This window comes from Streptomyces sp. NPDC052301, from assembly GCF_044593395.1.
Classification (GTDB): Bacteria; Actinomycetota; Actinomycetes; order Streptomycetales; family Streptomycetaceae; genus Streptomyces.
The window spans coordinates 606,549-718,976 of the sequence record NZ_JBIUBE010000003.1 but is presented as its reverse complement, the minus strand read 5'-3'; the positions used below and the strand labels follow the sequence as shown (position 1 = coordinate 718,976).

The following is a 112,428-nucleotide window of genomic DNA, read 5'->3' as shown; positions in this document are numbered from 1 at the left end:
CAACTCGCCCTGCACCGCTCGGACCGGCTCCGCGCCCTGTACGAGGAGGTGTCGGCCTATCCGGTGCCGCGGGACGCACCGGGTGCCGAACCGGCCGAGCCGGTACCGTACTTCGCGCTGCCGCTGCTCATTGAGCACGACGGGCGGCTGCTGTCGTTCGTGTCGTCGATCTCCACGTTCAACACGCCGATGGACGTCACGGTCGCCGAGCTGGCCATCGAGACGTTCCTGCCCGCGGACGCGGCGACCACCAAGTACCTGCACATGGTGGCCGGTTGACCTCGCCCCGCGGATAAGGCTTGTCTCGACCGCGTGTGCGGGACGGCACGGCGTGACAGACTGCCCGCGTGCATCGGCGCGTAGGGGAGGGCGTGGCGTGAGCGAGCGGCGGGCCGCGCCCACCGTGGGCCAGGTGGTGCTCGGCAAACGGCTGCAGGAGCTGCGCGAGGCGGCGGGCCTGAGCCGGGAGGAGGCCGCCCGGGTGCTCCGGGTGGCGTCGGCGACCGTACGGCGGATGGAGATGGCCGAGGTCGCGCTGAAGATCCCGTACGTGCAGGTGCTGCTCTCCACCTACGGGGTGCCCGAGGAGGAGGCGTCCGCGTTCGTGCGGCTGGCCGAGGAGGCGAACGAGCCGGGCTGGTGGCAGCGGTTCCACGACGTGCTCCCCGACTGGTTCAGTCTGTACGTCAGCCTGGAGGGCGCCGCCCGCATCATCCGCTCCTACGAGCCGCACTTCGTCCCCGGCCTGCTGCAGACCGAGGCGTACGCGCGCGCGGTGATGGAGGCCGGGACGATCGGGCAGACCCGGCCGGAGACCGTCGAACGCCATGTGTCGCTGCGCATGGAACGGCAGCGGCTGCTGGAACGGGACGATCCGCCCCACCTGTGGGTGATCATGGACGAGACGGTGCTCGTGCGCCCGGTGAGCATGCGGCCCGAGGTGATGCGGGACCAGCTGGACCGGCTGCTGGAATACGCCCAGCGGGACCGGGTCACCCTGCAGCTGGCCGAGTTCGCGGCGGGCCCGCACCCGGGGACGTACGCGCCGTTCACCCTGTTCCGGTTCGCCGAGCCGGAGCTGCCGGACATGGTGTTCACCGAGTATCTGACCGGCGCGCTCTACCTGGACTCGCGCCGGGAGGTCGCGGCCCATCTGGAGGTGCTGGACCACATGACGGCCCGCGCGGCCTCGGCCCAGCGCACGCGGAAGGTCCTGCGGGAGTACCGCGAGAACTTGTGAACACGGCCGCGTGACGTTCCGCGCCGAGCCGTCGGGCGGTCCCGGATCTCTCCCCCGTACGGCCTGCGCCGCCCGGCCACCCCGGCCCGCGGCTCCCCGGTTGACCCGTACGGGTCTGCGAACGGGTGCCCGCCCGCGCTCCCCCATATGTTCGAGACAGGGGCGAGCCCAGGGAGCGCACGTGACCGACACGCAGACACCGGCCAGGGAGCCCGGTGCGGCGCGGCCGGCCGCCGGACGGTTCTTCGGGCCCGGCACGGCCGCGCCCGACCTGCACAGCGTGACCCCGACCGACGGCCGGGAGGCGGACGCCTTCCACCGGGACCGCTGGAGCCACGACAAGGTGGTGCACTCCACCCACGAGGTGAACCGCACCGGATCCTGCCGGTGGCAGGTGTACGCCGAGGACGGGATCATCACCTGGGAGACGCAGGAGACGGACTGTCCGTCGGTGGGCCCGGACCGGCCCGAGTACGAGCCGCGCGGCTGCCCGCGCGGAGCCACGTTGCGGGATCCGGTGGCGGCCGGGGCGGCCGTCCGGAACGACCCCGGGCGGCGCCGCCGTCACCAGCAGACCCGCGGCAAGGGCGGCCTGGCAGGAACGCGTTGGGACCAGCCCGGCCGCCGCGGCGACGACGCGAAGGAGGCATGATGCCCTCGGACGCGGTGCTGTACCAGGCGGCGGCGCTCTGCCTGACCTACCCGGACGACGACTTCTTCGCCCGGCTGCCGCTGCTGCGCGAGGCCGCCCCGCAACTGAGGCCGTTCACCGACCACGCGGCCGTCACCCCGCCGCAGGAGCTGGCCGCACACTACGGGCGCGTCTTCGACCTCCGCAACCGGCCCAGCTTGTACCTGAGCTGGTGGCATGACGGCGACACCCGGCGGCGCGGGATGGCGCTGGTCCGCTTCAAGGAGGTGTACCGGCGGGCCGGGCTGGAGTTCAGCGGCGAGGAGCTGCCGGACTTCCTGCCGGCGGTGCTGGAGTACACCGCGCGGACCGGCGACACGCATCTGCTGACCGACTACCGTGTCGCGCTGGAGCAGCTGCGGACGCGGTTGACCGACTACGGCACACCGTATGCAGGCGTCCTGGATGCGGTATGCGCCACATTGCCGGCTGTATGCACCGGGCCGCGCTCGTGACGGCACCCCGCCGGGGAGCGGAGCGCTGCCCTGCATCGCCTTCGTCCTGCCGCTGGCCGGCCTGCTTCGGCGCTACCGCCAGGACCAGTACGACTGGACCGTGCGGTCCTCGTAGCTCTACGCGTCGCGGCTGCTGAACGTCGACCTGTTCCGGCCGTATGCGGTTTACCGGATACGGGATCCCCGGCAGCTGGGCCGCGTCCCAGGCGGCGGGGCGGGGAGCGGCTGGTCGGTTGGGCCGCGCGTGCGGTGCCCGGAGACGGCGATGCCGCGCCCGTCGGCGGGACGCGGCATCGTGATCGCGGGGTCGTGATCGCGGGTCGTACGAGCGTCAGGCCAGCTCGGCCGTCAGGGTGATCGTCGTACCGGTGAGGGCCTGGCTGACCGGGCAGTTCTTCTTGGCGTCCTCGGCGGCCGAGGCGAAGCCGTCCGCGTCCAGGCCCGGCACCTCGCCGCGCACGGTGAGGTGGATGCCGGTGATGCCCTCGCCCGGCTGGAAGGTGACGTCGGCGTTGGTCTCGAGCCGGGTGGGCGGGGTGCCGGCGCCGGCCAGGGCGTGCGAGAGGGCCATGGAGAAGCAGCTGGAGTGGGCGGCGGCGATCAGCTCCTCGGGGCTGGTCTTCCCGTTCGCGTCCTGGGCGCGCGAGGCCCAGGTGACGGGCTGCTCGCCGATGCCGGAGGAGTCGAAGGTGACGACGCCCTTGCCCTCGAGCAGGTTGCCTTCCCAGACGGTGTGCGCGGTGCGTGTGGTGGCCACGGTGATTCCTTTCCGTCGGATCCCGTTGCGGGGGTTTTCCGTGTCCCCTATCCGATCACATCCGGGCTCATCGGACTCTGAAGACGGGCCCTCGCGCGGTGAACGGGAGGTGACTTCCCTGGGGGATCAGATAGGCGTGCTCGCGGCGCACCCGCAGGACGTCGCACCAGCCGTCGGTGATGACCAGCACCGGTGCGGTGGGCGGGAAGTCCTCGGCCCGGTGCAGCAGGTCGATGCCGGGCTGCAGGATCGTACCGCCGCGTCCGTGCACCCGGACGCGGCCCGCGATCTCGGTGACGGGCAGGTAGCCGGCGTCGTGCGGAGCGGTGTCGCAGAAGACGACGCGGGCGGCCGGTACGTCGCGGGCCTCGGCGTAGGAGGCGATCGCGCCGAGCGCCTTCCCGAGCAGGGTGTGGCCCATGGAGCCGGAGGTGTCGAGGACGACGCCGAAGGTGCAGCGGGCGATCTCCTCCGGCGGGAAGTGGCGCCCGGCGCGGGGGATGTCGGGGGTGGAGGCCTGGCGGCGGGCGGGGCGGGCGTAGGACCGTACGGGTTCCGGGCGGGGCACGAACTCGTCGAACCAGCGGCCGAGTCGGGCGTCCCAGGGCAGCGGGGGGTGGCGGAGCGCGCGGATCTCCTCGACCAGGCCGCCGGGCAGGAAGCCGCGCTCCTGCCTCTGGTGCACGTCCAGGCCGCGGGTGAGGCCGCGGCGGTAGAACTCGTCCAGGTCGACGTAGTCGCCGACCGGGGTGAGCGGGCCGCCGAGGACGTCGCCGGTGCCCTTGCCGCGCAGGGTGGCGAGACGGCGCATGCGGCGCAGGTCGCCGGCGATGCGGTCGTAGATCTCCTCGGCGGACAGGCCGGCGAGCTGCGGGTCGTGCAGGAGTCCCTCCGGCATGGTGCCGACCTGCATCTCGACCAGCCAGCCGTTGATGACGTAGTCGCAGGCGACGTTGAACAGGTAGGGGTCGCGGGCGCCGCAGCGGTCACCGTGGCGCAGGGCGGCGTGCAGCATCTCGTGGGCGAGGACGAACCGCCATTCCTCGTCGTCGAAGCGGCGCAGCGGGTTGATGTAGATCTCGCCGGCCGCGGGGTCGACGGCGGCGATCTGGATGCCGTGGGCGCGGGCGAGTTCGGCGTCCGCGACGAGCTTGATCCCGGCGGCGATGCCGCCGAGCAGCGGGTAGGAGGAGACGAACCAGCCCAGGGCCTTCTCCCACGGGCGCTGCGCGGTCCGTTCGCCGGTGAGGGAGTCGCGGCGGCCGGCTGCCATGTCCATCGCGGCGGACACGGTGCGGGTCAGCGCGGTGGCGAAGGCCAGTTGCCGGTCGGGGACCGGGCCCTGCCATGCCTGCCATTCGGTGAGCCTCTGGTCGGGTGCGCCGCCGGCGGTGCCGCAGCGCTCGTAGGCGGGCGGCAGGCCGTGGGCGCGCCAGCGCGCGGCGAGCCGTTCCTCGTCCCCGTCGGGGTAGCCGGCGGGCAGGTTCTCGGGGGTGGTGCCGACGGGGAAGCCGAGGAGGAAACGGTTCACGACGACGCAGCGGGCGGCGAGGTCGTACCGGTCGGGCTGCTCGCGGCGGCCCCGGGCGGCGGGAACGTGTCCGAAGCCGAGGTGGAGCGCGGCATGGGCGAGGGCCCAGGCCCAGGCGCCGGGGTCGGCGAGCCGGTCGGGGTGGGCGTGCACGGTGGCGTCGGAGTCGACGACGAGCAGCCCGTCGCGCGGGGCGAGGGTGCAGGTCTCGCTGCGACAGGTGCTGAAGTCGACGGCGGCGAGGGCGGGGTTGGCGCGCAGCAGCCGCATGCCTTCGGCGAACGCCTCGCCGGCGAGGTCGCGTTTCTTCTGCGGCGGGGTGCGGCTCACCGCCGGGCCTCCACCAGGCGGGGCATGTCGCGGGCGGCCTCGACCAGGAACCAGGAGGGCAGTACGGGGTTGCCGTCGTCGCCCGCGGCGATGACGGTCTGGGCGACCTCGACGGAGATCTCGGCGAGCTGCACCAGCAGCGCCTTGGCGCGGTAGGCGACCTGCCGGCCGTTCGCCGACATGTGCTCCTTGCCGGCGGGCAGCTCCTTGACCAGCCGGCCGCGGAACGACTCCGCGAGGTAGTACAGCAGGTCCCGGTCCTGCAGCCGGTGCGGCCAGCGCGCGTCGCCCTTCAGGATCGCCTCGATCCCGAACCGGCTGCGGACGACCTTGACGTAGCCGCAGAACGCGGCGGCGTGCGCGGGGGTGAGCGTGCCGTGCGCGAGGACGGTCAGGGTGGGCTCGTCGAGGTCGGGGCCGAAGGAGTGCAGGGCGTCGGACAGCATGTGCCAGGAACGGGGGGTGGAGAACGGTTCCTCGGTCTTCGGCGGCTTGGACCACAGGTGGTCGGGCCGGTCGGTGAGGTGGTCCAGGATCCACGGGTGGATGCCGTTGCCGGCCGCCCAGGCCAGCCAGTCCGTGGCGGAGACCTCCAGGTGGACATGGGCGAGCCGGTTGACCAGGGCGGAGGCGAGGGGCCGGGCGAGGGCGTTGTCGGTCGCCCGGTTCCCGGCGCCGATCACGATGGACCCCTCGGGCAGCTCGTAGTTCCCGATACGGCGGTCCAGGATCAGCGAGTAGAACGCCTTCTGCACGTCCGGGGTGGCGGCGTTGAGCTCGTCCAGGAACAGGCAGTAGGGCTCGTCGCGGGCGATGGTCTCCGGCGGGCAGAACACCGAGCGTCCGTCGCGGATCTGCGGCACCCCGATCAGGTCCTCGGGCGCGAGCTGGGTACCGAGCAGACTCACGCACTCCAGACCGAGCGAGGTGGCGAACTCCCTGACCAGGGACGACTTCCCGATGCCGGGGGCGCCCCAGAGGAAGACGGGCCGGACGACGGCGAGGCCGAGGAGGAGGTCGGGGACGCGGGCGGGAGTGACGGTGACGGCAGCCTGCAAGGCGGGGACATCCTCGGGGTGTTCGAGTGGTGTACGACTCGAACAGTGTGGGTGTCCGGCGGGGCGGGCGCAGCCGATTTTCAGGCGGCCTGCTCCTCGGTCTCCTCGACGTCGTCGCCGACGGGTACCTGCGGTCCGTTCAGCTCGCGCAGCCAGCGCCGCAGTACGCGGTGCACCTGCTCGGCACCGGCCAGTTCCCCGCCTTCCCCGACCGGCGCGGACAGCTCCAGCGGGGAGAGCAGGAACGGGCGGGACTGGGCGCCGCCGAGCCCGCCGTGGGAGCCGATCTGCTCCTCGAAGGCGAGGACTTCGCCGTCGGCGGGGTCGTGGGCGGAGTTGACCATGACGTCCGCGGTGTGCGGGAAGGAGTGGGTCCGGCGCACGGCGTCGGCGGCACCCGGGCCGAAGCAGGCCAGCGGGCCGGATGCGTCGTCCAGTTCGGCCAGCGGGATCTCGGTGCCGTAGGGGCCCAGCACCACGCCGTCGTGCTCGTCGTCGGCCACCAGCAGGAAGCCGATGCCGGGGTGGTTGGCGAGGGTGGTGAGCAGGGCGGGGTGGCGGGCGTCGATCTCCTGCTTGGTCATGCGGTGGGGCACGTCGGGGAAGGAGACCAGGCCGAGGTTGCCGGAGGCCAGGACGATCGGTTCCGAGGCGCGGGCGGGGCGGTCCTCCACGGGACGGCGCAGCGCGGCGCGGACGGCGGCGCGGGCCTCGGCGCCGCTGCGGGTGCGTTCGGCGCGGCGGGGGACGTGCAGTCCGCAGCCGGCCCGGACGAGGTCGGCGAGGGTGAGACCGTAGCGGGAGCGGAAGGTCTCGCCGGGGCTCTGGCCGTGGTCGGAGAGGACGACGATCCGGTAGGGGCGCGGGGCGTGTTCGGCGACCCGTCCGATCAGCGCGAGGGACCGGTCGAGGCGCTGCAGCACCTTCTCGGCGTCCCGGCTGCACGGGCCCGAGTGGTGGGCGACCTCGTCGTAGGCGACGAGGTCGGCGTAGACGGCGGTGCGGCCGGCGAGCATGTCGCCCATCACCGCGGCGACGACGACGTCCCGTTCGACGACGGTCGCGAAGGCGCGGACGAAGGGGTAGAGGCCGCCGCGGGACACCCGGGGGCGCTGCCTCCGGAACCGGGCGCGGGTGGACTGGCCGATCTCACGCACGACCTCGGCGACGAAGGAGAGGGCGGTGCGGACGGCATTGGCCGGGTCGGAGAAGTAGGCGAAGTAACCGGCGCGGGAACGGTTCTCGCGGCCTCGGCGGCGGGTCGCGATGGAGAGGACGAGGGCCTGTTCACCGGCGCCGCCGCTGAACAGGTTGCCCCGGCTCGCGCCGTCGACGGTGAGCAGTCCGCCGTCGCCTGTATGCGACAGGGCGCGGCGTTGCAGTTCGGCGGCGCTGGTCGGTCGATTGCACACCATCACCTCGCCCCGGTCTTTCTCGTACCAGCGGAAGGCGGGCACGTCGAAGGTGCTGCCGTGCAGGATGCCGAGCTGGCTGGCGCCGGTCTGGCTGGACCAGTCGGTGCGCCAGGGGGTGAGACGGTGGGTGGGTTGTATGCAGTCGACCGTCGGCGACAGTTCGTCACCGGTCGGCCGGCTGCCGTCGCCTGACAGCCGTATACCGTCGACAGCCGGCGGCATGCCGTCGGCTGTCCACTGGAGATCTTCGCCCGTCGACCGTATTCCTTCGCCGGTCGACTGTCCGGCTTCGGCTGTCGACCGTATTCCTTCGCCGGTCGACTGCCTGGCTTCGGCTGTCGGATGTATGCCGTCGACGGCGCCCAGCCAGCGGGCGACCGTCGGCATCTGTCCCTTGCGGATCGCTTCCGTGAGGACGTCGTGGCCGACGCCGTCGAGTTGGATGAAGACGAGGCCGGGTGCGGACGGGCAGGGCGCGCCCGTTCTGCTGCGACGGGTGGCGAGGCGGTGCAGCCGGCGTCGGTAGGCCTCGTCGTCGCGTACGGCGAGGGCGGCGCCGGTGGCCGAGGCGACTGCGGACATCGCGGCGGCCACGATGACGGCGGTCTCCGGGGCGACCGCGCCGCGGCCGGAGGGGTTGAGGCGCAGGGCGAGCAGCAGCAGGGAGCCGTTGAGGAAGAAGACGAGCAGGCCCAGCACCAGTGCCGGGATGAGCAGCAGCAGCCGGACGAGGAGGGGCCAGACCACGGCCGAGAGCACACCGAAGGCGCCGGCGCCGCATGCGGCGGTGACGGCGATGCGGGTGCTGCTGTCACCGTCGGCGGACTGGAGTCGGAAGTCGGGAAGGAGTCCGGCGAGGAGCAGCATGGTGAGGGTGGAGACCGCCCATACGACGATGCTCCGCCCGATCTGACTGGCGATCCGCCGCCATCTCACGCCTCGCACGCCCAGCACACCTCACGTCCCGGCCCGTTCGACAGCCGGGCCGCAATCCACCTTGTCATATGGCACGACGGCCCTTCGGGCGGGTCGGCAGGGCGCGGGGCGTCACCGGCCGTCGTAGCCGGCCGTCGGCATCGACAGCCGGCGGTGGACCCGTGCCTTCATCTGCGCGTCGTAGGACGGTTCGGCCCGCCCCACGGTCTCCACGCGCACCCCCCGCCGCGCGCATTCGGCGGTGAACTCCTCCACCGAGGACAGGGCCCGCTGGAGCACGCGCAGGCTGGGCGCGACGAACACGTCGACGCCCGGGCGGATCCCGTCCCACAGGGCGCAGTGGTCGAAACGAAGTCCGCCGACGAGGAGTTCCCGGGCCAGCACGTATCCGCGCTCGGCCGCCCAGCGGGCGCACATCGCGTGCTGGCTGCGGGAGTCCACCAGGAAGGGGTCGGCCTCCAGTTCCTCCAGGGGAGTCAGGCTGGCGATGGCGGTGACCCGCACCATCGTGAGCGCGCCGACGACACCGCGCAGCTCTCCCATGGCGTCCCCCTCACCTCCGGGTTTCGCCGCAGACCCTACTCCTGCCCGTAGGCTTCGGGGAGTCGCGTGAAGGAGGCGAAGAGGTGCCGGTGGAGATCACCTGGTGGGGTCACGCAACCTGCACGATCGAGGATGCGCACACTCGGGTGCTCACCGATCCTCTGTTCGCTCGCCGGCTGGCGCATCTGCGGCGCCGCCAGGGTGCCGTGCCGCCCGCGGAGGCCCGCCGCGCGGACGTGGTGCTCGTCTCCCATCTGCATGCCGACCATCTGCATCTGCCTTCGCTGGCCGGTCTGGCCCCGGGCACGCGCCTGCTCGTACCCCGGGGCGCACCACGGGCGGTGCCGGGTGTGCGCCGGCTGCGGCACCTGCGGGTCGTCGAGGTGGTCCCGGGGGACGAGGTGCGCACAGGTGAGGTGCTGGTCCGGGTGGTGCCCGCGCTGCACGACGGGCGGCGGCTGCCGGTGGGGCCGCACCGCTCCCCCGCGTTGGGTTACGTGGTGGAGGGTGAGGCGCGGACGTACTTCGCGGGGGACACGGGGTTGTTCGACGCCATGGCCGAGCGGGTGGGGCCGGTGGATGTGGCGCTGTTGCCGGTGGGCGGCTGGGGACCGTTTCTCGGCGAGGGGCATCTGGACGCGGGGCGGGCGGCGCGGGCGGTGGCCCGGTTGGCGCCGCGGGTGGCGGTGCCGGTGCATTACGGGACGTACTGGCCGATCGGTATGGACGCGGTGCGCCCGCACGAGTTCCATGCGCCGGGTGACGAGTTCGTGCGGCTGGCGGCGGTGGCCGCGCCGCGGGTGGCGGTGCACAAGCTGGGGCACGGGGAGAGCGTGCGGCTGGAGGTCGCGCGGTGAGCCGGTCGGCCTGTGCCGTGACGCTCGCCGCCGCGACGTCGGCCGTGCCGCCGGAAGCGACGCAGCGGGCGCTCGGTTATCCCTCCCTGTTTCTGCTGGTGTTGATCGGTGCGCTGGTGCCGGTGGTGCCGACGGGGGCGCTGGTGAGTTCGGCGGCGGTGGTGGCGTTCCATCAGACGGCGCCGTTCTCGCTGGCTCTGGTGTTCGTCACGGCGTCGCTGGCCGCGTTCCTGGGGGATGCGGCGCTGTACTGGCTGGGGCGGCGCGGGATGCGGTCGAAGAGCGGGTCGCGGTGGCTGGAGGCGATACGGTCCCGGGCACCGGAGGAGCGGCTTGCGCAGGCGCGGGGGAAGCTGGCCGACCACGGGGTGGCCGTGCTGGTGCTGTCGCGGCTGGTGCCGGCGGGGCGCATACCGGTGATGCTGGCTTGTCTGATGGCGGACTGGCCGTTGCGGCGGTTCGGCCGGGGGAATGTGGCGGCGTGCCTTGCGTGGGCGGTCACGTATCAGGTGATCGGGATACTGGGCGGGTCGTTGTTCAGGGAGCCGTGGGAGGGGGTTGCCGCGGCGGTCGCGTTGACGCTGGCCGTCAGCGCGGTGCCGGGGCTGATACGGCGGGTGCGGTAGCGCTGTAGCGGTGGGGGCGGGGGTGCGGTCGATTGAACGCGGTCATCGGAATACGGGCGTGGGAATGCGGTCGTTGGAATGCGGCTGCCGGAACGCGGTCGGCGGGATGCGGTCGCCCGAATACAGTCGGCGGTACGTGATCGTCAGGGTGCGGTCGACCGAATGCGGTCGCCTGAATACAGTCGCCTGGATCTCGTCGGCGCCATGCGATCTCCGGGATACGGTCGTCCGAATGCGGTGGCCTGGATGCGGCCTTCGAGGCCCGGTGGGCGGGATACGGTCGTCGGTATGCGGTCGTCGGAATACGACCGCTGCCGCTCCGTCAGGACGCCTTCGCCCTGGCCCCGGCCGCATGGTCCAGCACTCTCGAGCCGCCCACCGGCAGGTCCCACAGGTCGGTGCGTTCCTGTCCGGCCTTCTCCCAGGCCGTCCGGACTCGGGTGAGGGGTTCGAGGACCGGCTCGGCCGAGAGGATGAAGGTGCCCCAGTGCATGGGGGCCATGCGGCGGGCGCCGAGGTCCAGGGTGGCCTGGACGGCCTCCTCGGGGTCGCAGTGGACGTCGCTGAGCCACCAGCGGGGGTCGTAGGCGCCGATGGGCATCAGGGCGAGGTCGATGCCGGGGTAGCGGCGGCCGATGCGGGTGAACCAGTGGCCGTAGCCGGTGTCGCCGGCGAAGTAGAGGCGCTGTCCGTGGGGGTCGGTGAGGACCCAGCCGCCCCAGAGGCTGTGGCAGGTGTCGGTCAGGGTGCGCTTGGACCAGTGGTGGGCGGGCACGAAGTCGAAGCGGACGCCGGAGAGTTCGGCGCCCTCCCACCAGTCCAGCTCGGTGACGCAGGTGAACCGGCGTCGGCGGAACCAGCGGCCGAGGCCGGCCGGGGCGAACACGGGGGTGTCGCGCGGGAGTCGGCGCAGGGTCGGGGCGTCCAGGTGGTCGTAGTGGTTGTGGCTGATGACGACCGCGTCGACGGGCGGCAGGGCCTCCCAGGGGACGCCGACGGGGGTGATGCGGGCGGGGGTGCCGAGGATGCGGCGGGACCAGACGGGGTCGGTGAGGACGGTGAGGCCACCGAGGCGGACGATCCAACTGGCGTGTCCCGCCCAGGTGACGGCGATGGTGCGGGTGTCGACACGGGGCAGCGGGGCGGGTGCGCAGGGGAGCCGGGAGATGTCGGCGAGACCGTCGGTGCCGGGGCGTACGGCGCCTTCGCGGGCGAAGCGGGCGAGGGCCTTCAGGCCGGGCAGGGGCGCGGTGAGCCGGTCGTGGAACGTGCGAGGCCAGACGCGGTGTTCGCCGAGGGGGCGGGGCTCGGCCAGCGGGGGGAAAGGGGGTGCCGGAGTGGGCCTCGGGGTGCCTGTCGGCCCTGCCGGCGTGGTTGTCCCCGCGGGCGTCGCAGTGGTCTCTCTCGTGTTCGTCGGGGTGGCCTGTGTCGTGGACGCGGTGGTGGGCATGGTCGGCGTGGTCTTCGTCGGGGCCGTCGGGGCCGTCGTGGTCGTCGTGGCCGATCCGGGCTCATGCGTCTGCTGCGTCATCGAGGAGGCTCCCATCGCTGAGCGTCGTCGCGGAGGTCGTCGAGGACCGACGTCAAGGAGGTCAACGCGCGGTGCACGTACGGCAGTTCCTGCGGTTCGGGCGAGGTGAGGCATTCCATGCGCTCCTCGTCCGTGCCGCCCAGCAGGGGTCCTGTGGAGAGCCGTACGCGCAGTGCGCCGAGGTCGTCGCCGAAGCGGTGGCCGCCGGGTGCGGGCATGCCGAGCCGGGCGGTGAGGAAGTCCTCCAGTTCCTGTGCGTCGCCGACGCCTCGGGCGGCGAGGGGTTCGCGCAGCGGGGCGAGGTCGGCGTACAGGTGACGGCCGGCCTGGGGCGGGCGGGCGAGCGCGCCGGCGGTGACGAGCGTGGCGTGCGCGGTGGCGGCGACGCGCGCGTGGAGCCGTACGGTGGCGTCGCGGCGGTCGGTGACGGGCGGGGGTTCGTCGAGGGCGTATCCGGCGGCTGCGGCGACCGGGCCGGCGATGCGGGCGCCGAGCGCGGTGAGGATGTCGAGTACGCGCGCGTGGAGCCGTGTTCCGTCCTCGGTCGCCGGGAAGCGGGCGACGGCGGCGGGCCAGCCGGGCGGGAGCAGGGCTCCGGCGAGGTCGGTGACGACGGTGACCCGGTCGGGCCGCATCTCGGCGGGGCTGAGCAGGACGGTGTCGTGCGGGTGGTGGAGGGTGTCGCGCCAGGTCTCGTCGCTGACCAGGTGCAGGCCCTCGCCGGTGGCGGCCTCGACGGTTTCGTGCAGCAGTTCGGGCGGGGCGACGGTGGCGGTCGGGTCGTCGGCGACGGACAGCACCAGCAGCCGTGGGTCGCCGCCCTCGTCGCGGACGCGGCGGACGGTCTCCAGGAGGGCGTAGGGGTCAGGGACGCCGCCGCTTTCGGCGGGGGTCGGCACATGGAAGACCGGACGGCCGAGGAGCCGGGCGTACGGCGCCCACCAGGCGGCGCAGGGGCGTGGGGCGAGTACGTCGGCGCCGTCGCCGGCGAGTGCGGCGGTCAGCGCCAGCAGCAGCGCGGGGGCGCCGGGACCCGCGGCCACCTGGTCGGGGACGGTGGGCAGTCCGCGCCGGGTCCAGTAGCCGCAGGCCGCCTCCAGCAGGGCGGGGGCACCGCCGACGGGCTGGGCGTCGGTGCGGCTCGCGGCGGCGGCGAGCACGGCGGAGAGTTCGGGGAGGACGGGCAGGCCGTCGCCGGGCAGGGGCGGGCCGTAGCGGACGGGGCCGTGGCCCTCGGGGTCCGTCCGCCGCATGTCCGCCTCCGCGCAGTCCGTGGTGCCGTGTGCCGGCCCGCCGGGGCCGTTCCGTCCTCGCCGTGTGTGGTGTTTTCGCCGTGTGTGGTGTTTTCGCCGTGTGCGGTGTTCTTGCCGTGTGCGGTCTTCTCGCGCGCTGTCGTCCCGGGTTCCGGGACCGGGTGCCGTGTCGTCTGGGGTGCTGCTGGTCGGGGTCGGGCGGGTGGTGCCGTCGGTGCGGGCGGGGCGGGTGTCCGGTGCCGGGGTCCTCGGGAGGGTGTGTACCCGCCGGGCGGCGGTCCATGGGCGGTTCCGGGCGTCGTGCCGGTCACAGGTCCGTGGTGCGGCGGTCCGAGGATCGTCTGCGGCCGTAGAGGCGGTAGCCGGCTGCGGCGCAGGCGATGGTGATCAGCACACCGCCGGCGACGAGGGCCGGGATTGAGGGGTCGTAGCTGCCGCCCTGTCCGGCCTGCACTCCGTGCTCGACGCCGGCCGGGGCGCAGCCGTCGGTGTCGTGGGGTGCGCCGCAGGTGTGCTCGTCGGGGCAGGGGGCGGCGTCGGACGCGGCGCACCCGTGGTCGTCGTCGGTGCAGGATTCCGGCTTGGTGCAGCCCTGGTGCCCGTCGTCGCCGGAGCATTGCGCCCCGGCCTTGCACGGGGACCGCTCCGGGCAGGCCTGCCCGTCCCTGCACTGGGCACCGCCGTCCTGGCAGGGCTGCCGGCCCTCCCCGCAGGCCGCGCCCGTATCGCCGCCCTGATGGGTGTCGTCGTCGCACTGCTTGCCGGCCGTGCAGGCGCCGTCGGCGTCGTCGTCACCGTGGGTGGGGGTGTAGGGGGCGCCCGTCTGCTCGCGGGCCGCGCCGGGTGCGGGCGGGCAGGTGCCGTCGGCGGTCGGGACCGAGTCCGGGCCGGTGTCCGAGGGGCCGGTGTCCGAAGGGCCGGTCGCGGGCCGGCCGGCGGCTGTGCGGACGGTGCCGCGGTAGGGGGGACCGGCGGCCCTGCCGGCGGTGCCCGCGGCCGGGGACGGCTGCACGGTGCCGTCCTCGAGAGCTGCGGATTCGTCGTCGAGCGGGGCCAGGGCCGGGCCGGGGACGGTGTCGCAGGCCACGGGAGGGGTATCGGCGGCGGGGGCCGCGACCGCGCCGGTGCCGGTCAGGGCGAGCGCGGCACCGGCGACGAGGGCGACGGAAAGGGCACGGGCGGTGCGGCGCATGGGAGGGGCTCCTCGAAGGGCGTCGGCGGTGCGGCCGGACGGCGGAGCGCCGGCGCACCGGTGGGGCGGTACGGCGGTCACCGGCACGGGGTACGGCGGGCGGTGCTGCCGTACGGCGTCATGGGTGCGGGGCACGGGGGGTGCCCTCGCTGCCATGACAGCCCGCGCGGGGCCGTACCGCGCGCGGCCGGACCCCATTCGCGGGACGCGCACGGCCGGCCGGGTGAATCACGACGGCTCCCGCAGTCGTACGCCCCGACGCCCCGCGCAGCCGGACGACCCGCCGCTCCCCCGACGGCGGACAACGCCCCCGCACCACGCACCGCGGCCGCGCACCACGCACCACGGCCGCGCACCACGCCCACGCCCACGCACCACGCCCACGCACCACGGCCGCGCACCACGCCCACGCCCACGCACCACGGCCGCGCACCACGCCCACGCCCACGCACCACGGCCGCGCACCACGCCCATGCCCACGCCCACGCCCACGCACCGCGGCCGCACACCACGCCCACGCCCACGCACCGCGGCCGCGCTCCTCGGCCACGCACCACGCGCCCTGGCGCCGCACCATTCCCCACGCGCCACGCCCGGGCAACCCACCACACGCCCCGGCCACGCGCCTCGCGTTACTCCGCGCGCACCACACCCCACCCGCCCCCGCCGCGCACCACACCCCACGGGCCCCGCCGCCTCACCGCCGCTCAGCCGCACCCCACACCCCGCACCCCGCACCCCGCACCCACCGCCACCGACACCGCCGACCCCTGCCCACAACCCCGCGGACCCCGCAACACTCCCACCCGCTCCCCCGCCGAGAGGTTTTCCGTCTCCCTCGCAGGTCACTCGGAACGTGCTGACCGGACCGTCCGCTTCGCACTGCACCGGGGAGGTCTCTCCATGAGCACCAAGGTCTCCGACCACATTCTCGAGCGCCTGCGCGCTTGGGGGGTGGATCAGGTCTTCGGCTATCCGGGCGACGGCATCAACGGACTGCTCGCCGCCTGGGGCCGCGCCGAGGACCGGCCGAGGTTCATCCAGTCCCGGCACGAGGAGATGTCCGCGTTCGAGGCGGTGGGGTACGCCAAGTTCAGCGGGAAGCTCGGTGTGTGCGCGGCCACCTCGGGGCCCGGCGCCATCCATCTGCTCAACGGCCTGTACGACGCCAAGCTCGACCATGTGCCGGTGCTGGCGATCGTCGGCCAGACGAACCGGACTGCGATGGGCGGCTCGTACCAGCAGGAGGTCGACCTGCACACGCTGTACAAGGACGTCGCCTCGGAGTTCGTGGAGACGGTGACGGTGCCCGAGCAGCTGCCGAACGTGCTGGACCGGGCGATCCGCACGGCGTACGCGCGGCGTTGCCCGACGGCGCTGATCATCCCGGCCGATGTGCAGGAGCTGGACTACTCGGCGCCGACGCACGAGTTCAAGATGGTGCCGTCCAGTCTGGGCATGAGCGACTACACGGCGACCCCGACGGACGAGGCGCTGCGCCGGGCGGCGGATGTGCTGAACGCGGGTGACAAGGTGGCCGTGCTGGTGGGCCAGGGTGCCGCCGGTGCGGTCGCGGAGGTGCAGGAGATCGCCGAGCTGCTCGGTGCGGGGGTGGCGAAGGCGCTGCTCGGCAAGGACGTGCTGAGTGACGAACTGCCGTATGTCACCGGGCCGATCGGTCTGCTGGGCAGCCGGCCGTCGTACGAGATGATGCGGGACTGCGACACCCTGCTGACGATCGGTTCGTCGTTCCCGTACACGCAGTTCATGCCGGACTTCGGCAAGGCGCGGGGGGTGCAGATCGACATCGATCCGCACATGATCGGTATGCGTTTCCCGTACGAGGTGAATCTCGTCGGGGACGCGAGGGCGACGCTGCGGCGGCTGATCCCGTTGCTGAACAGCGACCGGGGCGGGCGCGAGTGGTACGACACGGTGTGCGCGAACGTGAAGCGCTGGCACGAGACGATGGACCGGCGGGCGGCCCAGTCGGCCGATCCGATCAACCCCGAGTACGTGGCCCGCGCCCTGGATCCGCTGCTGCCGGACGACGCGATCCTGACGTCGGACTCCGGTTCGGTCGCGAACTGGTACGCGCGGCACATCACCATGCGGCCGGGGATGCGGGGTTCGCTGTCCGGGACGCTGGCGACGATGGGCCCGGGCGTGCCGTACGCGATCGGGGCGAAGTTCGCGCATCCGGACCGGCCGGTGTTCGCGCTGGTGGGGGACGGGGCGATGCAGATGAACGGGCTCGCGGAGATGATCACGGCGGCGAAGTACAAGGACCGCTGGTCGGATCCGCGGCTGGTGGTGGCGGTGTGGAACAACCAGGACCTGAACCAGGTGACCTGGGAGATGCGGGCCATGGAGGGCTCGCCGTCGTTCCTGCCGTCGCAGTCGATCCCGGACGTGCAGTACGCGGCATTCGCCCGGTCGCTCGGTCTGACCGGGATCCGGGTGGAGAAGCCGGAGGACGTGGAGGCGGGCTGGCGGCAGGCGCTGGAGGCGGACGGGCCGTGCGTGATCGAGTTCCTCACGGACCCGGCCGTGCCGCCGATTCCGCCGCACGCGACGTGGGAGCAGATGGAGGCCACGGCGTCCGCGATCCTCAAGGGCGACGCGGACCGGCGTTCGATGATCAAGCAGGGGCTCAAGGCGAAGGTGCAGGAGTTCCTGCCGGGGCGGGCCAAGCAGTAGCCGACGGAAGAAGCCGTGAACGGACGAGAGAAGCCGTGACCGACGGGAGCAGCAGCGGCCGACGGGGTAAGCCGTGGCCGGAAGCGGCCGGGCCGTGGCCGGAAGCGGCCGGGAGCCGTGGCCGTACGGGCCGGAAGCCGTGTTCGAACGGCCGGTTTCCGGCGGTCGGCCCCGGTGTCGGCCGTGGGGCGACCGGGTACGCGGTGCGGACCTTCGACCCTCTGGAGGGAGACATGCAGCGAGGCAGTGACCGGCTGAGCGCACACCGGGACGACGAGATGAAGCACGAGCTGAAGGGGCTCCTGCGGTCCGGGCATCCGACACGCGTGGAGGAGTGGCACGACCCGGAACCCGCCGCCGACGACGACCCGGAGGTGTGGAGCGGCCCTGTGGGCGGCCTGGGGGCGCCGGCGTCGCTGGAGCGGGTACGGACGGAGCTGGCGCGCGCCCTGAGCCGGGCCTCGTTCCCGGCGACCGCCCGTGACCTGGCCCGGACGTTGCGCCGGAAGAACGCGCCGGGCGGGCTGGTGGACGCGGTGGGCGAGCTGCCGCACTCGGCGCGCTACGAGAACGTGCAGCAGTTGGCGGAGGCACTGGCGGGAGGCGCATGAGCCGGGATCTGGCCGCCCGGACCAACGCGGCCGGCGCCACTGTCGACGTCGGTGAGGCCACGACACGTTTCCTGCTGTACGGGCTGTTGCCCGGCTGGTTCGTGCCGGGGCTGGTGGACTGGGCGCTGCACCGGCGGACCCGGATCGAGGACACGGCGGGGACGAAGGAGTCCCTGATCCACGCGCTGATGATGGCGGAGGTGGGCGTGCCGATCGCGCTCACCCTGCGCTACGAGGTCAATCCGCTGCTGCTGGCCGTGCAGCTGGGCGCGGCGGCGGTGCACGAGGCGACGGCGCTGTGGGACGTGCGGACGGCCGTGGACAGCGACCGTGAGGTCAAGCCGGTCGAGCAGCATGTGCACAGCTTTCTGGAGTCGCTGCCGTTCGGCGGGCTGGCGTCGCTGATGTGCCTGCACGCCGATCAGGTGCGGTCGCTGATGCGGGGCGGGCACGGGGATCCGGACGCGTGGCGTCTGGTGCCGCGCCGGCGCCCGCTGTCGCCGGGCTATCTGGCGGGCATCGGTGTCGGGATCGGCGCGTGTGTGCTGTTGCCGTACGGCGAGGAGCTGCTGCGCTGCCTGCGGGCGGCCGGGGCGCGCAAGCGGCGCGGCCGGGCCCGCGGGCGTGTGCTGCGGGACAGGAAAGGAAGCTGAGGACCATGCGTATCGCGTTTTTGGTGGCACCGGAGGGTGTCGAGCAGGTGGAGCTGACCGAGCCGTGGAAGGCGGCCTCGGACGCCGGGCACCAGCCGGTGCTGGTGTCGACCGAGCCGGGGAAGATCCAGGCGTTCAACCATCTCGACAAGGCGGACACGTTTCCCGTGGACGAGGTGGTGGGTGAGGCGTCGGCGGGTTCGTTCGGTGGTCTGGTGCTGCCGGGCGGGGTGGCGAACCCGGACTTCCTGCGGATGGACGAGAAGGCCGTCGCGTTCGTGAAGGCGTTCTTCGACGGGGGCCGTCCGGTGGCGGCGATCTGTCATGCGCCGTGGACGCTGGTGGAGGCCGATGTGGTGCGGGGCCGGGTGCTGACCTCGTGGCCGAGTCTGCGGACGGACATCCGCAATGCGGGCGGCACCTGGGTGGACGAGCAGGTGAAGATCTGCGACCACGGTTCCAACCAGCTGGTGACCAGCCGTAAGCCGGATGATCTGAAGGCGTTCTGCGACGCGTTCCTGCACGTGTTCGCCGGGGATCCCGGCTGAGCGGCACGCGAGACACGTCCGGGATACGTCCGAGGCGTGGATACGGCGTGATCCGGTGATCGGGTGATCGGGCGTGATCCGGGGCGTGAAGGGCCGGCCCGTGCGGGCCGGCCCTTTCGCGTCCGGGTGGGGGCTTGGCGTGCGGGGGGCGCCGGTCAGGTGCCGGCGGTGTCCGGGGTCGCCGCTTCGCCGCAGCCGCGCTCGCGGGCGCCCTCGCGGGTGCGGGCCGCGCTGACCAGACGGCGCGGGTTGCGGCGCAGGTACTCGCCCTCCAGCTGCGCCATGCGCTCGTTGTGGGCCCGCAGCGCGTCGTTGGAGGCGTACAGGAGGGTGTCGTGGCGTGTGCGGTGGATGGTCTCCAGCTCTTTCATGAGCTGCTGGTCGTCCAGTCGGCTGGGGTCGACTCCGGTCATGGTGGTGCCCCGCTCGTCGTGTTCGTTCATGGGGTCCGGGTACCCGCCCGGGATGCACTGCCCTCGAGCGATTTCCGGGAGGAATCCATGGAGCTCGCGTTCCTGAATCCACTGTACGAACATCCGGGGTCCTGGGCCTCCGCGTACGTCGACCTGTCCGGACGCGACGAGGACATGCAGCACCGACGGCATCTGACGGCGCAGGCGGTGTCCGGGAGCCTGCGGGAGCAGGGCGCCGACGAGGTCACGTGCCGGGCGGTGTACGAGGCCGTGGAGGGGTTGCGGCGTTCGGCGGAGCCGTACGGGGTGGCGCTGTTCGCCCGGGGCGGCGAGGTGGCGCTGCAGGTGCCGCTGACGCGTCGGCCGCCGGACGGCCTGGTGCACTGGGGAGCGCTGCCGCATGTGACACCGTTGCTGGATCTGGCCGGCGAGGATCCGGTGTCGCTGGTGGCGTACATCGACCGCAGGGGTGCCGATTTCGAGGTGCGCGGCGCGCTGCTGCACGAGGCGGCCGGTGGGGTGACGGGCCGGCAGTGGCCGGTGCACCGGGCGAAGGCCTCCGGCTGGTCCGAGCGGCACTTCCGGCTGAAGGTCGAGAACACGTGGGAGCACAACGCGCGCGAGGTCGCCGAGGCGCTCGCGGCGTGCCAGGCCGAGACCGGTGCCGATCTGCTGATCCTGTGCGGGGAGGAGCGGGAGTGCCGGTCGGTGCACGAGCAGTTGCCGAAGCGGCTGCGGGACCGGGCGGTGGAGACCGGGCACGGCATCGGCAGCCGGCTGCTGCCGCAGGAGGTGGAGGAGATCCGGGCCCGGTGCGTGCGGCAGCGGATCCTCGCCGAGGTGGACCGGTTCCGGGCGGCCCGGGCGCCGGACGAGGAGCGGCGGACGGGGGCCGTGGAGGGCGTGCCGCAGTTGATCGAGGCGGCGCGTGAGCACCGGCTGGCCGAGCTGCTGATCCGTCCGGACGCGCCGGACACGCACCGTCAGGTGTGGATCGGCGAGGACCCGGCCCAGCTGGCGGCCCGGCGGACGGAGCTGAAAACCCTCGGCGAGCAGCTGTCCTGGCCGGCCCGCGCCGATGACGCGCTGGTCCGGGCGGCCGTGGTGACGGACGCGCCGGTGCTGTCGCTGAGCCCCGTCCTGGAGGAGACGGGGGACGAGGTCGCGGTGGGCGGCCTGGGGGCGCTGCTGCGCTGGGCGTGACGGCGTCCGCTTCGGGTACCGGGTACGGCTCGACGGGGCGCGGGTCCGCACCGATGTGCGGCCCCGCCCGCGTGCGGCCCGGCGGACTCGCCGCACGGTCCCGGCGGACTCGCCGCACGGGTCTCAGCGGGCCCGCTCCACCCGCCGTTCGTCCCACACCGGTTCGGCGGTCTCGCGGACGCGGCCGTCGCTGCCGAAGACCAGGTAGCGGTCGAAGGAGCGGGCGAACCAGCGGTCGTGGGTGACCGCGAGGACGGTGCCGTCGAAGGCCTCCAGGCCCTCCTGGAGGGCCTCGGCGGACTCCAGGTCGAGGTTGTCGGTGGGCTCGTCCAGCAGCAGTGCCGTGACGCCGCGCAGTTCGAGCAGGAGGATCTGGAAGCGGGCCTGCTGGCCGCCGGAGAGCCGTTCGAAGGGCTGCTCGGCCTGCTGGGACAGTTCGTAGCGGCGCAGCCGCGCCATCGCCGCCCCCCGGTCCTGGGCGTGCTCCTTCCACAGGATGTCGAGCAGGGTACGGCCGTACAGTTCGGGGTGGGCGTGGGTCTGCGCGAAGTGGCCGGGCACGACCCGGGCGCCGAGCTTGAACTCGCCGGTGTGCGCGACGTCCTCGCCGGCCAGCAGGCGCAGGAAGTGGGACTTGCCGGAGCCGTTGGAGCCGAGGACGGCGACCCGTTCGCCGTAGAAGACCTCCAGGTCGAACGGCCGCATCAGACCGGTCAGTTCGAGCCCGGTGCAGGTGACGGCCCGTACGCCGGTGCGGCCGCCCTTCAGGCGCATGGTGATGTCCTGCTCGCGGGGCGGCTCCGGGGGCGGGCCGGCCTCCTCGAACTTGCGCAGGCGGGTCTGCGCGGCGGCGTACCGGGACGCCAACTCGTGGCTGGAGGCGGCGGCCTGACGGAGGTTCAGGACGAGTTTCTTCAGTTGGGCGTGCTTCTCGTCCCAGCGGCGGCGCAGTTCCTCGAAGCGGGCGAAGCGTTCGCGGCGGGCCTCGTGGTAGGTGGCGAAGCCGCCGCCGTGCACCCAGGCGTCGGCGCCGGCCGGGCCGGGTTCGACGGAGACGATCTTCTCGGCGGCGCGGGCGAGGAGTTCGCGGTCGTGGGAGACGAACAGGACCGTCTTGCGGGTCTGGGCGAGCTGTTCTTCCAGCCAGCGTTTGCCGGGCACGTCGAGGTAGTTGTCCGGCTCGTCGAGGAGCAGCACCTCGTCGGTGCCGCGCAGCAGCGCCTCCAGCACGAGGCGTTTCTGCTCGCCGCCGGAGAGGGTGCGCACCTGCCGCCACTGGGCGCGCTCGTAGGGCATGCCGAGGGCGGCGGTGGTGCACATGTCCCACAGGGTCTCGGCCTCGTAACCGCGCGCCTCGGCCCAGTCGGCGAGGGCCTGGGCGTAGTTCATCTGGGCGGCCTCGTCGTCTACGGTCATGACGGCGTGCTCGGCCCGGTCCACGGCCTGTGCGGCCTGTCGTATGCGGGGCGGGGCGACGGAGACGAGCAGGTCCCGTACGGTCGTCTCGTCGCGTACGGAGCCGACGAACTGACGCATCACGCCGAGGCCGCCGCTGACGGTGACCGTGCCGCCGTGCGGTTTCAGCTCGCCGCAGATCAGCCGCAGCAGGGTCGTCTTGCCGGCGCCGTTCGGGCCGACCAGGGCGACGGCGGCGCCTTCACCGACCCGGAAGGACACGTCCCCCAGCAGTGTCCTTCCGTCCGGGAGGTGGTACTCGAGGTGCGCGGCTTCCAGGTGTCCCATGGGAGGGCATTCTGCGGGGCACCGGCGAGCAGGGGCAAACCGATATCCGCCGCGGGCCGGCACCCGCACCGCCACGGGTCCTCGTCCGACGGCTCCCCCGCACCGCCACGGGTCCCCGTCCGACGGCTCCCCCGCACCACCACACACGCCCGCCCGACGGCTCCCCCGCACCACCACACACGCCCGCCCGACGGCTCCCCCGCACCACCACACACGCCCGCCCGACGGCTCTTCCGCGCGCCCATGCCGCCCGTCGAGATCCTGCGGCTCCCCTCGTGTTCCGAGGCTTGGCCGCTACGCCTCCGTGTCCAGGGGTTCCCCCGCCGGGCCGCTCTCCCCGGCCGGCTCGACCGTGGCGCCCTCCCAGGACAGGGCCTTCCAGCCGTCGGACGGGGAGCCTTCCAGGACGACCACTCCGGTGTTGCTCAGCGGGCGGGCCGCGGCGAAGGCGACGTCGACGTTGCCGGCGCGGGCGGCGGTCCACACGCGGATCGCCGCGCCGTGGCTGACCATCGCGACGGTGCGGGCGCCGCTCGCGACGGCCTCCGCGACCACCGCGTCGTACCGGGCGAGGGCCTCCTCGCCGCTCTCCCCGCCGGGGACCCGCAGGGCGGTGTCCCCGGCGGCCCAGGCGAAAACGGTGCGCAGGTACCGCTCGCCCTCGGGTGAACGGCCGGGCCGCATCTCCAGGTCGCCGGCGGACAGCTCGCGGATGCCGGCGCGGACGGTCACCGGCAGGTGCCGGGCCGCGGCCAGCGGGGCGGCGGTCTGCCGGGCGCGGAGCAGGGTGGAGGCGTAGAGGCCTTCGATGTCCTCGACGGCGAGGGCCGCGGGAAGCGCGGCGGCCTGCGCCTGGCCGAGCGGGGTGAGGGCGGGTCCGGGGGCGGCGGTGTCCAGCAGGTGGTCCACGTTGGACGGGGTCTCGCCGTGGCGGACGAGGAGCAGACGCATCCGGGACCACCTCTCGCGCCGGTGTGGGCCACCCGGCGCAGACGCACACAAGAAACGGGCACTTCAGGGTAACCGCACCCCATGAGCCCAGATCTGGACCTGACCGGTGCCGTGACCGCCCGCAATCCGCTGTGCAAGCTGCTGGACCTGGACGGCCGGCTGTTCGAGGCGGCCGCCGCCTGGCACTGGCCGGGTGCCGAGCGGGTTCTGCCGCGCCTCAGCCGCGGCGCGAACCACGGTGTGCTGTGGTTCGCCACGGCCGCCGCGATGGCCGCGAGCCGTACCCCCCGGTCCCGGCGGGCGGCGGTCCGGGGGCTGGCCTCTCTCGGCCTGGCGTCGCTGACGATCAACACTCTGGGCAAGCGGTCGGTGCGCCGGGCCCGCCCGGTGCTGGACCCGGTGCCGCTGGTGCGGCAGCTGAGGCGGCAGCCGATCACCACCTCGTTCCCGTCCGGGCACGCCGCGTCGGCGGCGGCCTTCGCGACCGGGGTGGCGCTGGAGTCGCCGGCCTGGGGGGCCGCGGTGGCGCCGGTGGCGTTCTCGGTGGCGGCCTCCCGGGTGTACACGGGGGTGCACTTCCCGAGCGATGTGCTGGCCGGGGCGGCGTTCGGTGTGGGCGCCGCCTTCCTGGTACGGCGGCTGGTGCCGACGCGTGCCGGGGTGCGGCGGCCCGCCCGGCCGCGCGCCGAGGCGCCGGCGCTGCACGAGGGCGACGGTCTGGTGGTGGTCGCCAACCGGGCCTCGGGCACGGCCGACCGGGTGCGCGCCCTGCACGACGCGCTGCCGGCGGCGGAGATCGTCGAGTGCGATCCGGAGGATGTCGCGGACGAGCTGGCGAAGGCGGCGGCGCGGGCGCGGGTGCTCGGCGTGTGCGGCGGCGACGGCACGGTGAACGCGGCGGCCGGGATCGCGCTGCGGCACGGTCTGCCGCTCGCGGTGCTGCCCGGCGGCACCCTGAACCACTTCGCCTACGACCTGGGTGTGGAGGACGAACGCGACCTGGCCCGGGCGGTCCGGCACGGTGAGGCGGTGCGGGTGGACGCGGGCCGGTTCGTCTCCGGTGACACGGAGGGCCTGTTCCTGAACACGCTGAGCCTGGGCGTCTATCCGGAGCTGGTGCGCGAGCGGGATCGCTGGTCGCACCGGATCGGCGGCTGGCCGGCCGGGGTGCTGGGCGCGCTGCGGGTGCTGCGCGCGGACCGGCATCCGCTGCGGCTGGAGGTCGGCGGTGAACAGCGGCCGCTGTGGCTGCTGTTCGTCGGTAACGGCGTGTACCACCGCATGGGTCTCGCGCCGGGCCGCCGTACCGACCTGGCGGACGGGCTGCTGGACGTGCGGGTGGTGCACGGCAGCCGGCGGCCCGCGCTGCGGCTGCTCGCCGCGGCCGTCGCGGGCCCGCTGACCCGGTCGCCGGCGCATGCGGCGGTGCAGGTGAACCGGTTGCGGCTGACCGGCGTCGCGCCCGGCACCCCGCTGGCGTACGACGGTGAGGTGACGGTGGTGTCGGACGAGCTGACGGTGGAGAACATGCCTGAGGCCCTGACGGTGTACCGCCCGCTGCGGACCGCACTCTGACACATCGCCGGACGCGCCGGAGACATATTTCTGACGGCTCGTCAGTCCAGTATGCAAAACGCAGGTCTCATCATCCGACATGCGCGCGTACCGTGACACGTACCGACCGCCGGTGGTCCGAGGACACCGGTCCGGTACGACGAGAAGGGGTACAGCCATGCCGAAAGCGCAGGAGACCGCCGTCTACACGCACGGGCACCACGAGTCGGTGCTGCGTTCGCACACCTGGCGGACCGCCGCCAACTCCGCGGCCTATCTGCTCGGTTCGCTGAAGCCCCACATGAGGGTGCTGGACATCGGCTGCGGCCCCGGGACCATCACCGCGGACCTGGCGGAGCTGGTCCCCGACGGCCGGGTCACCGGTGTCGACCACGCGCCGGGCGTCCTGGAACAGGCCAGGGCGACGGCCGCCGGGCGCGGCCTGACCAACGTCGACTTCGCGGTCGCCGACGTGCACGCCCTGGACTTCCCGGACGACACGTTCTGCGTGGTCCACGCCCATCAGGTGCTGCAGCACGTGGGCGACCCGGTGCAGGCGCTGCGTGAGATGCGGCGGGTGACGAGGCCGGGCGGTTTCGTCGCCGTACGCGACGCGGACTACGCGGCGATGACCTGGTATCCGGCGGTGCCGGGCCTCACCGACTGGCTGGACCTGTACGAGCGGGTGGCCCGTGCGGGCGGCGGCGAACCCGACGCCGGACGCCGGCTGCACGCGTGGGCGCGGGCGGCCGGCTTCACCGACGTCACGGCCACCACCAGCACCTGGACGTTCGCCACTGCCGAGGAACGGGCCTGGTGGAGCGGCCTGTGGGCCGACCGGACCGTCGTCTCCGACTACGCCGGACGGGCCACCGGAGGCGGACACGCGAGCGCCGAGGAGCTGCGGGAGGTGGCAAAGGCCTGGCGGGAGTGGGGGCGGCAGGACGACGGCTGGTTCGCCGTCCTGCACGGGGAGATCCTGTGCCGGAAGGACCGCCAGGACCGCTGGGCCCGCTAGGACCGCAAGGCCCAGAGGCCCGCAAGGACGTCTGGGCCCGGCTGCCGGGTTTCAGTCGCGGGGAAGCAGGGGGCCGAGCGGCCCGAGGTCCAGGTTCAGGTCCTCGGGCCGCAGCCCGTAGCGCTCCCGAAGCTCCGCCATCCGGTCCTCCAGGAGCATCAGGGTCAGTCCGATCCGCTCCTCCTGGTCCTCGGTCAGCTCGCCGGTGTCGAAGCGGCGCACGGCCTGCCGCTCCATCAGCTGGCGCAGCAGCTCCACCACGGTCAGGACGAGTTTCACCAGGTCGCGTTCGACCGTGTCGGGTTCCAGGTCGAGCCGGTTGCGGGGGCTCACAGCAGCTCCTCGAAGGGTGAGGGGACCTGCTGGTTGACGGAGCTGATCAGCGCGTTCAGGTCGATGCGGACCAGGTCGACGTCCGCGATGCGCAGGGTGATGTCCCCGGTGAGGACGACGCCGCCGGCGAGCAGCCGGTCGAGCAGGTCCACGAGCGCGATCTCGCGCCGTTCGACGACGGTCACGACGCCTCCCCGGATGCTTGAGTCTCCTTCGTCCCCCGCGACTCCCGGGTCTCCTGGGTGCGCTGCGGCTCCTGCGCGGTGTCCTCTCCGGTGAACGAGTACGCGGCCCACGGACCGGTGAGCTCCACCCGCATGCCGGGCGCCTCGTCCTTCGTGCGGTCCACCATCTCCACGAACTCCTCGCACTGCCTGCGGGGCACCAGATAGGCCGCGTTGAGCACGTTGCGGCCCGGCACGTGGGACAGGGCGGCGTTCTGCGGGGCGTGCAGCCGGCAGTCCTCGGCGTACCGGGACAGCCGCTCGTGCAGGGACCGCGCGAACGCCTCGGCTCGCTGCCACTGGTCCTCGTGGGCGTGGGTGCGCTCGCGGCGCCGGCGCAGATAGTCCCGGCCGCTCACCGGCTGCGCCGGCGCGGCGGGGGCCGGCTCCTCGGGCTCGGCCTCCAGGTAGACCTTCACGCCCCACTCCACCCGGCCGGCCAGCCGGTCCAGGGAGCGCCGGAAGTCCGCCTCACGGGCCTCGATCATCGCGCGCACCCCGCTGTCGTCCCGGAAGACGGTCCCGAGCCGGAGCGGCAGCGGCGTGGTGACGGTGGTGAGCGCGTCGATCACACCCTGGTGGGCGCGGGCGGTCGCCGCCAGCCAGTCCAGGTCCTCCAGGTGGGCCTTCAGTGCCTCCTCGCGGAAGTCGGCCTCGGGGACGGTGCTGACGACCGCGACGAGACCGTGGTGGTGCACCAGCGCCGGAGGAGCGCCCCCGATGCCCGTGAGCTGCATCTGCAGGGGCGTGTCGAAGAGGCGGCAGACGGCGTAGACGTAGCGCAGTCCGGTCATGGCGCCTCCCTCGGTGCGCGGGCGCGGCCCGGCTCCAGCTCCTCCAGCCGGGCCAGCCGTTCCTTCAGCTCGGCGTTCTCCCGCGCCAGCTCGTCCCGGCGGGCGCGGGACGAGAGCGCGGGGTCGGTCTCCCACCAGTCGATGCCCATCTCCTTGGCCTTGTCCACCGATGCGACGATGAGGCGCAGCTTGACGGTGAGCAGTTCGATGTCGAGCAGGTTGATCCGGATGTCGCCCGCGATCACGATGCCCTTGTCGAGCACGCGCTCCAGGATGTCGGCGAGGTTGGCTCCTCCGCCCTGGCCGTACGGCTCGGGGAACCGGCTGCCGGAGTCCCCGAAGCGGCTGGGTGTCGTCATCGACGGCTCCCGCCTCCGGCGTACTCGGGTTCCTCTTCCTCGTCGTACTCGCCTTCGGGCTCCTCGGCCTCGCCTTCGGGCTCCTCGTCCTCCTCGTACTCCTCCTCGGGCTCCTCACCCTCCTCGGCCTCGTCCTCGTAGGGCTCCTCGGCCTCGTCCTCGTACTCGGGCTCGCCCTCCTCCTCTTCCTCCTCTTCCTCCTCTTCCTCGCCCTCCTGCGGCTCCCCGGCCTCGTCCTCGGCGCCCTCGTCCTCGGCTGCCCCGGCCTCCTGCTCCTCCTCGGCCATGGCGTCCTCGTGGCTCTTCACCACCTCGCCGTCGCGGATCTCGCCGCGCCAGCTGTCCTCCGCCTCACCCTTGAGGGTGATGAAGCGGGCGAAGTGCTTCAGGTCCAGCCTGGCCCGGCGGCCCTGGGCGCGCCAGATGTTGCCGGTCTTCTCGAACAGGCCGGTCGGGTAGTACTCGATGACCAGCAGGACGCGGGTGAGGTTCTCCTCCAGCCGGTGGAAGGAGACCACGCCCTTGGTCGTGCCCTTGGCGCCCTCCGACGTCCACTGGATGCGGTAGTCGGGTATCTGTTCGGTGGTCTGCGCCTTCCAGCTGCGGCTGGACCAGAAGATCTTCGCCTGCCAGTCGGAGTGGGTGTCGTCGGAGCGGCTCGCGCTCTTGACGCCCTTGGCGAAGTTGCTGAAGTCCTTGTACTGCGTCCACTGGTCGTACGCGGTGCGCAGCGGTACGCCGATGTCGATGGACTCCATGATGACGGTGGGCTTCTTGCCCGCGCCGCCCTTCTTGCCCTTGCTGCCCCCGAGGTTTCTGACCGCGTTCATCACGTTCTCCTTGACGCGGGAGCCGCCCAACTCCAGCGCGGAGCGCAGCGGACCCTTGCCCTCGGCGAGCTTGCGGCCGCCGTCGAGCGCGAGCTTGGCGAAGCCAGGGCTGTTGCCGTCGGCTATGTCGTTGAGCTTGACCGTCGTCTCGCCCAGTTTTCGGCCGAGGCCGGCGAGCATCTTCGTGGCTTGCGCGGCCAGATACTCCTGGGCCTCCGCCTTCAGCCGGTCGGCGGCCTCGCTGTGGGCGAGGTCGGTCAGCGGGTTGTCCTTGGCCGCACCCGTGGCCTTGCCGGCCGCGGACTTGGCGGATCCGAGAGCCTCGGTCATCGGTCATCGCCGCCCTTCGACTGTCGCGAGGCGGTACCGCGCGCGGCGCCACCGGCGGCCGCCGGCTTCTTCGCCGCCGCCTTGCGGGCCGCGGTCGTCTTCTTCGCCGCCGTCTTCTTGGCCGGGGCGTTCTTGGCGGGGGTCTTCGCCGCGGCCTTCTTGGCGGGGGCCTTGTTGTCGGGGGCCTTCTTGGCCGCCTTCTTGCGCGGCGCGTCGCCCCGCCGCTCGGCGTTCCCGCCGGCCCCGCGGCGCGGCCTGTCCTCGCCGGAGTCCTCCTCGCCGTCGCCTCGTGACTCCTCGTCCCGCGCTTCCTCGTCCTGCGCTTCCTCGTCCTGCGGCTCCTGGTCGTCGGACTCGTCGGACTCGTCGGAACCGGCGCCGGGAACCGCTCCGTTCAGTTCGTCCCGCACTCCGGAGGTGCGGCTGTGCAGGCGGTCGGCGAGAGCGTGCATCTGTCGCTCGACCATGGCCCCGGAGGCGGCCTTGCCGGCCCCTCGCAGTTCATGGCGCACCTGGTCGCCGATCTCCTTGAACTGCGGGTTGTTCTTCAACTGCTGGCTCACCACGTCCGCGAGCATCTTCGGACTGAGGTTGAGCTTCTTCCCGGCAACCAGGGATCCGACCGCGAGGGCCATCTTGAGTTTCTTCGTCCGTCCCAGGAAGTATCCGGCCCCTATGGCGAGGCCCAGTGCCGTTCGGTTCATGTCACGTCCCGTTGCCTGTGGTGTCGCCGGAGCGCAGGGCGGTCTCCAGCCGGTCGAGCAGTTCGTCCTCACATCGGTCGAACTCCTCCTCGGTGATCTCGCCCGCCTCCAGCCGCTCCTCGAGGCGGGCGAGTTCGGCCCGTACGGTGGCGGGGTCGTAGTAGATCCGTTCCGCCTCGCGGAGCACCTGCCTGACCGCCCACGCGCTGCCGCGCACCGGTGCGAAGGGCAGCAGCAGCACCTCTCCGATCAGTCCCACGGTCTCCTCCTTCCGCCGGGCCGTCCGGACCCGGACCGCTACTCGGCCCCCGCGTCCACGCCCGCCGTGCTGCCCGCGGGCTCGGCCGGGCCGGGATCGACGAAGCTGTACGGCGGCAGCGGGCCGTTGACCCGCAGGTCGAGGTGGGGGTGGCTGCCCCGGACGTCGTCGACGGCGGCGAGGAAGCCCTCGGCCTCGTCCCGGGGCACCAGGAACGACACGTTCAGCAGCCAGCCGGTGGACTCCGGGCCCACGCTGACCGCGCTGGCGGCCGGCTCCAGCAGACTCCGCACCTCGCCGGCGTCCTCGGCCTCCTTGGCCTTGACGGCCGCGGCGACCAGTTCGCCGAGGCGGATCTTGTCGTCGTAGCCGCCCCCGCCCGCCTTGCGGTTGGCCTCGGCGAGGGAACGGATGTCGGCGTTCTCGGCCATCACCCGGTGCAGGACGGCGTCCTCCACATGGGTGGCCTTGACGTTGTACTCGACCTTGCCGTCGAGGGCCTTCAGACGCTCCTTGTAGTGTTCCTCGCGCTCGACGAGCACCTGGACGACACTGTCGTCATCGGTGGCGACGCTGCCGAACCGCATGGGCAGCACGCAGCCGGCCGCGCCCGTCTCGGCGAGGACGTTCTGGTGGGCGAGCAGGTCCCTGCGCTTGGGGCGCAGCCCCTCCGGCGCGTCGCTGACCACCGCGGCCAGCTCCCCCGCCGTGAGGACCCGCACGGGCAGGCCCGGCTCACCGACCCCGGTCATCCCCTCGGGGAGCGCCGGGTGCGACCGTGCGGTGATTCCGTAGACGTAGGTGCTCACTCCTGCTCCTCCCTCCGGCGGGACGACGTGCTCTTACGGGGACGCGGCCGGGACTCGCCCTCCGCCTCCCCGCGGGCCTGCTTGAAGGCGTCGGATATGGTCTCCGCGGCGCCGGACAGCGCACCCTTGGACTTGCCGCGGGCACCGCTCTCGGTGACCTCGCCGACGATCTCGGGCAGCCCGGGGCTCTTGTTCGGACCGGACTCCAGGTCGAGGCGGTTGCACGCCTCGGCGAACCGCAGATAGGTGTCGACGCTGGCCACGACGACCCGGACGTCGATCTTCAGGATCTCGATGCCGACCAGGGAGACGCGCACGAACGCGTCGATGACGAGCCCCCGGTCGAGGACCAGCTCCAGTACGTCGTAGAGGCCGCTGCTGCCGCCTCCGCCGCCGGACTGCTGTGCCGGGACAACGGTCATGCCGGCTGTTCCTCCTCGTGAATAGTCTGTTCCACGGTGGCTCCGTGGTCGCGGTGAGCGGGGGCGGCCTAGCGCCCGCGCGCGTCGGCCCGCCCGCGTTCGTAGCGGCGGACCTTCCGGTAGCCGGTGAGCTGACCGTCGAGGTCGAGTTCGACCTGGTAGCTGGCCATCAGGCTCATGGTGTCCGGCACCCTGGCCAGCTCGAGGACCTCGACCTCGAGCGCCCAGCCGTCCTCGGTCTGCTCGAAGGAGGACACCGACTCGGGCGCCAGTCCGGTCAGCTCGGCGAGCTGGCTGCGCGCCTGGCGCAGCACCTCCATCGGCTTCGGCCGCCGCTCTTCCGCCTCATTCTCAGTGTGGTCCTGCGTCTCCTCGTTGTCCTGCGCCTCCTCGTTGTCCTGCGCCTCCTCGTTGTCCTGCGTCTCCTCGTCGTCCGTCTCGTCGTAGTCCGTCTCTTCGGGGTTCTGGTCGTTCTGTGAACCCCGTGACTTTGCTGTGCGGTGTGTGTTCGACATGGCCACCTCTCCTTGCGGGTGGCCGCTCATCCCATGGCCAAACCTTCAGGAGCGCTTGTCCGCGAGGCGGCGCCGGGCCGGCCCGAGGGCACGGCCGCGGCGCGGCAGACAGGCCCAGGGGTCGGTGCGGGCCTGGTCGACGGCGTCGGCGATGGTCCAGCGACGGGCGTCCAGCCCGGGGTCGTCGAGCTGCTCCCAGGTGAGCGGCACCGCGACGGGGGCACCGGGACGGGCACGAACCGTGTAGGGGGCGACGGCGGTCTGGGCGTAGGCGTTGCGCTGCACGTCGAGGTAGAGGCGGCCGCCGCGCTCGTTCTTGCGGGCGGCGGTGGTCAGCCGGTCCGGGTGCTCGGCCGCGGCGGCCTCGGCGACCTCGTGGGCGAACCGTCGTACCTCGTCGAAGCCGGCGCGGCCGTCCAGGGGGACGACGAGGTGGATTCCGCGCGAGCCGGTGGTCATGGGCGCGGCCGGCAGACCCAGGTCGTCCAGGATGATGCGCAGCCGGCCGGCGGCCTCGCGGACCGCGGCGAAGTCGTCGCCGGGAGGGTCGAGGTCGAAGACCAGCCGGTCGGGGTGGTCCGGGCCGGCGGCCCGGTCGGTGCGGGACAGCCAGCGGTGCAGGGTGAGACAGGCCTGGTCGGCGAGGTACAGGAGGGTGGCGGTGTCGTCGCAGACCACGTGCGTGACCGTGCCGCCCTCCTTGGCGACCTCGGCGCGGGTGATCCAGTCCGGGTAGTGCTCGGGGGTGTTCTTCTGCATGAACCGCGGCCCGTCGACACCGTCCGGATACCGCTCCAGCATCAGCGGACGGCCCCGCAGGTGCGGCAGCAGGTACGGCGCGACGGACCGGTAGTAGTCGGCGAGGTCCCCTTTGGTGTACTCCTTGGCGCCCCCGTCGCCGGGGAAGAGCACCTTCCCCGGCCGCTGGATCTCCACCGTGCGGCGGCCGGCCCGTACGGTCCGCGCGTCACCGCGGCTCATCGCACGACCGCCTCCTCGACCAGCAGCTTGGCCGCCGCCGCGATGCCCGCCGCGTCGATGCCCGCCGCGTGCAGCTGCTCGTCGGGCGCGGCCGAGCCCGGCATGGTGCGCACCGCGAGCCGGACCAGGCGGGGCGCGGGCCGGCCGTCGCCGAACGCCTCCGCGACGGCGTCCCCGAGGCCGCCCTCGGCGTGGTGGTCCTCGACGGTGAGCAGACAGCCGGTCTCCTCGGCGGCCCGGCGCAGCGTGTCGGCGTCGACGGGCTTGACCGAGTACAGGTCGATCACGCGGACCTGGATGCCGTCCTCGGCGAGCCGGTCGGCCGCGGCCAGCGCCTCGTGCACGGTGACCCCGGCCGCCACGACGGTCAGCCGGTCGTCCTCGCCGGAGCGCAGCGTCTTGCTGCCGCCCACCGGGAACTCCTCCTCGGGGCCGTAGATCACCGGCGTCTTGCCGCGGGAGGTCCGCAGATAGCGGATGCCGTCGAGGCCGGCCATGGTCGCGACCAGCTTGGCGGTCTGGTTCGCGTCGCACGGGTACAGCACGGTCGAGCCGTACACGGCACGGAACATCGCCAGGTCCTCCAGGCCCATCTGCGAGGGCCCGTCCTGGCCGATCGCGACACCGGCGTGCGAGCCGACCAGGTTGAGGCCGGAGCCGCTGATGGACGCCATGCGCACGAAGTCGTAGGCGCGGGTGAAGAACGCCGCGAAGGTCGAGGCGTACGGCACCCAGCCGCGTACGGCCATGCCGACGGCCGCGGCGACGAGCTGCTGCTCGGCGATGTAGCACTCGAAGAACCGGTCGGGGTGGGCCTTGGCGAACTCCTCGGTGCGGGTGGAGTCGCCGACCTCGCCGTCCAGGGCGACGACGTCGCCGCGGGCGTTGCCGAGCGCGGCGAGGGCCTTGCCGAAGGCGTCCCTCGTCGCGGCCTCGTCCCCCTGGTCGTAGCGCGGGAGCTGGATCACCTCGGTGGTGAGGTCGCGCAGCGCGGCGGCGGCCGGGGGCTCGCTGACCCGGACGTGCAGCTCGCGCGGCCCGCCCAGTTCCGCGACGGCCTCCTCGGCCTCGGGCAGCGGCTTGCCGTGCAGGCCCTCGCGGTCCTGGACGGAGGCGACGCCCTTGCCCTTCAGGGTGCGGGCGAGGATCACGGTGGGCTGCCCGGTGGTGGACAGCGCCTCCCCGTACGCCCGGTCGATCTTGTCGACGTCGTGGCCGTCGATCTCGACGGTGTGCCAGCCGAAGGCCTGGAAGCGGCGGGCGTAGGCGTCCAGGTCGTGACCGTGCCGGGTGGGGCCGCGCTGGCCGAGCCGGTTCACGTCGACGACGGCGATCAGGTTGTCCAGGTTCTCGTACCCGGCGTGTTCGGCGGCCTCCCACACCGAGCCCTCCGCCAGCTCGCTGTCGCCGCACAGCACCCACACCCGGTAGCCGGTGCGGTCCAGCCGCTTCCCGGCCAGCGCGATACCGACGCCGACCGGCAGGCCCTGGCCGAGCGAGCCGGTGGCCGTCTCCACCCAGGGCAGCCGCCGGGGCGTCGGATGCCCCTCCAGCCGGCTGCCGAGCTTGCGGAACGTGACCAGTTCGCCGTCCTCGATGGCACCGGCCGCCTTGTACGCGGCGTACAGCAGGGGCGAGGCGTGTCCCTTGGACAGCACGAACCGGTCGTTGGCGGGGTGTTCGGGGCGCTCGAAGTCGTAGCGCAGGTGGTTGGCGAGCAGGACGGCCATCAGATCGGCGGCGGACATCGAGGACGTCGGATGCCCGGAGCCCGCGGCGGCGGACGCCCGCACACTGTCCACGCGCAACTGCTGGCCGAGTTCGACGAGTTCGTCGGTGTTCATGAGTCTCCTTGCGCACGTTCTTACAGGGTCGTGGGGAGCGGGGGTGCTGCGGACGGCCCGCGGGGCCCGGAGGCAGCGGCCTCAGGAGGAGGGGTGGTCCGGGAGGTCGGCGCGCTTGACCGGACCGGGGGCGGGGTGGTCTCTCATGGGACGGCCGGGAGCCGCGTGATTTCGCGCGGAGTGGTCCGGGTCAGGCCGGTCCGGGACGTCCGCACGCCTGACCGGACCGGGAGCCGGATGATCCGGGACCGCCCGGCCCCGCGCGGAGCGATCGGGAGTGGTGCCCTCCGGGACGGTGTCGTGCTCGGTCGGCTCCGAGGGCGGCCGGGTCCCGGATGGCCGACCACCCGACCGGCTCCCGGCCGGCTGATTCCCGGCCGGCTCGCCACCCGACTGCCCCTTCGCGGGCTCGGCACCCGGCTGCCCCTCCCCGGCCTCACCACCCGGCTGCCCCTTCGCGGGCTCGGCAGCCGACCGCCCCGTGCCCGGCTCGTCCCCCGGCCGGTCCTTCGCCGGCTCCAGGGCTTCCGGGCCGGTGTCGGAGGGCCGCTCCGTGGTGGTCGGCTCCCGCTCGGGGGCGCCCGGTACCCGCGGCAGTTCCGGGGAGGCCGTGTCCAGGGGGACCGACCAGGAGCGTACGAGGCCCAACTGGACGCCCTGGCGCGGCAGTACGGCGTCCAGCAGCCAGTCGGCGGCCACCCGGACGCGGTTGCCGGGCAGTGCCGCCAGATGGTAGCCACGCGTGACCGCGCCGGCCGCCGGACCCGCCAGCGGGATGCCGAGGGGATTGGCGGCGGCCCGGACCCCGCCCAGGTCGACGGCGAAACCCAGATCCCGATGGCGGTACGGGCGCCGACGGCGGCCGAGGCCGAGCGAGGCGGCCACGTTCTCCCCGGCCACCCGCCCCTGCCGCCACGCGTGCTGGGCCGTCATCGGGCAGAACGATCCCGGCTCCTCCAGATCCGGTACGGCGGCCGCGTCCCCGCACGCGAACACCTCAGACCGTCCCGGCACCTGCAGATACGGGTCGACGATCAGCCGGCCGCGCTCCAGCGGCTGCCCGAGGGCCTCCACCAGCGGATCCGGCCGTACGCCCACGCACCACACGAGAGTCCGCGACGCCACGAACTCCCCGTCGGTGAGCAGTACCCCGTCATGCGTGGCCTCCTTCACCGACGTGCCCATCCGCACGTCGACACCCCGGTCCCGCAGCACCCGGTCCGCCGTACGCGACAGCCGCTCGTCCATCTCGGGCAGCACCCTCGGCGCCACGTCCAGCAGCATCCAGCGCGGCCGCGACCCGCCGGGCAGCGGGTGCCGGCGGGCCAGCCGTTCGGTGAGCATCTGCAGGTGCGCGGCGACCTCGGTACCGGTGTAGCCGGCACCGACCACCACGAAGGTGCAGCGGGCGGCGGCGGTCCGCGGGTCGTCGTTGCCGGCCAGTTCCATCTGCCGCGTCACGTGGTCACGCAGGTACAGCGCCTCGGGCAGCCCGCGGAACCCGTGCGCGTGCTCGGCGACCCCGGGGACGGGCAGCAGCTTGTTGACGCTGCCGACGGCGAACACCAGCCGCTCGTAGCCGAGGGTGCCGGTGCCCCCCTCGGGATCGGTGTAGTGGACGGCCTTCCCGTCGAGGTCGACACCGTCCGCCCCGCCGAGCACCAGCCGCACCCCGCGCAGGGTCCCCGGCAGCGAGACGGTGACCCTGCGGGCCTCCAGGACACCGGCGGCGACCTGGGGCAGCAGTGGCAGATAGAGAAAGTAGTCGGTCGGGTTGAGCAGCGTGATCTCGGCCCGGTTCCGGGTCAGCCGGGCCAGCGTGCGAGCAGCCCGGTACCCGGCGAAACCGGCGCCGACGATCACGACGCGAGGTCGACTCACGGTACGCCTCCGGCGGTGTGGCTCCTCCGAGGTTTTCCGCGTAACCGGGGCCGGGGCACCCAAACGCCGGACCGGTCACCCGTACGCCGGTCGGAGCACCCGAACGCCGCCCCCGGCCCGCCGTCCGCCCCGGCGTTTCGCCCTTTCGCCCCCGGTTACCCGGCCCGCGACCGGTCACACCGACACGAGCGGCGCCCCCCGCGGAGGTACTCCCATGCCCGAGTACGGCTATTTCCTGGCGAGCGAGGAACACGACCCCGCCGCGCTCGTCGAACAGGCGCGGATGGCCGAGCAGGCCGGCTTCCAGGCACTGTGGATCTCCGACCACTATCACCCGTGGAACGACGCACAGGGGCAGAGCGCATTCGTGTGGTCGGTGATCGGCGCCCTGTCGGAGGCGGTGTCGCTGCCCGTCGAGACGGCGGTGACCTGCCCGACCGTGCGGATGCACCCGGCGGTGGTGGCGCAGGCCGCAGCGACCAGCGCGGTGATGACGCAGGGCCGCTTCCGGCTCGGTGTCGGCACCGGTGAGGCGCTGAACGAGCACATCCTCGGCGACCACTGGCCCCCGCTGCACGTGCGTCTGGAGATGCTGGAGGAGGCCATCCAGGTGATGCGCCGGCTGTTCACCGGGGAGGAGGTCAACCACCACGGCACGCACTACACCGTGGAGAACGCGCGCCTGTACACCGTCCCCGACGAGCCGGTGCCGATCGACATCTCCGGCTTCGGCCCCAAGGCGATCTCCCTCGCCGCCCGGGTGGGCGACGGATACATCTCGATGATGCCGGAGGAGGAGATGGTCACCCAGTTCCGCAAGGGCGGCGGCGGAGCGAAGCCGGTCAGCGGCGGGACGAAGGTGTGTTACGGCGCCGACCGCGAGAGTTGCGTCCGTACGGTGCACCGGCTCTGGTACAACGAGCTGCTGCCCGGCGAGATGGGGCAGGTGCTGCCCTCGCCCCGGCACTTCGAGCAGCTGCACGAGCTGGTCACCGAGGACATGGTGCGTCAGAAGGTGGTGTGCGGCGACGACGTCGAGCAGCACGTGTCCACGCTGCGGGCGTTCGCCGACGCCGGGTTCGACCGGGTGTACGTGAACCAGATCGGGGACGATCAGCGCGGGTTCTTCGACTTCTACCGCACGAAGGTGCTGCCGCAGCTCGCCGGATGAGGCGGCGGGCGAAGCGGGTGGGCGTGTCCGTCCGTCAGGACACGCCACCCGCTTCGTCGTCACCCGCCGGTCGGGCCGTCAGGCCCGGTGGTGCGGTGCCTCGTGGTGCGGTGCCTCCGGGGGCTCCTTCGGCATCGGGGGGTACGGCATGCCGAGGCCGCTCGGCGGGGCCGCGGGGGCGTCGCCGCCGATCACGCGGTGCGGGGCGGACGGGTGGGGCCGGCTCGGGTGGGCCGCGCCCCGCAGGACGTAGGCCGCCACGGCCAGGAGCGCCGCGGTGATCAGGGCGGACGCCCAGGCGGGCAGGCCGATGGCCAGGGCCAGGCCGATGGCGAGCGCCACCGCGGCGCCTGCGTACAGGGCCAGCGCGCCGGACGCGGCGTACAGCATGGCGGTGCGGCGCTGCTTGCGGCTCTGCTCGCGCAGCTCGTCGCGTACCGTCTCGCGTGCCACCTGCGCCAGTTCGTCGACGAGGTTCTTGTCGAGATGTTCCAGGTGATCCAAACGGTCCATACAGTGCGGGTACCCCGTGGACACGGCGGGTAACGCCGGGCCCTCTGGGCTGCCACCGGCACCCCAACTAGGCTCGTGCGCATGGAGATTCTGGGCGCCTCGCTGCGCATCTGCGTCGACGACCTCGAGACCGCGGTCCCCTTCTACGAGCGGCTTGCGGGAGGCACGGCCCGGCGCTTCGAGCGCGGCGGGGTGCAGGTGGCCGCGATCGGCTCCTTCCTGCTGATGAGCGGACCCGAGGCGGAGCTGGAGATCCTGCGCAAGGTCGTCGCGACCATCGCCGTGAAGGACGTGGACGAGGCCCACCGGCTGCTGACCGACCTCGGCGCCCACGTCGTCGCGGGGCCGGTGCCGACGCCGGCGGGCCGGAATCTGCTCGCGATGCATCCGGACGGGTCGGTGTTCGAGTACGTCGACCAGCGCGGCTGAGCCGGCCGGACCGGTCCGGGCCGCACCCGCGTTCAGACCGCGTCGGGCCGCATCCGGAAGTCGTACCGGGCGGGCAGCGGGTCGTCGGTGAGCCGGGCCCACAGCCGCCCGAGCACCTCCTCTCCCTCCCGCAGGTCGGCGACCTCGAACCCGTCGTCGAAGACGGCCCGGGCCTCGGCGGGCCGCCCCTCGGCGAGCAGCAACTCGGCCTCCAGCAACCGGAACCGGCCGCGCCGGCGGACGGCGGGCGGCAGCCGGTCCCAGGTGGCCCTCGCGTCCGCCGTGCGCCCCACCCTCAGCAGCGCCCGAAGCGTCTCCCGGCCGAGCGCTGCCACGGCGGCGGTCCAGGTCTCGCCGTCGTCGCGGCGCTCGCGGCACAGGTCGTCGAAGGCGTCGGCGTAGCGTTCGGCGGCCCGCTCGTGGTGGCCGGACTCCTGGTCGGCGACGGCCAGGCAGCGCAGCAACGGCCAGAGCGACGGGGCGAGTCCGAGGGCGCGCTCCCAGCTGCGGACCGCCTGGGCGCGGTCGCCGGCGTGCCACTGGGCGACGCCGAGGTGGTACTCGGTGTGCGGGGTGGCGGGCGCGGTCTCCAGCATGTCCCGCCAGTGCGGGGCGACGAGGGTCTCGCCGGGCGGCCGTACCCGGCGCGGCTCCGGCAGGGTGCCGGTGCGCAGCAGCTCCCGCCAGGGCGCCTGCGCCTCGCCGAGGGTGGACTCGGGGAACGGGGTGCCGGGCAGCTTCCGGTCGGCACGCAGGACCTCGAGCGCGCCCCAGCCGGATCCGGTGGCCAGGATCTCGCCGGGTTCGGTGTCGGCGTGACGCTGCCAGGCCGTGTACGCCTCCTCGACCCGGGCGCGGGGCAGCACCGACTCCAGCCGCTCCTCGGCGCCCCGGACCGCCTGGGTCCACTCGCCCTCGGGCGCGGCGTCGAGCGGTCCGTACGCCTCCAGCCAGGAGATCTCGCTCTCCGCCTCCAGCCGGACGTGTTCCAGCTGGGTGCGGGCGAGTCCGGCCTGGATCTCGCAGTAGCCGCCGGTGCCGGGCTCGGTGAGCCACTGCTGCCAGCGCCGGCCGCCGGGCAGGTGGCCCCAGACGAAGAGCTTGCGGCCGCACAGCGCGTCGGTGGAGGTCTGCACCAGCCCGTGCCCGTCGGCGTCCAGCGCGGCGATCCAGCGGCGCCGGCCGTCCGGGATCTCGTAGAAGCAGTCGGCCGCGTACGGGCTGTTGCGGGGGTACGTGCGGTCGATGCCGTCGTACGCGGGGACGGGGACGCGGCGCAGGCGACGCTCGTGGCCGAACTGCCAGGCCTCCTCGGCGGGGGCGAGGACCCGGACGTCCTCCGGTACGGCGGTGTTGGACCACCAGTACGTCGGCACGGGCCGCTCGTGCGGGTTGCGGATCCGGACGCCGACGTGGAGGAAGTCCGAGCCGTCGGGCAGCCACAGGTCGACCTGGAAGGGCACATCGCGCAGCCGCTCCCACTCCCACAGGCGCAGCATCTCGCCGCCGTCCGGGGCGGGGACGCGGGCGGCGTGCACGGGGGCGCAGGAAAGGGTGGTGTGGCCGGTGGCGCCGATGTTCCACTCGATGCCGCCGGAGTACCAGGCGCCGTTGAGGGCGAAGTCGGCCGGCTGGAAGACCGGGTTGCGGTAGAGGAGTTCGCGTCCGGTGGGCAGGTGGAGCAGGGAGGCGACGCGGCCGCCGAGGCCGGGCAGGACGGTGGCGCGCAGCCGGTCGTTCTCGATCACCAGGGCGTCGAGGGCGCGGGGCTCGCGGGTTCTGTCGTAGCCGTCGCGGACGCGGACCGGGAGCAGGCTGCGCAGCGGCTCGTGGCCGAGCTGACGGGCCATGTCCGCGGGCATGCCGTCCCGGTCGTCGATGCGGTGGTCCCCCACTGCCTCGAGGACGTGGGAGGTGCCCCCGTCGTCGAGGGGGCGCAGCGGGGGCAGGGGGTTGTCCGGGCCCAACCGCGCGGCGGGCAGCGTCAGTACCTCACGTCGGATCCTGGTCACGATGACCATGGAACCCGGCGGAGGTGGAGTCGGCCAGGGGAGGTGCCGGTCAGGATTGCGCAAAGGGTGCGTTCAGCCGGTGGTGCGCATCTCGGCGGTGAGGGCCCAGCGTTCGTGGTCGCGCCAGGCGCCGTCGATGAACAGCATGGCCGGGGAGAACCCCTCCAGGCGGAAGCCCGCGCCCCGAGCCATGGCCACGGAGGCGGCGTTCTCGGGCTGCACGTTGATCTCCAGCCGGTGCAGCCCCAGGGGGCCGAAGGCGTACCCGATGACCAGGTCGAGGCCCTCGCGCATCAGTCCGCGTCCGGCGGCGTGCGCGAAGGCCCCGTAGCCGAGCACGCCGCACTGGAAGGCGCCGCGCACGATGTTGTTGATGTTGATGTACCCGGCGATGTCCCCGCTGTCCTTCTCGCACACCAGGAAGCCTGCCTTGGCCGGGTCCTCGATCAGCGGGCGCGCGTAGGCGGCGTAGGCCTCGTCGGTGTCCGGCGGGAAGAGCCAGGGCCGGTGCAGGTCCTTGCTCTCGCGGACCCGCGCGATGAACTCGGGTCCGTCGTCGAGGGTGAAGTGACGGACGGCCACGCGCGGGCCCTCGGCGAGGTAGTGCGGAGCGGTGTGCGGCATCCGGTCAGGGTACGGCGTCCCGCCCGCGCCGTCTTCCGGCAATCCCGCCCGGTGCGGCTCGGCCGCCGACGGCCGGCAGCCGCAGCACGCCGGTGTGCCCGGGGGCACCGACCACCGTCACCGGCTTGACTCCCCGGTCGCCCAGGCAGGCGTCGTCGGCCGGCCGCGACGTCGAACCGCAGCCGGTGCCGGGGGTGGTGCACCGGTACGCCGGCGACCGGGTGCCGTCGGGCGCGACGCCGGAGAGCTTGGCGAACAGCGCCGGAGCCGTCTCCCGTCGTCTCCCCGAAGGCCGAACGCACCCAAGGCCTCCGGCGACGCGGCCGAACGGCTCGGTCTCCTGACGGTGATTCAGGGCGCGGGTCAGCGCAGGGCGGGCTCGTCCAGCGTCAACGTGCCCGCGTCGGCGTCGAGTTCGGCAGGGACACCGAACGGGACCGTCACCGCGTCGTCGCAGTGCCCGAAGCCCAGCTCCTCCACGACCGGCACGCCGAGCCCGCCGAGCCGGTCGGCCAGGACGGCGCGCAGCTCCTCGTACCGGCCGCAGTCGCGCCAGGAGCCGAGCCCGATCCCGGCGACCCCGTCGAGCCAGCCGGAACGCAGCAGCTGGGTCAGCAACCGGTCGACGCTGTACGGCGCCTCGGCCACCTCCTCGAGCAGCAGCAGCCCGCCCCGGGCGCCGGGCCGGGCGAACGGGGTGCCGAGGTCGGCGGCCAGCAGGGCCAGACAGCCGCCGAGGGTGACACCGCGGGCCCGCCCCGGCGCCAGTGCCGACCCGGCCGAGACGAGCGTCCGGACCGTCTCCGGAGCGAACAGGGTGGCCCGCAGGTGCTCCTGTGCGCGGGCGCTCTTGATGAAGTCGACCCCGGCGGCGGCCGGCCCGTACAGGCTCACCAGGCCGAGCCGCGTGGCGAACGCCTGGTGCAGGGCGGTGACGTCGCTGAAGCCGACGAACACCTTGGGCCCGGCCGCGCGCATGGCCTGCCAGTCGAGCAGGTCGACCATGCGCTGGGCGCCGTAACCGCCACGGGCACACAGCACCGCGGCCACGTCCGGGTCGCACCAGGCCCGCTGCAGGTCGGCCGCGCGGTCGGCGTCGCTGCCCGCGAGGTAGCCCAGCTCGCCGTGCCGGTCCAGCACATGGGGCGCCACGACCGGGTCGAGGTCCCAGCCGCGCAGCACGTCGAGCCCGGCCTGGAGCCGCTCCTCGGCCACCGGGCCGCTGGGGGCGACGACGGCCACCCGGGCACCGGGGGCCAGCCGCGGCGGGCGCGTCAGGCTCTTCACGTGTGCAGCTCCAGTCTCGGGACACCGGGCACGTCCAGCCCGAACACCTGAGCGTACAGGGACAGCTCGGCCTCCAGCGCCCGCACCATGGTCTCCGCCCGCCGGAACCCGTGCCCCTCCCCGGCGAAGGTGAGGTAGGCGTGCGGCACGCCCCGGCCCTCGAGCCGGGAGAGGAAGCCCGCGCACTGGGCGGGCGGGCAGATGACGTCGTCCAGGCCCTGGAGCAGCAGGAACGGCACGGTGAGCCGGTCGGCACGGGTGGCCGGCGAGCGGTCGGCGTACCGGGCGGGCACCTCGGCGAGCGGCCCGATCAGCGACTCCAGGTAGCGGGACTCGAAGTCGTGCGTCTGCCCCGGACCCCAGGTGGTCAGGTCCAGGACGGGGTAGAGAACAGTGCCGCAGGCGTAGACGTCGGTCGTGGTCAGGGAGGCGGCCGTGGTCCAGCCGCCCGCGCTGCCGCCGCGGATCGCGAGCCGGGCCGGGTCGGCGGTGCCCTCCTCGGCCAGGGTCCGGGCGACGGCCGCGCAGTCCTCGACGTCGACCACGCCCCACTGCTCGCGCAGCCGCTCGCGGTAGGCCCGCCCGTATCCGGTGGAGCCGCCGTAGTTCACCTCGGCGACGCCGATGCCCCGCGAGGTGAAGTAGGCGATGCCCAGGTCCAGCACGAGCGGCACCCGGCTGGTGGGGCCGCCGTGCGCCCAGATGACGTAGGGCGGCAGCTCGCCGTCGGGGGCGGAGCGTTCCGGGTGGTGCGGGGGATAGACGTGGGCGTGCACCTCGCGGCCGGCGGGGCCGGTGAAGACGCGGATCTGCGGCTCGGGGTAGTACGCGGGGTCGACCGGGTCCCGGTGCCGGGCGCCGATCGCGCGGGCGCGTCCGGTGGCCGTGTCCAGCTCGACCACCTCGTGCCCGCTCCGCGGGCTGGCGCCGACCGCGACCACGCGGTCGCCGTGCACCGCGAGGGTGGCGGTGAACTCGGTCCAGGGGCCGGCGGCGTCGACGATCTCACCGGATTCGGGATCCAATATCCCGCATACGGTCGACCCCCTACCGTGGACGACCGCGATCAGACCGCTCTCCAGCGGCGCGAACCAGCGCAGGCCCAGCTGCCACAGCGGCCCGCCGAACTCCTCCTCGCGCGGGCACAGCGGGGTGCCGTCGCGGTAGAGGTTCCACCAGCCGCTGCGGTCGCTCGTATACAGGATCCTGCCGTCCGTGGACCATTCGACCTGGGCGATCGCCTCATCCGGTCCACCGGCGACCGTATGCACGTCCTGCAGCCGGCCGTCGTCCCCGACGTCCGCGACCAGCAGCTCCGTCCCCTCCCAGGGCATCCGCGGATGGTCCCAGGCGAGCCACGCGGCCCGGCGGCCGTCGGACGCGAGGCGCGGCCCGGTGACGAACCGGTGCCGGGCCTCGGTGAGTTCGCGGACCGCGCCCCGGTCCTCGGCGGCCGAGCCGTCCAGCGGTACGGCGGCCAGGACGCGCCGGACGTCACCGGGGCCGTCCCCGGTGAACTCCTCCAGCACGCACCACACCTCACCGCGCGCGAGGTCCACCTGCGGCTCGGCCCAGCGCAGTCCCCCGCCCACCGCCGCCACCGGGGTCAGCGGGCGCGGCTCGCCGCCGGGCTCGTACCGGTACAGCCGCTGGTCGGCGAAGTGCGCGAAGACCACGAGGGGCCGGCCGTCGTGGACCACCCCGGTCCAGGGCCGGCCGCCGTACTCGATGACCCGGCTGCGCACGTTCCACGGCGCGGGCAGCACCGACTCCTCGCCGCCGTCGGTCCGGCGCCGGACGAGGGCCCGGCGGCCGCCCTCCTCGGGACGTGGCTCGGTCCACCACACCTCGTCCCCGACGAACCCCGCCCACTCCGGCCGGCCGTCGTGCGCGGCGGCCAGTGCCGCGTCGACGGGCGACGGCCACGATCCGTACGGCGACCTCAGCACCTCGTCCCCCTCGTCATCTGTACCGTCCGCGGGACATCCGCGGATCCGTCTTCTACACCGTGCGCAGGAAACGGTCGAGGACGCGGACGCCGAAGTGCAAGGCCTCCACGGGCACCCGCTCGTCCACGCCGTGGAACAGCGCCTGGTAGTCGAGGTCCGCGGGCAGCTTCAGCGGGCTGAAACCGTAGCCGGTGATGCCGAGCCGGGAGAACTGTTTGGCGTCCGTGCCGCCCGACATGCAGTACGGCACGACGTGCCCCTCGGGGGCGAACTCCTCGACGGCGGCCCGCATCGCCGCGAACGTGGGCGAGTCCACCGGTGCCTCGAGGGCCACCTCCCGGTGCACGTACTCCCAGTCCACGTCCGGGCCGGTGAGCCGGTCGAGGGTGGCACGGAACTCGTCCTCGGTGCCGGCCAGGCAGCGTCCGTCCACGTGGGCGACGGCCTCGCCCGGGATGACGTTGAGCTTGTAACCGGCTTCGAGCATGGTCGGGTTGGCGCTGTTGCGCACGGTCGCCTCGACCAGTTTGGCCGCCGGCCCGAGCTTCTCCAGCAGCCGGTCCACGTCCCCGAAGTCGGCGTCGATGCCGTACAGGGCGGCGAGTTCGGTGAGCGCGGCCCGGACGGTCGGGGTGAGCCGGAGCGGCCACTCGTGCTCACCGATGCGGGTGACGGCGGCGGCCAGCCGGGTGACCGCGTTCTCCTTGTTCACCTTGGAGCCGTGCCCGGCCCGGCCGCGGGCGGTGAGCCTGAGCCAGCCGGTGCCCCGCTCCCCCGCCGCGATCGGGTAGATCTGCCGGCCGGTGCCGTCGTGGAAGGTGAAGGCGCCGGACTCGCTGATGCCCTCGGTGCAGCCCTCGAACAGCTCCGGATGGGTGTCGGCGAGGAATCCGGAGCCGTCCTCGGCGCTGGCCTCCTCGTCGGCGGTGAAGGCGAGGACGATGTCCCGGCGGGGCCGTACGCCCTGCCGGGCCCAGGCGCGGACGACGGCGAGGATCATCGCGTCCATGTTCTTCATGTCGACGGCGCCCCGCCCCCACACGACGCCGTCGCGCACCTCCCCGGAGAAGGGGTGCACGCGCCAGTCGGCGGCCTCGGCGGGCACGACGTCGAGATGACCGTGCACGAGCAGCGCGTCGGCGGACGGGTCGGTGCCCTCGATCCGGGCGACGACGTTGGTGCGGCCCGGGGTGCGTTCCAGCAGCAGCGGTTCCAGGCCCGCTCCGGCCAGCCGTTCGGCCGCGTACTCGGCGGCGGGCCGTTCCCGGCAGTCGCCGCCGCCCCGGTTGGTGGTGTCGATCCGGATCAGGCCGGAGGTGAACTCCACGACCTCGGCCAGGGACAGCTCATCGGTCTGCAGCTCAGCCATACTGCTCCTCCACGGCGGCGGAGACGATCGTGGTGACCGCCTTGAACGTCCTGATCCCCTCGTACATCGTGTCGCTGGTGTACGCCACCTTGCGCTCCCCCACCCGCGCGACCCCGGGCACCACGGTGGCGGCCATCGCCAGGTGCTCGGCATCGAACTCGACGGCGACCGTGAACGGCCCGGCCTGCACGGGTTCGTGACGCACCGCCAGCCGCGCGGCCTCCTTCGCCGCCGCACGGATGTCGGCGGCGGTACGGGCCGGGGTGCGGCAGACGGACGCGTACCGCGACACATGGTCCTTGACGGCGACCTTCGGCGCCTCGGGCGCGTAGCCGAGCGCGTCCTCGCAGGCCACGTCGTCGCCGGTGACGAGGACGACGGGGACGCCGTACTCGGCGACGACGCGTGCGTTGAGCAGACCCTCGCTGGCACGGACGTCGTCCAGCCAGACCCCCGTGATCTGGTTGGCGAGGTAGGTGTGGGCGAGGACGCCCTCCATGCCGGCGCCCGCGTGGTAGCCGACGAACGCGATGCCGTCGACGTCGCCGTGCTGCACGCCCTCCACCATGGACAGCGCCTTGTGCCGTCCGGTGAGCATCTCGACCCGGTCGTCCAGCCGCTCCAGCAGCAGGTTGCGCATGGTCCAGTGGGCCTCGTTGACGAGCACCTGGTCGGCGCCGCCGTCGAAGAAGCCCTCCGCGGCGGCGTTCACGTCGGAGGTGAACATCGACCGGCACCGCTCCCACTGCGGTGTGCCCGGCAGCACGTCGGCCGGCCAGGTGACACCCGTGGCCCCCTCCATGTCGGCACTGATGAGGATCTTCATGGTCCGTCACGTTACGCGCCGGAAAGCGCCCAGGCTACGACCGCGCCGCCGGACGCGGTTCGGCTTCCGGCCGGTGGTGCGCCCGGGGCGCGGGCGGGTGCGGTGCGCGGGACGGGACCGGGTGCGACCGCGCGTCCCGCGCTCCACGGTGGGCCGGCGGGCGGCAGGGGGTGCGGCGGGTCACCTGCCGGCGAGGACGAACCAGCGGGCGGGCAGGTCGATGCGGGTGCCGTCGGTCAGGTGCTCGGTCTGCGGCAGGGTCGTGTCCCCCTCGGCGAGGATCTTCAGGCCGGCGTCGCCGAGCAGCCGCGGGATCTCCTCGTCGTCGGCGTCGGCGGGTTTGAGCCCGTGGTGGAAGACGCGCTGAAGTTTGGGACCCGGTCCGCCCGGCTGGGACGCGGCCTGCTTGAGGACGTCCCGGGACCCGGAGGTGAGTTCGGCGACGAAGGCGCGTCCCTCGGTGCCGAGGAGCGCGGCGACGGCGGCGGCGACCGCGGGGCGTGCGGCCGGTTCGCTCTGGTGGATGACGGCGCGCATGTAGACGTTGCTGTCGCCGAGCCGGTCGTGCAGGGCGTGGACGGCGTCCGAGTCGGTGAGGTCGAGTTGCTGGAACTCGATGCCGGAGCCGTCGGCGGCGCGGCGGGCGTGCTCGACGGCGGCGTGCGAGAGGTCCACGCCGACGGCCCGGGCGAACCGGGTGGCCAGGTAGCGGGTCTGGGTGCCGTTGCCGCAGCCGAGGTCGACGATGGTGCGGGCCGGGTCCGCGTGGGGCAGCAGCAGTTCGCTGTGCGGGGCGGCGGACAGGGAGGGATCGGCGTCCCAGATCGCGTCGCCCGTCGCGTCGGAGGTCTGGCTCCAGTAACTTTCCCAGGCGTTGCGGTAGTTGTCCGAGACGTTCATGCGATCTCCCCACAGTCGGTTCCGTGATCGGGATATCGCGGCGACTCGGGCTGGGGCAAGAGGCCGGAAGTCACCTTCACCGGATGTACGGTCAACCGACCGGGCGCTCGCCCCGTGTTCAGCGGTGTCCGGTGATCGCCTGTTCGAACCAGACGGTCTTGCGGTGCCCGCTGGCGCTGGCGCCCCACTCCCGGGCCAGCCGGCTCACCACGCGCAGTCCGCGGCCCGACTCGTCGTGGGGTCCGGCGGCGAGCATGGCGGGGAGGGCGGGTTCGTCGTCGGTGACCTCGAACAGCAGCGCGTCGGTGCGCACCACCCGCAGCCCGATCCGGTCGCCCTCGGCGTGCCGTACGGCGTTGGTGACGACCTCGCTGACCAGCAGCTGGGCCGTCTCCACGGTCTGCGGCAGACCCCAGTCGAGGAGCCGCTCGCGGACCAGCCGGCGGGCCCGGGCCACCTCGCCCGGATCGGCGTCGAGCGTCCATGCGGCGACGTGCTCGTGGGGGATGCCGTTGAGCCGGGCCATGAGCAGGGCGACGTCGTCTTTGCGGCCGCCGCGGGTGTTCAGGGCGCGGATGATGGTGTCGCAGGCGTCGTCCATGGAGGCGGCGGGGTGCGCGGCGGACTCGCAGAGCGCGGCCAGGCCCTCGCCGATGTCGGAGCCGCGCACCTCGACCAGGCCGTCGGTGCACAGCACCAGCCGGTCGCCGGGCGCGACCTGGATCCGGGTCGCCTCGAAGGGGACACCGCCGACGCCTATGGGTGCGCCCGTGGGCAGGTCGAGGAGTTCGCTGACGCCGTCCTCGGCGCGCACCAGCACGGGCGGGATGTGCCCGGCGTTGGCGAGGGTCAGCTCCCCGCGGATCGGGTCGTAGACGACGTACAGACAGGTGGCGAGGTAGGTGTCGCCGAGCCTGCGGGCCAGGTCGTCCAGGTTGCGCAGCAGCTGGGCGGGCGGGGTCTCCATCGTGGCCATGGTCTGTACGGCGGTACGCAACTGGCCCATCATGGCGGCCGAGTTCAGGCCGTGTCCCATGACGTCACCGACGACGAGGGCGGTGCGGGATCCGGGCAGTTTGATGGTGTCGAACCAGTCGCCGCCGATCCGGCCGAGCCGGGTGCCGGGCAGATAGCGGGTGGCGATGTCGCAGCCGGCCATCCTCGGGGTGACCTGCGGGAGCATGCTGTCCTGCAGGGTGTCGGCGACGTTCTCCTGATAGGTGTACATGCGGGCGTTGTCGAGGACGAGGCCCGCGCGGGCGGCGAGTTCGGCGCCGGTGGTGCGGTCCATGTCGTCGAACCCCGGCCGGTCGGGGCGGCGCATCAGCACCATGAAGCCGAGGACGACGTTGCGCGCCTTGAGCGGCACGATCAGCAGGGAGCGCCCGCCGATGAGCGGCCTGAGGTCACGCTTCTCGAACTCGCCGGCGATGCGCTCGCTCAGCTCCTCGGTGACCCGCGGGACCAGCACGGGCTCGCCGGTGACCATGCACTGGTAGAACGGGGTGTGTTCGGGGAAGGCGAAGGCCTCGCCGACGGGCACGGTGTCGTCCCAGCGGCCCGGTTCGTCGTTGTGCTCGACCCACACGCGGAACATCACGGTGGTGGCGTCCGGCGGGCCGTCCGGGAAGCCCTCGCCCGCGAGGACGGCGGCACGCAGGTGGGTGCCGGCGAAGTCCGCGAAGCGGGGCACGGCGGCGCTGGTGACCTCGCGGATGGTCTCGCCGAGGTCGAGGGAGGTGCCGATGCCGGAACTGACCTCGTTGAGGAACTCCAGCCGCTCGCGGACTGCGGCGTACTCGAGGTCCTGCTCGGCACCGGCCGGGACGACGGCCGCCACCGGCCGCGGCCGCGGCGCAGGGACCTCGGCGCGGGTGCGTCCGGGGCGCCGGGGCACGCCCCAGTACGGAGTGACGGGCACCCGGTCGAACTGGCTGAACTCCAGCACCGGGTAGCCCAGTTCGAGCACCTGGGAGACGATCCGGCCGCTCAGCCCCGGGCCCATGTTGGGCAGGATCTCGGGCAGCCGCCGTTCGAGCTCGTCGGAGGCGGGCAGTTCGGTGTGGCGGGCGAAGCCGGGCGCGATGCGTTCGGCGGTCTCGTCGTCGTAGCCGCGCTCGTCGCGCAGCCGGGTGGCGTCGGCGGCGAGCACGAGCAGCCGGGACGGGCCGGGTCCGACCAGCGGGTAGGCCCACCACAGCACGTCGAGCCGCTCGGCGTCGGACGGCTGCCGGTGCGCGGCGAGCCGGGCCCGTCCGGCCGTGGCATAGGCGGTGTGCCCGCCGAGCGAGGCCTCCAGGTCGGGGCCGGGGCCGTCGTACGCCTCGTAGGCGTCCGGCATCGGCTCGCCGTGCAGGTCGTGGGTGAGGGCGCCCGAGACGGGCAGCAGGTCGGCCGCGGGATGTCCCACGGCGTCCTCCCGGTCCACGCCGAACAGCCGGCGCGCGCCGCTGCTCCAGTGCGACACCAGTCCGTCGCGGTCCACGACGACCACGGCCAGCGGAATCCGGCCGGCCGCGGCGCTCCCGGCGCCGCGTCCGGGAGGTGTGTCCCGCTCGCTGCCACGGTCCATGGCCCAGGCCCTCTCTCCCCACGGCTGTACGCAAACGATCTGTGCCGCCCGCCACTACGGTACGGCGACGGCCGGTCGCGATGTGGGGCAATCCGTTAATTGGCCGCACCGGATCGCACCGGCCCGAAGGCGAGCGCCCCGCTCAGTCCTCGTGCCCCAGCTGGAGGTCCCGCTCCGTGCGGCCACCTCCCGCGACCTGCAGGACCGTGGCGACCGGCGGGTAACCTGCGGCGATGACGGTGTACTCGCCGGAGGACAGGTCGACGAACCGGAACGTTCCGTCGGCACCGGTGGTGAGGGTGTCGACGACGTTGCCCGCGGCGTCGAGCAGCGTGACGCGCGCGTCCTCCACGGCGCGTCCGCCGCTCGCCCGTACGGTGCCCCGCAGCACGGCGCCGCCCGCGAGTTCGACGTCCTGCCGGGTCTCCCTGGCGGCCTGCACGGTGACGGGGAGGGCGGCGGGCCGGAAGGCGGGGGCGCTGGCGGCGAGGGTGTACTCGCCGGCGACCAGCTCGGTGATGACGTAGCCGCCCTCACGTCCGCTGCGGGTGCTGGCGACGACCTCGCCGTGCACGTTGGTGAGGGTGACCGTGGCGTCCCGGACGGGGCTGCCGTCGGCGGTGAGGACGCTGCCCGCGAGGCGCCCGGCGCCGCCGAGGACGACGTCGAGCTCGACGGGCCGTTCGCCGACGGTGACGGAGACGGCCTGCGGCTGGTGCCCGCCGGCGGCGGCGATCAGCACGTACGCCCCGGAGCCGGGCGTGCCGAGCGCGTACCGTCCGTCCTCGCCGCTCGCGCCGCGGCCGATCTGCACCCCGGCGACGTCGATGAGGGTGAGCGCGGCGCGGGGCACCACGGTGCCGTCGGGATGCTGCACCGTGCCGCAGACGGGGATCCCGGCGGTGTGCGGCGAACGGGCCCCGGGGATGGCGGCGTTCACCGTCGCGGTCACCGGGTCGGTGGCGGGGGCGTTGTGGGACACCAGGGGTTTCTCCTTGAGGAAGAAGGCGATGACCAGGCCGAGGGCGAGCACCGGGACGAGGTAGAGGAAGATCCGGGGCATCGCGTCGGCGTAGGCGCGGATGTAGGCGTCGCGCAGGGCCGGCGGCAGCGCGTGGACGAGCTGCGGCGTGATCGAGTCGGGGTCGGGCAGCGCCGCGCCCGCGCGCGGGGGCAGCTCCTCGCGCAGCGAGGAGGTGAGCCGGTTCGCGAAGAGGGTGCCGAAGACGGCGGCGCCGACGCTGCCGCCGATCTGCCGGAAGTAGTTGTTGGCGCTGGTGGCGGTGCCGAGGTCGGCGGGGCGCACGGAGTTCTGCACGGCGAGGACGAGGACGGGCATCACCATGCCGATGCCGGCGCCGAGGACGGCCATCCAGATGCTGTAGTGCAGCCGGGGGGTGTCCACTTCGAGGCGGGAGAGCAGCCACATGCCGACGGCGGAGACGGCACCGCCGAGGACGGGGTAGATCTTGTAGCGGCCGGTGTGGCTGATGAGCTGTCCGCCGATGATCGAGGCGCCGACGATCCCGGCCATCATGGGCAGCATGAGCAGCCCGGACTCGGTGGCGCTGGCCCCGTCGACCATCTGCAGGAAGGTCGGCAGATAGCTGGCGGCGCCGAACAGGGCGACGCCGATCACCAGGCCGACCAGGCCGGAGACGTTGAAGACGGAGTCACGGAACAGCCGCAGCGGGATGAGGGGTTCGGCGGCGAAGCGCTCGGCGACGAGGAAGAGGACGACGGAGGCCAGCGCGCCCGCGCCGAGACCGAGGATCTGCCGGGAGCCCCAGGCGTACTCGGTGCCGCCCCAGCTGGTCAGCAGGACCAGACAGGTGGAGGCGGCGGCGAGCAGCAGCGCACCGAGGACGTCGAGACGGCCACGGCTCGCCGGCTTCGGGAGCTTGAGGACGACGGTGACGACGGCGAGGGTGACCACACCGAAGGGGACGTTGACGTAGAAGCACCAGCGCCACGAGAGGTGGTCGGTGAAGTAGCCGCCGAGCAGCGGGCCCGCGACGGAGGCGAGGCCGAACGCGGCGCCGATCAGGCCCATGTAGCGGCCGCGTTCCCGCGGCGGCACGATGTCGGCGATGATCGCCTGCACGCCGATCATGAGACCGCCCGCGCCGACGCCCTGGAGGGCGCGGAAGGCGATCAGCTGGTCCATGGACTGGGCCCGGCCGGCGAGTGCGGAGCCGACGACGAAGACGGCGATGGCGAACTGGAAGACACCCTTGCGGCCGACGAGGTCGCCGAGCTTGCCGTACAGGGGCAGGCCGACGGTGGAGGTGAGGAGGTAGGCGGTGATCGCCCAGGACATCCTGTCCAGGCCGTGCAGTTCGCCGACGACCTTGGGCAGGGCGGTCGCGACGATCATCTGGTCCAGCGCCGCCAGGAGCAGCGCGAGCATCAGCCCGACGAACACCAGCCGCACGCGGCGCGGCCCGAGCGGGGCGGCGGGTGCGGGCGGGGCCTGCGGGGCGGTGGTGTCCTCCCCCGGCGCCGACGCCGGTGCCACGGCCGGCTCGTGCTTCACCAGAGTCGTCCCGCCCACGTACCGCTCCCCTCGTCGCACCTGTCACAATTCCCGCACAAGGCGACAACTGCGAACAACTTCGGCGAGTTACGGCACCGCCCGGTTCGCACCGGAGATCCACTCGAACCGGTGAAGGAGTCAACACCCCTTCACCGGCCGGTGGTTGGGACTACTTCTCGACCTCGGCGGCGAGGTTGGCGAGCACGGCGTCGTAGATGCGGCCGAGCCCCTTGGGGGCGAAGGTCTTCTCGAAGAAGCCGCCGATGCCGCCGGCACCCTTCCAGGTGGTGGCGACGACGACCCGGGACCTGCCCTCGCCGGCCGGGGTGACGCGCCAGGTGGTGACCATGGAGGAGTTGCGGTCCTTCTCGACCAGCTCACCCTCGGTGGGCTCGCCGACCTCGAGCAGGCAGTCGCGTACCCGCTTGCTGGTGGCCTGGAGCTTCCAGTGGACGAGGGTGCCCTCGCCGTCGCCGCCCTCGCGCACCTCGTACTCGCTGAAGTGCTCGGGCAGCAGCCTCTGCCGGGTTCCGCTGTAGTCGGCGAGGGCGTCGAACACCTTCTCCGCGTCCGCCGCGACGACCCGCTCCGTAGTGGCCTCGACCTGCGCCATTGCGTTCCTCCAGGACCTGATTTCTCGGGATGGGGGCAAGCCAACCACCCCGGCGCCCGGCCGCCCAAATCGGGGCCCGCACGATCATGGGAACAGATGTTCTATTGTGTGGCGCAGTGCTACCGAGGAGGCGTCATGCGCTGGGAGAACCTCGCCGTGGAGACCGGGCAGGACGGACGGACCGGCGCACCCGGGGGGCCCGGGGCGCTCGGGGCGCTCGGGGACGCCACCGAGCACGGCCGGGCCGCCGAGGCCGCGCTGTTCGGTGCGGACGCCGTCACCGTCCGCACCTTCGACACGCCGGAATTCGCCGGCATCACCTTCCACGAGGTCCGGGCGCGCTCGGTACTGAACCGGGTGCCGGGCGCCTCGCGCATGCCGTTCGAATGGACCGTCAACCCGTACCGGGGCTGCACGCATGCGTGCGTGTACTGCTTCGCCCGCAAGACCCACGGTTATCTGGACCTCGACACCGGCATCGGCTTCGACACCCAGATCGTGGTGAAGGTCAACGCGCCCGAGGTGCTGCGCCGCCAGCTCGGCTCCCGCCGCTGGCAGGGCGACCACGTGGCGATGGGCACCAACGTCGACTGCTACCAGCGCGCGGAGGGCCGCTACCGCCTCATGCCGGGCATCATCTCCGCTCTCACCGACCACGCGAACCCGTTCTCCATCCTCACCAAGGGCACCCTGATCCTGCGCGACCTGGACCTGCTCGTCCGGGCGGCCGAGGTGACGGACGTGGGCATCTCGGTCTCCGTCGGCTTCCTGGACGGCGACCTGTGGCGCACGGTGGAGCCGGGCACACCCGCGCCCGAGCGCCGGCTGGACGTCGTCCGCGCCCTGGGCGAGCACGGCATCGGCTGCGGGGTGCTGATGGCCCCGGTGATCCCGTTCCTGAGCGACCAACCCGACCGGCTGCGGGCCACGGTACGGGCGATCGCGGCGGCCGGGGCCACCTCGGTGACGCCCCTGGTGCTGCATCTGCGCCCCGGCGCCCGTGAATGGTTCATGGCCTGGCTCGGGCAGCACCATCCGCACCTGGTGCGCCGCTACGAGCGGCTGTACGCGCAGGGCGCCTACGCACCCACGTGGTACCAGCGCCGGATCACCCGTCAGGTGCACGAGCTGGCCCGGGAGTACGGCATCGGGCCCACGCGCGCGGGAACGGCCCGCCGGATCCGCCCGGCCCGGCCGGCCGACGCCCCGGCCGCGCCCGAGCCGACCCAGCTCACCCTCATGTGAGTCCGTGCCGGGTGGCCGTGACGGGGCGTTCGAGGGCATCTCGCGGGCGATCGGGTCAAGAATGGCCGCAACAGGTTCTGCGGGGCTCCGCCTTCGGGACGATGCGGCGAGACCCGCGATTCTCGCGGTTCGCCGAACCCTCCGTCCCGGGAGGACCCATGAGAAGACGCGCAGCCGTGCTGTGCGCAGCCGCCGCCGTGCTGGCGGGCTCGGTCGCGGCCGTCCCCGCGCAGGCGACGCAGCCGGCCGCCGCGGCGGCGGGGCTCGTCTGGAAGAAGTGCGGCACCGGCGACTACCCCACGCTCCAGTGCGCCTCGCTGAAGGTGCCGCTGGACCACGCGAACCCGGCCGGCCGGACGATCACGCTCGCCCTGTCCCGCGTCCCGCACACCGCCCGCACCTCGCAGGGCCCGCTGCTGGTCAACCCCGGCGGGCCGGGCGGGAGCGGGCTGGCGCTCGCGGGGTTCGTCGCGTCGGCGCTGCCCCGGAACGTCGCCGCCCAGTACGACGTCATCGGCTTCGACCCGCGCGGGGTCGGCCGGAGCACTCCCGCCCTGGACTGCGTGCCGGGCCACTTCCGGCCGGTCCGCGCGGACACCGTGCCGGCCACGCCCGCCCTGGAGCGGGCCGGGCTCACGCGCGCGCGGTCCTTCGCCGCCGCCTGCGTGCGCAAGTACGCCGACGTGCTGCCGTACATGGACACCGTCAGCACCGTGCGGGACCTGGACGCCGTCCGCCGGGCGCTCGGCGCGCCGCGGATCAGCTACTTCGGCTACTCCTACGGCACCTACCTCGGGGCGGTCTACGCGAAGCTGTACCCCGAGCGGGTGCGCCGGCTGGTGCTGGACTCGGTCGTCGATCCGACCGGGATCTGGTACGAGGACAACCTCCGCCAGGACTACGCCTTCGACAGCCGTCACCGGGCGCTGATGGCGTGGATCGCCCGCTACGACGCGACGTACCGGCTGGGCAGGGACCCGGCGAAGGTCGAGGCCGAGTGGTACGCGATGCGGGCGACGCTGGCGAGGAGGCCGGCGGGCGGCAGGGTGGGCGCCTCGGAGCTGGAGGACACGTTCATCCCGGGCGGCTACTACAACGGCTACTGGCCCCGTCTCGCCGCGGCGTTCGCGGCGTACGTGCACGGCGGGAAGGCCGAACCGCTGGTGAAGGCGTACGACGACTTCGGGGCCGTGGACCGCTCGGGCGACAACGGGTACAGCGTGTACACGGCGGTGCAGTGCCGCGACACCTCGTGGGCGCGGCACTGGGACCGGTGGCACACGGACACCTGGGCGGTGTACCGGAAGGCGCCCTTCATGGCCTGGAGCAACGCCTGGTACAACGCGCCGTGCGCCTTCTGGCCGGCCACCGCGCTGAAGCCGGTGGACATCGCCAACGCCGAGCTCCCGCCGGCGCTGCTGTTCCAGTCGACCGACGACGCGGCCACGCCCTACTCCGGCGGTGTCACGGCGCACCGGCTGCTGGCCCGCTCCAGCCTGGTGGTGGAGGAGGGCGGCGGCAACCACGGCATCACGCTCAGCGGGAACGCCTGCCTGGACCGCCATCTGGCCGCGTATCTGAAGGACGGCACGCTGCCGCACGGCGCGGGGGTGGCCGACGCGGTCTGCGCGAAGTCGCCCGACCCGAAGCCGCAGACGGCGAAGGCGGCCTCGGCGGCGTCCGCCGGCTCCACCCTGCACACCCTGCTCGGCCACCGCCGGTGAGCCGGTCGGCGACGGCCCGCCGGGGGCGTTGTCGGTGACGTGGCCCATCATGGCCGCATGACTGAACCGACCCGCATCCCCGCCCCCGGCGGCGTGGCCCCCGCGACCCAGTACAGCCATGTCGTCTCGGCGGCCGGCCGCATCGTCGCCGTCTCCGGCCAGCTCCCCCTGGACGAGGACGGCGAGCTGGTCGGCGAGGGCGACCCGGCGGCCCAGGCCCGCCAGGTGTTCGAGAACCTGAGGCGCTGTCTGGCCGCCGCGGGGGCCGGCTTCGAGGACGTGGTGAAGCTGACGTACTTCGTCACGGACATGGCCCACATGCCCGCGATCCGCGCCGCCCGCACCGTCCACATACCCGACGACCGCCTGCCGGCGTCCTCGGCGGTCCAGGTGTCCGGCCTGGTGGCACCGGAGTTCCTGATGGAGATCGAGGCACTCGCGGTGGTGGACGGGTGACGTCCCTGGCGGGGCGGCCGGTGGGCCTCACCGGCTGCGAGCGCGTCCCGGAGATCCGCGTACGCGGCCGGCAGCACGCCTGTCGGGGCCTCGCGCCGCGGTCGTACCTCGACGGGCTCAGCGTCACGGCGGACGCCGAGCGGCGGCGGGAGCCGGTTCGCACAGGGTGACGGCTCCGTGGGGAACCTCGACCGACGCGGTCAGCAGGTGCACCCGCGCATGCTGCTGTGGGTGTTCGAGGGCGACCTGCCCGCCCGCCGGCTCCACGAGCGCGCCGGATTCCGGCCCGACGGTGCCGAGGAGGCCCTCGAGGTGGACGGCGTGCGTGTGCCCGAGGTGCGGTACGTCCGGGCTCCGGGCGGCTGAGCGGGGCTCATCTCGCCTCCTCCTCCTGGGGGATGCGGGCCAGTGCGTGTACCGCGGCCTCCGCGAGGGGCGGGTGGGCCAGGGCCTCGTTCAGGACCCGGCGGGCGCGGGGGTCGGCGAGGGTGCCGAGGCCTTCCACGCAGGCGAGGGCCACCCGCCGGTAGGGGTCGTGCGGGCGCAGCCGGCGCTCCAGGGTGGTGATCAGCGCGGGCACGGACTCGGGGGCGCGCAGCCGTACCAGGAGCCGTACGGGGTGCAGGGCGTAGGCGACGCGCAGTTCGTTGGTGGCGAGGGCGGCGGCCGCCCGGGCCGTGCGGGGGTCGCCGAGCCGGGCGAGGGCGTACGCGGCGGAGGCGCAGCGCGGTGGGTCCCGGTGGTTGAGGAGCAGCACCAGGGACTCGAAGGCGCGCCGGTCGCCCGCGACGCCGAGCCGGAACGCGGCCAGTTCCCTGGCCCACAGCGGCTGTCCGGGGGCGGTGAGCACCTCCGCCAGCTCGTCGTGATCCTCGGTCGCCAGCAGCCCGTCGAACGCCGCCGAGCCGCGCGACTCCTGCCGTGAACGCTCCGTGAGCGAGCGCAACTCTTCGTCCACGAAACCAGCGTAGGCGGGGCGGGTGCGGGGAGGGAGCCAGATCACAAAGTCGGGTTCGGCCACAGGGCTGGCGCGCTCGTTACTCGCGGGTTAAGCTCAGACGAGCGAGACACCCTCTCGCACTTCGCTGGTGACGGTTTGGTGACGCGGCCGTCGCGAGCATCTGTCGGTTCGGTACGCCAAGTACCGCAGTACGACCCGGCTTCGGGACAGAGCCGGTCGGAATCCGCCGTTCCCGGGCGTGTGCACGCCCGTGGCACCGGCAGCACCGGGCGTGTGCGCTCGCAGCCCGGCAACACCCGCACTCCTTTCCGCTCCGTGGTGCGCCCCTCGGCGCACCCGGCGCGTTCCTCGTCGTCACCCTCATTCCTGGAGTCCCGCGATGGCCACTCCCCTGTCCCCCCAGTCCGGCACCCCCGTGTCCCCGTTCAAGACGATCGCCGTCGTCGGTCTCGGCACCATGGGCACCGGCATCACCGAGGTCCTCGCCAAGGCGGGCCGCGAGGTGATCGGCATCGACATCAGCGAGGCCCAGGCCGCGAAGTCCCTGGCCGCCCTCGAGGCCTCCACCGCCCGCTGCGTGGAGCGCGGCCGGCTCACCGAGCAGGCGCGCACCGACGCCCTGGCCCGGGTCCGCACCTCCACCGACCTCGCCGCGGCGGCCGACGCCGACCTGGTCATCGAGGTGACCCCGGAGTCGTACGAGATCAAGCACCAGATCTTCCGCGAGCTGGACGGCATCGTCCGCCCGGAGACCATCCTCGCGACCGGCACCAACGCGCTGTCCGTCACCCGCCTCGCCGCCGACTCGGCCCGCCCCGAGCGCGTGCTCGGTCTGCACTTCTTCAACCCGGCGCCCGCGATGCGGCTGGTCGAGGTCGTCTCCTCGGTGCTGACCGCCCCGCAGGCCGTCGCCGCGGTCACGGATCTCGCGATCGAGCTGGGCAAGGAGCCGGTCGCGGTCGGTGACCGCCCCGGTTTCGTCGCGGACGGGCTGCTGTTCGGCTACCTCAACCAGGCCGCCGCGATGTACGAGGCCCGGTACGCCTCCCGCGAGGACATCGACGCGGCGATGCGGCTCGGCTGCGGTCTGCCCATGGGCCCGCTCGCGCTGCTGGACCTGATCGGCATCGACACCGCGCGCACGGTCCTGGAGGCCATGTACGCCGAGTCCCGCGACCGGCTGCACGCCCCCGCCCCGATCCTGAAGCAGCTCAGCGAGGCGGGCCTGACCGGCCGCAAGTCCGGGCGCGGTTTCTACACGTACGAGGCGCCGGGCAGCGCCGCGGTCGTGCCGGACGCGCTGACCCCGGCCGACGGAGCGGCGCAGGCCACCGGCCGTCCCGTCCGCTCCGTCGGCGTGGCCGGCTCCGGCACCATGGCCTCCGGCATCGCCGAGGTGTTCGCCAAGGCGGGCTACGACGTCGTCCTGGCCGCCCGCAGCGAGGAGAAGGCGCAGGCCGCCAAGGCGCGGATCGGCAAGAACCTCGCCCGCTCCGTCGACAAGGGCCGGCTGACCGCCGAGGCCGCGGCCCAGATCCTGGACCGGATCGCCCCGGCCGGCTCCTACGACGCCTTCGCCGACGTCGACCTGGCCGTCGAGGCGATCGCCGAGGACCTGGAGGTCAAGCGGCAGCTGTTCGCCGCGCTGGACAAGATCTGCAAGCCCGGCGCGGTCCTCGCCACCACCACCTCCTCGCTGCCCGTCGTCGCCTGCGCCCGCGCCACCTCGCGCCCGCAGGACGTGATCGGAATGCACTTCTTCAACCCGGCCCCGGCGATGAAGCTGGTCGAGGTGGTCCGCACGGTCCTGACGGCCGACGACGTCCACGCGACCGTCCGCGAGGTCTGCACGAAGATCAAGAAGCACGCGGTGGACTGCGGCGACCGGGCCGGCTTCATCGTGAACGCGCTGCTGTTCCCGTACCTCAACAACGCGATCAAGATGGTCCAGGAGCACTACGCCTCCCTGGACGACATCGACGCGGCGATGAAGCTGGGCGGCGGCTACCCGATGGGCCCCTTCGAACTGCTGGACGTGGTCGGCCTGGACGTCTCGCTGGCCATCGAGAAGGTGCTGCACCGCGAGTTCCGCGACCCCGGCCTCGCCCCGGCTCCGCTGCTGGAGCACCTGGTGGCCGCGGGCTGCCTCGGCCGCAAGACCGGCCGCGGCTTCCGCGAGTATGCCCGCCGCTGACGGCGTCGGGGACGGGCTCAGGACGGAGCCGGACTGGGGCGGCCTGCTCGACCCCGCCGGCTCTCCCCCGCCCCCCGCGGGCGGAGGAGAGCCCACACCTGCGCATCGAGCTGCACACATGCAGTACTTTCGGGTCATGCCCCAGCCCGCCAAGTCCTCACGTACACCAGCCACGCCCGACGCGCCGGAAAGCGCCGCAGGCAGTCGCGCCGCCGCCCAGCGGCTGAAAATGCGCCGGGAGCTGGCGGCCGCAGCCATGGAGCTGTTCGCGACCAAGGGGTACGAGGCGACCACCGTCGACGAGATCGCGGCCGCCGCCGGGGTCGCCCGTCGCACCTTCTTCCGGCACTTCCGCTCCAAGGAAGAGGCGATCTTCCCGGACCACGACGACACCCTGATCCGCGCCGAGGCGGTCCTCAACGCCGCCCCGCAGCACGAGCACCCGCTCGACACCGTGTGCCGCGGCATCAAGGAAGTCATGAAGATGTACGCGGCCCGGCCGGAGATCTCGGTCGCCCGCTACAAGCTCACCCGCGAGGTGCCCACCCTGCGCGAGGCCGAGATCGCCTCGGTGGCCCGTTACGAGCGCCTCTTCACCCGCTATCTGCTCGGCCACTTCGACGAGCACGCACACGCCGACGACGCCAACGACGACCCGTTGCTGGCCGAGGTCGCCGCGTCCGCGGTGGTCACCGCCCACAACCACGTGCTGCGGCGCTGGCTGCGGGCGGGCGGCCAGGGGGACGTCGAGGCGCAGCTGGACCACGCCTTCGCGATCGTGCGGAAGACGTTCGGCACCGGGATAGGGGCCGGGCGCGGTGCGGCCCCCGCGCCGGCCGCCGGATCGGGCCCGGCGGCGGTCTCCGCGCACGGCGAGGTGCTGGTGACGGTCGCCCGCACCGACGCCCCGCTGGACGAGGTCATGCGGACCATCGAGGAGGCGCTGAAGGAGCGCTGAGCCCGCTTCGGCACTGTGAGGACGGCCACCCTTCGGGGTGGCCGTTTTGCCATGTCAGGGCCCGTTTTCCAGCACATTTCACGGCCCGTTCGATCGATCATCGCTCATTTGTTACGTAAAGATTTCATCTGAGAGCACGTTCTGGCACTCAGTGCCTTGCCACCTGACACGCGGTGTCATACGTTGAAGGTGTCCGGGCGGCCGGCGCGCAGAGACCATTCGCTCGCCGGCTGTCCCCGCAAGGCGATGGCCCTGCGCGCCCGGACGCCTGCGTCACAGGCACCCTCCCGCGCCACAAAGCGCTGCCGAAGCACCACCGAGCCGAACCGACGGCACACACCCAGACCCTCAGCAGCACTCATCGCAGCCCGACGAACCCTCAGCGCCCCTCCCTCAGGGCGCTCACCGCCGGAGGCAACACCGTGACCGTGAAGGACATCCTGGACGCGATCCAGTCGAAGGACGCCACGTCCGCCGACTTCGCCGCCCTGCCGCTCCCCGACTCGTACCGCGCGATCACCGTGCACAAGGACGAGACGGAGATGTTCGCGGGCCTGCAGACCCGCGACAAGGACCCGCGCAAGTCCATCCACCTGGACGAGGTCCCCGTGCCGGAGCTCGGCCCGGGCGAGGCCCTGGTGGCCGTCATGGCCTCCTCGGTCAACTACAACTCGGTGTGGACCTCGATCTTCGAGCCGCTGTCCACGTTCGGGTTCCTGGAGCGCTACGGCCGCACCAACGAGCTGGCCAAGCGCCACGACCTGCCGTACCACATCATCGGCTCCGACCTCGCGGGCGTCGTGCTGCGCACCGGCCCGGGCGTCAACGCCTGGAAGCCGGGCGACGAGGTCGTCGCGCACTGCCTCTCCGTCGAGCTGGAGTCCTCCGACGGCCACAACGACACGATGCTCGACCCCGAGCAGCGCATCTGGGGCTTCGAGACCAACTTCGGCGGCCTCGCCGAGATCGCGCTCGTCAAGTCCAACCAGCTGATGCCGAAGCCGGACCACCTGAGCTGGGAGGAGGCCGCCGCGCCGGGCCTGGTGAACTCCACCGCGTACCGGCAGCTGGTGTCCCGCAACGGCGCCGGCATGAAGCAGGGCGACAACGTCCTGATCTGGGGCGCGAGCGGCGGACTCGGCTCCTACGCCACGCAGTTCGCGCTCGCCGGCGGCGCCAACCCGATCTGCGTCGTCTCCAGCGACCAGAAGGCGGACATCTGCCGGTCCATGGGCGCCGAGGCGATCATCGACCGCAACGCCGAGGGCTACAAGTTCTGGAAGGACGAGAACACCCAGGACCCGAAGGAGTGGAAGCGCTTCGGCAAGCGCATCCGCGAGCTCACCGGCGGCGAGGACATCGACATCGTCTTCGAGCACCCCGGTCGCGAGACCTTCGGCGCGAGCGTCTTCGTCACCCGCAAGGGCGGGACCATCACCACCTGCGCCTCGACCTCGGGCTACATGCACGAGTACGACAACCGCTACCTGTGGATGTCCCTGAAGCGGATCATCGGCTCCCACTTCGCCAACTACCGCGAGGCCTGGGAGGCCAACCGCCTCATCGCCAAGGGCAAGATCCACCCCACCCTGTCGAAGACCTACTCCCTGGAGGACACCGGCCAGGCGGCCTACGACGTCCACCGCAACCTGCACCAGGGCAAGGTCGGCGTGCTGTGCCTGGCGCCCGAGGAGGGCCTGGGCGTGCGCGACGAGGAGATGCGCGCCAAGCACATCGACGCCATCAACCGCTTCCGCAACATCTGAGGACACCCGAGGTCATAGATGACTGAGCGTCAGACCGCCGAGACGAAGCGGGAGAAGGACCGGCCGTGGCTCATGCGCACGTACGCCGGCCACTCCACGGCCGAGGCGTCCAACGAGCTGTACCGGCGCAACCTCGCCAAGGGCCAGACGGGTCTGTCGGTGGCGTTCGACCTGCCGACGCAGACCGGCTACGACCCCGACCACATCCTCGCCCGCGGCGAGGTCGGCCGGGTGGGCGTGCCCGTCGCACACCTCGGTGACATGCGCCGGCTGTTCCAGGACATCCCCCTGGAGCAGATGAACACCTCGATGACGATCAACGCCACCGCCATGTGGCTGCTGGCGCTCTACCAGGTCGTCGCCGAGGAGCAGGGCGCGGACATCACCAAGCTCCAGGGCACGACCCAGAACGACATCGTCAAGGAGTACCTGTCCCGCGGGACGCACGTCTTCCCGCCGGGCCCGTCGCTCCGCCTGACGACGGACATGATCGCGTACACGGTCTCCCACATCCCGAAGTGGAACCCGATCAACATCTGCAGCTACCACCTGCAGGAGGCCGGGGCAACGCCGGTGCAGGAGATCGCGTACGCGATGTCCACCGCGATCGCCGTCCTCGACGCCGTGCGCGACTCCGGCCAGGTGCCGCAGGAGCGCATGGGGGACGTGGTCGCCCGTATCTCCTTCTTCGTGAACGCGGGCGTCCGCTTCGTCGAGGAGATGTGCAAGATGCGCGCGTTCGGCCGCATCTGGGACCAGGTCACGCGCGAGCGGTACGGCATCGAGAACCCCAAGCAGCGCCGGTTCCGGTACGGCGTCCAGGTCAACTCCCTCGGCCTGACCGAGGCGCAGCCGGAGAACAACGTCCAGCGGATCGTGCTGGAGATGCTGGCGGTGACGCTGTCCAAGGACGCCCGGGCGCGTGCCGTGCAGCTGCCCGCCTGGAACGAGGCGCTCGGCCTGCCCCGGCCCTGGGACCAGCAGTGGAGCCTGCGCATCCAGCAGGTGCTCGCCTACGAGAGCGACCTGCTGGAGTACGAGGACATCTTCGAGGGCTCGAAGGTGATCGAGGCGAAGGTGGACCAGCTGGTCGCGGACGCCCTCGCGGAGATCGACCGCATCCAGGAGATGGGCGGCGCGATGGCCGCCGTGGAGTCCGGCTACCTGAAGTCCCAGCTGGTCTCCTCGCACGCCGAGCGCCGGGCCCGGATCGAGTCCGGCGAGGAGAAGATCATCGGTGTCAACGCCTTCGAGAGCACCGAGCCGAACCCGCTGACGGCCGACCTGGACACCGCGATCATGACGGTCGACCCGGCGGTCGAGGCCCGCGTCATCGCCGGGCTCGAGACCTGGCGCGACACGCGCTACCAGCCGCCCTTCAACCACCCGCGCCCCTGCAAGGCGCTGGAACGGCTGAAGGAGGCCGCCAAGGGCACCGAGAACCTGATGGAGGCCACGCTGGAGTGCGCCCGCGCCGGCGTCACGACCGGCGAGTGGGCCGGGGCGCTGCGCGAGGTGTTCGGAGAGTTCCGGGCACCCACCGGGGTGTCGTCCGCGCCGGTGGCGGTGACCGCCGAGCCGGGCTCCGCGCTCGCCGAGGTCCGCGCCAAGGTGGACGCCACCGCCCGCGAGCTGGGCGTCGGCAAGTTGCGCTTCCTGGTCGGCAAGCCGGGCCTGGACGGGCACTCCAACGGCGCCGAACAGATCGCCGTCCGCGCCCGTGACGCCGGCTTCGAGGTGGTCTACCAGGGCATCCGCCTGACGCCCGAGCAGATCGTGGACGCGGCCCTCGCCGAGGACGTGCATGCGGTGGGCCTGTCGATCCTGTCCGGTTCGCACGCCCAATTGGTGCCGGACGTACTCCAGCGGCTGCGTGTGGCCGGTGCCACAGATATACCCGTGATCGCAGGTGGCATCATCCCGAACGGGGACGCCGAGCAGCTCAGGCAAGCCGGAGTGGCCGCCGTCTTCACCCCGAAGGACTTCGACATCACCGGAATCATCGGCGCCATCGCCGACGAGATCCGGAAAGCGAACAAGCTCGACCCCCTGGAGGTCCCCGCATGACCACCCCCGTCAACCGCCTTCGCCCGCGGCGCTCCTGCCTGGCCGTCCCGGGCAGCAACCCGCGCTTCCTGGAGAAGGCGCAGGGCCTCCCGGCGGACCAGGTCTTCCTCGACCTGGAGGACGCGTGCGCGCCGCTCGCCAAGCCCGAGGCGCGGCACACCATCGTCAAGTTCCTCAACGAGGGCGACTGGACGGGCAAGACGCGGGTCGTGCGCGTCAACGACTGGACGACCGAATGGACGTACCGGGACGTCGTCACGGTCGTCGAGGGCGCCGGCCAGAACCTCGACTGCATCATGCTGCCGAAGGTGCAGACGGCCGAGCAGGTCGTGGCGCTGGACCTGCTGCTGACGCAGATCGAGAAGACCATGGGCTTCGAGGTCGGCAAGATCGGCATCGAGGCGCAGATCGAGAACGCGCAGGGCCTGAACAACGTCAACGCGATCGCGCAGGCCTCCCCGCGCGTGGAGACGATCATCTTCGGCCCGGCCGACTTCATGGCCTCCATCAACATGAAGTCCCTCGTCGTGGGCGAGCAGCCGCCCGGCTACCCGGCGGACGCCTACCACTACATCCTGATGAAGATCCTGATGGCCGCCCGTGCCAACAACCTCCAGGCGATCGACGGCCCCTACCTGCAGATCCGCAACGTCGAGGGCTACCGCGAGGTCGCGCAGCGCGCCGCCGCGCTCGGCTTCGACGGCAAGTGGGTGCTGCACCCGGGCCAGGTCGAGGCGTCCAACGAGATCTTCTCGCCCTCCCAGGAGGACTACGACCACGCCGAGCTGATCCTGGACGCGTACGACTACTACACGTCCGAGGCGGGCGGCAAGAAGGGCTCCGCGATGCTGGGCGACGAGATGATCGACGAGGCCAGCCGCAAGATGGCCCTGGTCATCTCCGGCAAGGGCCGCGCCGCCGGCATGCAGCGCACCAGCAAGTTCGAGATCCCGGAGGCCTGAGCGCGATGCAGTTCGGACGCACCTACGAGGAGTTCGAGGTCGGGGCGACGTACAAGCACTGGCCGGGCAAGACGGTCACGGAGTACGACGACCACCTGTTCTGTCTCCTCACCATGAACCACCACCCGCTCCACATGGACACGAACTATGCGGAGAAGACGACGGACTTCGGCAAGAACGTCGTCGTGGGCAACTACATCTACTCCCTCCTGCTCGGCATGTCCGTCCCGGACATCTCCGGCAAGGCGATCGCCAACCTGGAGATCGAGTCGCTCAAGCACGTGGCGCCGACCTTCCACGGCGACACGATCTACGGCGAGACGACCGTGCTGGACAAGTGGCCGTCGAAGTCGAAGAACGACCGCGGCATCGTCTACGTCGAGACCAAGGGCTACAAGCAGGACGGCACCCTGGTGTGCGTCTTCCGCCGCAAGGTCATGGTGCCCACCGAGACGTACATCAAGGAGCGCGGCGGCGAGCAGCCCGGTCGCCCGGAACTCAAGCAGCAGGAGAAGTAGGCCATGGCCCGTCTCGCCCAGACCGCCGGTCTGACCGACGTCCAGCAGGAGATCCTCTCCACCGTCCGGGACTTCGTCGACAAGGAGATCATTCCTGTCGCGACGGAGCTGGAGCACCGCGACGAGTACCCGCAGCAGATCGTCGACGGGCTCAAGGAGCTCGGCCTGTTCGGTCTGATGATCCCGGAGGAGTACGGGGGCCTGGGCGAGTCGCTCCTCACCTACGCGCTGTGCGTGGAGGAGATCGCCCGTGGCTGGATGTCGGTGTCCGGCATCATCAACACCCACTTCATCGTCGCGTACATGCTCAAGCAGCACGGTACGCAGGAGCAGAAGGACCACTTCCTGCCGAGGATGGCGGCCGGCGACATCCGGGGCGCCTTCTCGATGTCGGAGCCGGCCCTGGGCTCCGATGTGTCGGCGATCACGTCGAAGGCGGTCAAGGACGGTGACGAGTACGTCCTGAACGGTCAGAAGATGTGGCTGACGAACGGCGGCACGTCGTCGCTCGTGGCCGTCCTGGTCCGCAGTGACGAAGGACACCCCGAGGGCACGGCGCCCCACAAGTCCATGACGACCTTCCTGATCGAGAAGGAGCCGGGATTCGGTGAGGTCCGCCCGGGCCTGACCATCCCCGGCAAGATCGACAAGATGGGCTACAAGGGCGTCGACACCACCGAGCTGATCATGGACGGCCTGCGCCTTCCGGCCGATCGGGTGCTCGGCGGCGTCACCGGCCGAGGTTTTTACCAAATGATGGACGGCGTCGAGGTCGGCCGGGTCAACGTGGCGGCGCGTGGCTGCGGTGTCGCCCAGCGCGCCTTCGAGCTGGGGGTGCAGTACGCCCAGCAGCGGCACACCTTCGGCAAGCCGATCGCCCAGCACCAGGCCATCCAGTTCAAGCTGGCGGAGATGGCCACGAAGGTCGAGGCCGCCCATGCGATGATGGTCAACGCCGCCCGCAAAAAGGACTCCGGGGAGCGAAACGACCTGGAGGCGGGCATGGCGAAGTACCTCGCCTCCGAGTACTGCAAGGAGGTCGTGGAGGACGCCTTCCGCATCCACGGCGGCTACGGCTTCTCCAAGGAGTACGAGATCGAGCGCCTGTACCGGGAGGCGCCGATGCTGCTCATCGGTGAAGGCACCGCCGAGATCCAGAAAATGATCATTGGTCGCAGGTTGCTCGAAGAGTATCGGTTCCAGGGCTGATTGTCCGGATACGGGGTGTTTTCTTCGAGAAGAAGATCACACCCCGTAGGCGGCCTTCGGCCGCCGACTCGGCTGACTGGCTTGCCCAGTTGTGGTCCGCGACCGGTACGATCCCGGGAAAGCCGCCGTCCCCCGTCAGAGTGCGGCATCATCCGCTACGAAGGTCATCCATGCCCCACAGCCTCACCTCTGCACCTCGCGACAGCCGAGCCGGCGTACGCCTCGCGCGCGGAGCATCGCCGTGGCTTCTCCCGACCGTCGCCACCGCAGCCCTCAGCCTGGCCCGCGCCCGCCGCTCGGGCGCCGCCAAGGCCGTCGCCGTGCCCGCCACCGCACTCGCGGCGGGCATGCTGTGGTTCTTCCGCGACCCCGAGCGTGAGATCGCCACCGGCCGGGTCATCTCGCCCGCCGACGGTGTGGTGCAGAGCATCATGCCGTGGAAGGACGGGCGCACCCGCGTCGCGATCTTCATGAGCCCCCTCAACGTCCACGTCAACCGCGCGCCCCTCGCGGGCACGGTGACGTCCGTCGAGCACATCCCCGGCGGCTTTGTTCCGGCTTTCAACAAGGAGAGCGAGAACAACGAGCGCGTAGTCTGGCACTTCGACACCGAACTCGGCGACATCGAGATGATCCAGATCGCCGGCGCGGTGGCCCGCCGCATCGTGCCCTACATCCCTGAGGGCACGAAGGTCGAGCAGGGCGACCGTATCGGTCTGATCCGCTTCGGCTCGCGTGTCGACCTCTACCTGCCCGAGGGCGTGGAGGTCGCGGTCGAGGTCGGACAGAAGACCGTGGCTGGGGTGACTCGCATTGACCGTGATTGATCCGGAGACCCAGGCGGGCTGGGTGCCCGAGGCCGACGAGGTGGACGAAGAGGAGGAGATGCCCCTCTCTCTGCGCCTGTCGATAGCGGACACCCTCACCCTGGGCAACGCCACGTGCGGGTTCATGGCGGTGTACTTCACCACCACCGGCATCCTGATCCCGCACCTGACGGGCAACGACGAGTCCGCGGGCATGGCCCGGCACAGTGCCGCCACGGCCGTGATCCTGATGCTCTGCGCCGCCGTCTTCGACCTGTTCGACGGACTGGTGGCGCGCAAGCTGCGCTCGTCGCCGATGGGCGCGGAGCTGGACAACCTCTCCGACCTGATCAGCTTCGGGCTGGCGCCCGCGTACTTCGTCCTCGTCTACGGCATGGTCGCCGACGACGCGCACCAGAGAGTCGCGGCGCTCGGGGCGATCGTGGTGCTCCTGGCCGTCGTACTGCGGCTGGCACGCTTCAGTTGCGTGACGATGAAGGACGGCGTGTTCCAGGGCATGCCGTCGCCGTTCGGCGCGCTGACGGTCGTCTCGATCGTGCTGCTGGAGCTGCCCTTCGTGGCGACGCTGCTGGCGATCCTGGGGACGGCCTGGCTGATGGTGAGCCGGGTGGAGTACCCCAAGCCGCGGGGCCGGCTCGCCGGGGCGATGCTGTCCTGGATCGTGCTGTCCATGGGTCTGCTGGCGGCGTGGGCCTTCGACGCACCCAGCGGCCAGCTGCTACTGCAGACGGGCTGTGCGCTGCAGCTGGTCATGGGCGCGGTGATCCCGCTGTTCGCCACGGCGCGTCGCGTGAACAACTTCCGCGACAACCGCCGGGAGGCCCGGACGGCGCAGCTGCCGTAGCGGTGCGGTCGCCTCGCGGCCGCTGGTACGAAGGGCCCCGGACCCGGGATCGGGTTCCGGGGCCCTTCGCCGTCGTGACCGGCCCGAGGGCCACCCCCCCGGCGGCCCCGGGGGTGGCCCTCGGCGATGCGGACGGCGACCGTTCCGGGAGCGACGCGGGCGGCGACCCGGTCCAGGACCGGCCCCGGCCCGGCGTCTGCGACGACCCGGCCCGCCGACGCCCCGGCTGCCGCAGCGGCGCTTGCAGGAGGGGCCCCGGACCGTTTCCGGTCCGGGGCCCCTCGTTCGCGTGACCGTCCTGGGGGCGCAGCCCCCGGTACCTCAGCCCAAGCGGTCCTCGGCGATGCGGACGGCGACCCGCTCCAGGATCGGGCCCGCGTCCGCGATGCACGTGGCGACGTCCGGCTCCACCGAGGTGAGGGGGTAGGCCCGCTCGATCCCGGCCCCCAGCAGCGCCTCCTGCGACAGCGCCAGCCGCCCGCACACCGCCACCACGGGCGTGGCCGCGGCCCGAGCGGCGGCGGCCACGCCCGCCGGCGCCTTCCCGTGCAGCGTCTGCTCGTCCAGCGACCCCTCACCGGTGATGACCAGCGAGGCCCGCTCCAGCGCCGGAGCGAAGCCGAGGACGTCCAGCATGACCTCGATGCCGGGCCGGAACCGGGCGCCGAGCAGCAGCGCGCCGTAGCCGATGCCGCCCGCCGCGCCCGCACCCGGCGCCGCCGCGTACTCGGCGGCACGCGGGCCGGCCTCGGCCTCCAGCACCTTCGCGAAGTGGGCCAGCGCCGCGTCCAGGGTGTCCACGTCGTCCGGCGAGGCCCCCTTCTGCGGGCCGTACACCGCCGGGGCGCCCTTCGGCCCCGTCAGCGGATTGTCGACGTCGCTGGCCAGCACCAGCTCCACGGAGGCCAGCCGCGGGTCGAGCCCGGACAGATCCGCCCGCGCCAGACCGGCGAGCCCTCCGCCGCCCGGCGGCACCGGCTCGCCCTCCTCGTCGAGGAACCGCGCGCCCAGCGCCGACAGCATGCCCGCGCCGCCGTCCGTCGTGGCACTGCCGCCCACGCCGAACACGATCGTGCGCGCGCCCGCGTCCAGCGCGGCGCGCAGCAGCTCGCCGGAGCCGTACGTGGAGGCCGTGAGCGCCGCGAAGACACCGGCCGGCAGCCGCTGCAGGCCGCTCGCCTCGGCCATCTCCACGACCGCGGTGTCACCGCGCAGCGCGAACGCGGCCGTGACCTCCTGCCCCAGCGGCCCGGCGACCCTGATCTCCCGCCGCTCGAAGCCGGCCGCGACCGCCGCGTCCACCGTGCCGTCGCCGCCGTCGGCCACGGGCAGGGCCTCGACCGCGAGGTCGGGCACGACCCGGCGCAGCCCCGCCGTCACCCACTCGGCGACCTGCACGGCCGTCAGCGAGCCCTTGAACTTGTCCGCGGCGATGAGCACCCGACGGGTCTCGTTCACTGCAGCGTCCGCCACCTTGCTTTCCCCTTGCTCTCCGGGCCCCGCGCACGTCAGGGCCAGTCGCGCCGCTGCGACCATAACCGCAAGCGGCCTCCGCCGTCATGCCCCGCCCGAAGGCTGGGAAGCCGCTGGGAGGCCGCTGGGGAAAACGGGTACATCCCAGCCATGACCACCCTGCCCGTGACCGCCCCGCGCGCCGCACCGGACCTCGCCGACCGCATCCACGGCGGCTGGCTCGGCCGGATCGCGGGCAACATGCTCGGCAAACCGGTCGAACAGGGCGAGGTGTGGACCCGGGACCGCATCGACCGCTATCTGCGCGGGGCCGCGGCGCTGCCGCTCACGGACTACCTGCCCGAGCCCGCCGACGCGGCCGAGACCGCCGTACTGCGCCCGGAGTGGCGCCAGTGCGTACGCGGCCGGATCCACGGCAGCTGCCGGGACGACGACGTGGACTACGCGATCCTCGGCCTGCACCTGCTGGAGACCCGCGGCTTCGGCTTCAGCACCGAGCAGGTCGGCGACCTGTGGCTGCTCAGGCTGCCGTACCTGCAGACGTTCACCGCGGAGCGGGCGGCGTACCGGAATCTGGCGAACGGGCTGAAGCCGCCGCTGACGGCGACGTACGACAACCCGTACCAGGAGTGGATCGGGGCGCTGATCCGCGCCGACGTCTTCGGCTGGACCTGTCCCGGCGAGCCGGCCCGGGCGGCGGGTCTCGCGCGCCGGGACGCGGCGCTGTCGCACACCGGAAACGGTGTCTACGGCGCGATGTTCGCGGCGGCGCTGGTCGCGGCGGCCTTCACCGCGCCGACCGTGCGCCAGGCGCTGGAGACGGCGCTCGGCGTGATCCCGGCGAGCAGCCGGCTCGCCCGTACCGTGCGCCGGGTGGCGACCCTGCACGAGACCCGGCTGCCCTGGGAGGAGACCGTGGCCACGGTGGCCGAGGAGACCGCCGGGCTCGGCTGGATCCACACCGTGCCGAACGCGGCCGTGCTGACCGCCGGGCTGCTGTACGGCGACGGCGACTTCACCCGGACCATCGCCCTGACCGTGCGGGGAGGGCTGGACACCGACTCCAACGGGGCGACGGCCGGCTCGGTGGCCGGGGTCCTCACCGGCGCGGACGCGATCCCCGCCCAGTGGACGGACCCGCTCGAGGACACGGTGCGGAGCGCGGTGTTCGGCTTCGACGGTGTACGGATCAGTGCGCTGGCCGAACGCACCCTGCGCCTGGCGACCGCCGGACGGTAGCCGGGCACCGGCTGGTTACCCTTCCTCAATGACCACCACGCCAGACTTCGCCACGTACATCGCGAGCCTCCCCCGGGTGCTCGCCGGTGCCGCCGCGCTCTTCCGGGACGCCGAGGGGCGGGTGCTGCTCGTCGAGCCCAACTACCGCGAGGGCTGGGCCCTTCCGGGCGGCACGATCGAGTCGGACGACGGCGAGACCCCGCGGCAGGGCGCACGGCGCGAGACGCTGGAGGAGATCGGCCTGGACCGGGAGCTCGGCCGGCTGCTGGCCGTGGACTGGGTCCGCGGCCAGGCGCACCCGCCGCTGGTGGCCTACCTGTACGACGGCGGTGTCCTCACGGACGCCGACCTGGCGGCCATCCGCCTGCAGGAGGAGGAACTGCTGTCCTGGCGTCTGGTCCGGCGCGAGGAGATCGCCGGCCTCCTGCCCGATGCCCTCGGCCGCCGTGTCCTGACCGCGCTCGACACCCTCGCCGCCGGCACCGGCCCGGCGGAACTGGAGAACGGCCACCGGGTGGCGTGAACCGGGCGCGGCCCGGGCTCCGCGTCGAGGTGAGCGCCGAGCGCCACGGCCGTCGCCCGGGCGCCGGCATCATGAGGTCACGCCGGGTGCGCAAACCCGGCACACACCAGGAGGACACCGCGCACATGCCCCGCCCCGCCGGACCGGACGACGGCCGTGGCTGCCTGAACCGGGTCCTCGCCGTGCCGGTCGCCCTGCTCACGCTCGTCACGGCGTTCTTCTGCTGGGCGGCGCTCGTCACGCGCCCTTCCGGCCCCTGGGACGACGCCGCGTACGCCGGGATCGCCGTGGCGTGTCTCCTCGCCCTCACAGCCGCGGCCGGCGCCCTGGGGCTGTGGCTGCTGTCCCGGCGGGTCCTGGGCTGGGGGTGGGCGGCCCCCGTCCTGGTGCTGGCCGCCGTGGCCGCCGTGCGGTGGGCGTCGATCAGCTGAGATATGCGTTCGCGGCGGCCGGTCCGCCCGGCCTACCCTCGGCTCCATGACCAAGCCTCTCGTCGCCGTGCTCAGCGGGGCCGGTATCTCCACCGACTCCGGCATCCCCGACTACCGCGGCCCGAACGGGCTGTGGCGGCGGGACCCCGAAGCCGAGAAGCTCGTGACGTACGAGTACTACATGAGCGATCCGGAGATCCGGCGGCGGTCCTGGCAGATGCGGCTCAGGAGCCAGGCCCTCGGGGCCGAGCCCAACTCCGCCCACCGGGCCGTAGCCGAGCTGGAGCGGTCCGGCGTCCCGGTGCGGGTCATCACCCAGAACGTGGACGGGCTGCACCAGCTCGCCGGGATGCCCGCCCGCAAGGTGCTGGAGCTGCACGGCAGCGCACGCGGTGTCGTCTGCACCCGGTGCCATGCCCGCGGGCCGATGGAGGACGCCCTCGCCCGGGTCGAGGCCGGTGAGGACGACCCGCCGTGCCTGGAGTGCGGGGGTGTCCTGAAGTCGGCGACGGTGATGTTCGGCGAGCGGCTGGACCCGGTGGTGCTCGGCGAGGCCGCGGCGATCAGCAAGGCCTGCACGGTGTTCCTGGCCGTCGGCAGCAGCCTGCGGGCGCAGCCCGCCGCCGGGCTGGTCGGTGTGGCCGCCGACCACGGGGCCCGTCTGATCGTCGTCAACGCCGAACCGACGCCGTACGACGAACTGGCCGACGAGGTCGTCCGCGAGCCCATCGGCACCGCCCTGCCCGAGCTGTTGCGCCGGCTCGGCGAAGAAAGCGACGCGGAGAAGTAATTCGAGTTCGCCAAGTCCCCCCGGCTTGTCGATTACCCGGGAATCCGCTTTCCCTTTACTCGGTCGACATTCCGGTCGCCCCGCTTTTTACTGAAACATTAATTGCTGTGTCCAAATGATTCGTGATACACAGGTTGACGACCTGACGACACAATCACACACGGGACAAAACGGGGCATGAGGTCGGAAACAAGCCGAGTTCTCATCACGACGGCGCGTGCTCAGCATCATGAGTTCGCCAACTGCCTGCACACCGTGGCCGGGCTGCTTCACATGGAAATGTACGACAGAGCGAGTGAGTTCATCGCGGAATTGACCCGGGCACGGACCACGCAAACCCGTCGTGCCGACCACGTCCGCGAACCGGTGCTCAGCGCACTGCTCGTGGGCAAGAGCGCCGTCGCCGCCGAGCGCGGGGTGACCCTGCACATCGGGGCGAGCACCAGCCTCCCGCGCCGTGCACTGGTCCCCCACGACCTGATGATGGTGCTGGGCAACCTGATCGACAACGCCCTGGACGCCGTGGCCGCCCGTCCCGTCCCGGACCCCCGGGTCGACGTCGACGTGTGGGCGGAGGGCGACACCGTCATCCTGCGGGTCGCCGACAACGGGCCCGGTGTCCCGCCCGACGCGCGCCCCCACGTCTTCATCGAGGGCTGGTCCACCAAGGAACCGCACCACGGCCGCGGCGTGGGGCTCGCGCAGGTCCGGCGGATCGCCGACCAGTACGACGGCACGGTCGCCCTGGACGAACGCGCCGGCGGGGGCGCCGTGTTCACCGTACGGCTGCCCCGGGCGCTCGCCCCCGAGGCGGTGGTCGGCCGGTGATCGACGTGCTCGTGGTGGACGACGACTTCCATGTGGCCGAGGTCAACGCCGCCTACGTGGCCCGGGTCCCCGGCTTCCGGGTGGCCGCGCGGGCCCACACCGCCGGCGAGGCCCTCGCCGCGGTGCAGCGGGGCGGGATCGACCTGATCCTCCTCGACCAGTACCTGCCGGACCGTACCGGGCTGCGGCTGGTGCACCAGCTGCGGCAGGGCGAGTACCCCGTCGACGTGATCATGGTGTCGGCCTCCCGGGACGCCGCGTCGGTGCGCGCCGCCCGGCGCTACGGCGTCCTGCACTACCTCGTCAAGCCGTTCTCCTTCCCCGCGCTGCGCGCCAAGCTGGAGTCGTACGCCGCTGTGCGGGGCTTGCTCGACGACGCGGACCAGCTGGAGCAGGACGGGCTGGACAGCGTCTTCGGCGCCCGGGAGGCCGCGGCGGCCCCCGTCTCCGCCTCCCGGGGTCTTTCCGGGCCGACCACCGAGCTGATCCGCCGGACCCTGCGCGAGGCCGACCGGCCGCTGTCGGCGCACGAGGTGGCCGAGCGGGCGGGAGTGAGCCGCTCCACCGCCCAGCGCTACCTCAAGCGCCTGGAGGAGCGGGGCGGCGTCCGGCTGAGCCTGAAGTACGGGGACGCGGGCCGCCCCGAGCATCACTACGGTCTGCGCACGGTGTTGGCAGAAGGAGCAGAATGAGGTTTCCGCACGGAATTCCCAGTGCGCCCAGAACCGCATCCGCCGGGCCTTCCTGATCTACCGTCTTCCCCGAGCCGATGTTCACGAACGGGTGGCGAGGAACAGCTCTCCGGGAACTCTGCCCGAAAGGGAGCGACTCTCCGGCGAGAAATCGACAGCGAATGGCTGAATCCTTTCGCTGTCCGCCGGAGTGATTCTGCGCATCCGTTCACCATCATGCGGAAAGTCGAGCACCGAGTGGGGCGGGGGACGGAGCGGGATGAAACTGACCGCGGGGGGCCGGAAGCTGGTGGTCGCCGCACTCGTGCAGTCCCTCGGCATCGGCCTGTTCATGGCCAGTTCCATGGCGTACTACACCCGGCAGGTCGGGCTGACGCCCAACCAGGTCGCCACCGGACTGGCCACGGCCGGCGGGGTCGCGCTGCTGGTCTCCCTCTACGGCGGTGTGCTCGCCGACCGCTACGGGGCGCGGCGCGTGCTGGCCGTCGTGTACGTGGGCCGGGGGGTGTGCTGCGGGGCGTACGCCTTCGTCACCTCCTTCTGGCAGTTCATGGCGCTGACCCTGTGCGCGGTGGCCTGTGACCGGGCCGGCCCGCCGGTCCTGCAGGCCCTGGTGGCGAACGCCGTCCCGGACCAGCAGGACCGCACCCGGCTGCTCGCGGTCGTCAACGTCGTCCGCAACTGCGGGCTCGGCGTCGGCGCCATGGGGGCGGGCGCGGCCCTGGTCTCCGACACGGCGACCGCCTACCGCGTCGTCCTCGCGGCGATCGCCTGCGCGTTCTTCTGCGGGGCCGTTCTGGTGCTGCGCGTCCACGAGGACCGCGCCGCGGGGACGACGGCCCGGTCGTCCCGCGCGGAGCGGACACAGCGGCAACGGGCCCTGCCGGACGCCCGCTACCTGGCGCTGACCGGGCTCAACTTCCTGCTGTCGTTCTTCGACGCGCTGCTGCTCGTCGCCATGCCGGTGTGGGTCCTGGACCACACCGACGCGCCCCGGGTGATGGTGTCGGTCCTGTTCGCCGCCAACACGGTGCTGGTGGTGGTCCTGCAGATCCCGGTGAGCCGGTTCGCCGACGGCCTGCGCCGCACGAGCCGGATGCTGACCTGGACCGGCGCGGTCCTCGCCGTGGGCAGTCTGTGCTTCGCCGCGGCGGGCGCCACGCCCGGCTGGACCTCCGTGGCCTGGCTGAGCGCGGCCGTGCTCGCCCTCTCCCTGGGCGAGGTGATCGCCAATGCCGCGGTGTGGGACCTGTCCATCGCCCTGGCCCCGCCCGAGGCACGCGGCCGCTATCTGTCCGTGTTCAACCTGAGCATCAACGGCCAGCGGGTGCTCGGACCCATCGCCGTCACGGGGCTGCTGCTCGGCACCGGGACCGCCGGCTGGATCGGCGCCGCCCTGGTCTTCGCCGCGGCCGGCGTCACGGCGGAGCGGGTCGCCCTGACCGCGGGCAGCCGCGTCGGCGTCCCGGTCGCGGCCGAGACCTGACCGCCGGACCCTCCCGGCGCGCCGCGCCGCCCGCGGTTCGCCGTGACCCGCCGTCCGAGCGGACGGCACCCGGCCCCGTGCGGGCGGCCGTGCCCGACCACCGCGCGCCCGGCACCGCGTCACCCGGACGGAGCGCAGCCCGCGCGCCGACGCCGGCCCGCGCCACCTTCTTCCACACCCGTACCCGAAGGACACCATGACTGCCAGCATGCAGACGAGGGCCCTCGCCGAAGGCTTCCGCCGGCACGCCGCGGCCCACCCGGACCGCATCGCCCTGACCATCGGCCGTCGCAGTCTCACCTATGGCGAGGCGGACGCCACGGCCCGCCGCTGGGCCACCCGTCTGCTGGAGACCCACGGCGACGGGCGGCCCCGCCGCGTCGGCGTCTTCGCCCACCGGAGCGAACCCGCCTACCTGGGCGTCCTGGCGGCGCTGTACGCGGGGGCCGCGTTCGTCCCGCTGAACCGGAAGTTCCCGCTCGACCGGACCCGGACCATGCTGGAGCGCGCGGAACTCGACGCCCTGATCGTCGACCGGGCCTCCGCCGCCCAGCTGCCCGAGCTGCTCGCGGGCACGGCCCGTCCGCCCGCACTTCTGCTGCCCGACGACGACGGCCCGGCCGGCGCCCCGGCCCCGGGTGCCCACGCTGCCCGCGTCCTCAGGGCGGCCGACCTCGACGCGGCGCCGGAGCTGCGCGAGCTGCCCGGGACCGGCCCGGACGACCTGGCGTACCTGCTGTTCACCTCCGGCAGCACCGGCACGCCCAAGGGGGTGCCCATCACCCACGGCAACGTCCGCGCGTTCCTCGACGCCAACCAGGCCCGGTACGCGATCACCCCCGACGACCGGTTCTCGCAGACGTTCGACCAGACCTTCGACCTGTCGGTGTTCGACCTGTTCATGGCGTGGGAGCACGGCGCCCGCGTGTGCGCCATGGATCCGATCGAGATCCTCGCGCCCGCCAAGTACCTGGAGCGCAACGGCATCACCGTGTGGTTCTCGGTGCCGTCGGTGGCCGCGGTGCTGCGCCGGCGAGGCGCCCTGCTGCCGGGCACGATGCCGACCCTGCGCTGGAGCCTGTTCTGCGGGGAGGCCCTGCCCCGGGCGACCGCCGAGGCGTGGCAGGCGGCCGCACCCCGCTCGGTCGTGGAGAACCTGTACGGTCCGACGGAGCTGACCATCGCCTGCTCCGTCCACCGCTGGGACCCGGTGTCCGGCCCCGCGCAGTGCGTCCACGACAACGTGCCCATCGGCCGCCTCTACCCGGGCCTGCACGGACTCGTCGTGGACGAGCGGCTGGCACCCGTGGCCGACGGCGCCACCGGGGAGCTGTGCGTCGCCGGCCCCCAGGCCACCCCCGGGTACTGGCGTGCCCCGGAGCTCACCGCGGAGCGGTTCTTCGAGCACGACGGCCGCCGCTACTACCGCACCGGCGACCTGGTGCGCCGGCAGGGCGCCGACCTGGTCTGCCTCGGCCGCAACGACCAGCAGGTGAAGGTCGGGGGCCACCGCATCGAACTCGGCGAGGTCGAGGCCGTGCTGCGCCGGGCCGGCGCCACGGAGGCCGTCTGCCTGGTGTGGCCGGACGACTCCGCCCTCACCGCGGTCGTCACCGGACCCGTCCCGGCGCCGGACCTGGCCGACGCGGCCGCGCGGGCCCTGCCCGCCTACATGGTCCCCAAGTCCGTGCACACCCGGGACGACCTGCCGGTGAACGCCAACGGCAAGGTCGACCGCGGCGCCCTGCGCCAGTGGCTCGGCACCCGCGCCGCCACCCTCGCCTGACCTCAGCCACCTCCCACCGAGCACCCGCTGGAGAACACACATGAGCAGCGTCGACCAGCTGATAGCGCGCACTCTCGGGATCGCACCGGACCAGGTCACCGACGACCTCGAGTACCAGTCGGTCCGGGAGTGGGACTCCCTCGGCCACGTCGGACTGATGGTCGCCCTCGAAAAGGCCTACGGGGTGCCCGTCGACGACGAACTCATCCTGGAGCTGCGGACGGTGGCCGCCATCCGTGCCTTCGCCGAGCGCGGTGGCGCCACCTCCGGACCGGCCCCGGCGCCCTCCGCCGGGGCCGCGACCACCACCGTCCACCGCGGCCTGGAGGGCGTCCGCTTCGACCGCACCTCCGTCACCCGCATCGACGGCGCGGACGGCGTCCTCGAGTACCGCGGCTACAGCATCCACGACCTGGCGGGCAACGCCTCCTTCGAGGAAGTGGCGCATCTCCTGGTGCACGGCGAACTCCCGGACGCCACCGCCCTGGAGGCGTTCGGCAAGGAGCTGCGCGCCCGGCGGGACCTGCCCGCACCGGTCGTCGGCCTCGCCCGCTCGCTCGCCGCTGCCCACCCGATGGAGGCGCTGCGGACCCTGGTGTCCGCGCTCGGTTCCTTCGGTGCGGTACGCGGCGCCGGCGACGAGACCTACGGCGAGGCGCTGGAGGCCGGGATCGGCCTGATCGCCCAGGTTCCCCTGCTGGTCGCCGCCCACCATGCCTTCCGCAGCGGACGGGAGTTCGTCGTCCCGGCCGGCGAGACCTCGTACGCGGAGACGTTCCTGACCGCGCTGCTCGGCGAGCGCCCCTCGCCCGCGGCGGTCCGGTTCGTCGAGAAGGGGTTCATCGTCCACGCCGACCACAGCTCCAACGCCTCGGCGTTCACGGCACGGATCGCCATCGGCTGCCGTTCCGGCATGGCGGCCGCGCTCACCGCCGCCGTCGCCGCGTTCGCGGGCTCCGTCCACGGCGGCGCCGCCGAACGCGCGGTCCGGCTCGTGGACGAGGTGGGCGAGCCCGGCAACGCCGAACGGTACGTCGCCGACCTCCAGCGGCAGGGCCGGCCGGTGATGGGCTTCGGCCACCGGGTGTACCGCACCGAGGACCCCCGGGTCCGGCATCTGCGGGAGACCGTCGTCGAGTTGAGCGAGGAGCGCGGGGACCACAGCGGCCTGGAGATCCTGGACGCGGTCGCCGCCGCGATGCGGCCGTACGGCAGGCACGGGGTCGCCCCCAACGTCGACCTGTACGCCGGGCTCGCCTACCGGCTGCTCGGCCTGCCCGACGACCTGGCGGTCCCCCTCTTCGTGATCGGCCGGACCGCCGGCTGGGTCGCCCAGGCGCTGGAGCAGCACGCCAACAACGTGCTGATCAGGCCGCTGCTGGAGTACGTCGGCCCGCGCGGTCTGCCGTACCCAGGAGCCGCCGGATGAGCGGGCACCTGCTGCTCGTCGGCGCCGAGGACCGCCGGCACGCCACGGCGCACCGGCTGGGGCGGCGGCTGACCCTGCTCACCAGCGTCTCCGCGCTGGGCACGCTGGAGGATCTGTCGCGGTACGAGCGGATCGTCGCCGTGCCCGACACCGCCCCCCTCGGCGAGTGGGCGGCGGCGGCCCGGACCGTCGCCGCGCACGACCCCGTGGACGCGCTGGGCGCCTTCGCCGAGGAGGTCCAGGACCGTGCCGCGGTCGTCGCTGCGGAGCTGGGGCTCCCCGGTCACCCGGTCGAGGTGGTGCGGGGGACCGCCCACGGTCCGCTGATGCGGGCCCTGCTGCGCGAGGCCGGCGTGGACGGCACGACGGCGAGCGAGGTGCGCGACACCGCGGACGTCCTGGCGTTCGCCGCCGTGTACGGCTACCCGCTGGTGCTCAAGCCCGTCGACGCCACGGACCCCGGGGCCGCCACGGTGCTCCGCTCGGCCGGCGACCTGCCGGACGCGCTGGAGCCGGGGCGCCCGATGATGGTCGAGGAGTTCCTCGACGGTACCGAGTACGGGGTCGAGGCGTTCTCCGAGGACGGCGTGCACCGGCTCGTGTGTCTGACCCAGCCGCTGTTCGACCCGGTCAGCGGGGTGCGCACCGGGCACTGTCTGCCGACGCGGGTCGACGACCGGCTGCGCGCGCGGGTCGAGGCGTTCCTGCCGCGCGTGCTCGACGCCCTGGGCGTCACGGACGGTCCCACGCACACCCGGATCGTGGCGACGGACGCGGGACTGCGCGTGGTGCGCACCCACCTGCGGCCCGGCGGCGACCGGATCGTGGAGCTGGCCGCGCTGGCCCTGGGCCTGGACCTGGACGACCTGTGGGTACGGCAGGTGTGCGGGCAGCGCGTCCTGGACGGACTGCCCGACCGGCCCAGCCGCGCGGCCGCCGTCCGGTTCGTCACCCCGCGCGCCCCCGGCCTGCTGGAGCGCTGCTACGGCGCGGAGGAGGCGACGGCCCTCGAAGGCGTCGAGGCCGTCCACTGGCTGCGCGAACCGGGCTCCCTGACTCCCGGCGCGCTCACCCCGGAGTCCCGCGGCGCCTGTGTCATCGCCACCGGCGCCACCGGTCGCCAGGCGGTGGACCGCAGCCTGGCGGCGGCCGCGCGGCTGCGGTTCGTGGTGGTGTGCGCCGGATGACCGCACCGCCGCCGGGCGCCGGCCGGCCCGCACCGGACGAAGACGAAGACAACGAAGGGGACGGACTGACCGTGATCGAGAGGGGACGGCTCGCGGGCCGCCACGCCGAGTGGTACGGCCTTCCGGGCTTCGCCGCGACCGCCGGGTTCGCCCTGCACGCCGTGCCGTACACCGGCCGGGTGCTGCTGGAGTCGCTGCTGCGGGACGGTGACCCGGACCGGGCCGCGACGCTGGGCAAGCGCCTGGCCGCGGGCGAGGCGCCGGACCTGGAGACGGTGTTCCGCCCGGCGCGCATCCTGGTGCAGGACTACACCGGCATTCCGCTGCTCGTGGACCTGGCGGCGCTGCGCGACCGGGTGGCGCGGCCCGGCCGCGTCGAGCCGGCGCTGCCCGTCGACGTCGTCGTCGACCACTCCGTGCAGACCGACTTCGCCGGCCGGCCGGACGCGCTCGCCCTGAACGAGGCACTGGAGTGGGAGCGCAACCGGGAGCGGTACACGTTCCTGAAGTGGGCGGAGTCGGCGTTCGACGGCCTGCGCGTCATCCCGCCGGGCAGCGGCATCGTCCACCAGGTCAACCTCGAACGGCTGGCCTCGGTGGTCGCTCGGGACCCCGGCGGGCTGCTGCGCCCCGACACGGTGATCGGCACGGACAGCCACACCACCATGGTGAACGGTCTGGGCGTGCTCGGCTGGGGCGTCGGCGGCCTGGAGGCGGAGACCCTCATGCTGGGCCTGGCCCAGCCGATCCGCCTCCCCCCGATCGTCGGCGTCCGGCTCAGCGGCGCACCGCGCCCCGGCGTGTCGCCCACCGACGTCGTCCTCACCCTCACCCGGCGGCTGCGCGAGGAGAACGTCCGCGGCCTCATGCTGGAGTTCACCGGCCCCGGCGTGGCCGCGCTCACCGCCGCCGACCGCTGCACGATCGCCAACATGGCGCCCGAGTACGGGGCCATGAGCGCGTTCTTCCCGGTCGACGCGGAAACCCTGCGTTACCTGCGGCAGACCGGACGCGACGAGGACCACGTCCGGCTCGTGGCGGAGTACTGCCGCGCCCAGGCCCTGCTCGCCGACCCGTCCGGCGACCCGGCCGCCGAGCCGCACTTCGGGCGGGTGATCGACGTCGACCTCGGGGCCGTCGAGGCGAGCCTGGCCGGGCCGAGCCGCCCGGACCAGCGGATCTCGCTGGCCGGACTGCCGGGCTCCTTCCGGGAGTTGTCCCCGCGCCCGCCGCGCAGCGCGCAGGGGCTCAGCGACGGCGACCTCGTCATCGCGTCGATCACCTCCTGCACCAGCACCTCCAATCCGAAGGCGATGCTGGCCGCCGGGCTGGTGGCCCGGCGGGCCGTGGAACGCGGCCTCACCGTGCCCTCTCACGTCCGCACCAGCCTCTCCCCGGGCTCCCGCGCCGTGACCCGTTACCTGCGCGACGCCGGGCTGCTGCCGTACCTCGAACGGCTGGGCTTCCACGTCGCCGGCTACGGCTGCATGACCTGCAACGGCGGCAGCGGACCGCTGGCCGAGGGGGTCGGGGCCGTGGTGGAGCGCGAGGGCCTGACCGTCGGCGCGGTGCTCAGCGGCAACCGCAACTTCGAGGCCCGCGTGCACGCCCAGGTGCGGGCCGGCTATCTGGCCTCGCCCGCCCTCGTGGTCGCGCTGGCCCTGGTGGGTCACGTCCGCGCCGACCTCGAGACCGAACCGCTCGGCACCGGCCACGACGGTGAGCCCGTGTACCTGCGCGACCTGTGGCCGGACTCCGCCGAGCTCGCCGCCCTGGAGAGCGCGTACGTCACCCCCGAGGTGTTCGCCGCCGAGGCCGCGGGCCCCGTGGCGGCGGACCCGGCGGGCGGCTGGTCCGCGCTGACCGCTCCCGGGTCCGACGTCTTCCCGTGGGACGAGACGTCCACCTACATCCGCCCGCCCGCCTACGCGGGCCCCGCCCCCGCCGCCCGCCCCCTGACCGGTGCCCGCGTCCTGCTGGCCCTCGGCGACGACGTCAGCACCGACCACATCTCGCCGGTGGGCGCCATCCCCCCCGGCTCCTCGGCGGGCCGCCACCTGCGCGCACGCGGGGTGACGGATCTCAACTCCTACGGATCACGGCGCGGCAACCACGAGGTGATGGCACGCGGCACCTTCAGCAACCCGCGTCTGGTCAACCGGCTGCTCGGTGACGGGGAGGGCGGCGGCGACACCCTGCACCTGCCGAGCGGCGAGCGGCTGCCCGTCCACGAGGCCGCCCAGCGGTACGCCGCCACCGGCACCCCGCTGATCGTGCTGGCAGGCCGCAGCTACGGCATGGGCTCGTCCCGGGACTGGGCGGCCAAGGGCCCCTGGCTGCTCGGCGTGCGCGCGGTGCTCGCCGAGAGCTTCGAACGCATCCACCGCACCAACCTGTGCGCCATGGGCATCCTGCCGCTGCTGCTGCCCGAGGGCACGTCCTGGCGCTCGCTGGGGCTGACCGGACGCGAGGAGTTCGACCTCGCCGTGGACCTGGCCGGCGAGAGCGGGACCGTCGCGGTCACGGCGGGCGGCATCACCTTCGACGCACGGGCCGACGTGCATTCCGCCGGCGAGTGGGCCGTGCTGCGCGCGGGCGGCACCCTGCCCCACCTGATCGAGCGCATCGCCCGTGAGGAGGAGGCACGATGAGCGGCCGTCTGCTGCACGCGCTGGACCTGGCCGCGGCCGCCGAGCCGCTCACCGGGCGGGCCGGTGCCTTCGCCCCGGTCCACCTGGGCACCCGCGACGTGCGCGTCGGCACCCTGCTCGACGCGGTGCGCGCCGAGGAGGGCCTGCTGCCGCCGCGCAGCGGCCATCTGGGCAACTGGGAGGACATCGCGCTCGGCCGGTCCGGCCCGATGGACTTCAACACCGCCGTCTGCGGCGGCGGCCACGGGTTCCCGCTGATCTACGGCTTCACCCAGACCGAGGCGGACCCGTCGGGCGGCGACGGTGTCTACCTCCCCGGCTCCCTGGTCGAGCGGGGCCGTCGCCGACCGCTGCCGCTGTACACCTGGGACGGTCGGGCCTTCGTACGGCGCGACCGCTCGCGCCCGCTGTTCTGCCCCGTGGTGCAGGCCGAGGCGGACGGTGCGCTCACTCCGCTGGTCGAGGTGCACTGGCAGCGGATGCGCGCGCTCACCGGCTACCGCTTCGAGCTGGAGGCCACGCGGCTGGTCGCCCACGCCCCGCTGGTGACGGACATGTTGTGCGTGCTCCTTGCGGAGGCCGCCCACCAGGACAACCCGCGCCGGGCGTACGCCGAGCTGATCAGTCACGCGGCCCGGCTGGACGGCCAGGTCGGCCGCTGCGAACTGCGTCCCGACGGCACCGGGTACGTGCTCGACGGCCACCGGTTCGCCTCGGCGCGCGCCCTCGCCGAGGCGGCCCTGCTCCCGCTGCGCGCGCTGACCGAACCGCACGCGTTCTTCGTCCGGGCGGCCTCCCTGCCGCCGGTGCTGCCGGTGATGTCCCACCTGCTGACGACCGCGTTGTCGGCCCTGTTCGGCGCCGACTACCCGGACGCGGAGCCGGGCGGTGAGGCCGGGCGTCCGCCCGGCCTCACCGAGCACGGCGTCCGGGTCCATCTGCACTGGGGCGCCCGGGCGATGGCCGGCTGTCCGCCGCGCCGCGGCGGCTACTTCGGCCGCAAGTCCACCGCCCGCGCCCTGCGCGGCATCATGGGTCCGCTCGTGCGGGACTTCGCCGAGGCGCACCCGCTGTGCCTCGTCCTGCTGCCCGCGCCCGTCTTCATGCTCTGCCCGCCCGACACCTCCCCAGGGGACGCCGAGCAGCTCAGGGCGCTGTTCAAGACCGTCCTGTCCACGCCCGCCGAGCAGGCGTACGAGACGGCTCTGGGCTGGCTGGCCGAGCACCGGGAGTCTTTCTCGCCGTACCTGCTCGACCGGTTCCGGGACGGCAGCGGCGTACCGCACGACGGGGCGCGGCGGGAGCCGGCGACCCCCGTGGAACCCGACGGCTTCCGCGATCTGACGCTACGTCAGGCATCCGCGCTGGTCGCGGCGTTCGAGGAGGTTCTGGCATGACGGACATCCTGACCGGGTCCGGGACCCGGGTCGCCCACGGCCGGATCCGCATCGCACTGGAGGAGCCGTTCGTCAGCAACCGGGGCGTCACCACGCACGTCGAGCAGACCGTCCTGCGCCTGGACTGGCAGGGCCTGACCGGCTACGGCACCGCGCTCGCCGCCGACGCGGAGGAACTGGCGGCCTGCGCGCCCCTGCTCGCCGACGCCGGGCCGTACGACCTGCGCCGCGTTCTCGACGCGCTCCGGGACGCCGGGGTCCGGCCGGCCGTGGCCGCGGCCGTCGACCTGGCCCTGCACGACCTGCTCGGCAAGGCCGCGGACCAGCCCCTGCACCGGCTGCTGGGCCTCGCCGGACTCCCGCTCGCCCCGACCGCGCTCTCCCTGGGCGCCGGCGACGAGGCCGAACTGCTGCGCGCCGCACGGGAGCTGGCCGACTGGCCGATCCTCAAGCTGAAGCTGACGCCGGACGACGACGGCAGCCGCGCGGGCCTGCTGCGCTCGGTGTACGGCGGCCGCATCTGGGTCGACGGCAACGGCTCCTGGAGCCCGCCGCGCGCCGTGGAGGTGGCACGCACGCTGGCCGGGCACGGCGTGGAGCTGTTCGAACAGCCCGTCGCCCGGGGGGACCTCGAAGGCCTGGCCCACGTGCACCGGCACGCGCCGGTGCCCGTCGTCGCCGACGAGGACTGCGTGCTCCCGGAGGACGTGCTGCCGCTGCGCGGCCGGGTGTCGGCGGTGAACCTCAAGCTGACCAAGTGCGGCGGTCTGCGAGCGGCCCTGGACATGATCGCCGTGGCCCGGCGGGCGGGCCTCGGTGTGATGCTCGGCTGCAAGACCGAGAGCTCCCTCGGGGTGACCGCCATGGCCCAACTGGCCCCGCTGGCCGACTGGCTGGATCTCGACGGCCATCTCGGTCTCGAGGACGACCCGTTCAGCGGCGCCGTGATCGACCGGGGCAGGATCGTGCTGCCGGGCGGCCCCGGACTGGGTGCCCGCCCGTGCACCGACAGCCAGAACCTGTGGGAGACATGACATGAAATTCCGCTGCGCCGTACTCGACGACTTCCAGAACGTGGCGAGCACGTTCGGCGACTGGCCGGCCCTGGGCGACCGCGTCGAGGTCGTCGCCTTCACCGAGCACTTCACGGGCGAGGACGACCTCGTCGCGGCCCTCGCCGACTTCGACTGCGTGGTCACCCTGCGCGAGCGGGTCCCGTTCCCGGCCTCCCTGCTGGACCGGCTGCCGCGCCTGAAGCTGCTGATCGCCTCCGGCATGCGCAACTCGTCGATCGACTACGCGGCCGCGCGGGCGAACGGCGTCACCGTGTGCGGCACCCAGAGCTCCTCCACCCCGCCGGTCGAGCTGACCTGGGCTCTGCTCCTCGGCCTCGCCCGCGGCGTCGTCCAGGAGAACGAGGCGCTGCGCGAGGGCGGCCCCTGGCAGTCCACCGTCGGTGCCGACCTGCACGGCCGCACCCTCGGGCTGCTGGGCCTGGGCAAGATCGGCGCCCTGGTGGCCCGGGTCGGGCTCGCCTTCGGCATGGAGGTCACCGCCTGGAGCCAGAACCTCACCAAGGAACGCGCCGACGAGGTCGGCGTGTCCCTCGCCCCCTCCAAGGAGGAGCTGCTCACGAGCAGCGACTTCGTCTCCGTCCACCTCAAGCTGAGCGATCGCACCCGGGGCCTGCTCGGGGCCGGCGAACTCGCCCTGCTCAAGCCGACCGCGTACCTGGTCAACACCTCGCGGGCCGCGATCGTCGACCAGGACGCGCTGCTCGCCGCGCTGCACGAGGGCCGCATCGCCGGCGCCGGCCTCGATGTCTTCGACGTCGAACCCCTGCCCGCCGACCACCCGGTGCGCACCGCGCCGCGCCTGCTCGCCACCCCGCACCTGGGTTACGTGTCCCGCGCCAACTACGAGCGCTACTACGGCCAGGCCGTGGAGGACATCCAGGCCTACCTCGCCGGCGACCCGGTCCGGGTCCTCGGCTGACGTGCCGTCGTGAGCTCCGGCGGGCCACGCGCCCGCCGGGCTCCGCTCCACCCCGCCCACCGTTCCCCGTACGAAACGGAGACCACCACCGTGAGCCCGTCCCGCCGCATGATGAAACTCGGCGCCTTCCTGCCCGCTCCGGGCCACCACGTCGCCGCCTGGCGGCACCCGAACGCCCGCCCCGACGGTGGCCTGGACTTCGACTACTACCGCTCGCTGGTGCAGACCGCCGAACGCGGCAAGTTCGACATGGTCTTCCTCTCCGACGGCGCCGGTGTGCGCACCACCTACCGGGACGCCGAGGAGCTGAGCCGGCAGGGCCGCATGGTCCACTTCGAGCCACTGACCCTGCTGTCCGCGCTGGCCGTGCACACCACGCACATCGGGCTGACGGCCACCGCATCCACGACGTACAACGAACCCTTCAACATCGCCCGCAAGTTCGCCTCACTGGACTTCCTGAGCTCCGGACGCTCCGGGTGGAACGTGGTCACCTCCGTGACGGACGCCGAGGCGCAGAACTTCAACCTGGACAAGCAGCCCGACCACGCCACGCGCTACGACCGGGCCCGTGAGTTCATGGACGTCGTCACCGGGCTGTGGGACAGCTGGGAGGACGACGCCTTCGAGTACGACAAGGCCTCGGGCCGCTTCTTCGACCCGGCCAAGCTGCACATCCTGCACCACAAGGGGGAGCACTTCTCGGTGCGCGGTCCGCTCAACGTGGCCCGGCCGCCGCAGGGTTACCCGGTGATCGTGCAGGCCGGTTCCTCCCCCGACGGCCAGGACTTCGCCGCCCGCTGGGCCGAGGTGGTGTTCACCGCCCAGCAGACCCTGGACCAGGCGCAGACGTTCTACCGCGGCATCAAGAAGCTGGCGGCGGACCACGGCCGCAACCCGGAGGACGTCAAGGTTCTGCCCGGCGCCTTCATCGTGGTCGGCCGCACGCGGGCCGAGGCCGAGGACAAGTACGCCGTCCTGCAGGAGCTCGTCGACCCCGTGGTCGGGCTCGGCCTGCTCACCGGCCAGCTCGGCGACGTCGACATCTCCGGGTACCCGCTGGACGGCCCGCTGCCCGAGCTCCCGCCCACGGAGGGCTCCACCAGCAAGCAGCAGCTGATCTACGAGCAGGCACGGCGCGAGGGGCTGACGATCCGCGAGTTGTACCTGTCGGTGTCGGCCGGGCGCGGCCACCGGTTCCTGCTCGGCACCCCGGAGACCATCGCCGACGAACTGGAGGAGTGGTTCGTGGGCGAGGCCGCGGACGGCTTCAACATCATGCCCGACTACCTGCCCGACGGGCTCGACGCCATCGTCGACCTGCTCGTCCCGGAGCTGCAGCGCCGCGGGCTGTTCCGCAGCGAGTACGAGGGCACCACGCTGCGCGCCAACCTCGGTCTGCCCCGGCCCGCCTTCGGCGCGGCCCGCCGCCCGGCGGAGCGACGCCCGTGACCGTCGAGGGCCGCACCCTGCGCTCCGTGCTGCGCGCCCACGCGTCGGGGGTGGCCGTGCTGACCGCCCCCGGCGCCGACGGGCCGGCCGGAGTGACCATCACCTCCTTCACGTCCGTCAGCGCCGAGCCGGCGCTGGTCTCCTTCTGCCTGGCCGGCACCTCCTCCACCTGGGCCCGGATCCGGGACAGCCGCTGGTTCGGGATCCAGGTGATGGGCGCGGACCAGGCCGACGTGGCGGAACGATTCGCCGCACCCGGCACCGACCGGTTCGCCGCACCCACCCGCTGGCACACCGGACCGCACGGCGTCCCGCTGCTCGACGACTGCCTGGCCTGGCTGGTGTGCAGCCGCCGCGAGCAGTTCCGCATCGGCGACCACCACCTCGTGGTCGGCGCCGTGGAGCACGCACGCTCCGGCGCGGCCGGCGACGCGCTGGTGCACCTGCACGGACAGATCCGGCCGGTGACCGCCGCCCCCACCTCACTCGCCCTGTGACGTCCCACGACCCCACGGATTGCGCACCCATGCCGAAGGTACTTCTGTACTCCCGTCAGCCGCTGACGAAGCGCCCCCTCCACCAGTGGCTGGACGACACCGCCGACAGCGTCGTGCTGCTCACCACGCACAAGGCGGTGGCCGGCGCGGAGGACGTGCTCGCCGCGCACTTCCCCGCCCACCGCCTGGTGGACGACTACTACGCGTGGTCCACCGAACTGGCCGCCGAGGAGGCGGCCCGCGCCCATGGCGCGGAGCTGGTGGCCAGCACCAGCGAGGACGACGTCCTGCGGGCGGCCCGGCTGCGCGAGCGCCTGGGGCTGCCGGGCCAGGGGACCGCGAGCGCGACGGCCTACCGCGACAAGGCGGTGATGAAGGCCCTGCTGCGGGACGCCGGCCTGCCCGTACCGTCCTTCGCCGCGGTCGACAGCCCGCTGGACCTGCTCGACTTCCTCGACGCCGAGGACGGCCCGGTGGTCGTCAAGCCGCGTTCCGGCGCCGGCGCCGAGGGCGTGGGCGTGCTGCGCACCACCGCGGACCTGGAGGCCTTCCTGGCTCGCCAGAAGTCCTCCGAGGTGCCGTTCCTGGCCGGGCAGTGGATGGCGGAGGGCTTCGTCCACGGCGACTTCTTCCACGTGGACGGCATCATGCGGGACGGCCGCGTCGTGCACTGCTGGCCTTCGCAGTACAACAGCGGCGTCGCCGAGCACCTGCAGGGCCAGACCCAGCTCAGCAGCGTCCTGCTGGCCGCGGACGACGAGCGTACGGCCGGCTTGCGCACCCTCGCGCAGGACGTCGTCGCGGCCCTTCCCGCCGCACCCCTGCCGCTCGCGTTCCACCTCGAGGCGTGGCTCGGCGCCGACGGCAGGCCCGTCGTGTGCGAGATCGCCAGCCGCGCCGGAGGCGGTCTGATCGCCGACACCTACGAGCGGGCCTTCGGCGTCCACCTGGCCAAGGAGGGACTGCGGGCGCAGTGCGGCAGCGCCCTCACCCTCGCCGGGCAGCCGGACGCCCCCGGGGCGCCCACCGGCTGGGTCCTCTTCCCGCCCGGCCACGGCCGCTTCACCCCGCCCGCCGAGCCCTGCCCGGTCCCCGGCGTGGACCTCACCGTCCACCTGGAGCCCGGCACCGAGTGCGCGGGCCTGGAGTACGCCGCCCAGTCCGCGGCCGGGGCGCTGGTCACCGGGGACACCCCCGACGAGATCCGCAAGCGCCTGACGCTGCTGACCGAGTGGTGGAACCTGCACACCTCCTGGCTCTGACCCTCGCTAGAAGAGGGACGTACCGCGCTCGAAGTCCAGCAGCCGGCGCTTGCGGTCCAGTCCGCCGCCGTACCCGGTGAGGGAGCCGCCCGCGCCGATCACGCGGTGGCAGGGGACGATGATGCCGATCGGGTTCCGGCCGTTGGCGAGGCCGACCGCGCGGGACGCCTTGGGGTTGCCGAGGGCGTCGGCGAGCTCGCCGTAGCTCCGGGTCTCGCCGTACGGGATCCGGGTCAGCTGGTCCCAGACGCTGCGCTGGAACGGCGTCCCGTGCAGGGCGAGCGGGAGGGTGAACTCGGTCAGCTCGCCCGCGAAGTAGGCCGTCAGCTGTTCCTCGGCCTCGGCGAAGAGGGAGTCGTCGAGGCCGCCGAAGGTCTCCTGCGCCGGGCGGTGCCGCTGGTCGGTCATGTAGAGGCCGCACAGCACGCCGTCGTCGGCGACGAGGGTGAGGGGGCCGTAGGGGCTGTCGATGACGGTGTGCTGCTTCATCGCGAAGGTCCTTGTGAATGCGGGATGCCGTACAGCGGAAGGCCTGGACTGTCTGGAATGCCTTATACCGGCAGGAAGTTGATCGGGTGGCTGTCGGTCGCCCACAGGTACTGCACCGCGTACGCCCGCCAGGGCCGCCAGGCCTCGGCACGGGCGGTGAGCGCGGCCGGGGTGGACGGCAGGCCCAGCTCCCCCGCCGCGCGCCGGATGCCGAGGTCGGTGGGGAGGAAGGCGTCGGGGTCGCCGAGGGCGCGCATGGCGATGACGTCGACCGTCCAGGGTCCGAAGCCGGGCAGCGCGAGCAGGCGGGCGCGGGCCTCGGCCCAGTCGGACTCGACACCCAGGTGCAGCGTGCCGTCGGCGAGCCCGCGGACGAGGGTGGTGAGGGTGGTGCGCCGGGTGCGCGGCATCGCCAGCGTCTCGGGGTCGACGCCGGCCAGCGCCTCGGGGGACGGGAAGAGGTGCGTGAGGCCGCCCTCGGGGTCGTCCAGGGGCTTGCCGTGCGCGGTGACGAGCCGGGCCGCGTGGGTGCGGGCGGCAGCCGTGGAGACCTGCTGCCCGAGGACGGCCCGTACGGCGAACTCCGCCTCGTCGACCGTGCGCGGCACCCGGCGGCCGGGCGCCCGGTCGACCAGCGGCGCGAGCAGCGGGTCGGTGCGCAGCCGGTCGTCCACGGCGACCGGGTCGGCGTCCAGGTCCAGCATGCGGCGGCAGCGGCTGATCGCCACGGTCAGGTCGCGCAGGTCGCTCAGGGTGAGCCGGCAGGCGATGTGGTCGGGGCGCGGGCTGAGCGCGACGATGCCGTGCCCGTACGGCAGCCGCAGCGTGCGCCGGTACGCGCCGTCCCGCCACTCCTCCACGCCGGGTACGGCGGTGGCGGCGAGGTGGCCGAAGAGGTTGGCGGGGTTGAGCGGGACGCGGAACGGCAGCCGCAGGGAGAGTCCGCCCGGCATGCCGGGGCCGCTGCGGGGCGCCCGGGAGCGCAGGTCGCTCGGGGACAGTGCGAAGACCTCGCGGACGGTGTCGTTGAAGGTGCGGATGGAGGAGAAGCCGGCCGCGAAGGCGATCTCCGCCATGGGCAGCGGAGTGGTCTCGACGAGCAGCCGCGCGGTCTGGGCGCGCTGGGCACGGGCGAGCGCGAGGGGGCCGGCGCCCAGCTCCGCGAGGAGCTGCCGCTCCACCTGCCGGGTGCTGTAGCCGAGCCGGGCGGCGAGCCCGGGCACGCCCTCGCGGTCCACGACGCCGTCGGCGATGAGCCGCATGGCCCGGGCCACCAGGTCGGCGCGCAGGTTCCACTCCGGGGAGCCGGGGCTGGTGTCGGGGCGGCAGCGCTTGCAGGCCCGGAACCCGGCCTGCTGGCAGGCGGCGGCGCTCGGGTAGAACGTCATGTTCTCCGGCTTGGGCGGCACGACGGGGCAGCTGGGTCGGCAGTAGATGCGGGTGGTCAGGACGGCCGTGAAGAACCACCCGTCGAACCGCGCGTCCTTGGACTGCACGGCACGTACGCAGTGCTCCCGGTCGAGGTGCGTCGCTGTCTGCATGCCTCAAGGATCGGCCACGGCAGGGGCCGGTCGCTGGCGGAAATCCGACATCAGCGTCCGCCGGCCTGCTGTGCCGCCGGTCGCCGCACACCGGGCGCCCGTCCGACGGCGGGCCCCGCCCGTGATCGGCACACGGCCGTCCTACGGGCGGCCGTCCTGGCGGAACCGGGTGATCCACTCGGCGGTGGGGCGCAGGCCGCCGAACGTGTAGAAGTGCACCTTGACCGTGCCGTGCCGTGCCGGGTCGTAGCGGTGGGCCAGGGCGTGCAGGAAGCGGTCCGGGCCGGTGGTGCCCATGAGGTTGGTCAGCGAGAAGCCGTACTTGCGGGCGACGGAGGCGCTGGTGGCGACGCCGAACCGGCCGGCGTAGCCGAGCAGCCTGCGGACGCCGGCCGGTCCGGGGACGCCGATGCGGACGGGCAGGTGCACGCCCCGGGCGCGGGCGGCTTCCAGCCAGCCGAGCACGGGGTCGACGTCGAAGCCGAACTGGGTGATCACGTCGCCGGTGAACCGGTCGGCCCCGATGGCCGCGGCCTTGTCCGTGAGCGCCGACCACAGCGAGCCGTCGGCTATGGCGGGGTGGCCCTCGGGGTAGCCGCTGATGCCGATGTGCCGGACGCCGTGGTGCCGCAGCAGTCCGGTGCGCAGGACGGCGAGGGCGTCCGCGTAGGGGCCCTCGGGGCGGGCGGGGTCGCCGCCGACGACGAACACGTTCTCGGCGGTGCCGTCCGCCGCCAGCCCGGACAGGAACTCCTCCAGGGCACCGCGGGAGGGCAGACGGCGTGCGGAGATGTGCGGTACGGGGACGAAGCCGAGCCGCTTGACCGCGCGGGCGGCGGCCAGCCGCATGCCGAGGTCCTCACCCGCGAGGAAGGTGATGTTGATGCGGGTGCCCGGCGGGATGCTGTCCCGCGCCTCCTCGAGCCGGGCCACGTCCTTGCCGGTCATCTCCAGCGAGAAGTCGTCGAGCAGAGCGGTACCGACCGCCGGGGGGACGGTGAGAGCGGGGTTCATCGTGCTCCTCGTACGACTGCGGTCTGACCCGGGCCGATGATGTCACGGGGGCCGCGGGACGTTCGGGCCGGGGGCGGCCCGGGGCGCGACGCCGGTGCCGTCCGCCCGGCTCGGTGCAGCAGGACGCGACACGCCGGGGCGCCGACGGGCGTGCCGGCCGGCTGCTTCCGTGCGGCTGAATCAGCCCCTGCGGTCCGGGGGCGAAGCGTACGGACGGCGGGTCGCCGCCCACACGGGCGTCCTCGACGGGGGCGGGGCCGGGCGTCCGGGACCGGTCGCCGCCGTCCGCCGTTCGCCGTTCGCCGGCTTCCGTGGACGGTGCACGGCGTCGCCGGGACGAGCGGGGGCCGGCCACACCTCCTCGCGGGCGCGGGCGGCCCGGTGGGCGGCGGCGGTCCCTGGGCGGCCGGGCCGCGGACGGGCGGACTCGACATCGCCGGCCGGAACACCCTCGGGGTGCCCGACGCGGAGGTGCCCGCGGCCGTCGCCCGGCGGGTGCAGGCCGAGGAGCTGCGCGGAACCGGCGCCGAGGACACGCGACCGCCGGCCGGGGCACTGATCCGGCCCGCCCGGCGGGCCCGTGACGCGGGCGAACGGCCGCCCGGTCGGTCGTCCCCGACAGGACCGCCGGGCACCCGCGCGCAGATCCCGGGCCGCTACGGCGCCGGGTTCAGCGGATCGTCGAGCACGCCTGCCAGCCGGCCCGCCTCGGCGGACGGATCGAGAACGGGATCGAGGCCGGCCGCCACGGCCGTGAGCGCGGTGAGCGCCGGCACCAGACCGGCGCGCTCCTGGGCGGGCAGCCGTTCCACCAGGGCGCGGATCTGCGCGCGCCGGTGGCTGAGCACGCGGTCCACCAGGTCCTCTCCCGCGGGGGTCAGCCGCAGGACGACCTCTCGGCGGTTGTCCGGGTTGACGCGCCGGTCGGTGAGGTCCAGGGCCTCCAGGCGCTCGACCATGCGCAGTGCGGTGGACGGCGTGACGCCCAGCGTGGCGGCCATCACCGCGAGCTTGATCGGGCCGCAGGTGCGCAGCGCGACCAGGGAGCGCAGCTGGGGCAGCGTCAGCGGTACGTCGACGGAGGCGAGGGCACGCGCGGAGAGGGCGACGATCAGCCGGGAGGCGGCCATCACCGCGAGCGTGATCTCCTCGGCCTCCCGGTCCAGCGCCTCCTCGGACCCCGCGCCCCGGTCCGGCGCCTCACCGCCCCCCGCCGCCTGGTCCGACCCCTCTTCGGCCCCGGGCGCCCGGACCGGCGTCTCCCCGGCCGCTGTCACCGGCCCGGCCGGCGCCTCCTCGATCTCCGCCACCCCGCTCCGCGCCTTTCCGACCGCCGCCGCTCCGGCCGCCTGCGGCGTCCGCGGCGGCCCCCCGGGCGCTCCCCTCTGCTCCCCCGCCTGGTCCGGGACGCCGTCCTGCTCGGCCATGGGCTCCTCGCCCCCCCTTCCTTCCCTCCACGATCCGGACGCCACCCGTCACCCATGGTGACGATTGCAGACTGCAATGACAAGCTCGGGGCAGCTGGACCGAGCGGGCGCGACGGTTCCGGTGCCGAGGGTGATGACGATGAGATCCGAGCCGATACGCGAAGCCTATTCCTTCGTGTGCCTGCGCTGGAGGCACGCCTGGGAGGGCGCCTACGAACGCCCGGGGTCGCCTGCGCGCCGAGTACCACGTCACGGGGGGCCTGCGGGTCCCGTCCCCGCTCACGGCGAACACCTGCCGGGTGTGCGGAGGGCGCAGGATGCGCATCCGGCGCCCCGGGCGGGTGGACTCCGCGCGCGCCGTGCCCTGTTGAGGGCACCGGCCGCACCCCTTTCCCGACGCACGCGCAACGAGGCGCGTCCGTCCGCCATGTCCGAGGTCCGCCACTTCCTCACACCGGCACGGGCGGTGCCGCCCGGTGGCGCCGCAGCCCCCGGCCGGGGCCTCTCCGCCCCGGCACCGGGGCCGCCCTGCCGTGCCCGGCCGCCGCCCCTGCCGCCGTACCCTACGGAGCCTTCATGCCACCCCTGTCCCAGACGCCCGCCAGAGCCCACGCCCCCACCCGGCCCGCCCCGGCCCGGCATCTGCCCGCGCTCAAGATCCCGCACCTGGGCGACTTCCACGTCCCGCCGCGCGTCGTCGTGATCAGCGCGCCGGCCGTCCCGGTCGGCGCCGTCACCGCGGCTGGTCGCCGCCGGCCTGCTGAAGCTGATCGCGCTGATCACCAACCGCCCTGGTCCTCCTCGCCGGACTGACCGCCACCGCCTCCTCGGTGACCAGCCCCCTACGACCACCGGCTCGGGGTGGCCGTCCGGTTCCGCAGCCTGTCCGCCCTCGACCCCGACGTCGGCGCCATGGCGCACGCCCCGCTCGTGTACCGGCTGCACGCCCTGCTCGCCCTCGCCCTCGCCCTCGCCCTGTTCGGGCTGTGGCCGTTCGGCCGCCTGGTGCACGCCTTCACCGTCCCGCTCGGCTACGTCGTCCGGCCCTACGTCGTCTACCGCTCCCGGGGCGGTGCCGGGGCGCGCGGCACGGCTATGGACCAGTGAGACGCACCCCTTTTGGCTCTGGTGAGCGGACCACGGTCTCGGCAGGGTGGTGATCCCGAACCCGAGGAGATCACCACCATGCGATTCCGGCACGCGCCGAGCATCTGGTCCACGTACCCCGAACTGGCCTCCGGCGCGCTGTACGCCACCGGTGTCGACGCCCGCGCGGACACCGGGCCGCGCGCCGCCGCGTACACCGCCCGGGCCGTGGCCCGGCTGGCCGGGACCACCGAGGGCGAGTTTCCCGAAGTGCTGGCGTGGCGGCGGACGTTCAGCCGGATGGGGATGAAGCCGACGCAGTACCGGTGCGCGTCCGAGTCGCTGCTGCGGCGGCTGCGGAAGGAGGGGGCGCTGCCGCGCATCCATCCGCTGGTCGACCTGTGCAACGCCCTGTCGGTGGCGTACGCGGTGCCCGTCGCGGTCCTCGACCTCGACCGGATCGCCGGGCCACTGCTGGAGGTGCGCCCGGCGGGCGGGGAGGAGGAGTACGTCCCGTTCGGCGGCGGCGTCGAGCATCCGGTGCCCGGCGAGGTGACGTTCGTCGACTCGGCCGGCCGGGCGCACGCACGCCGCTGGACCCATCGGCAGAGCGGCTTCTCGGCCGTCGGCGAGCACACGGGGCGGGTGCTGGTGGTGGCGGAGGCGATGCACGAGGGCGGTGCGGAGATGGTGCCCGAGCTGCTGAAGACCCTCGAGGAGGAGGTCGCGGCGCACTGGGCGGCCGTCACCCGGAAGACCGTACTCACCCCGGCCGCACCGGACTTCGTCCTCGGCGACTGACCCGGCACGGGCGCGTGACAGCATGGGCACGGTGAACGAGGGCGTGGAGCGACTCGCCGGGCGCGGCTCGGACTTCCTGCAGCTGGCCGTCGGTGACGTGCCGACGGACGGCAAGGCGGAGTGGCTGGCCGGGCGGCTGCGGCGGGCGATAGCCGAGGGCGCCCTGACGGTGGGCGGCAGACTGCCGCCGAGCCGGGTGCTGGCGGCGGAGCTGCGCGTCTCGCGGGGCGTGGTCACGGAGGCGTACCGGCGCCTCGGCGAGGACGGCCACGTGGAGGGACGCCGCCGCGGCGGCACGGTGGTGGTCGCGGCACCGCCGGCCCCGGCCTGCGGCATCCGGGGCGCGCCCGCCTGCGGTGCCCCAGCCGCACTCGACTCCGTCACCTCGGGCGCGCAGGCCCCCGGCACCCCCGTTGCGGGTGTCCCCTTCCCGGACGGCGAACCCGGTCCCGACGTCTTCGACCTCCTGCGGGCCGCGCCCGCCGCCGTCGACTTCACGCCCGGCCGCCCCGACCTCACCACCTTCCCGCGCACCGCCTGGCTGCGTGCCGAACGGGCCGTGCTGGGCGAGCTGTCCGCCGAGCATCTCGGCTACGGCGACCCGCGCGGGACACCGTGGCTGCGGCGGGCCGTCGCCGGCTGGCTCGCGCGGATGCGGGGCGTGCGGGTGGAGCCGGAGGAGGTGCTGATCGTCGCGGGCACCGCGCAGGCGCTGACCCTGCTGCACCCGGTGCTGCGGGCGGACGGCATCGAGGCCGTCGCGGTGGAGGACCCCGGCTCGCTCGGCGCCCGGCAGCACCTGCGCAACGGCGGCCTCGCCACCCCGCCGGTACCGGTCGACGCGGAGGGGGTGCGGGTGGACGCGCTGCGGGCGACCGGCGCCCGCGCGGTGCTGCTCACACCGGCCCACCAGTTCCCCACCGGTGTGGTGACCAGCGGCGAGCGCCGGCGTGAGCTGCTGGGCTGGGCCGGGGAGGGCGGGCTGGTCCTGGAGGACGACTACGACGCCGAGCACCGCTACGACCGGCCGCCGGTCCCCGCGCTGCGCGCGATGCTGGCCGACCGGGTCTGCTACCTGGGCAGCGTGTCGAAGCTGCTCGCGCCGGCGCTGCGCATCGGCTGGCTGCTCGCACCGCCCCGACACCGGGCCGCGCTGACCGACGCCAAGCGCTACAACGACCTCGGCAACGCGGTGCTGCCGCAGCTGGTGCTGGCCCGGCTGATGGAATCCGGTCAACTCGAGCGCCACCTGCGGCTGTTGCGCGGACGGCACCGCAGCCGCCGGGACGCGATGATCGCCGCGCTCGCCGAGCACCTGCCGGGCGCGACCGTGCACGGCGCCGCGGCAGGACTGCATCTGACGGTCACGTACACCGCCGACGTGCCCGACACCGCGTTCGCCGCCGCCGCGCTCGCCCGGGGCGTGAAGTGCCAGCCGCTGTCCTGGCACCGGCAGACACCCGGCCGGCCCGGCCTCGTCCTCGGCTACGCGGCCACCCCACCGGGAGTGATCGCCGAAGGTGTGGCACTGCTCGGCAGGACCCTGCGCGAACTGTAGCCGCCGCGGGATCAGCCGGCCTGCCGGGCGAACGCCTCGTACGCCCGCTCGTCGAAGAGGACGAAGCGCACCTCACCGACCCCCGTCGGTGTGTTCCGTACCGTCTCCACCGCGATCCGCGCCGCGTCGTCCATCGGCCACCGGTAGACGCCGGTGGAGACGGCGGGGAACGCGACCGTACGGGCGCCGAGTTCGTCGGCGACCTTCAGGGACTCCCGGTAGCAGGACGCCAGCAGGCCGGAGCGATCCTCGGTGGCGGAGTACACCGGACCCACCGTGTGGATCACCCAGCGGGCGTCCAGGGCGCCGGCCGTCGTGGCGACCGCCCGGCCGGTGGGCAGGCCCTTGCCGTAGTGCGCGGCGCGCAGCTTCCGGCACTCCTCCAGGATCGCGGGGCCGCCGCGGCGGTGGATCGCGCCGTCCACGCCACCGCCGCCGAGGAGCGAGGAGTTGGCCGCGTTGACGATCGCGTCGACGCTCTGCCGGGTGATGTCACCCTGGACGAGGGTGATGGTGGTCATGTCTGCCTCAGTCTTCGCCAGACGGCCTTGGCCGCGTTGTGCCCCGACATGCCGTGCACACCGGGCCCCGGCGGGGTGGCCGAGGAGCAGATGAAGACGGCGGGGTGGGGGGTGTGGTACGGGAACAGCGACAGCCTGGGGCGCAGCAGCAGCTGGATTCCGGAGGTCGCGCCGCAGGCGATGTCGCCGCCGACGTAGTTGGCGTTGCGGGCGGCCACCTCGGCGGGTCCGGCGACGGCACGGGCGAGGACGCGGTCGCGGAAACCGGGGGCGAAACGCTCCAGTTGGCGTTCCATGACGTCGGTGAGGTCGCCGCTCCAGCCGTTGGGAACATGGCCGTACGCCCAGAAGACCTGCTTGCCCTCGGGCGCCCGGGAGGGGTCGGCCACGCCGGGCTGCACGGTGATCAGGAAGGGGTGGTCCGGCGCGCGGCCCTCGCGGGAGGCGGCGCGCAGGGCGGTGCCGATCTCGGCCCGGCTCGCGCCGATCTGGACGGTGCCGGCGACACGCGCCTCGGGCGCGGTCCACGGGACCGGGCCGTCCAGCGCATAGTCGATCTTGAAGACGCCGGGGCCGTAGCGGTAGTGCGCGTAGTGGTCCCCGAAGCCGGCGATGCGGGTGAGGGCGGCGGGCGAGGTGTCGAAGACGTACGCGCGCGCGGGCGGCAGGTCGTCCAGGCGCTTGACCTCGTAGTCGGTGTGCACCGCGCCGCCGAGGTCCTTCAGGTAGGCGGCCAGGGCGTCGGAGATGGCCTGGGAGCCGCCGCGGGGCACCGGCCAGCCGCGGGCGTGCGCGGCCAGGGCGAAGACCAGGCCGACGGCTCCGGTGGCGAGGCCGCCGAGCGGGGCCATCACGTGCGCGACCAGCCCGGCGAAGAGGGCCTTGGCCCGCTCGTCCTTGAACCGGCGCATCAGCCAGGTGGAGGGCGGCAGCCCGGCGAGCCCGAAGCGGGCCAGGGTGACGGGGTCCCGCGGGAGCGCCGTCGCCGGCAGGGACATGAAGTCCCGGACGAGCGTGTCCCAGCGGGCGAGGAACGGCTCGACGAGCCTGCGGTACGCGCCCGCGTCGCGCGGCCCGAAGGACGCGGCGGTCTCGGCGACCGACCGGGACAGCACGGCCGCGGTGCCGTCCGGGAACGGGTGCGCCATCGGCAGCTCGGCGTGCAGCCATTCGAGGCCGTAGCGCTCCAGGGGCAGGGCCCGGAAGGCGGGCGAGTTGATGCCGAGGGGGTGGGCGGCCGAGCACGGGTCGTGCCGGAAGCCCGGAAGGGTCAGTTCCTCGGTGCGGGCGCCACCGCCCACGGCGGACTTCGCCTCGAACACGGCGACGGAGAAGCCCCGGCGGGCCAGCTCCACGGCAGCGGTCAGTCCGTTCGGTCCCGCACCCACCACGACCGCATCGAGCATCGACGGCACCTTCGGACCCCTTCGTCAGCCGATGGCCACTCGGCATCAGGATATGCCGGGGGACCGACACTCCCGTGGCCCGGGTCGGCGGGGCGGGCGGGGTGCGGGACCCGCCCGGGTCAGCCCTGCGCGCGCAGCAGTCCGGCCAGCCGCCGGGCCGTGGCGGTGTCGCGGGCGGCGGTGAACGGCAGTGCGTTGCCACCCGTCACGCGGAACGGCTCGCCGGTGCGGGTGAGGTGCGCTCCGCCCGCCTCCTCGACGAGGAGCAGTCCGGCCGCGTGGTCCCAGGCGGCCTCCCAGCTGAACGCGACGCCGTCCAACTCGCCCCGCGCGACGGCCAGATACTCCAGGCCCGCGGAGCCGCACGGACGCGGTGCCACACCGTCGGTCCACAGGGCGCGCAGCACGTGCTTCTGCTCGTCGGTGGTGAAGTCGGGGTGGGAGGTGGCGACGGCGAGGTCCCGGCCGGGCGCGGGCGGACCCGCCCACAGCCGCTGCCCGTCCAGGAAGGCGCCCCGGCCGCGGACGGCGGTGGCGAACTGGTCGCGTGCCGCCGCGTACGTCCACGACGCCATGACGACCCCGCGGTGGGCGAGCGCCACCAGGGTGCAGAAGCCGTCGTCGCCGTGCACGAACTGGCGGGTGCCGTCGACCGGGTCGACGATCCACACCGGTGCGTCGCCCTGCAGCGCGTCGTACGTCGCCGGGTCGGCGTGCACCGCCTCCTCGCCGACCACCACCGAGCCGGGCAGCAGGGCGCCGAGGTCCTGGGTGAGCCGCTTCTCGGCGAGGCGGTCGGCGTCCGTCACCAGGTCGTGCGGGCCGCTCTTCTGGTCCACCTCGTCCGCGGCGAGGCGGCGGAAGCGGGGCAGGATCTCGGCCTCGGCCGCCTTGCGGACGGCTTCCTCCACGTCCGCCGAGCGGCGGCTGAGAAACTCGTCGATGGTTTCCGTCATTGCTTCGATCATGCCTCCATGAGAGCACGCCCCACTGACAGCCCCCGTGCGCCCGGTGCACAGCGGGTGGAATCGGGATGAACAGCGGGTGCCGCAAGATCGCTCAACGGCCCACCGCGTACCCCTGCATCCCCCTCGGGTTGGCGGCCGCCGACAGGATGCCGGTCCCCGGGTCGCGGGCCACCGCGCACAGGCGGCCCTCGGACCAGGCGGGGCCCACCGTGACGTCGTGGCCGCGGCGGCGCAGCTCCTCGATCACCTCCGGCTCTGTCCGGGACTCCAGGGTCACGCTGCCGGGGCGGCGCCCGCGGGGGTGGAAGGAGCTGGGGAAGCTGTCGGTGTGCCAGTTCGGGGCGTCGATGGCGCCCTGCAGGTCGAGGGCGCCGCGGACGGGGGCGCGCAGCGCCGCGGCGAGGAGGAAGTGCAGCTGCCACTGGTCCTGCTGATCGCCGCCGGGCGTGCCGAAGGCCAGGACCGGCACTCCGTCGCGCAGCGCGAGGGACGGGGTGAGGGTGGTGCGGGGGCGGCGGCCGGGGGTGAGGGAGTTCGGCAACCCCTCCTCCAGCCAGGTCATCTGCAGGCGGGTGCCGAGCGGGAAGCCGAGTTCGGGCACGACCGGGTTGGACTGCAGCCAGCCGCCGCTGGGGGTGGCCGCGACCATGTTGCCCCAGCGGTCGACGACGTCCAGGTGGCAGGTGTCGCCGCGGGTCGTGCCGTCGGCGGCCACGTGCGGTTCCCCGGGGAGCCGCGCGACGGTCGGCTCGCCCGCGCCCATCGGGTCGAAGGCGCGGTCGCCGGTCTCCACGCGCGCGTGTGCCTGTGCGGGCAGCCGCGGGACGCGTCCGCCGGGACTGCCCGGCCGCAGCTCGAAGGAGGCCTCGGCGCCGATCAGGGCCCGCCGGCCGGCGTTGTAGTCGTCCGACAGCAGCTCGGTGAGGGGCACCTCGGCGGCGTCCCCGTACCAGGCCTCGCGGTCGGCCATGGCGAGCTTGCAGCCCTCGACCAGCAGGTGGACGTAGTCGGCGGAGCCGTACGCGGGCAGCTGAGGCGGGAGCAGGGCGAGCTGCTGGAGCAGGACGGGGCCCTGGCTCCAGGGGCCGGCCTTGCACACGGTCCAGCCGTTCCAGTCGTAGGTCACCGGGGCCTCGTAGGTGGCCGACCAGCCGGCGAGGTCGGCCTCGGTGAGCGTGCCGGTGTGGCGTGCGCCGCTGGTGTCCGTCGTGGGCCGCCGGGACTGCCGTACGAGCGCCTCGGCGATGAAGCCGGTGCGCCACACCGCGCGCGCGGCGTCGATCCGCGCCTCCCGGTCCCCGCTGCCCGCGGTCTCGGCCAGCAGCCGCTTCCAGGTGGCGGCGAGGGCGGGGTTGCAGAAGCGCTCACCGGGCCGGGGGGACCGCCCGCCGGGCAGGTAGACCTGTGCCGACGAGGTCCACTCCGTCTCGAACAGCTCCCGTACGCTCTCCACGGTCGCGCCGAGCTTCTCCACGGGCGGGTGCCCGTGCTCGGCGTAGCCGATGGCGTACTTCAGGACGTCGCCCAGGGACTTCGTGCCGTGGTCGCGCAGGAGGAGCAGCCAGGCGTCGAAGGCGCCGGGCACGGCGGCGGCGAGCGGCCCGGTGCCGGGGACGAGGTCCAGCCCGAGCCCGCGGTGGTGCGCGACCGTGGCGCCCGCCGGGGCCACGCCCTGCCCGCACAGCACCTGTACCGCGCCGCCGGCCGGGGCGAGCAGGATCGGCACCTCACCGGCCGGCCCGTTCAGGTGCGGCTCCACCACGTGCAGCACGAACGCCCCCGCGACGGCGGCGTCGAAGGCGTTGCCGCCGTCCTCCAGGACCGCCAGCGCCGACTGCGAGGCCAGCCAGTGGGTGGAGGACACCATGCCGAAGGTGCCCTGCAGGGTGGGCCGGGTGGTGAACACGGGCGTCGTCTCCTCGGCTCGGGTGCATCGGGCGCGGCTGCCCCTTCCGGGTGATCGTACGAGCGTGATCACCGTCCGGGGAACACGGCGGCGACCCGCGGCGTTGATCTCGTGCGGCAGCGGAACGGAAGGACCGGGCGGTGCACGGTGAGTACAAGGTGCCCGGCGGCAAGCTCGTCGTCGTGGACGTCGAGGCCGAGGGCGGCGTGCTGCGGCACGTGCGCGTGGCGGGCGATTTCTTCCTGGAGCCGGACGAGGCGCTGGACGCGATGAACGGCGCGCTGGAGGGCGCCGCGGCGGACACCGACGCGGCGGGGCTGGCCGCGCGGATCGAGGCGGCGCTGCCCGCGGGGACCGTGATGTACGGGCTGACGGCGGAGGGAGTGGGGATCGCGGTGCGCCGCGCCCTGGCGCGCGCCACGGACTGGACGGACTACGACTGGCAGCTGATCCACGAGGCCCCGCAGCCGCCCGCACTGCACATGGCGCTGGACGAGGTGCTGACGGCCGAGGTGGCCGCGGGCCGCCGGCCCCCGACGCTGCGGGTGTGGGAGTGGGGCGCCCCGTCGGTGATCATCGGCAGCTTCCAGTCGCTGCGCAACGAGGTGGACCCGGAGGGCGCCGCCCGGCACGGCATCGAGGTGGTGCGGCGGATCTCCGGCGGCGGCGCGATGTTCGTGGAGCCCGGCAACACGATCACCTACTCGCTGTCCGTGCCCGAGTCCCTCGTGCAGGGCCTGTCCTTCCAGGACAGCTACGCCTATCTGGACGACTGGGTGCTGGGCGCCCTCGGCGACATGGGCATCCGGGCCTGGTACCAGCCGCTGAACGACATCGCGACCGACCAGGGCAAGATCGCGGGAGCGGCGCAGAAGCGGATCGTCGGCCCGGGCGGCGGCCCGGGAGCGGTGCTGCACCACGTGACGATGTCGTACGACATCGACGCCGACAAGATGACCGAGGTGCTGCGCATCGGGCGGGAGAAGCTGTCCGACAAGGGCACGACCAGCGCGAAGAAGCGGGTCGATCCGCTGCGGCGGCAGACCGGGCTGCCGCGCGAGGCGGTCATCGAGCGGATGATCGCGTCGTTCCGGGCGCGGTACGGCCTCGTCCGGGGCGGGATCACGGACGGGGAGCTGGCGCGGGCGCAGGAGCTCGCGCGGACCAAGTTCGGCTCCCCGGAGTGGACGGCGCGGGTGCCGTAGCGGCCGGCCCGGCCGCAGCCCCCGGTTCAGCAACAGGTCAAGGGCTGGCCTGCGCTCGGCCAAGCGGTCGTATGAGTTCCGTGTACGGGCGCAACTCCACCCCGACATAGCCGGATTTGCCCTCTTGACCGGTGGCTACCGTGGTCGGGCCTTGTCGACCACGCGAGCACGGGGAAGAGGTGACGGCGGTGGGCGCGCCGATACGTTCACGCCTGTCCGATCTCGTCGAGCCGGACCCGCCGGGACGAGACGTCCCCAAACCGGCCGGACAGCCGCACCGATCGGCGCTGCACGACCTCGTGCAGGCCGCGCCGCCCCCACGCCCGGCCGCGGACGACGGGCCCGGGCCCAGGCCGGGTGTGCCCGCCTATCACACGCCGGTGTGCGTGCCGGCGCATCCGAGGTCCGTCGCGTCCACGGGCCGGGGCGGCCGCCCCGCGCGCGTGCCCTTCGTCATGTTCGAGCTGTTCGAGCATCCCGCCCACGGCACCGTGGCCTTCGCGTTCACGACGCCGCGGAAGCTGGCGGACGCGCTGGGCGAGGCACAGCCGTGGGTCGCCGCCTCGCTCGGCCCGCTCGTGGAGGGCGTGCGCGAACAGGGCGTCACCGTGCTCCTCGACCCGCAGGCGAGGCCGGACGAACCCCACTGGCGGCCGGCACAACTGGCCGCGTACGCACGGGAGGTACGCGGGTGAGCGACTTCAAGGCGGTCTACGACGACCTCGCCACCATGGCGAAGACCTTCCACGACCAGGCGGGTCACTACCGCACGCTGCACCCGGACGTGGCACCGGCCGTCGTCAGCGGTGGCGACGCCGGACTGGACGCGGCGATCAAGGAGGTCGCGGACCTCATCATCGCCCTGCACACCGGCATGGCCGACCGCATGGACGACCACGGGGACAAGGTCGCGTACGCGCGGGACTCCTTCCACCGGCACGACGTGGACGTCCACGGCGCCTTCGAGGATCTGATGGGGTGAGAGCCGATGGGTGACAGCTGGGTCGGCGGCGACATCGGCGGACTGCGCACGATGGCCGAGACGTACAAGAACGCCAAGGACAAGCTCGACGGGGTGGTCAAGCCGCTCAGCGGCACCGTCGACAAGCTGGTCGGCGACGCGGGCTGGAAGGGCGAGGCGGCCGAGACCTTCCGCGCCAGGTGGAGCGAGGACGCGCTGGCGGCCGGCGGCTTCGCCGAACTGGTGCACGCGGCGGGCGAGATCCTCGAGACGCTCGCGGGCGCGCTGTCCACGTGCGAGACGTCCCTGCAGAACGCGGAGCACATCGCGGCCCGCAAGGGCGTCGCGACGGACGCCAAGGGTGCGCCGGTCCCGATCATGACGGCGGATCCGCCGAGCGCGGACGACCGGAAGACCATCTCCGCGATGGACGACTACGCCACCGCGCGCAACGAGATCCTGCACACCGCCCAGCACGCGCGGCTGGTGGCGGCGCAGCAGTTGCAGGGGCTGTACGACAAGGTGACGTCGAAGGACGGGTCGGTCTCCCCCGGCGACAGGATCACCCTGTACGACGCGCTGCGCGGCCTGTACGCGTACGACGCCGAGGACGCCCGCGCCGGGGGCATCGAGGCCCGCAAGCACCTCGACGCGGCCAAGGCGGAGGCACAGGCCGCCAAGAAGGAACTCCGCGCGGAGCGCAAGGCGTTCCAGAAGGCCGGCAAGGCGCTGCCCGAGGACCTGCCCGCCAAGAGCGCCTACCGCGACGCGGTCACCAAGGTCGACGGGCTGGAGGAGGACATCGCGCGCGCCGACAACGGCAGCACCAAACTGCCGTACGACCGTGCCCTGAACGTCAAGCTGGCGGACGCCGCGGACGCCCTGCGCCTGGGCAAGGGGCTGGAGGCGCTGCCGGACGCCCTGAAGGAGATTCCGGTGCTGGACGTCGCCGCGGCGGCGGCCTGCGGTCTGATCGAGGCGAAGGACGACCACGACAAGGGCTGGTCCTGGCAGCACTCCGTCGCCGTCGACGGCGGGGTCGCCCTCGGCGGCCTGGCGGCCGGTGCGGCGATCACGGCGGCCCTGCCCGTCGAGGGTGCGGTCGCCGTCGCGGCGGTCGGGGTCGGCTCGGTGGTCGTCGCGACCTCCGTGCTCGACCACGCCTTTCACGAGCACTGGAGCGAGGACATCCACGACCACGGGGTGGTCGGCGGCGTGTGGACGGGCACCGAGCACGTCGCCTCGGAGACCGTCGACGACGGAAAGCGACTGGCAAAGGATGTCTGGCATGGCGTCACAAGCATCTTCTGAGGCACCGGCCCCCGGATTCACCGTTCCCGTCCCCGCCCTGCCGAAGCTGGGACGCACCTGGTACCGGCGCGGTGTGCCCTACTGGCTGTGCCGCGTACGGACCACGGCCTTCCTCGTGATCGTCATGGCCATGTTCGGCCTCTTCGCGGTGAGTCTGTACCTGGGGTTCCGCGACCTGCTGCCGTCCACCGTCCGCGTCGTGTGCGACGGCGTACAGGTGGCCGCGTCGGTCGTGACCCTGGTGTGGGGGTGGTTCGCGCAGCGCAGGAGCCACCGCGAAGAGATGCTGGATCCCCCCACTCCGGACCAGGTCCGCCAGGCGAAACGCGACCGGGCGAGGCGCGTCCCGGGCCGGATCGCCCTGGGGCGCGGGCTCGTTCTCCTCGCCGCTCCGGTCATGCCGGCGTTCGCGGCATGGATCGTCGGCCGGCTGCTCGCCTGGACCACCGTCCGCGAATACCCCAGCGAGGTCGGCGCCCGGCGCTGGCTGGAGCAGCACAGGTCCGGGGCATGACGGCGACCGCGACTCCCGTCGAGATCCCGTCCTTGCAGGGTCTCGGCACCACCTGGTACCGGCGTGGCCCGCGCTACTGGGTGCGCCGCAGCCTCAGCGCCCTCTTCCTGCTCACCGTCCTGGCCTTCTTCTGCTACATCGCGCTGACTCTCTACCTGGGCGTCCCCCGCAGCGACCTGCCGCCGGGGGTGCGCCGGGTCTGGGACGCCGTGCAGACGGGCGCATCCTGCGTGACCCTGGTCCAGGGGTGGGTCAGGCAGCGCCGGGACCACCGCGGACGACTGCTGGATCCGCCCGCGCCCGACGCGTTCCGCGCGGCGAAGCGGGCCGAGGCCGGCCGCGCCCGGTACTGGTCCCGCGCCGGACTCGTCCCCCTGCTGCTCGCGGCGCCGGTCCTGCCCGCGCTCGCCGCATGGTGCGTCGGCTGGTTCGCCGCGATGCTCACCGTCCGCGCGTACCCGAGTGAAGTCGGCGCCCGCCGCTGGCTGGAGGCACATAACGGGCAGAGCAGTACGTCATGAACGCGCCCCCGTGACCGCGCGGCCACGCTGCGAGTTTCCGCTTCCGCCCACAGGGAGTCGTGTGACACTGTCGTCCCACGTCCACCCCGCGGACCCCTTCCGTACCCCCTCCCCCACGAGAAGTGCGCCGTGCCCTCCCTTCCTCTGCCGCTCGCCCTCACCGTGCGACTGACGCCGGTCGTGGTCCTCGCCTGTGCCGGCTGGTCGCTCTCGTCCGGCCCGGCGGCGTCGCCGGCGGCCGCCGGGCACCGTACGGACCAGAAGACGTCCACCCAGTCGTCCTCCTCCACCTCGTCCTCCTCCGGCCCGTCGTCCACCGCGGCGGCGAAGGCGTACAGCAGCGCGCCGTCCCCCTGCCCCAGCGTGCCCGCGGCGACCGTCAAGTCCCTGGTGCCCGGGGCGAAGACGGCGGGCAAGGAGATCCCGTCGACGGACACCGATCTGCGCCGCACCTGCTCCTGGAACGCGCTGGACGGCTACGACTACCGCTGGCTCGACGTGTCCTTCGAGGTCGCCGCCTCCGACCAGGAGGCGGAGAAGGAGTACCAGCAGCGGGTCACCGAGAAGAGCGGCGGCGGAGCCGTGCCCGGACTCGGGGACAGCGCCTACTCCGTCGTGAACCTCACCACCGAGGACAAGCAGCAGACCCGCGAGGGCGTGGTGATGGCCCGCGTCTCCAACGCGCTGGTGATCGTCACCTACAACGGCAGCGACTTCGAGACCAAGAAGGCGCCGAGCACGGACGAGATCAACAAGGGTGCCATCAAGGCGGCGCGGGCCGCGGTGTCGGCGCTGGGGGGCGGCACGTCCGGCTGACCGCCGCCCCCTGCGTGCCCTAGACGGCGGCGGCCTCCCTGCGGCCGGTCAGCAGGGTGAGGGCCAGGTACAGCACCAGGGAGGTGCCGAGGCCGACCGCCCAGCCGTAGTCCGCGAGGGGGGCCAGGGCGGGGATCGGGCGGCCGTCGATCAGCGGCTCGAATCCGGCACCGCCGACGGCGAGGACACCGCCCGCGAGGAAGGCGACGACGGCCCGCCAGTTCCAGCCGCCCGCGTACCAGTACCGGCCGCCGGTGCGGTAGAGGTCGGCCAGGTCGAGCCGGGTGCGGCGCAGGATCCAGTAGTCGGCGACGAGGATGCCCGCGACCGTGCCGAGCAGTCCGCCGACCAGGCCGAGCCAGGTGAAGATGTAGCCCTGCGGGTCGGAGTACAGCTTCCACGGGAAGATCAGCACGGCGAGAACGGCGGTGATCAGGGCGCCGGTGCGGAAACTCACCTTCCGCGGCGCCACGTTGGAGAAGTCGAAGGCCGGGGAGACCAGGTTGGCCGCGATGTTCACCGAGAGGGTGGCCACCAGGACGGTGACGAGGGCGTAGAGCAGGCCCACCACGTTGTCCGTCTTCGCCGCCAGCTGCACCGGGTCCCAGACCGGTTTTCCGTACACCGCCTGCGAGCCGGAGGTGACCAGGACCGACAGGAACGCGAACAGGGTCATCGTGGTCGGCAGGCCGAGGGCCTGGCCCCGGGTCTGCGCCTTCTGGCTCCTGCCGTAGCGGGTGAAGTCGGGGATGTTCAGCGACAGCGTGGACCAGAAACCGATCATGCCCATCAGAGAGGGCCAGAACAGCTTCCAGAACTCGCCGCCCCAGCCCAGCTTCGAGGGCTGGTCGAAGAGCGGGCCGACGCCGCCGGCCTTGCCGCTCATCCAGGCCAGCATCACCAGCGCGCCGACGATCACGAACGGCGCGGCCCAGTTCTCGAACCGGCGGATGGTCTCCATGCCGCGGTGGATGACGGCGACCTGGATCACCCAGAAGATCGCGAACGACAGCCACATGGTCCAGGCGTGGCCGCCGACGTGCGCCGCGTTCGACCAGCCGTCACCGATCAGCTTGCCGGCGAGGAAGTAGATCGCCTCGCCGCCGATCCAGGTCTGGATGCCGAACCAGCCGCACGCCACCAACGCCCGCACCACGGCGGGCAGGTTGGCGCCGCGTATGCCGAAGGAGGCGCGGGCGAAGACGGGGAAGGGAATCCCGTACTTGGGGCCCGCGTGCCCGGTCAGGAGCATCGGCACCAGCACGACGAGGTTGGCGAGGGCGATGGTGAACACGGCCTGCTTCCAGTCCATGCCCACCGCGATCAGCCCTGAGGCCAGGGTCCAGGAGGCGGTGTTGTGGGCCATGCCGACCCACAGCGCGGAGAAGTTGTACGTCGTCCAGGTGCGCTGCGCCACCGGGACGGGGAGCAGGTCGTCGTTGGCGTACGGGCCGCTGGGCGGCGGTGTTCCGGGGGCGAGTTCCACGCGCCCGTCGGGCAGGGTGACTTGGCCGGAGTGGGGTATGGCCGTGGGAGCGGTGTCGGTCATGGGCTGGCCAATCGGGGAGAGGGATCGGGAACGGCCGTTGCGGGCACCAGCCCCCTCCCCGGGACGGCGGGGAGGGGAGACCAGGAGGGGCGTGGGGGGCTCTCGAACTCGTACGCGGGGTCAGGAGTTGACGGCGGGGATCACCTGGCTGCCGTAGGCGTCGATGGTGGCCTCCTGCGCGTCGTGCATGTCGTACACCGCGAACTGGTCGACGCCCAGCGCGCGCAGCGCCTTCAGCTTCTCGACGTGTTGCGCGGGCGGGCCGATGACGCAGAACCGGTCGACGATCTCGTCCGGCACGAACCGGGTGTCCGGGTTGCCGCTGCGCCCGTGGTGGGAGTAGTCGTAGCCCTGGCGGGCCTTGATGTACTCGGTGAGTTCCTCGGGGACCTGGGCGGAGTGCTCGCCGTACCGGGCGACCAGGTCGGCGACGTGGTTGCCGACCATGCCGCCGAACCAGCGGCACTGCTCACGGGCGTGGGCGAGCGCCTCGGGCGAGTCGTCCTCGGTGACGTAGGCGGGGGCGGCGACGCAGACGGTGACCTCCGACGGGTCGCGTCCGGCGGCGACCGCGGCGGCCTTGACGGCCTTGACCATGTACTCGGTCAGATACAGGTCGGACAGCTGGAGGATGAAGCCGTCGGCCTCCTCGCCGGTCATCTTCAGCGCCTTCGGACCGTACGCGGCCATCCAGACGGGGAGTTCGGCACCCTCCCTGATCCACGGGAACCGGATCTTCGTGCCGCCGAGGTCGGCCTCCTCGCCCCGGCCGAGGGCGCGGATGACCTTCATCGCCTCGCTGATCCGGGCGAGGGTGTTGGGTGTGCGGCCGGCGACCCGCATCGCCGAGTCGCCGCGGCCGATGCCGCAGACGGTGCGGTTGCCGAACATGTCGTTGAGGGTGGCGAAGGTGGAGGCGGTGACCTCCCAGGTGCGGGTGCCCGGGTTGGTGACCATCGGGCCGACCTTCAGCTTCGTGGTGTTCGCGAGGATCTGGCTGTAGATCACGAACGGCTCCTGCCAGAGCACGGCGGAGTCGAAGGTCCAGCCGTAGCGGAAGCCGTTGCGCTCGGCCCGCTTCATCAGGCTGACGACACGGGAGGCCGGCGGGTCGGTCTGCAGGACGAGTCCGAAGTCCATGGTGGACGCTCCTAGTCGAGGTACTGGCAGGTGGAGCGCGGGGTGAAGACGCCGTGCCCGGCGCGTCCGGTGTACTCCCGCCGGTCGATGACGACCTCGCCGCGCGAGAGGACCGTCTCCACGCGGCCGGTGACCCGTTTGCCCTCGTACGCCGAGTAGTCGACGTTCATGTGGTGGGTCGCGGCGGAGATCACCTGCTCGGCGTGCGGGTCGTAGACCACCACGTCCGCGTCGGCGCCCGGCGCGAGGGTGCCCTTCTTCGGGTAGAGGCCGAACATGCGGGCCGGGGTGGCGCAGGCGATCTCGATCCAGCGGCGCCGGGTGAGGTGCCCGTCGACGACGGCCTGGTGGAGCAGGTCCATGCGGTTCTCCACCCCGGGCAGGCCGTTGGGGATCTTGGAGAAGTCGCCGCGGCCCAGCTCCTTCTGGCCGGTGAAGCAGAAGGGGCAGTGGTCGGTGGAGACCACCTGGAGGTCATTGGTGCGCAGGCCCTTCCACAGCGCGGCCTGGTGCTCCCTGGGCCTGAGCGGCGTGCTGCACACGTACTTCGCGCCCTCGAAGTCCGGCTCGGCGAGATTGTCGGTGGACAGGAACAGGTACTGCGGACAGGTCTCGCCGAAGACGGGTAGCCCGTCGTCCCGGGCGCGGGCCAGCTCTGCCACCGCCTCCGCGGCCGAGACGTGCACGACGTACAGCGGGGCGCCGGCGACCTGGGCGAGCCGGATGGCGCGGTGCGTGGCCTCGGCCTCCAGCAGGGCCTTGCGGACCTCGCCGTGGTGGCGCGGGTCGGTCTCGCCCCGGGCGAGGGCCTGTTCGACCAGGACGTCGATGGCGATGCCGTTCTCGGCGTGCATCATGATCAGCCCGCCGTTCTCGGCGGCGCGCTGCATGGCGCGCAGGATCTGCCCGTCGTCGCTGTAGAAGACGCCGGGGTAGGCCATGAACTGCTTGAAGGAGGTGACGCCCTCCTCCACCAGCAGGTCCATCTCCTTGAGCGTCTCCTGGTTCACATCGGAAACGATCATGTGGAAGGCGTAGTCGATCGCGCAGGTGCCCTCCGCCTTGGCGTGCCAGGCGTCCAGCCCCTCGCGCAGGGTGTGGCCGACGCTCTGGACGGCGAAGTCGACGATCGTGGTCGTACCGCCCCAGGCGGCGGCCCGGGTGCCGGTCTCGAAGGTGTCGGCGGCGGTGGTGCCGCCGAACGGCATCTCCATGTGGGTGTGGCCGTCGACGCCGCCCGGGATGACGTACTTGCCGGTGGCGTCGATGACCCTGTCGGCGGTGAACGCCCCGGCCGCGGGGGTGCCGGAGGCGGCGAGGGCGGCGATGCGGCCGTCCTCGATCAGCACGTCGGCGTGGACCTCGTCGGACGCGGTGATGACGAGACCACCGCGGATCACGGTACGGCTGCTCATGCTGCTCCCTCGGTCACTCGGTTCTGGTCAGGGTGCGGTCAGCGGTGTGTACGCCCCCGGCGCGCGGTCGCGGTAGAACTGCCAGCGGTCGCGGACCTCCCGGAGTCTGGCCAGGTCCAGGTCGCGTACGACGAGTTCGGTCTCCTTGTCGCTCGCGACCTCGCCGACGAACTGGGCCTCGGGGTCCACGAAGTAGGTGGTGCCGTAGAAGTCGTTGTCGCCCAGGTCCTCCACGCCGACCCGGTTGATCGCGCCGACGAAGTACTCGTTGGCGACGGCCGCCGCCGGCTGCTCCAGCTGCCACAGGTAGCGGGACAGGCCGCGGGAGGTGGCCGAGGGGTTGAAGACGATCTCGGCACCGGCGAGGCCGAGCGCCCGCCAGCCTTCCGGGAAGTGGCGGTCGTAGCAGATGTAGACGCCGATCCGGCCGACGGCGGTGTCGAAGACGGGCCAGCCGCTGTTGCCCGGGCGGAAGTAGAACTTCTCCCAGAATCCCTGCACCTGGGGGATGTGGGTCTTGCGGTACTTGCCGAGG

The 112,428-nt window shown here is 73.2% G+C and carries 103 protein-coding genes and 2 pseudogenes (2 of these 105 running past the window's edge); 56 read left to right on the top strand and 49 right to left on the bottom strand.

Annotation, left to right across the window (positions count from 1 at the left end; translation table 11 throughout):
* From ACIHEJ_RS10500 to narJ, 4 genes and pseudogenes are all read left to right on the top strand, one after another.
* A protein-coding gene (locus tag ACIHEJ_RS10500; RefSeq protein ID WP_400133884.1) for a helix-turn-helix domain-containing protein crosses the window boundary here: on the top strand, positions 1 to 279 show its end. It extends 567 nt beyond the left edge of the window; 279 of the gene's 846 nt are visible here — the last part of the coding sequence; the start codon falls outside the window, past its left edge; the stop codon is at positions 277 to 279.
* Between the two features lie 97 nt (positions 280 to 376).
* Entirely contained in the window at positions 377 to 1,240 is an 864-nt protein-coding gene (locus ACIHEJ_RS10495; RefSeq protein ID WP_400133882.1) for a helix-turn-helix domain-containing protein, read from the top strand.
* A 181-nt stretch (positions 1,241 to 1,421) separates the two neighbouring features.
* Positions 1,422 to 1,856: pseudogene (locus tag ACIHEJ_RS10490) on the top strand (nitrate reductase subunit alpha); the annotation flags it as partial.
* 35 nt (positions 1,857 to 1,891) lie between these two features.
* On the top strand, positions 1,892 to 2,386 hold the full coding sequence (gene narJ, locus ACIHEJ_RS10485) for a nitrate reductase molybdenum cofactor assembly chaperone (RefSeq protein ID WP_400134031.1): 495 nt from the start codon (positions 1,892 to 1,894) through the stop codon (positions 2,384 to 2,386).
* A gap of 331 nt (positions 2,387 to 2,717) precedes the next feature.
* On the opposite strand, the gene ACIHEJ_RS10480 is transcribed toward narJ, so the two are convergent.
* The 5 genes from ACIHEJ_RS10480 to ACIHEJ_RS10460 all read right to left on the bottom strand — a co-directional run bounded on the left by ACIHEJ_RS10480 (position 2,718) and on the right by ACIHEJ_RS10460 (position 8,956).
* On the bottom strand, positions 2,718 to 3,143 hold the full coding sequence (locus tag ACIHEJ_RS10480; protein ID WP_400133880.1) for an OsmC family protein: 426 nt from the start codon (positions 3,141 to 3,143) through the stop codon (positions 2,718 to 2,720).
* 67 nt (positions 3,144 to 3,210) lie between these two features.
* Positions 3,211 to 4,944 carry a hypothetical protein gene (locus ACIHEJ_RS10475; protein WP_400134027.1) on the bottom strand — a complete coding sequence of 578 codons (1,734 nt, stop codon included), beginning with the start codon at positions 4,942 to 4,944 and terminating at the stop codon, positions 3,211 to 3,213.
* Between the two features lie 56 nt (positions 4,945 to 5,000).
* Positions 5,001 to 6,062 carry an ATP-binding protein gene (locus ACIHEJ_RS10470; RefSeq protein ID WP_400133877.1) on the bottom strand — a complete coding sequence of 354 codons (1,062 nt, stop codon included), beginning with the start codon at positions 6,060 to 6,062 and terminating at the stop codon, positions 5,001 to 5,003.
* Positions 6,063 to 6,142: 80 nt separating this feature from the next.
* A complete protein-coding gene (locus ACIHEJ_RS10465) occupies positions 6,143 to 8,422 on the bottom strand; it encodes a phage holin family protein (RefSeq protein WP_400133875.1) in 2,280 nt (759 codons plus the stop codon).
* 102 nt (positions 8,423 to 8,524) lie between these two features.
* Positions 8,525 to 8,956: a hypothetical protein gene (locus tag ACIHEJ_RS10460; RefSeq protein WP_400133873.1), complete on the bottom strand. Its 432-nt coding sequence runs from the start codon at positions 8,954 to 8,956 to the stop codon at positions 8,525 to 8,527.
* Positions 8,957 to 9,039: 83 nt separating this feature from the next.
* Between ACIHEJ_RS10460 and ACIHEJ_RS10455 the strand changes: the two genes are divergently transcribed.
* Together ACIHEJ_RS10455 and ACIHEJ_RS10450 are read left to right on the top strand one after the other, a co-directional pair.
* Positions 9,040 to 9,813 (top strand): MBL fold metallo-hydrolase, encoded by a 774-nt coding sequence (locus ACIHEJ_RS10455; RefSeq protein WP_400133871.1) that lies wholly within the window; start codon positions 9,040 to 9,042, stop codon positions 9,811 to 9,813.
* Between the two features lie 17 nt (positions 9,814 to 9,830).
* Positions 9,831 to 10,439 (top strand): DedA family protein, encoded by a 609-nt coding sequence (locus tag ACIHEJ_RS10450; RefSeq protein WP_400133869.1) that lies wholly within the window; start codon positions 9,831 to 9,833, stop codon positions 10,437 to 10,439.
* A gap of 322 nt (positions 10,440 to 10,761) precedes the next feature.
* Here the strand turns inward: ACIHEJ_RS10450 and ACIHEJ_RS10445 are convergent, their stop codons facing one another.
* The 3 genes from ACIHEJ_RS10445 to ACIHEJ_RS10435 form a co-directional block, all read right to left on the bottom strand.
* Entirely contained in the window at positions 10,762 to 11,970 is a 1,209-nt protein-coding gene (locus tag ACIHEJ_RS10445; protein ID WP_400133867.1) for an MBL fold metallo-hydrolase, read from the bottom strand.
* Positions 11,967 to 13,223: an aminotransferase class I/II-fold pyridoxal phosphate-dependent enzyme gene (locus ACIHEJ_RS10440; protein ID WP_400133865.1), complete on the bottom strand. Its 1,257-nt coding sequence runs from the start codon at positions 13,221 to 13,223 to the stop codon at positions 11,967 to 11,969. Before ACIHEJ_RS10440 ends, ACIHEJ_RS10445 begins: the two co-directional genes overlap by 4 nt.
* A 307-nt stretch (positions 13,224 to 13,530) precedes the next feature.
* Entirely contained in the window at positions 13,531 to 14,415 is an 885-nt protein-coding gene (locus ACIHEJ_RS10435) for a hypothetical protein (protein WP_400133863.1), read from the bottom strand.
* Positions 14,416 to 15,318: 903 nt separating this feature from the next.
* Here ACIHEJ_RS10435 and ACIHEJ_RS10430 point away from each other — a divergent pair.
* From ACIHEJ_RS10430 to ACIHEJ_RS10415, 4 genes are all read left to right on the top strand, one after another.
* A complete protein-coding gene (locus tag ACIHEJ_RS10430) occupies positions 15,319 to 17,115 on the top strand; it encodes a thiamine pyrophosphate-requiring protein (protein ID WP_400133861.1) in 1,797 nt (598 codons plus the stop codon).
* A 233-nt stretch (positions 17,116 to 17,348) separates the two neighbouring features.
* On the top strand, positions 17,349 to 17,726 hold the full coding sequence (locus ACIHEJ_RS10425) for a DUF2795 domain-containing protein (RefSeq protein WP_400133859.1): 378 nt from the start codon (positions 17,349 to 17,351) through the stop codon (positions 17,724 to 17,726).
* A complete protein-coding gene (locus tag ACIHEJ_RS10420; protein WP_400133857.1) occupies positions 17,723 to 18,379 on the top strand; it encodes a diguanylate cyclase in 657 nt (218 codons plus the stop codon). The genes ACIHEJ_RS10425 and ACIHEJ_RS10420 overlap by 4 nt, the downstream gene beginning before the upstream one ends.
* Before the next feature lie 5 nt (positions 18,380 to 18,384).
* Entirely contained in the window at positions 18,385 to 18,927 is a 543-nt protein-coding gene (locus ACIHEJ_RS10415; protein WP_400133855.1) for a type 1 glutamine amidotransferase domain-containing protein, read from the top strand.
* 155 nt (positions 18,928 to 19,082) lie between these two features.
* Here the strand turns inward: ACIHEJ_RS10415 and ACIHEJ_RS10410 are convergent, their stop codons facing one another.
* Positions 19,083 to 19,370, bottom strand: coding sequence for a DUF6158 family protein (locus ACIHEJ_RS10410; RefSeq protein ID WP_400133853.1), 288 nt, complete (start codon positions 19,368 to 19,370; stop codon positions 19,083 to 19,085).
* Between the two features lie 57 nt (positions 19,371 to 19,427).
* Between ACIHEJ_RS10410 and ACIHEJ_RS10405 the strand changes: the two genes are divergently transcribed.
* Positions 19,428 to 20,543, top strand: coding sequence for a Vms1/Ankzf1 family peptidyl-tRNA hydrolase (locus tag ACIHEJ_RS10405; RefSeq protein WP_400133851.1), 1,116 nt, complete (start codon positions 19,428 to 19,430; stop codon positions 20,541 to 20,543).
* Positions 20,544 to 20,666: 123 nt separating this feature from the next.
* On the opposite strand, the gene ACIHEJ_RS10400 is transcribed toward ACIHEJ_RS10405, so the two are convergent.
* Entirely contained in the window at positions 20,667 to 22,286 is a 1,620-nt protein-coding gene (locus ACIHEJ_RS10400) for an ABC-F family ATP-binding cassette domain-containing protein (RefSeq protein ID WP_400133849.1), read from the bottom strand.
* Between the two features lie 294 nt (positions 22,287 to 22,580).
* On the bottom strand, positions 22,581 to 23,237 hold the full coding sequence (locus ACIHEJ_RS10395; protein ID WP_400133847.1) for a histidine phosphatase family protein: 657 nt from the start codon (positions 23,235 to 23,237) through the stop codon (positions 22,581 to 22,583).
* Positions 23,238 to 23,318: 81 nt separating this feature from the next.
* Here ACIHEJ_RS10395 and ACIHEJ_RS10390 point away from each other — a divergent pair, with 81 nt between their 5' ends.
* Together ACIHEJ_RS10390 and ACIHEJ_RS10385 are read left to right on the top strand one after the other, a co-directional pair.
* Positions 23,319 to 24,812 carry a bifunctional phosphatase PAP2/diacylglycerol kinase family protein gene (locus ACIHEJ_RS10390; RefSeq protein ID WP_400133845.1) on the top strand — a complete coding sequence of 498 codons (1,494 nt, stop codon included), beginning with the start codon at positions 23,319 to 23,321 and terminating at the stop codon, positions 24,810 to 24,812.
* A gap of 157 nt (positions 24,813 to 24,969) precedes the next feature.
* Positions 24,970 to 25,809: a methyltransferase domain-containing protein gene (locus tag ACIHEJ_RS10385; RefSeq protein ID WP_400133843.1), complete on the top strand. Its 840-nt coding sequence runs from the start codon at positions 24,970 to 24,972 to the stop codon at positions 25,807 to 25,809.
* 51 nt (positions 25,810 to 25,860) lie between these two features.
* Here the strand turns inward: ACIHEJ_RS10385 and ACIHEJ_RS10380 are convergent, their stop codons facing one another.
* The 13 genes from ACIHEJ_RS10380 to ACIHEJ_RS10320 form a co-directional block, all read right to left on the bottom strand.
* Entirely contained in the window at positions 25,861 to 26,142 is a 282-nt protein-coding gene (locus tag ACIHEJ_RS10380; protein ID WP_400133840.1) for a gas vesicle protein K, read from the bottom strand.
* Complete coding sequence (locus ACIHEJ_RS10375; RefSeq protein ID WP_366016737.1) at positions 26,139 to 26,327, bottom strand: gas vesicle protein; 189 nt, start codon at positions 26,325 to 26,327, stop codon at positions 26,139 to 26,141. Before ACIHEJ_RS10375 ends, ACIHEJ_RS10380 begins: the two co-directional genes overlap by 4 nt.
* The gene (locus ACIHEJ_RS10370) at positions 26,324 to 27,160 is read right to left on the bottom strand and encodes a GvpL/GvpF family gas vesicle protein (RefSeq protein WP_400133838.1); all 837 of its coding nucleotides are present in this window, start codon (positions 27,158 to 27,160) and stop codon (positions 26,324 to 26,326) included. Before ACIHEJ_RS10370 ends, ACIHEJ_RS10375 begins: the two co-directional genes overlap by 4 nt.
* Complete coding sequence (locus tag ACIHEJ_RS10365; protein WP_400133836.1) at positions 27,157 to 27,519, bottom strand: gas vesicle protein; 363 nt, start codon at positions 27,517 to 27,519, stop codon at positions 27,157 to 27,159. Before ACIHEJ_RS10365 ends, ACIHEJ_RS10370 begins: the two co-directional genes overlap by 4 nt.
* The gene (locus ACIHEJ_RS10360; protein ID WP_400133834.1) at positions 27,516 to 28,679 is read right to left on the bottom strand and encodes an SRPBCC family protein; all 1,164 of its coding nucleotides are present in this window, start codon (positions 28,677 to 28,679) and stop codon (positions 27,516 to 27,518) included. The genes ACIHEJ_RS10365 and ACIHEJ_RS10360 overlap by 4 nt, the downstream gene beginning before the upstream one ends.
* Positions 28,676 to 29,383: a DNA primase gene (locus ACIHEJ_RS10355; protein ID WP_400133832.1), complete on the bottom strand. Its 708-nt coding sequence runs from the start codon at positions 29,381 to 29,383 to the stop codon at positions 28,676 to 28,678. The genes ACIHEJ_RS10360 and ACIHEJ_RS10355 overlap by 4 nt, the downstream gene beginning before the upstream one ends.
* Before the next feature lies 1 nt (position 29,384).
* Complete coding sequence (locus ACIHEJ_RS10350; RefSeq protein WP_400133831.1) at positions 29,385 to 29,642, bottom strand: gas vesicle protein GvpG; 258 nt, start codon at positions 29,640 to 29,642, stop codon at positions 29,385 to 29,387.
* Between the two features lie 38 nt (positions 29,643 to 29,680).
* Entirely contained in the window at positions 29,681 to 30,451 is a 771-nt protein-coding gene (locus tag ACIHEJ_RS10345) for a GvpL/GvpF family gas vesicle protein (RefSeq protein WP_400133829.1), read from the bottom strand.
* Positions 30,448 to 30,873: a gas vesicle structural protein GvpA gene (locus tag ACIHEJ_RS10340; protein WP_400133827.1), complete on the bottom strand. Its 426-nt coding sequence runs from the start codon at positions 30,871 to 30,873 to the stop codon at positions 30,448 to 30,450. Before ACIHEJ_RS10340 ends, ACIHEJ_RS10345 begins: the two co-directional genes overlap by 4 nt.
* 68 nt (positions 30,874 to 30,941) lie before the next feature.
* Positions 30,942 to 31,388, bottom strand: coding sequence for a gas vesicle protein GvpO (gene gvpO, locus ACIHEJ_RS10335; RefSeq protein WP_400133825.1), 447 nt, complete (start codon positions 31,386 to 31,388; stop codon positions 30,942 to 30,944).
* Between the two features lie 45 nt (positions 31,389 to 31,433).
* Entirely contained in the window at positions 31,434 to 32,369 is a 936-nt protein-coding gene (gene ligD / locus ACIHEJ_RS10330) for a non-homologous end-joining DNA ligase (protein WP_400133823.1), read from the bottom strand.
* Entirely contained in the window at positions 32,366 to 34,213 is a 1,848-nt protein-coding gene (locus tag ACIHEJ_RS10325) for a transketolase (RefSeq protein WP_400133821.1), read from the bottom strand. The genes ligD and ACIHEJ_RS10325 overlap by 4 nt, the downstream gene beginning before the upstream one ends.
* An 81-nt stretch (positions 34,214 to 34,294) precedes the next feature.
* On the bottom strand, positions 34,295 to 36,094 hold the full coding sequence (locus ACIHEJ_RS10320) for an FAD-dependent oxidoreductase (RefSeq protein WP_400133820.1): 1,800 nt from the start codon (positions 36,092 to 36,094) through the stop codon (positions 34,295 to 34,297).
* 214 nt (positions 36,095 to 36,308) lie between these two features.
* Here ACIHEJ_RS10320 and ACIHEJ_RS10315 point away from each other — a divergent pair, with 214 nt between their 5' ends.
* Positions 36,309 to 37,265, top strand: a complete 957-nt coding sequence (locus ACIHEJ_RS10315; protein ID WP_400133818.1) for an LLM class F420-dependent oxidoreductase — start codon at positions 36,309 to 36,311, stop codon at positions 37,263 to 37,265.
* 78 nt (positions 37,266 to 37,343) lie between these two features.
* Here ACIHEJ_RS10315 and ACIHEJ_RS10310 read toward each other — a convergent pair whose 3' ends face one another.
* Positions 37,344 to 37,778 (bottom strand): phage holin family protein, encoded by a 435-nt coding sequence (locus ACIHEJ_RS10310; RefSeq protein ID WP_400133816.1) that lies wholly within the window; start codon positions 37,776 to 37,778, stop codon positions 37,344 to 37,346.
* Between the two features lie 81 nt (positions 37,779 to 37,859).
* Between ACIHEJ_RS10310 and ACIHEJ_RS10305 the strand changes: the two genes are divergently transcribed.
* The gene (locus tag ACIHEJ_RS10305) at positions 37,860 to 38,207 is read left to right on the top strand and encodes a VOC family protein (RefSeq protein WP_400133814.1); all 348 of its coding nucleotides are present in this window, start codon (positions 37,860 to 37,862) and stop codon (positions 38,205 to 38,207) included.
* Positions 38,208 to 38,239: 32 nt separating this feature from the next.
* Here the strand turns inward: ACIHEJ_RS10305 and ACIHEJ_RS10300 are convergent, their stop codons facing one another.
* The 10 genes from ACIHEJ_RS10300 to ACIHEJ_RS10255 all read right to left on the bottom strand — a co-directional run bounded on the left by ACIHEJ_RS10300 (position 38,240) and on the right by ACIHEJ_RS10255 (position 52,895).
* A complete protein-coding gene (locus ACIHEJ_RS10300; protein ID WP_400133812.1) occupies positions 38,240 to 40,228 on the bottom strand; it encodes a DUF5107 domain-containing protein in 1,989 nt (662 codons plus the stop codon).
* Between the two features lie 63 nt (positions 40,229 to 40,291).
* Positions 40,292 to 40,843 (bottom strand): GNAT family N-acetyltransferase, encoded by a 552-nt coding sequence (locus ACIHEJ_RS10295; RefSeq protein ID WP_400133810.1) that lies wholly within the window; start codon positions 40,841 to 40,843, stop codon positions 40,292 to 40,294.
* A gap of 363 nt (positions 40,844 to 41,206) precedes the next feature.
* Positions 41,207 to 42,130: an LD-carboxypeptidase gene (locus ACIHEJ_RS10290; RefSeq protein ID WP_400133808.1), complete on the bottom strand. Its 924-nt coding sequence runs from the start codon at positions 42,128 to 42,130 to the stop codon at positions 41,207 to 41,209.
* Positions 42,127 to 44,079, bottom strand: a complete 1,953-nt coding sequence (locus ACIHEJ_RS10285; protein WP_400133806.1) for a S9 family peptidase — start codon at positions 44,077 to 44,079, stop codon at positions 42,127 to 42,129. Before ACIHEJ_RS10285 ends, ACIHEJ_RS10290 begins: the two co-directional genes overlap by 4 nt.
* A gap of 52 nt (positions 44,080 to 44,131) precedes the next feature.
* On the bottom strand, positions 44,132 to 45,448 hold the full coding sequence (locus ACIHEJ_RS10280) for a M20/M25/M40 family metallo-hydrolase (RefSeq protein ID WP_400133805.1): 1,317 nt from the start codon (positions 45,446 to 45,448) through the stop codon (positions 44,132 to 44,134).
* A complete protein-coding gene (locus ACIHEJ_RS10275) occupies positions 45,441 to 46,274 on the bottom strand; it encodes a M55 family metallopeptidase (protein ID WP_400133803.1) in 834 nt (277 codons plus the stop codon). Before ACIHEJ_RS10275 ends, ACIHEJ_RS10280 begins: the two co-directional genes overlap by 8 nt.
* Positions 46,275 to 46,454: 180 nt before the next feature.
* Positions 46,455 to 47,174: a class I SAM-dependent methyltransferase gene (locus ACIHEJ_RS10270; protein WP_400133801.1), complete on the bottom strand. Its 720-nt coding sequence runs from the start codon at positions 47,172 to 47,174 to the stop codon at positions 46,455 to 46,457.
* Positions 47,175 to 47,292: 118 nt separating this feature from the next.
* Positions 47,293 to 49,746, bottom strand: a complete 2,454-nt coding sequence (locus ACIHEJ_RS10265) for a SpoIIE family protein phosphatase (protein ID WP_400133799.1) — start codon at positions 49,744 to 49,746, stop codon at positions 47,293 to 47,295.
* A gap of 142 nt (positions 49,747 to 49,888) precedes the next feature.
* On the bottom strand, positions 49,889 to 52,300 hold the full coding sequence (locus tag ACIHEJ_RS10260; RefSeq protein WP_400133797.1) for an MFS transporter: 2,412 nt from the start codon (positions 52,298 to 52,300) through the stop codon (positions 49,889 to 49,891).
* Between the two features lie 151 nt (positions 52,301 to 52,451).
* Positions 52,452 to 52,895, bottom strand: coding sequence for an SRPBCC family protein (locus ACIHEJ_RS10255; RefSeq protein WP_400133795.1), 444 nt, complete (start codon positions 52,893 to 52,895; stop codon positions 52,452 to 52,454).
* Between the two features lie 135 nt (positions 52,896 to 53,030).
* On the opposite strand from ACIHEJ_RS10255, the gene ACIHEJ_RS10250 reads away from it, so the two are divergent.
* The 4 genes from ACIHEJ_RS10250 to ACIHEJ_RS10235 all read left to right on the top strand — a co-directional run bounded on the left by ACIHEJ_RS10250 (position 53,031) and on the right by ACIHEJ_RS10235 (position 56,686).
* On the top strand, positions 53,031 to 54,140 hold the full coding sequence (locus tag ACIHEJ_RS10250) for an Rv2578c family radical SAM protein (protein ID WP_400133793.1): 1,110 nt from the start codon (positions 53,031 to 53,033) through the stop codon (positions 54,138 to 54,140).
* 158 nt (positions 54,141 to 54,298) lie between these two features.
* The gene (locus tag ACIHEJ_RS10245) at positions 54,299 to 55,864 is read left to right on the top strand and encodes an alpha/beta hydrolase (protein ID WP_400133791.1); all 1,566 of its coding nucleotides are present in this window, start codon (positions 54,299 to 54,301) and stop codon (positions 55,862 to 55,864) included.
* A gap of 57 nt (positions 55,865 to 55,921) precedes the next feature.
* A complete protein-coding gene (locus tag ACIHEJ_RS10240) occupies positions 55,922 to 56,320 on the top strand; it encodes a RidA family protein (RefSeq protein WP_400133789.1) in 399 nt (132 codons plus the stop codon).
* A 177-nt stretch (positions 56,321 to 56,497) separates the two neighbouring features.
* Positions 56,498 to 56,686 carry a hypothetical protein gene (locus ACIHEJ_RS10235; RefSeq protein WP_400133788.1) on the top strand — a complete coding sequence of 63 codons (189 nt, stop codon included), beginning with the start codon at positions 56,498 to 56,500 and terminating at the stop codon, positions 56,684 to 56,686.
* Between the two features lie 7 nt (positions 56,687 to 56,693).
* Here the strand turns inward: ACIHEJ_RS10235 and ACIHEJ_RS10230 are convergent, their stop codons facing one another.
* Positions 56,694 to 57,278 carry an adenylosuccinate lyase gene (locus tag ACIHEJ_RS10230; RefSeq protein WP_400133786.1) on the bottom strand — a complete coding sequence of 195 codons (585 nt, stop codon included), beginning with the start codon at positions 57,276 to 57,278 and terminating at the stop codon, positions 56,694 to 56,696.
* A 382-nt stretch (positions 57,279 to 57,660) separates the two neighbouring features.
* Between ACIHEJ_RS10230 and ACIHEJ_RS10225 the strand changes: the two genes are divergently transcribed.
* The 9 genes from ACIHEJ_RS10225 (at position 57,661) to pssA (ending at position 68,626) form a co-directional block, all read left to right on the top strand.
* Positions 57,661 to 59,475, top strand: coding sequence for a 3-hydroxyacyl-CoA dehydrogenase family protein (locus ACIHEJ_RS10225; protein ID WP_400133784.1), 1,815 nt, complete (start codon positions 57,661 to 57,663; stop codon positions 59,473 to 59,475).
* A gap of 136 nt (positions 59,476 to 59,611) precedes the next feature.
* Positions 59,612 to 60,433, top strand: coding sequence for a TetR family transcriptional regulator (locus ACIHEJ_RS10220; RefSeq protein WP_400133782.1), 822 nt, complete (start codon positions 59,612 to 59,614; stop codon positions 60,431 to 60,433).
* 428 nt (positions 60,434 to 60,861) lie between these two features.
* The gene (gene ccrA / locus ACIHEJ_RS10215; protein ID WP_400134026.1) at positions 60,862 to 62,199 is read left to right on the top strand and encodes a crotonyl-CoA carboxylase/reductase; all 1,338 of its coding nucleotides are present in this window, start codon (positions 60,862 to 60,864) and stop codon (positions 62,197 to 62,199) included.
* 18 nt (positions 62,200 to 62,217) lie between these two features.
* Complete coding sequence (locus tag ACIHEJ_RS10210) at positions 62,218 to 64,266, top strand: protein meaA (protein ID WP_400133781.1); 2,049 nt, start codon at positions 62,218 to 62,220, stop codon at positions 64,264 to 64,266.
* Positions 64,263 to 65,228: an HpcH/HpaI aldolase/citrate lyase family protein gene (locus ACIHEJ_RS10205; RefSeq protein WP_400133779.1), complete on the top strand. Its 966-nt coding sequence runs from the start codon at positions 64,263 to 64,265 to the stop codon at positions 65,226 to 65,228. Before ACIHEJ_RS10210 ends, ACIHEJ_RS10205 begins: the two co-directional genes overlap by 4 nt.
* A 5-nt stretch (positions 65,229 to 65,233) precedes the next feature.
* Positions 65,234 to 65,746, top strand: a complete 513-nt coding sequence (locus ACIHEJ_RS10200) for a MaoC family dehydratase (protein ID WP_019757884.1) — start codon at positions 65,234 to 65,236, stop codon at positions 65,744 to 65,746.
* A gap of 3 nt (positions 65,747 to 65,749) precedes the next feature.
* Positions 65,750 to 66,955: an acyl-CoA dehydrogenase family protein gene (locus ACIHEJ_RS10195; RefSeq protein WP_400133778.1), complete on the top strand. Its 1,206-nt coding sequence runs from the start codon at positions 65,750 to 65,752 to the stop codon at positions 66,953 to 66,955.
* Positions 66,956 to 67,125: 170 nt separating this feature from the next.
* Entirely contained in the window at positions 67,126 to 67,782 is a 657-nt protein-coding gene (locus tag ACIHEJ_RS10190) for a phosphatidylserine decarboxylase (RefSeq protein ID WP_400134024.1), read from the top strand.
* Between the two features lie 22 nt (positions 67,783 to 67,804).
* A complete protein-coding gene (gene pssA, locus ACIHEJ_RS10185) occupies positions 67,805 to 68,626 on the top strand; it encodes a CDP-diacylglycerol--serine O-phosphatidyltransferase (RefSeq protein ID WP_400134022.1) in 822 nt (273 codons plus the stop codon).
* A gap of 321 nt (positions 68,627 to 68,947) precedes the next feature.
* Here pssA and ACIHEJ_RS10180 read toward each other — a convergent pair whose 3' ends face one another.
* A complete protein-coding gene (locus tag ACIHEJ_RS10180) occupies positions 68,948 to 70,084 on the bottom strand; it encodes a glycerate kinase (RefSeq protein ID WP_400133776.1) in 1,137 nt (378 codons plus the stop codon).
* A gap of 165 nt (positions 70,085 to 70,249) precedes the next feature.
* Between ACIHEJ_RS10180 and ACIHEJ_RS10175 the strand changes: the two genes are divergently transcribed.
* The 17 genes from ACIHEJ_RS10175 to ACIHEJ_RS10095 all read left to right on the top strand — a co-directional run bounded on the left by ACIHEJ_RS10175 (position 70,250) and on the right by ACIHEJ_RS10095 (position 89,744).
* Positions 70,250 to 71,338, top strand: a complete 1,089-nt coding sequence (locus ACIHEJ_RS10175) for an ADP-ribosylglycohydrolase family protein (RefSeq protein WP_400133775.1) — start codon at positions 70,250 to 70,252, stop codon at positions 71,336 to 71,338.
* Between the two features lie 28 nt (positions 71,339 to 71,366).
* Positions 71,367 to 71,861 (top strand): NUDIX domain-containing protein, encoded by a 495-nt coding sequence (locus tag ACIHEJ_RS10170; RefSeq protein WP_400133773.1) that lies wholly within the window; start codon positions 71,367 to 71,369, stop codon positions 71,859 to 71,861.
* Positions 71,862 to 71,986: 125 nt separating this feature from the next.
* A complete protein-coding gene (locus tag ACIHEJ_RS10165) occupies positions 71,987 to 72,292 on the top strand; it encodes a hypothetical protein (protein ID WP_400133772.1) in 306 nt (101 codons plus the stop codon).
* A gap of 46 nt (positions 72,293 to 72,338) precedes the next feature.
* The gene (locus tag ACIHEJ_RS10160; protein WP_400133770.1) at positions 72,339 to 73,082 is read left to right on the top strand and encodes an SIR2 family NAD-dependent protein deacylase; all 744 of its coding nucleotides are present in this window, start codon (positions 72,339 to 72,341) and stop codon (positions 73,080 to 73,082) included.
* A 177-nt stretch (positions 73,083 to 73,259) separates the two neighbouring features.
* Complete coding sequence (locus ACIHEJ_RS10155) at positions 73,260 to 73,910, top strand: sensor histidine kinase (RefSeq protein WP_400133769.1); 651 nt, start codon at positions 73,260 to 73,262, stop codon at positions 73,908 to 73,910.
* Positions 73,907 to 74,602 carry a response regulator gene (locus tag ACIHEJ_RS10150; protein ID WP_400133767.1) on the top strand — a complete coding sequence of 232 codons (696 nt, stop codon included), beginning with the start codon at positions 73,907 to 73,909 and terminating at the stop codon, positions 74,600 to 74,602. The genes ACIHEJ_RS10155 and ACIHEJ_RS10150 overlap by 4 nt, the downstream gene beginning before the upstream one ends.
* Before the next feature lie 259 nt (positions 74,603 to 74,861).
* Positions 74,862 to 76,088, top strand: coding sequence for an MFS transporter (locus tag ACIHEJ_RS10145; protein ID WP_400133765.1), 1,227 nt, complete (start codon positions 74,862 to 74,864; stop codon positions 76,086 to 76,088).
* Between the two features lie 196 nt (positions 76,089 to 76,284).
* Complete coding sequence (locus ACIHEJ_RS10140) at positions 76,285 to 77,874, top strand: amino acid adenylation domain-containing protein (RefSeq protein WP_400133763.1); 1,590 nt, start codon at positions 76,285 to 76,287, stop codon at positions 77,872 to 77,874.
* A 40-nt stretch (positions 77,875 to 77,914) separates the two neighbouring features.
* Positions 77,915 to 79,303 carry a citrate/2-methylcitrate synthase gene (locus ACIHEJ_RS10135; RefSeq protein ID WP_400133761.1) on the top strand — a complete coding sequence of 463 codons (1,389 nt, stop codon included), beginning with the start codon at positions 77,915 to 77,917 and terminating at the stop codon, positions 79,301 to 79,303.
* Positions 79,300 to 80,490: an ATP-grasp domain-containing protein gene (locus ACIHEJ_RS10130; RefSeq protein ID WP_400133760.1), complete on the top strand. Its 1,191-nt coding sequence runs from the start codon at positions 79,300 to 79,302 to the stop codon at positions 80,488 to 80,490. Before ACIHEJ_RS10135 ends, ACIHEJ_RS10130 begins: the two co-directional genes overlap by 4 nt.
* Positions 80,487 to 83,141 carry an aconitate hydratase AcnA gene (gene acnA / locus ACIHEJ_RS10125; protein WP_400133758.1) on the top strand — a complete coding sequence of 885 codons (2,655 nt, stop codon included), beginning with the start codon at positions 80,487 to 80,489 and terminating at the stop codon, positions 83,139 to 83,141. Before ACIHEJ_RS10130 ends, acnA begins: the two co-directional genes overlap by 4 nt.
* The gene (locus tag ACIHEJ_RS10120) at positions 83,138 to 84,538 is read left to right on the top strand and encodes a DUF6025 family protein (protein ID WP_400133756.1); all 1,401 of its coding nucleotides are present in this window, start codon (positions 83,138 to 83,140) and stop codon (positions 84,536 to 84,538) included. Before acnA ends, ACIHEJ_RS10120 begins: the two co-directional genes overlap by 4 nt.
* Entirely contained in the window at positions 84,535 to 85,572 is a 1,038-nt protein-coding gene (locus ACIHEJ_RS10115) for a mandelate racemase/muconate lactonizing enzyme family protein (RefSeq protein WP_400133754.1), read from the top strand. The genes ACIHEJ_RS10120 and ACIHEJ_RS10115 overlap by 4 nt, the downstream gene beginning before the upstream one ends.
* A gap of 1 nt (position 85,573) precedes the next feature.
* Complete coding sequence (locus ACIHEJ_RS10110) at positions 85,574 to 86,533, top strand: D-2-hydroxyacid dehydrogenase family protein (RefSeq protein ID WP_400133752.1); 960 nt, start codon at positions 85,574 to 85,576, stop codon at positions 86,531 to 86,533.
* A 90-nt stretch (positions 86,534 to 86,623) separates the two neighbouring features.
* The gene (locus tag ACIHEJ_RS10105; protein WP_400133750.1) at positions 86,624 to 87,985 is read left to right on the top strand and encodes an LLM class flavin-dependent oxidoreductase; all 1,362 of its coding nucleotides are present in this window, start codon (positions 86,624 to 86,626) and stop codon (positions 87,983 to 87,985) included.
* Positions 87,982 to 88,482 carry a flavin reductase family protein gene (locus ACIHEJ_RS10100; protein WP_400133748.1) on the top strand — a complete coding sequence of 167 codons (501 nt, stop codon included), beginning with the start codon at positions 87,982 to 87,984 and terminating at the stop codon, positions 88,480 to 88,482. Before ACIHEJ_RS10105 ends, ACIHEJ_RS10100 begins: the two co-directional genes overlap by 4 nt.
* 29 nt (positions 88,483 to 88,511) lie before the next feature.
* Entirely contained in the window at positions 88,512 to 89,744 is a 1,233-nt protein-coding gene (locus ACIHEJ_RS10095) for an acetyl-CoA carboxylase biotin carboxylase subunit family protein (RefSeq protein WP_400133746.1), read from the top strand.
* A 6-nt stretch (positions 89,745 to 89,750) separates the two neighbouring features.
* On the opposite strand, the gene ACIHEJ_RS10090 is transcribed toward ACIHEJ_RS10095, so the two are convergent.
* The 4 genes from ACIHEJ_RS10090 to ACIHEJ_RS10075 all read right to left on the bottom strand — a co-directional run bounded on the left by ACIHEJ_RS10090 (position 89,751) and on the right by ACIHEJ_RS10075 (position 94,215).
* Positions 89,751 to 90,233, bottom strand: coding sequence for a methylated-DNA--[protein]-cysteine S-methyltransferase (locus ACIHEJ_RS10090; protein ID WP_400133744.1), 483 nt, complete (start codon positions 90,231 to 90,233; stop codon positions 89,751 to 89,753).
* 62 nt (positions 90,234 to 90,295) lie between these two features.
* Entirely contained in the window at positions 90,296 to 91,774 is a 1,479-nt protein-coding gene (locus ACIHEJ_RS10085; RefSeq protein ID WP_400133742.1) for a DNA-3-methyladenine glycosylase 2 family protein, read from the bottom strand.
* Between the two features lie 141 nt (positions 91,775 to 91,915).
* Positions 91,916 to 92,788: a methylenetetrahydrofolate reductase gene (locus ACIHEJ_RS10080; RefSeq protein ID WP_400133739.1), complete on the bottom strand. Its 873-nt coding sequence runs from the start codon at positions 92,786 to 92,788 to the stop codon at positions 91,916 to 91,918.
* A gap of 656 nt (positions 92,789 to 93,444) precedes the next feature.
* A complete protein-coding gene (locus tag ACIHEJ_RS10075) occupies positions 93,445 to 94,215 on the bottom strand; it encodes a MarR family winged helix-turn-helix transcriptional regulator (RefSeq protein WP_400133737.1) in 771 nt (256 codons plus the stop codon).
* Between the two features lie 576 nt (positions 94,216 to 94,791).
* On the opposite strand from ACIHEJ_RS10075, the gene ACIHEJ_RS10070 reads away from it, so the two are divergent.
* The 4 genes and pseudogenes from ACIHEJ_RS10070 to ACIHEJ_RS10055 all read left to right on the top strand — a co-directional run bounded on the left by ACIHEJ_RS10070 (position 94,792) and on the right by ACIHEJ_RS10055 (position 97,660).
* Positions 94,792 to 95,028: a hypothetical protein gene (locus tag ACIHEJ_RS10070; RefSeq protein ID WP_400133735.1), complete on the top strand. Its 237-nt coding sequence runs from the start codon at positions 94,792 to 94,794 to the stop codon at positions 95,026 to 95,028.
* Positions 95,004 to 95,322, top strand: a pseudogene (locus ACIHEJ_RS10065) (respiratory nitrate reductase subunit gamma); the annotation flags it as partial. The gene ACIHEJ_RS10070 and the pseudogene ACIHEJ_RS10065, both read left to right, overlap by 25 nt.
* Before the next feature lie 78 nt (positions 95,323 to 95,400).
* The gene (locus ACIHEJ_RS10060; RefSeq protein WP_400133733.1) at positions 95,401 to 96,102 is read left to right on the top strand and encodes a B3/4 domain-containing protein; all 702 of its coding nucleotides are present in this window, start codon (positions 95,401 to 95,403) and stop codon (positions 96,100 to 96,102) included.
* Positions 96,103 to 96,124: 22 nt separating this feature from the next.
* Complete coding sequence (locus tag ACIHEJ_RS10055; protein ID WP_400133731.1) at positions 96,125 to 97,660, top strand: PLP-dependent aminotransferase family protein; 1,536 nt, start codon at positions 96,125 to 96,127, stop codon at positions 97,658 to 97,660.
* An 11-nt stretch (positions 97,661 to 97,671) separates the two neighbouring features.
* Here the strand turns inward: ACIHEJ_RS10055 and ACIHEJ_RS10050 are convergent, their stop codons facing one another.
* The 4 genes from ACIHEJ_RS10050 to ACIHEJ_RS10035 form a co-directional block, all read right to left on the bottom strand.
* Positions 97,672 to 98,181 (bottom strand): O-acetyl-ADP-ribose deacetylase, encoded by a 510-nt coding sequence (locus tag ACIHEJ_RS10050; protein ID WP_400133729.1) that lies wholly within the window; start codon positions 98,179 to 98,181, stop codon positions 97,672 to 97,674.
* The gene (locus tag ACIHEJ_RS10045; RefSeq protein WP_400133727.1) at positions 98,178 to 99,596 is read right to left on the bottom strand and encodes a phytoene desaturase family protein; all 1,419 of its coding nucleotides are present in this window, start codon (positions 99,594 to 99,596) and stop codon (positions 98,178 to 98,180) included. The genes ACIHEJ_RS10050 and ACIHEJ_RS10045 overlap by 4 nt, the downstream gene beginning before the upstream one ends.
* A 110-nt stretch (positions 99,597 to 99,706) precedes the next feature.
* Complete coding sequence (locus ACIHEJ_RS10040; RefSeq protein WP_400133726.1) at positions 99,707 to 100,555, bottom strand: inositol monophosphatase family protein; 849 nt, start codon at positions 100,553 to 100,555, stop codon at positions 99,707 to 99,709.
* A 91-nt stretch (positions 100,556 to 100,646) separates the two neighbouring features.
* Positions 100,647 to 102,461, bottom strand: a complete 1,815-nt coding sequence (locus ACIHEJ_RS10035) for a gamma-glutamyltransferase family protein (protein ID WP_400133725.1) — start codon at positions 102,459 to 102,461, stop codon at positions 100,647 to 100,649.
* 140 nt (positions 102,462 to 102,601) lie between these two features.
* On the opposite strand from ACIHEJ_RS10035, the gene ACIHEJ_RS10030 reads away from it, so the two are divergent.
* From ACIHEJ_RS10030 to ACIHEJ_RS10000, 7 genes are all read left to right on the top strand, one after another.
* Positions 102,602 to 103,666, top strand: a complete 1,065-nt coding sequence (locus ACIHEJ_RS10030) for a biotin/lipoate A/B protein ligase family protein (RefSeq protein ID WP_400133723.1) — start codon at positions 102,602 to 102,604, stop codon at positions 103,664 to 103,666.
* Between the two features lie 188 nt (positions 103,667 to 103,854).
* Entirely contained in the window at positions 103,855 to 104,361 is a 507-nt protein-coding gene (locus tag ACIHEJ_RS10025; RefSeq protein ID WP_400133721.1) for an SAV_915 family protein, read from the top strand.
* Complete coding sequence (locus ACIHEJ_RS10020) at positions 104,358 to 104,648, top strand: DUF6317 family protein (RefSeq protein ID WP_400133719.1); 291 nt, start codon at positions 104,358 to 104,360, stop codon at positions 104,646 to 104,648. The genes ACIHEJ_RS10025 and ACIHEJ_RS10020 overlap by 4 nt, the downstream gene beginning before the upstream one ends.
* Before the next feature lie 6 nt (positions 104,649 to 104,654).
* Positions 104,655 to 105,938 carry a WXG100 family type VII secretion target gene (locus ACIHEJ_RS10015; protein WP_400133718.1) on the top strand — a complete coding sequence of 428 codons (1,284 nt, stop codon included), beginning with the start codon at positions 104,655 to 104,657 and terminating at the stop codon, positions 105,936 to 105,938.
* Positions 105,916 to 106,452 carry a hypothetical protein gene (locus tag ACIHEJ_RS10010; protein WP_400133716.1) on the top strand — a complete coding sequence of 179 codons (537 nt, stop codon included), beginning with the start codon at positions 105,916 to 105,918 and terminating at the stop codon, positions 106,450 to 106,452. Before ACIHEJ_RS10015 ends, ACIHEJ_RS10010 begins: the two co-directional genes overlap by 23 nt.
* On the top strand, positions 106,449 to 106,973 hold the full coding sequence (locus tag ACIHEJ_RS10005) for a hypothetical protein (protein ID WP_400133714.1): 525 nt from the start codon (positions 106,449 to 106,451) through the stop codon (positions 106,971 to 106,973). The genes ACIHEJ_RS10010 and ACIHEJ_RS10005 overlap by 4 nt, the downstream gene beginning before the upstream one ends.
* Before the next feature lie 129 nt (positions 106,974 to 107,102).
* On the top strand, positions 107,103 to 107,789 hold the full coding sequence (locus tag ACIHEJ_RS10000; RefSeq protein WP_400133712.1) for a hypothetical protein: 687 nt from the start codon (positions 107,103 to 107,105) through the stop codon (positions 107,787 to 107,789).
* Between the two features lie 19 nt (positions 107,790 to 107,808).
* Here the strand turns inward: ACIHEJ_RS10000 and ACIHEJ_RS09995 are convergent, their stop codons facing one another.
* The 4 genes from ACIHEJ_RS09995 to ACIHEJ_RS09980 form a co-directional block, all read right to left on the bottom strand.
* Entirely contained in the window at positions 107,809 to 109,338 is a 1,530-nt protein-coding gene (locus ACIHEJ_RS09995) for an NCS1 family nucleobase:cation symporter-1 (protein WP_400133710.1), read from the bottom strand.
* A 120-nt stretch (positions 109,339 to 109,458) separates the two neighbouring features.
* Positions 109,459 to 110,478, bottom strand: coding sequence for a TIGR03842 family LLM class F420-dependent oxidoreductase (locus ACIHEJ_RS09990; RefSeq protein WP_400133708.1), 1,020 nt, complete (start codon positions 110,476 to 110,478; stop codon positions 109,459 to 109,461).
* 11 nt (positions 110,479 to 110,489) lie between these two features.
* Positions 110,490 to 111,893 carry a dihydropyrimidinase gene (hydA, locus tag ACIHEJ_RS09985; RefSeq protein WP_400133706.1) on the bottom strand — a complete coding sequence of 468 codons (1,404 nt, stop codon included), beginning with the start codon at positions 111,891 to 111,893 and terminating at the stop codon, positions 110,490 to 110,492.
* Between the two features lie 27 nt (positions 111,894 to 111,920).
* Positions 111,921 to 112,428: the 3' portion of a nitrilase-related carbon-nitrogen hydrolase gene (locus ACIHEJ_RS09980; protein ID WP_400133704.1), read on the bottom strand. The gene runs 335 nt beyond the window's last position; only the last 508 of its 843 coding nucleotides appear in the window; the start codon falls outside the window, past its right edge; its stop codon occupies positions 111,921 to 111,923.

Coding starts and splice junctions, on each gene's coding strand:
- ACIHEJ_RS10425 (WP_400133859.1), top strand. CDS start 17,349: ATGCAGCGAGGCAGTGACCGGCTGAGCGCACACCGGGACGACGAGATG.
- ACIHEJ_RS10010 (WP_400133716.1), top strand. CDS start 105,916: ATGGCGTCACAAGCATCTTCTGAGGCACCGGCCCCCGGATTCACCGTT.
- ACIHEJ_RS10255 (WP_400133795.1), bottom strand. CDS start 52,895: ATGGCGCAGGTCGAGGCCACTACGGAGCGGGTCGTCGCGGCGGACGCG.
- ACIHEJ_RS10245 (WP_400133791.1), top strand. CDS start 54,299: ATGAGAAGACGCGCAGCCGTGCTGTGCGCAGCCGCCGCCGTGCTGGCG.
- ACIHEJ_RS09995 (WP_400133710.1), bottom strand. CDS start 109,338: ATGACCGACACCGCTCCCACGGCCATACCCCACTCCGGCCAAGTCACC.
- ACIHEJ_RS10355 (WP_400133832.1), bottom strand. CDS start 29,383: ATGAACCGAACGGCACTGGGCCTCGCCATAGGGGCCGGATACTTCCTG.
- ACIHEJ_RS10155 (WP_400133769.1), top strand. CDS start 73,260: ATGAGGTCGGAAACAAGCCGAGTTCTCATCACGACGGCGCGTGCTCAG.
- ACIHEJ_RS10305 (WP_400133814.1), top strand. CDS start 37,860: ATGGAGATTCTGGGCGCCTCGCTGCGCATCTGCGTCGACGACCTCGAG.
- ACIHEJ_RS10220 (WP_400133782.1), top strand. CDS start 59,612: ATGCCCCAGCCCGCCAAGTCCTCACGTACACCAGCCACGCCCGACGCG.
- gvpO (WP_400133825.1), bottom strand. CDS start 31,388: ATGTCGAACACACACCGCACAGCAAAGTCACGGGGTTCACAGAACGAC.
- acnA (WP_400133758.1), top strand. CDS start 80,487: ATGACCGCACCGCCGCCGGGCGCCGGCCGGCCCGCACCGGACGAAGAC.
- ACIHEJ_RS10130 (WP_400133760.1), top strand. CDS start 79,300: ATGAGCGGGCACCTGCTGCTCGTCGGCGCCGAGGACCGCCGGCACGCC.
- ACIHEJ_RS10400 (WP_400133849.1), bottom strand. CDS start 22,286: ATGGGACACCTGGAAGCCGCGCACCTCGAGTACCACCTCCCGGACGGA.
- ACIHEJ_RS10080 (WP_400133739.1), bottom strand. CDS start 92,788: ATGAACCCCGCTCTCACCGTCCCCCCGGCGGTCGGTACCGCTCTGCTC.
- ACIHEJ_RS10445 (WP_400133867.1), bottom strand. CDS start 11,970: ATGACGCAGCAGACGCATGAGCCCGGATCGGCCACGACGACCACGACG.
- ACIHEJ_RS10050 (WP_400133729.1), bottom strand. CDS start 98,181: ATGACCACCATCACCCTCGTCCAGGGTGACATCACCCGGCAGAGCGTC.
- ACIHEJ_RS10340 (WP_400133827.1), bottom strand. CDS start 30,873: ATGACCGTTGTCCCGGCACAGCAGTCCGGCGGCGGAGGCGGCAGCAGC.
- ACIHEJ_RS10440 (WP_400133865.1), bottom strand. CDS start 13,223: ATGCGGCGGACGGACCCCGAGGGCCACGGCCCCGTCCGCTACGGCCCG.
- ACIHEJ_RS10175 (WP_400133775.1), top strand. CDS start 70,250: ATGACCACCCTGCCCGTGACCGCCCCGCGCGCCGCACCGGACCTCGCC.
- ACIHEJ_RS10205 (WP_400133779.1), top strand. CDS start 64,263: ATGACCACCCCCGTCAACCGCCTTCGCCCGCGGCGCTCCTGCCTGGCC.
- ACIHEJ_RS10070 (WP_400133735.1), top strand. CDS start 94,792: ATGCCACCCCTGTCCCAGACGCCCGCCAGAGCCCACGCCCCCACCCGG.
- ligD (WP_400133823.1), bottom strand. CDS start 32,369: ATGAGCCGCGGTGACGCGCGGACCGTACGGGCCGGCCGCCGCACGGTG.
- ACIHEJ_RS09990 (WP_400133708.1), bottom strand. CDS start 110,478: ATGGACTTCGGACTCGTCCTGCAGACCGACCCGCCGGCCTCCCGTGTC.
- ACIHEJ_RS10095 (WP_400133746.1), top strand. CDS start 88,512: ATGCCGAAGGTACTTCTGTACTCCCGTCAGCCGCTGACGAAGCGCCCC.
- ACIHEJ_RS10265 (WP_400133799.1), bottom strand. CDS start 49,746: ATGGACCGTGGCAGCGAGCGGGACACACCTCCCGGACGCGGCGCCGGG.
- ACIHEJ_RS10360 (WP_400133834.1), bottom strand. CDS start 28,679: ATGACCGAGGCTCTCGGATCCGCCAAGTCCGCGGCCGGCAAGGCCACG.
- ACIHEJ_RS10120 (WP_400133756.1), top strand. CDS start 83,138: ATGAGCGGCCGTCTGCTGCACGCGCTGGACCTGGCCGCGGCCGCCGAG.
- ACIHEJ_RS10210 (WP_400133781.1), top strand. CDS start 62,218: ATGACTGAGCGTCAGACCGCCGAGACGAAGCGGGAGAAGGACCGGCCG.
- ACIHEJ_RS10085 (WP_400133742.1), bottom strand. CDS start 91,774: ATGCAGACAGCGACGCACCTCGACCGGGAGCACTGCGTACGTGCCGTG.
- ACIHEJ_RS10060 (WP_400133733.1), top strand. CDS start 95,401: ATGCGATTCCGGCACGCGCCGAGCATCTGGTCCACGTACCCCGAACTG.
- hydA (WP_400133706.1), bottom strand. CDS start 111,893: ATGAGCAGCCGTACCGTGATCCGCGGTGGTCTCGTCATCACCGCGTCC.
- ACIHEJ_RS10430 (WP_400133861.1), top strand. CDS start 15,319: ATGAGCACCAAGGTCTCCGACCACATTCTCGAGCGCCTGCGCGCTTGG.
- ACIHEJ_RS10325 (WP_400133821.1), bottom strand. CDS start 34,213: ATGAACACCGACGAACTCGTCGAACTCGGCCAGCAGTTGCGCGTGGAC.
- ACIHEJ_RS10410 (WP_400133853.1), bottom strand. CDS start 19,370: ATGAACGAACACGACGAGCGGGGCACCACCATGACCGGAGTCGACCCC.
- ACIHEJ_RS10365 (WP_400133836.1), bottom strand. CDS start 27,519: ATGACGACACCCAGCCGCTTCGGGGACTCCGGCAGCCGGTTCCCCGAG.
- ACIHEJ_RS10115 (WP_400133754.1), top strand. CDS start 84,535: ATGACGGACATCCTGACCGGGTCCGGGACCCGGGTCGCCCACGGCCGG.
- ACIHEJ_RS10460 (WP_400133873.1), bottom strand. CDS start 8,956: ATGGGAGAGCTGCGCGGTGTCGTCGGCGCGCTCACGATGGTGCGGGTC.
- ACIHEJ_RS10015 (WP_400133718.1), top strand. CDS start 104,655: ATGGGTGACAGCTGGGTCGGCGGCGACATCGGCGGACTGCGCACGATG.
- ACIHEJ_RS10140 (WP_400133763.1), top strand. CDS start 76,285: ATGACTGCCAGCATGCAGACGAGGGCCCTCGCCGAAGGCTTCCGCCGG.
- ACIHEJ_RS10145 (WP_400133765.1), top strand. CDS start 74,862: ATGAAACTGACCGCGGGGGGCCGGAAGCTGGTGGTCGCCGCACTCGTG.
- ACIHEJ_RS10160 (WP_400133770.1), top strand. CDS start 72,339: ATGACCAAGCCTCTCGTCGCCGTGCTCAGCGGGGCCGGTATCTCCACC.
- ACIHEJ_RS10250 (WP_400133793.1), top strand. CDS start 53,031: ATGCGCTGGGAGAACCTCGCCGTGGAGACCGGGCAGGACGGACGGACC.
- ACIHEJ_RS10415 (WP_400133855.1), top strand. CDS start 18,385: ATGCGTATCGCGTTTTTGGTGGCACCGGAGGGTGTCGAGCAGGTGGAG.
- ACIHEJ_RS10395 (WP_400133847.1), bottom strand. CDS start 23,237: ATGCGTCTGCTCCTCGTCCGCCACGGCGAGACCCCGTCCAACGTGGAC.
- ACIHEJ_RS10295 (WP_400133810.1), bottom strand. CDS start 40,843: ATGCCGCACACCGCTCCGCACTACCTCGCCGAGGGCCCGCGCGTGGCC.
- ACIHEJ_RS10280 (WP_400133805.1), bottom strand. CDS start 45,448: ATGGCTGAGCTGCAGACCGATGAGCTGTCCCTGGCCGAGGTCGTGGAG.
- ACIHEJ_RS10190 (WP_400134024.1), top strand. CDS start 67,126: ATGCCCCACAGCCTCACCTCTGCACCTCGCGACAGCCGAGCCGGCGTA.
- ACIHEJ_RS10225 (WP_400133784.1), top strand. CDS start 57,661: ATGGCCACTCCCCTGTCCCCCCAGTCCGGCACCCCCGTGTCCCCGTTC.
- narJ (WP_400134031.1), top strand. CDS start 1,892: ATGCCCTCGGACGCGGTGCTGTACCAGGCGGCGGCGCTCTGCCTGACC.
- ACIHEJ_RS10405 (WP_400133851.1), top strand. CDS start 19,428: ATGGAGCTCGCGTTCCTGAATCCACTGTACGAACATCCGGGGTCCTGG.
- ACIHEJ_RS10135 (WP_400133761.1), top strand. CDS start 77,915: ATGAGCAGCGTCGACCAGCTGATAGCGCGCACTCTCGGGATCGCACCG.
- ACIHEJ_RS10385 (WP_400133843.1), top strand. CDS start 24,970: ATGCCGAAAGCGCAGGAGACCGCCGTCTACACGCACGGGCACCACGAG.
- ACIHEJ_RS10370 (WP_400133838.1), bottom strand. CDS start 27,160: ATGACCGGACTGCGCTACGTCTACGCCGTCTGCCGCCTCTTCGACACG.
- ACIHEJ_RS10005 (WP_400133714.1), top strand. CDS start 106,449: ATGACGGCGACCGCGACTCCCGTCGAGATCCCGTCCTTGCAGGGTCTC.
- ACIHEJ_RS10300 (WP_400133812.1), bottom strand. CDS start 40,228: ATGGTCATCGTGACCAGGATCCGACGTGAGGTACTGACGCTGCCCGCC.
- ACIHEJ_RS10195 (WP_400133778.1), top strand. CDS start 65,750: ATGGCCCGTCTCGCCCAGACCGCCGGTCTGACCGACGTCCAGCAGGAG.
- ACIHEJ_RS10310 (WP_400133816.1), bottom strand. CDS start 37,778: ATGGACCGTTTGGATCACCTGGAACATCTCGACAAGAACCTCGTCGAC.
- ACIHEJ_RS10090 (WP_400133744.1), bottom strand. CDS start 90,233: ATGAAGCAGCACACCGTCATCGACAGCCCCTACGGCCCCCTCACCCTC.
- ACIHEJ_RS10475 (WP_400134027.1), bottom strand. CDS start 4,944: ATGCGGCTGCTGCGCGCCAACCCCGCCCTCGCCGCCGTCGACTTCAGC.
- ACIHEJ_RS10040 (WP_400133726.1), bottom strand. CDS start 100,555: ATGATCGAAGCAATGACGGAAACCATCGACGAGTTTCTCAGCCGCCGC.
- ACIHEJ_RS10270 (WP_400133801.1), bottom strand. CDS start 47,174: ATGAACGTCTCGGACAACTACCGCAACGCCTGGGAAAGTTACTGGAGC.
- ACIHEJ_RS10075 (WP_400133737.1), bottom strand. CDS start 94,215: ATGGCCGAGCAGGACGGCGTCCCGGACCAGGCGGGGGAGCAGAGGGGA.
- ACIHEJ_RS10315 (WP_400133818.1), top strand. CDS start 36,309: ATGCCCGAGTACGGCTATTTCCTGGCGAGCGAGGAACACGACCCCGCC.
- ACIHEJ_RS10420 (WP_400133857.1), top strand. CDS start 17,723: ATGAGCCGGGATCTGGCCGCCCGGACCAACGCGGCCGGCGCCACTGTC.
- ACIHEJ_RS10275 (WP_400133803.1), bottom strand. CDS start 46,274: ATGAAGATCCTCATCAGTGCCGACATGGAGGGGGCCACGGGTGTCACC.
- ACIHEJ_RS10240 (WP_400133789.1), top strand. CDS start 55,922: ATGACTGAACCGACCCGCATCCCCGCCCCCGGCGGCGTGGCCCCCGCG.
- ACIHEJ_RS10055 (WP_400133731.1), top strand. CDS start 96,125: ATGGGCACGGTGAACGAGGGCGTGGAGCGACTCGCCGGGCGCGGCTCG.
- ACIHEJ_RS10170 (WP_400133773.1), top strand. CDS start 71,367: ATGACCACCACGCCAGACTTCGCCACGTACATCGCGAGCCTCCCCCGG.
- ACIHEJ_RS10435 (WP_400133863.1), bottom strand. CDS start 14,415: ATGCGCCGCACCGCCCGTGCCCTTTCCGTCGCCCTCGTCGCCGGTGCC.
- ACIHEJ_RS10200 (WP_019757884.1), top strand. CDS start 65,234: ATGCAGTTCGGACGCACCTACGAGGAGTTCGAGGTCGGGGCGACGTAC.
- ACIHEJ_RS10110 (WP_400133752.1), top strand. CDS start 85,574: ATGAAATTCCGCTGCGCCGTACTCGACGACTTCCAGAACGTGGCGAGC.
- ACIHEJ_RS10165 (WP_400133772.1), top strand. CDS start 71,987: ATGCCCCGCCCCGCCGGACCGGACGACGGCCGTGGCTGCCTGAACCGG.
- ACIHEJ_RS10390 (WP_400133845.1), top strand. CDS start 23,319: ATGAGCCCAGATCTGGACCTGACCGGTGCCGTGACCGCCCGCAATCCG.